Raw genomic sequence first — 115,343 nt, 5'->3', positions numbered from 1 at the left:
TGGACACCGAGCGCGGCACCGAGGTCTCCGGCCAGCACGGCGCCGAGCCCACCGGCGAGGCCACCGTCGAGTCCCAGTCCGCCATCGAGGACGGCACCGAGGCCGGTGGCACCGGCCAACGCGACCCCGAGGCCGGCACCGAGCGACCCGGCCAGCGCACCTCCGGCACCGGCCAGCGCACCGAGGTCCGCGGCCAGGCCACCGGCGAGACCGGTTCCCAACCCCAGGCCGGCATCGAGTCCTGCTGCGAGTCCACCGGCGAGGCCGACCAACCCGTCGAGACCACCCGTCAGGGCACCGCCCGCGGTGATCGCACCCTGCAGCGCCCCGCTCAGTTCAGCGATCAACCCCGCGTCCAGGCCGAGCGCCGAACCCAGGGTGGCGCCCAACGCGGCCCCGAGGTCCAGACCACCGGCCAACTGGCCGATCAACTCGGTCGCGAGGTCGCCGGAGATCGCGGCGCCGAGCACACCGCCCAGCGTGGCGGCCAGGGTGGCCGCGACATCACCGCCGGCCCCGAACACGGTGCCCAGCACGGCGTCGAGGTCAGCGACCCCGGTCAGCGCGGCACCCAGACCGGCACCCGCGTCCAACGCAGCGTTCAGGCCCGCACCGAGTGCGGCGATCAGCTCGCCCTGCACTCCCAGCGCGGCACCCAGACCACCGGCCAACACGGCGCCGATGTCGGCAACCCCGTCCAGCGACGTTCCCAGCCCGACGACACCGGACAGCACCCCGCCCAATGTCGCCCCCAACGTGGCAGCCAGGTCGCCACCGACTCCGGCCAGTGCACCGAGATCGACGGCCAGCCCACCGGCCAGACCCAGCGCACCGCCGAGTCCGCCGGCCAGTCCGATCAGCCCTTCGAGCTGACCCGTCAGCGCACCCCCGGCGGCGACCACCCCCTGCAGCACGACACCCAGTTCGGCGGCCAGTCCGCCGTCGAGACCCAGCAGGCCCCCGAGCGTCGCACCCAACGCACCCCCGAGGTCGAGACCGCCGGCCAACTGACCGATCAGACCGGCCACGAGGTCGCCGGAGACAGCGGTGCCGAGCACACCGCCGAGCGCGGCGGCCAGAGTGGCCGCCACCTCACCGCCGGCCCCGAACACCGTGCCCACCACGGCGACCAGATCGGCGACCCCGGTCAGCGCGGCACCCAGACCGGCACCCGCGGCCAACGCCGCGTCCAGGCCTGCACCCAGTGCGGCGATCAGCTCACCCTGCACACCCAGCGCGGCACCCAGACCACCGGCCAACACGGCGCCGATGTCGGCAATCCCACCCAGCGACGTACCCAACCCGACGACACCGGACAGCACCCCGCCCAATGTCGCCCCCAACGTGGCAGCGAGGTCGCCACCCACAGCGGCGACCGCGGCCAGGTCGGCAGCCAGACCGCCGGCCAGACCCAACGCACCGCCGACACCAGCGCCCAGGGCGCCGACCAGATCGGCGCCGAGCACCCCGGCCAGATCCAGCGCACCGCCGAGGCTCGCGCCGAGGTCTGCGACGGCGGCGACGGCCGCACCCAGGTCACCGACGATGCCGAGGGCGCCCCCGAGCACCCCGGTCAGTCCGGCACCCAGGCCGAAGGCCCCGGCCAGCGCACCCGACAACGCGGCCTCGAGGCCCGCGCCACCCGCCAGCAGTCCACCCACCCCGACGCCGAGGACACCGGTGAGGGCCGCACCCAGCGAGCCACCGAGAGCGGCTCCGAGGTCGGCGGCCACCGTGCCACCGGCCGCGAGCACACCCGACAGGGCAGCGCTCAGGGTGGCGGAGAGGTCACCGCCCGCGGCCAGCACGGCACCCAGATCGAGACCGCCTGCCACGCCGAGCACACCGCCCAGAGCGGCTTCCAGGGCGGCCGTGGCGGCACCGCCCAGGCCCAGTGCGGCGGCGAGTGTTCCGCCGAGAACGGCGTTCACGCTGGCCAGCCCACCCAGGGCGACAAGATCGGTGGTGGCGAGCACGCCACCGAGCGACGCACCCAGGGTGGCGCCGATACCCGCGGCGATGCTCCCGCCCGCGGCCAGCGCGGCACTCAGGGCACCGGCCAGACTGCCGGTGATCTCCCCACCCAGTGCGGCGATGGCCTGTGCGTCGAGGGTTCCGGCCAACACCGCGGCCAGATCGCCCGAGGCGGCGATGGCGGTCTCGAACGCACCGGCGAGTACGGCGCCGAGACCGGCGGTCACACCGAGCGCGCCGGACAGCACACCGGCGAAGGCCGCGCCCGCGGACAGACCCGCGGACAGGGCGGCGGCCAGGTCGGCGCCGAGCACCCCACCGAGCGCCACGCCGGTACCCAGCAGCCCGCCGAGGGTCGCACCGACCGTCCCGGCCAGCACACCACCGGCGCTCAGGGCACCCGACAGAACCGCGCTCAGCGTGCCCGACAGCACACCCGTCGCCCCGATGGCCGCGTTCAGGGCCGCGGTCAGCTGACCGACCACACCGGCCTGCACACCCAGCGCGGCACCGAGAGCGCCGGCGATCTGGGCACCGAGACCGGCGATGACGCTCGCGTCGAGGACGCTGCCCGCGGCGATGCCGAGCACCCCCTCGAGGGCGCCGGCCAGGGCGGCCCCGAACTCACCCGCGACCACCCCACCGGCACCGAGACCGGCGGCGAGGCTGGCGGCCAGCGCGACGGCGAGCTGTCCGACGACGTCGAGGTCACCGACGCTCAGGCCGCCGAGGTCGATCGCCCCGAAGGCGAGGTTCGCCAGGTCGATACCACCCGCCGCCAGCGCGCCGATGTCGCCGAAGTCGAGACTGCCCAGGTCGATGCCGCCCAGGCTGATGCTGCCGAGATCGCCGAGCCCCAGACCGCCGAGATCGATGCCGCCGAGATCGACTCCCCCCAGATTGACGCCGCCGAGGTTGACCCCACCGAGGCCGCCGAGGTTGACCCCCCCGAGGCCGCCGACGTTGACTCCCCCGAGGCCACCGAGGTTGACCCCACCGAGACCCCCGACGTTCACCCCACCGATGTTCACCCCAGCGAGGCCACCGGCGGCCACCCCTCCGGGACCGCCGGCGTTCACACCCGCTGCGTTGATGATGGAGCCGATCCCGCTCGCACCGGCAGCGGCCGGAACCAACCCCGACTCGGCGATCATCGGTGCTGCGGCCGCCACGTCACACGGGGTCAATGCCCCCAGTCCGGCATCGTTCAACGCCTGTTGCGGGTTCAGGCAGTACGACTCGATCGCCTTGTCGTCGCGAAGGAGTCGGAGGATGAAGTCGAGAACGGCGTTGGTGACCATGGCGGTTGCTCCCTGGTGGTTCGGTAGAGCGGTGAGTTGGGTCCGACAATCGTCGGGATCGCTCATCAAGTTATGCCGTCACCCGTCCTCCGCCATCGGGTTAAATCCCCCTTCCTCGACCCCCGGGGGCATAGGGGATCCGGGCCCCGGGTCGGGGGGTCACCGGCCGCCGAACAGGGGGCAACGGGCCGGGTCAGGGGGGTTCCACCCCTGTCCGGGCGCTGGGCTAACGCATGGGCGTGGTACCGCGACACAATGGACGAGTGCACCAGGGGCGGCTCTGTGTACAACCCCCACCACAGCGCACGCCGCCGCCGGCGACTACGTCGGGCACGTCATTCATGAGGAGCGACAGCATGGCCACAGGGCTCGGATTCAAGATCGGCAACGCCAACTGCGTCGCCGTCGCCGCCGATGCCACCAGTTGGGACGGCAGCATCAGCCACCCGACCGAGGAGCTGCTCGCGTCCGGTCCGATGGCCCTGATGCCGTCGGCGGTGACCGCCCACGTGGGCGACCCGGTGGCCGTGGTCGACGAGACCGGCCGCGCACACACCGGTGACGACCTCTACACCCACGTCCTCGGTGCCCTGTCCATCGCCGCGGACAGCGCGCTGGATCCCGGGTCCCCGACCCTGGCCGTGGCCTGCCCCGACGAGTGGTCGCCGGCCACCCGCGCCTCGCTGACCCGATCCGTCGAGCGGCTCGCGCCGGGCGACGTGACGTTGGTGCCGGAATCGTTGGCCGTCCTCGCCGCCGTCGCCGCGGGCCGCGGTGAGCGGAACCACGACGGTGGGACCGTGGTGGTCTACGACCTGGGCGCCACCGCCGCGGGCGCGACCGTGGTGCGCACCGGACCGGGCGCCCACATCATCGGACGGCCGTTGCGGTCCTCGACCATCAGCGGGTCCGAGTTCGACCGACTGCTGTTGGCGCACGTGCTGCAGATCACCGGATGTTACGACGGTCTCGACGTCGACGACCCGGCCACCATCGAGGCGTTGACCGTCCTGCGTGCCCGCTGCCGCGCGGCCAAGGAAGCGCTGTCCAACGACACCGACACCGTCGTCGACGTGAGCCTGCCCGGTGTGTCCACCCAGGCGCGTCTGGTCCGCGACGACATCGAGGAGCTGCTGCGCACGCCGATCCTGGAGTCGGTCCAGTTGGTCCGCGACTCCCTGGCCAACGCGGGCGTGGACATCGCCGAGGTGTCATCGGTGATCATCTCGGGTGGCGGTGCGGCCATCCCGCTGGTCACCGAACTCTTCTCGACGATCCTGCGGTTGCCGGTCCTGGTCGACCCCGAACCCGCCACCGCGTCGGCGGCCGGAGCCGCGCTGGTGGCCGTCGACCGCCATGCCGCGCTGGTCGCCGACGAGCCGGAGACGATCGTCGCGACCCGCCCCGACGAACTGTCCGAGCGTCGGCCCATCGCGCCGGCACCGGTGACCCCCACCGAAAGCGCCGCCCCCCGACGCGTGTGGAAGCGCGGCATGACCATCGCGGTGGTCGCGGCAGGCGTGCTGTTGGCCACCGGCACCGGCGTGTCGGTCGGCACCGGACTCATCGGCGGGACATCGTCGACCAACGGCACCGCCCCGACCGCGGGTGCCGACACCACCACCGCAACCACCAAGGCCCCCGGGTCCACGAGGGCGACGGGCGCCGCGGCCGCGTCGACCGCCGCGTCGACGCCTGCGGGTACCGTACGAGCCTCCGACGGCACTCTGGTGCCGGTCAGCTCGGCATCGGCGAACCAGGCCACGGGCGGTGCAGCCGCGGCGGGGTCCGCAGGAAGTGCTGCTGCCGCCACCCGGTCGAGCGGTGGGACGAACAGCGGGTCGAGTGGTTCGACGGGCAGCAGCAGCGGCGGGTCGTCGTCGAGCGGCAGCAGCAACTCCGGCACTTCGTCCGGCGGCAGCAGCAGCGGCGGGTCGTCATCGAGCGGCAGCGGCAACTCCGGCAGCTCGTCCGGCGGCAGCAGCAGCGGTGGCGACAGCAGCTCGGGCAGCAACCCGACCGCCGAGCAGGGGCAGAGCTACGGCGGCACACCGGGCGACGTGCTGCAGGTGCCCGGCAAGGCACTCTGCACCATCAAGATCGCCTGTAACTAGAGCGCGAGACCTAGACTCGGCCGATGAGCAGCCCCACGGCTCCCCCGTCCCATCCGGTCCACCGGGCTGCTCCGGCGACCGCGGGGTCGCCCGCGGCACGGGCAGCGCTGAGCCGGGTTCAGGATGGCTGCACATCCGGGGTTCCGGTGCGGATCTGGATCGGCGGCACCGCGAGCAGCGGGAAGTCGTCGGTCCTGGCGGCGGCCGTCGACATGTTCCGCGGCGCGGGCATCATCGTTCGTGGCTTCTCCGATTCCTCTGACGACCCGCCCGCCGCGGCCGCTCTCGTCGTCGACGACGTGCAGGCGTTGGACCCGGACCGACGACGACGGTTGGCCGACCTCATCCGCAGGCATCCCGGACCGGTGCTGGTGGCCGGCGAGACCCGCGACCATGACGACGCGGAGGTCTTCGACGCGGTCCGCCTCGACGGGACCACGGTGTCGTTGGCCCCCTTGTCCACCGCGCAGATCGTCGAACGCAGCACGGCGATCGCACCGTCGGGTGCCGCCATCACGCCGGCGGTCGCCGCAGTGGTCCGCCGACGCACAGGTGGTCTCGTCGGGACCGTCGACGTGGTATTGGCAGCCCTGATGGGCGCCACGCCGGATGCCGATTCGGCCGAGTTGGTCGCCCGGGTCGCCGCCGGCCATCAGCACCGGATGGCATGCCGCCTCGACGGCACCACGCTGTCGGTGCTGGCGCTCGCCGGCTTGGGCGCCGGTACCGACACCGACTCGCTCTCGCGCGCGCTGCATCTCGATCAGCCCACCGTCGTCGGGGCTCTCGACCGGGCGCGGTCGAGTGGATTCCTGTCCGACGGTGACTCCTTCCTGGCCCCGGCGCTGACCGTGCTCGCCGCGGTGCTCGGTCCGGAACGGTTCACGGCGCTGCGCAAGGCGGCGCTGGACGTGCGACTACGGCACGGGACGTTGACCGAGGCCGAGGCGGTCGGTGCGGCACGCGCGGGGCTCGCCGACCCCCGCCTGGCAGATCTGCTGGTGCGCTACGCCGGCGCCGGTGCACCGGCCACCGCGGTCACCCTGCTCGACGCGGCCCTGACCGCCGGCGCGGATCCGGCGGAGACCCGGGTACTGCTGGCCGAGGCCCTGGGCCTGGCCGGTGAGACCGACCGCGCCGTCGATCTCACCGACGAGTTGCTCGCCGAACCTGCGGTCACGGCTTCACCCGCGTTGCTGGAGAACACCGTGCGGGTGGCCGCCGCCGTCGCCTCCGCGCGCGGTCACCACACCCACGCCGCGGATCTGTACCGCTGGCTGGGCACCGACCGCAGCGCCACCGACAGCGCATCCGCCGTGGTCGCGCTGGTCGCGGTCGGCGACAGGGCGGCGGCCGAAGCGGTCATCAGCCCCCACGACGTCACCGGCGGCGCACCCACCGCGACACCGACGGGTGCGCGTAACCGTGGCCGACTGGTGGCGACCGGACTGCTCGGATCGTTGTCCGGCTCCGCCGCCGCGGCCCTCGGTCCGCTGTTGCGGTCGGCATCCGGAACCGTGACCGCCCGGGCGGGCGCCACCCGCGTCGACGTGGAGTCACCGGTGGTGATGGCGGCGTTGTTGGCCATCCACGCCGGAGACCTCGCCGCCGCCCGTGACCTCCTCGAACGCGCCGACGACCCGGCCCGGCCGGACGCGGTGCGGATCGGGTTGCTGCGGGCGTGGACCGCGATGGCCGCCGGCGATCTGAGCCTGGCCACCGAGATCCTCGACGAGGTGACCACGTCGAGCCGGGCATCGACCGCGCAGGCCGACCGGGTGTTGGCCTTCGCGTTGCGGCTGGGGATGGCACGACGCCGCGGGGACGCCGGTGCACTGGCCGCGGCCTGGCGGCTCGGTCCGCCGCTGCTCGCCGAACTCGACGTGCACCTGTTCGGGCTGTTGCCGCTCGGCGAGATCCGGTTGGCCGCAGACCGTCTCGACGAGGCCGCGCGGGTCGCCCGCCACGTGAACGCGGCGGACCGGCTGTTGGCCGACCTCGGCGACCCGCCCGCGTGGGGCACGTGGTGGCGCTGGTGCGGGCTCCAGGCGGCGATCCTGCGCGCCGACGCCACCGACGTCGACGACCACCTGCGGAGGCTGGCGGCGTGCAGCACAGACGAGTTCGCGGCCGTACTCACCGCGGCGGGACGGATCTGGCGACAGTTGTTGACGTCCGACGGTGGTCCCGGCGTGGACCCGGCCGAGGTCGCCGACGCGGCCCGTGACCTGGAGCGGTTCGGGTTGGGCTGGGATGCGGGTCGACTGGCAGGCGAGGCGGCACTGCGGGCAGGCGACACCGGCACCGCGACCGCGCTGCTGCAGACCGCCCGCACCGTCGCGGGTCCGGGCGGGGGGGATTCCGACGGCGTACTCACCGAGCGGGAGGCGGAGGTCGCACGAGAGTTGCTGCAGGGTCTGACCTACCGGGAGATCGGTGCGCGGCTGTTCATCTCGGCGAAGACGGTGGAGCACCATGTGGCGCGGATCCGACGCCGCGTGGACGCCGGATCCCGCTCCGAACTGCTGTCGACCTTACGCGGACTGGGATACGGGAACTGAGTTCACCGTTGGCGACGGCGTGGTTCCCACACCACGATCGCGTTGGTGCGGGGCACCCGGACCATCTCCCCGGACCGTCGCTTGGACGCGGCCACCTCGGCCTCCAGTTCACGGACCCGCGAGCGGAGCGCGTCGACCTGGTTGGTCAGATCGATGATCCGCTTGATCCCGGCGAGGTTCACCCCCTCGTGTTGGGAGAGTCGTTGCACCTCCCGGAGCAGGTCGACATCTCGCGAGGAGTACCGCCTGCCCCCGCCCGACGCCCGCTGGGGGCTGACCAGTCCGAGGCGGTCGTAGGTGCGCAGCGTCTGGGCGTGCATACCGGCGAGTTGGGCCGCAGCCGAGATCATGAAGGTCTGCAAGTCCGTGCGATCGACCGCGTCGGGTTCGACCGCGTCCGGACGTTCGCCGTCCGAGCGGGACGCATCCGCTCCGAACCCCTCCGGGTCCAGCGCGTTCATCGAGCACCTGCCCAGGACGCACGCGGGTCGAAGCCCGCGGCCTTCTCTGCCGTGGCGTAGGCGGTCAGGGCCTCCGTCGCGGCCTCGTCGAGACCGGACGGCACCGCAACCTTCACCGTGACCAGGAGATCTCCGGTGCCACCCGCACGTTTGGGCACGCCGCGTCCGCGGACTCGCAGGGTGCGGCCGTCGGAGGTCCCGGCGGGCACCTTCACCCCGACCCGTCCCTCGAGAGTGGGCACCGACAGGGTCGCGCCGAGTGCGAGTTCGCTGAAACTCACCGGGACCTCGACCTTGAGGTCGTACCCCTTACGGGTGAACACGGGGTCCGCGGTGACGTGGATGACCACGTAGAGGTCACCCGACGGTGCGCCGCGCAGTCCCGCCTCACCCTGTCCCGCCAACCGGATGCGCTGACCGTCCTCGACCCCGGCAGGCACCCGGACGTTGATCGACCGGGTCCGCACGGTGGCACCGTTGCCGTCGCACACCGGGCACGGTTCGTCGATCTTGGAACCGGTGCCGTGGCAGTCGGGGCAGGGTTCGCTGAACCCGAACGCACCCTGATTCCGGCTGACCACCCCGGCACCGTTGCAGGTCGGGCACACTCGCGGGCTGGTGCCCGGTCGGGCGCCGCTGCCGTGACAATTGGTGCACGGCGCCGCACCGGAGAGCGAGATGGTCTTGGTGGTGCCCAGAGCGGCCTCGCGGAACGGGAGGGTGGTCTCGGTCTCCAGGTCGTTACCGCGGCGCGGACGCGACGCGGACGACCGGGTGGTACCACCGCCGCCGGTCCGGTTGAACAAGCCACCGAAGAGATCACCGAAGTTGCCGGCACTCGCGCCGTCGCCGAAGAGGTCCTCGACGTTGAAGTCCTGAGCTCCACCACCGCCACCGAAGCCGCCGGTGCTGTATCCCCCGCCGCTGTATCCACCGTCGCCGTTGAAGCCACCGGGGAAGCCGGAGCCCGCCCCGCCACGGAAGCGACCGCCCGCGAACATCGCGCGCGTCTCGTCGTATTCCTTCCGCTTCTCCGGGTCGGCGAGCACGCTGTGCGCTTCGGACACCTTCTTGAAACGTTCTTCGGCTGCGGCGTCACCGGGGTTGGCGTCGGGATGCAGTTCCCGCGCGAGTTTGCGGTATGCCTTCTTGATCTCGTCGGCCGAGGCGTCTGGAGCAACGCCCAGCTCACTGTAGAAGTCTGTCTCCAGCCATTCTCGCTGTGGAGCCACCAGGCGTCACCTCCTTGTCTGTCGTCGACCCGTGTATCTGGTCGTGAGTAGCTGTGTGAATGTGTCGTCGACCTCACCGCCGGCCCGGAACTCCGGAACCGCGGGAGTCGGATGAGTCGTGGCGGGATCGTGGTGCCGCTCGGGCGCCGAGGCGTGTCCTCGGCGCCCGAGCGGTTGGTCCACGGTTACTGTCCCGTGGATTCGGACCGCTGTCCGGTCGTCGCCTCGGTCGCCGCGCCCGCGGGAGCGTCGGTGACCGTGACCATCGCGTGCCGCAGGGTGCGGTCGCCGAAGCGATACCCCTGGCGGTACACCGCGTCGATCACCGGGTTGGAGCCGTCGCCCTCGTGCTGGACGGCCTCGTGCAGATCCGGGTCGAAGGGCTCACCCGGTTTGCCGAAGGTCTGCAATCCGTGCGACTGCAGCACCTCGACGAGCTTGTCGGCCACCCCCTTGAGGGGGCTGGTCTCCAGGTCGCCGTGCTGACGGGCCCGGTCGAGGTCGTCGACCACCGGGAGCAGCTCGTTGATGACCACCGACTTCCCGTAGGCGATGGAGCTCTGTTTCTCCTTCTCGGCGCGCCGACGGTAGTTGGCGTAGTCGGCCTGCACACGCTGCAGGTCGCCGGTCAGTTCCTCGCGGACCTTCGCCACCGGATCGTCGTCGGCGGCCGGTGGGTCGGCCGGAGCGTCGGTCGTGGCAGTGTCGGCCGGAGTGGCCCCGGACGCCGGATCGGGTGCCGCAGCGTCGCGCACATCGCCCGTCTCGGGGTCGATGCGACGACGGTCGGTCACCGTCACCGGCTCGTCCGGATGGGAGCCTTCCGGCTTCCCAGCGGTCACTTCTTGTCTCCGGAATCCGGCTCGTCGACGACCTCTGCGTCCACGACGCCGTCGTCGGCGGATGCGGCACCCTCGGGGCCACCCGCGGCCTGTCCCTCGGCGGCCGACTTCTCGTAGATGGCCTGACCCAGGCTCTGCGACTCCGCCGACAGCTTCTCGATGGCGCTCTTGATCGCGGCGAGGTCGGTGCCCTTCAGGGCCTCGTTCGCCTCACCGATCGCGGCCTCCACCTTGGTCTTGGCGTCGGCGGGAACCTTGTCGTCGTTCTCCTTGAGGAACTTCTCGGTCTGGTTGACCAGCGACTCCGCCTGGTTGCGGGTCTCGGCCTCCTCGCGACGCTTCCGGTCCTCCTCGGCGTGTGCCTCGGCGTCCTTGACCATCCGGTCGATCTCTTCCTTGGACAGACCCGAACCCTCCTGGATGCGGATGCTGTTCTCCTTGCCCGTGCCCTTGTCCTTCGCGGTGACGTGCACGATGCCGTTGGCGTCGATGTCGAAGGTCACCTCGATCTGCGGCACACCCTGGGGGGCCGGGGCGATGCCGCCCAGCTCGAAGGATCCGAGCAGCTTGTTGTGCGAGGCGATCTCACGCTCACCCTGGAACACCTGGATCTGCACCGACGGCTGGTTGTCCTCGGCCGTGGTGTAGGTCTCCGACCGCTTGGTCGGGATGGTGGTGTTGCGCTCGATGAGCTTGTGCATGACGCCACCCTTGGTCTCGATGCCGAGACTCAGCGGGGTCACGTCGAGCAGCAGCACGTCCTTGACGTCACCGCTGAGCACACCCGCCTGCAGGGCGGCACCCACGGCGACGACCTCGTCCGGGTTCACGCCCTTGTTGGGGTCCTTGCCGTCGGTCAGCTTCTTGACCAGCTCGGTGACGGCGGGCATGCGGGTGGATCCACCCACCAGCACCACCTGATCGATGTCACTGACCTTGATCCCGGCGTCCTTGATGACGGCCTCGAACGGCTTGCGGGTCCGGTCGAGCAGATCGGAGGTGATCTTCTCGAATTCGCTGCGGCTCAACTGCTCGTCGAGGAACAGCGGGTTCTTCTCGGCGTCGACGGTGATGTAGGGCAGGTTGATCGAGGTCGACTGCGAGCTCGACAGCTCGATCTTCGCCTTCTCCGCGGCCTCGCGGAGACGCTGCATCGCCATCTTGTCCTTGGTCAGGTCGATGCCGTTCTGCGCCTTGAACTTGTCGACCAGCCAGTCGACGATGCGCTGATCCCAGTCGTCGCCACCCAGTTCGTTGTCACCCGAGGTGGCACGCACCTCCACCACACCGTCGCCGATGTCGAGCAGCGAGACGTCGAAGGTTCCGCCACCGAGGTCGAAGACCAGGATGGTCTGCTCCTTCTCACCCTTGTCCAGGCCGTAGGCCAGCGCCGCGGCGGTGGGCTCGTTGACGATCCGCAGCACGTTCAGGCCGGCGATCTGGCCCGCTTCCTTGGTCGCCTGACGCTGCGCGTCGTTGAAGTACGCGGGCACGGTGATGACGGCGTCCTTCACGTCGTCACCGAGATAGCTCTCGGCGTCGCGCTTGAGCTTCATCAGCGTGCGGGCGCTGATCTCCTGCGGGGTGTATTTCTTGTCGTCGATCGCGGTGTTCCAGTCGCCGTCGCCCATGTGGCGCTTCACCGAGCGGATGGTGCGGTCGACGTTGGTGACGGCCTGGTTCTTCGCGGGTTGTCCGACCAGGACCTCCCCGTTGCGGGCGAACGCGACCACCGACGGGGTGGTACGCGAGCCCTCGGCGTTGGCGATGACGACGGGTTCGCCACCTTCGAGCGCCGACACCACCGAATTGGTGGTACCGAGGTCGATTCCAACAGCACGAGCCATATCTGTTTGCCTCCTGTTATGTGCCGCCGACCGGCGGGTGCCGGGGGGCGGGGTTCTGCTCACAAGTCGTGTGTCGTGCGAGTCCGGTTCGCGGTTCCGCGCTGTGCGGAGTCGCCATGGTGCATCGGGACCTCATCGAACCGGGACTTCAGCGTGGACCACTCAACTATTACCGGAACCACTCACCCCGAGTCAAGAGATTCCTGAGTGATCCACACTCAAGTCTTGATCTGAACAACCCCCGGCACCGCATCGATGTTCCCGATCCGACCACACAATTGAGCGATGACCACTCAAGACCGCGATGACCTGCACCGTCACCGGTCACCTCGACAAGCGGCCCGGACGGACCCGAGGGTGTGAGTTCCGCCACCACCCGATCGGGGTGATCCGATTCACGGCGAACACACAGGAACGGGCCAGCAGGCATTCAACCGGCGGCGGCAGGCTGACAAGCACGCACGACCGGTCCCCGACGACGGGATGCGGGATGGCGAACCGGACACTTCGCGTTGCTACCGTGTCCGAGGCTGTATGCGACCCAGACGACGACCAGAGACAGGGACGGACCCCAGAGAGCCGATGACCACCACAGTCGAAGCCCCCGCGAGGACGACCCCGGCAGCAGCGAGCGCGCGCGGACGGCTGTATCAGGCGGACTTCATCCGCGGAACCACCTTCGCGCTGGTGATCTTCTCGCACGTTCTCTCGTCCACCACCGACGAGAACCTGAACGTCACATCCAATGCGCTGGGCATGTGGGGCCACGTCAGCCGCAACGCCTTCTTCTTTCTCACCGGGTTCGTCCTGATGTACGCGAACATGGACAAGAAAGACTTCCACGCGCTGACGTTCTGGCCGCGCAGGCTGAAACTGGTGGTCATCCCCTACGTCATCTGGTCGTTCGTGTACTGGGCCTACCGCTTCTACACGGAGGGTCGGTTCCTGCAGATCCCGACCAGCCTCACCGACTTCTGGAACGACCTGAAGTGGGGCGTGGCCGCGCCGCACCTCTACTTCATCTTCGTGATGATGCAGGTGTACGTCCTCTTTCCCGCGCTCCTGTGGCTGGTGCGTCGCACCCGCCGCCACCACGTCGCTCTCGTCGCGACCAGCTTCGTGCTGCAGGTGGCGCTCGTCGCGGCGTTCACCCACTACACGCCGGGCGGTTGGCTGGGCCAGTACTGGTGGCGCAACTACGCAACCTTTCTCCCCTACCAGTTCTTCATCGTGCTGGGTGCGGTGATCGCGATGAACCGCGACCGGATCGACCGCGTGTTGCGCGGTCGCGGACGGTGGGTGGCCACCGCCATCGTCGTCACGGGCGCGTTGGCCTACACCGCCTTCATCCTGCGCACCCAGCACGGGATCACACCGCTGGCCGCGAGCGACTCGATGCACCCCAGCCTGCTGCCGTACCTGGTCTGTGCGATCGTCGGGCTGTATGCGCTGGCGGTGTTCTGGGCCCGCCACCGCGACACCACCCCACGGATCGCGGCGGTGATCCGCTACACCGCGGATCGGTCGTTCTCGATCTTCCTGGTACACGTGCTGGTCCTGCAGGTGCTCCTGCATGCGACCGGGGGCTCGGAGGGGGCCGGCTCGCCGCTGGTCCGAACCCTGCACGCACCCTGGGCCACCGCCGTCATCTACCTGATGACGATCGCGGGCACCCTGCTGACCGTCGAGGTGCTGCGCCGACTCCCCGGCTCTCGCTATATCACCGGCAAGGAACGCCTCCCGCTGCCTCGCGTGACCCCGCCCTCGATCCCGCGACTGCGCCGTCCACGTCGTCGTGACGCGCAGTCGAGCGCACTCGGTGACGAGGCCGCTCTCACCACGACAGGGCGCTGACCAGCGCTCGCGGCCGGGCGAGCAGCAGTTCACGCAGATGGTTGCGCAGCACCGTCCAGGTCGCACAGGCACAGTCCGCGACCACACCGGATGCGTCGATACCCGCGGTCCGGCACAGCGCCACCGCGCGGCCGACGTGGAAGTCCTGGGTCACGACCACCGCTCGTCGGACGCCATACACGTCGTGGGCGCGGCGGCAGCTCGCCGCGGTGTCCAGACCCAGGCCGTCGTCGACGATGCGGTCGCCGGGGATCCCGCGCGCCAGCAATGCCGTCCGCATCACCGCGACCTCGTCGCCGACGGGAGAACCGCCGTTGCCGCTGTCGAGAAGGGTGCGCACCCGGCCGGTCCGGTAGAGCTCGGCGGCGGTGTCCAGACGCCCGCGCAGATAGGACAGCGGCTCGCCGTCGGTGACCTTGGAGCCGAGCACGATGGCCGTCGGAACCACCGGCGCGGACGACACCGGGTGCACCCGTCCCGACGACGCCGCGAACACCCAGGTCCCCGCAACCGTCACCACCACCTCGACCACCAGGTAGGTGATGAGCATCAGCACACCCGCCGCGCGCCGGATGCGACGGTGATCCGCGCCTGCGGAGACGGTGGGCACACCGGCACATTAGTCGCGCGGGCATTCACGGCGCCCTCCCAGCCGTCTCACAGTCCGGACCAGGGTGGCCGCCACATCCTTGAACCATGACCACCGCATTCACCACCAGGGCATTCACCACCACCAGCACCACCGCCCCGGACCGCGGCGTCGCACCGGCCCTGCTCGACGCCGACCCCGACGACACCGGTTGGCGTCAGGTGGTGGCCGCGCTGGCCGCCACCGGAGCCCTCGGCGCCGCGCTGTGGGTTTTCGTGCTGCAGTTGTCGCACCACGCGCTCGGTCTCACCGCCGCCGCGGCGCACGGTCACCAAGTGGTCGCCGTGGTGACCGCGGCCGGGCTGTTGGCACTGACCCTGTTCGCGGCGACCAACAGGGACCGAGCGGCGGGTGCCACCGCCGCGCTGTTGGCCGCGCTGGTCGGCCTCGACGCCGCCGTCGCGTTGTGGCAGGCCGGTCTGTCGTCCTCCGCCCCGACCGTCACCACCTGCCTGTTCGGGCCGGCCTTGGTCGCGCTGATCTGGACGTCGTCGGCGATGCGCAGCGCGGCACGGCACCGGGCGGTCAGCGCGCGCGGGTGATCCGGGCCGGATCCCGCGGCAGCACGGGCGCCACGACGTCGGTACGGAACAGCCGCAGTACCGCGGCGATTCGGTGGCCCGCCGGCACGCCCACCGTCGCCGACAGCTCGTCGATGGTGGTCAACAGTTCGGCGACGCGATGTCCGGGGGTCAGTCCGGGATCGTCGCCGGGGCGCAGATGCAGCAGCGGCGGATCCGCGGACGCGACCGCCAAACCGAGTGACTCTGCGGTCAACCACACGGATTCGGCGGACGAGCCGAGGCGCAGGTGATCCTCCCGGGTCTGCGTGGGACCGCTGAACACCGCGATCGCGGAACTCGAGGCGACCTGGGCGGCGACCAGTGCACCGAGGGTGTCACCGCCGTCCCACTCCTCCACGAACGCCATCACCTCCGGTCTGCGCAGGACCTGCAGCACCGGCAGCTGATGCGGTGGCATACCGAGCGCTCCCACCGGGATACCCGCGAGCGGATCGGCGTCACCCGGCCAACGCACCTCGGCGAACATCTCCTGGTGCAGCGCGGGGATCAGCAGCCGTAGCCGTGCCGCAACCGACAGCAGCTCCGCGACGCGCGCGATGGTCTGGCGGTCGGTCACCAACGTCATCGCCCGGCTCGCGTCGGCGTCCACCAACGCCGTCGCGTCGTCGGACCCGAGTCCGCTGCCGTCACCGAGACCCGGGTGCGATGTGCTCGTCACCAGCGCGGGCATCAACTTCGCCTCGTCGGTGGGGCCGGTGTCGCCTCCCGAGAGCTGCAGTCGCACCCCTACCGCGTCACCCGCGTCCACCGGTGCGCTCACCGTGGCCAGACCGCGGGCCGCGGCGGCCACCCGCATGCCGAACGCCGCCGCACCCACCGCCACGGCCGATCCGAGACCGTGGGGGTCCGATGCGGTGGGCGTCGCACTCTGGGTCACCGTCACCACGTCGTCGTCCACGTCGATCCGCCACGGCTGACCGTTGCCCTGCGACGGCGCCCGACTCGCGGCCCACGCCACCAGGTCCTCGTTGTCGAGGGTGGCCACCATGTCCGCAGCCGATTCGGCCGCCGCCACCGTCACGTCGGCTACGGCGATCGGGGTGAGCAACGTGTCGAGGTGATCCTCGAGGTTGATCCGTGTCCGGCCGGAAGGCAGGTCCCGCCCCAGACCGAATCGACGCACAGCCGTGGCCACGGACGCGCCGGCCAAGGCCACGTCCGACCCCAGCTGAGGCCAGGTGTTCAGTCGGGTGCCCACGTCGATCAGCGACGCGGCCATACGCGTCGTCAACAAACCGGCCTCGGTCACCGCCATGGCCAGCGGGACCTTCTCCGCCGCGGTCAGACCGCGCAGTGATTCCGCATCCAGATCGCCGAGCAGGCCGTGGAAAGGCAGCCGATCGGGTTCGAGATCGAATCGCTCGACATCCAGCACACCACCGTCGGAGGTCTCCATGATCACCGGAAGACGTAAGCGTCGTGCGTGATCGCGAACAAGGATTTTCGCGTCGAAAGAATCGCATTCCTCGACCACGAGATCGAGTCCCTCGAGAAATCCTTCCACCGATTGCTCGGTGACTCCGTCGGTGAAAACGTGAATACGGATGTAAGGATCCAGTTCGGCAATCCGTCGCGCGGCCACAACGGCTTTGTTGACCCCCAGATCGAACATGGTTGCCGGCACCCGGTTGAGATTCACCAATTCCATCTCGTCGAAGTCCGCCAGATGCAAAGTTCCCACCAGTCCTTCGAGTGCGATCGTGTAGGCGACCGCATTGCCGACGCTGAGTCCCACCACCCCCACCCGTAAGCGCCAGAAGCGCTCCAATTCGCTCAGCGTCAACTTGTTGAGGTTGCGGGCGAGGCGCAACCTGCGAAAACCTTGTGGACCCACGATGCGAACCACGCTGGATCGCCAGGGGTAGTACACCCAGCGCGCCGACTCGTCCAGTAGGTGGTCGCCAGGGGCGGGCAACAAACCCGTCAGCGCCTCATGCTGACCGGGGTAGAGGTCGACAACGGTGATCGAGGGATCGCTCCGTAGCTCGTCCAGAGCTGTCACTTCGTCGTCGACAGTCGGATCAAAAATGGTGATCTCAAATTCTCTTCGAAATCGGGAATCACGTGACGTCATAGCGGCTGCCCCTTTGTGGAGTGGCCCGACCCGTACCAGGTCGGCACGACAACCACGCTTTCACTCGCCGACTTAGACTGCAACAATTGCATGCGGCCAGAGGATGGAATTCCCTGTGGTCACACCCGTACCAAACCTCGATGTTTACTTTGTTGAACATCCCTTTCATGACAATGAGGCACCACGAATGGACCTGGCACTCGACACCCGCCCCTCGGCCGTTGATCGCATCGTCATCGACACGTCGGACCTGCGGCCTGCAGCCGGCCAGATCGACATCCCGTCAACGGGTCTCACGGTCCGCGACGATCGCAGCGGGACGACGGTGTTCGCCGGTACTCCCCTGTCGACCCCCGATGTGTGGTTGCGCTACATCGACGGTGCCCGGCGGTCCTACGCCGCGCACGGCATCTCGGGTGCTCTCGACTTCGACGCGGTGGTCGGCGGGGAGGAGACGTCCATGTTCTTCGCCGTCATCACCGATGACGACGAGGTGGTCGGCGGGGTGCGGGTCCAGGGCCCTTACCGCTCCATCTCCGAATCGCACGCCTTGATCGAGTGGGACGGCACACCCGGTCTGGTCCGGCTGAGCGAGGAGCTCTCAACGCGTCTCGGCGACGGGCTGGCGGAGTTGAAGACCGCGTTCGTCAACCCGCATCCGGCGGCGGGCCACATCGCCGCTCAGATCGCCCGGGTACCGCTGTTCGTCCAGACGTTGGCGGGTTGCCGATACACGATGGCCACCGCTGCCGACCACGTGCTGAGCCGCTGGGAGTCGGGCGGTGGCCGGGTGAACAGCGACGTGCCCCCCACGCCCTATCCCGACGACCGGTACCGCACACAGGTCATGTTCTGGGATCGGCTGACCATGGCCCAGCAGGCGCGACCGGACATGTGGGCGTTGATGCAGCGTCAGTGCTCAGAGCTGATGGCAAGTGCGACCATCCTGGGCGACAACGCCCTAGTGGCCGCCTGAGAGTGAGCCGTCAACCGGCGTTGCGGTGTTGTTCCACCTCGGCCGGCGGGACGATCCTCTTGGCGAAGAGGTCGATCAGTCCCACGCTGCGTTCCATCTTGCTGATGCCGCCACCCCGATCGGAATTCCGTCGATCGGGAACCCAGTTCAGTGGTTCCGCGCCGGTGATCCGCACCCGGTCTCGTCCGTCTCGCTTGGCTCGGTAGACCTGTTGGTCGGCGAGATGCATCAACAGGTCGATGCGGGTGTCGGTGTTCGACGGGCCGTGCGGCATACGGGTGATCCGCGCGCACACCCCGCCGACGCTGATCGTCACCAACGACTCCGCGGCCACCATCTTGCGGACGTGTTCGGCCCAGGCGAGGAGGTCGGATTCGTCGCTGACCGTGAACGCGATCAAGAACTCCTCGCCGCCGAAACGGCAGCACAGCGCCCCCGGCGGCGCAGAACGGATCAGTACCTGGACGGCGTCGCGCAAGACGATGTCGCCGGCGGTGTGACCGAGTTGGTCGTTCACGGACTTGAAGTGGTCGATGTCGATCAGCAGGAGACCCATCGACTGGGGGCTCGCGGACAACGTGTCGAACAGTCGCTCGACACGGCTGTACAGTCCACGCCGGTTCAGCAGTCCGGTGAGCGGATCGGTTTCTCCGAGTCGCTCCTGACGGGCCAGCGCGATCTCCAACGACAACCGCAACGCCACCACCATGAACACCGGGACCGTCACCGCGGTGACCGCCGCACCGACGTTGATCGTGGCGGACACCCAGTTGTGCACGTTACGCAGTGATCCCACGACCGACAGCACCATCGCCGACGTGGTGAACAGGACCACCGTTCGCATCGACGACGCCATCGCGGCGATCGCGGGGATGGCGGCGACCATCGCGATGATGCCCCGACTCACCACCGGGTCGGCGAGCAGAAAGGCCGACACGGCGATCCCGACCATGCCGCCGAAGCCCAGGATGCTGAACTCCCGGTCGCTCAGCCGTCCGCGCCGGTAGGTGTAGGTCATCGTCACCGCGGTGAACACCCAGACGACCGTCATCCCGATCAGACCGCCCGGACGGGCTGCCGACGGCTGGAACAGCAGGAGAACGGGAAGCGGGAGCGCGCCACCGGTGCACAACATCACCGAGGCGGATCGCGCATCGAAGCGGCCCCAAATATTCCGCGCCATCCCCATCCACTTCTTCTCCAGCGTGGCCCCACCCTCAGCGAGCGCGGCTCTCTGATGTGGTTTCGCGACGAGTGGCCCAGACCGCCAGAGCTTCATCCACATCAAGCGTCACGCACAGGGATGACCAGGATCATATCTCGAATTCAGGGGAACCTTGGTGTCGATCGCGACAATTCCGGGGTCGCGCGACGATGCCGACGCACACCCGCGGCCGACCTCGGACACCGGCCCACCTGGACAAATGGCGTGAATGGTGCGAAACCGGCGATGCCAATGGCTGCAGTTGACGCAGATCACATCAGGTGTGGCTTAGGGCAGCCTTGGCGGCAGCGTGGGTCATCCACCCATTACCGTTGCTCCCAGGACACTCCTAGCCATCAGCGCTGCGACTCGACGCGGTTGCACTCCCAGCCGCATCCGCGCTCGCGTGGCCGCGACCACCCTCGGTCGCCAGAGAGAAAGGCCGGGACGCCGTGAACGCCGCGACGATCACCATCGGCACCATCGCAGCCGCCCTCAGCATCGTGTGCTGGGCCTTCTTCCTCCAAGGAGTCTGGCACACCGTCCGCCAGATCTTCCTGGGACAGAGATCGGACAACCGGTTCACCCCGGTCATCCCGCGTACCGCGACACTGTTCAAAGAAGTTGCCCTGCACACCCGGATGAACCGGTTCCGCACCGTCGGATGGGCGCACTGGCTGGTGATGGTCGGGTTCCTGCTGGGCTCGATACTGTGGTTCGAGGCCTACGGCCAGACCTTCGACCCGGAATTCCACTGGCCGGTGATCGGTGCCTGGAAGATCTACCTGTTCGCCGACGAGGTCCTCGGTCTGGGCACGGTCATCGGCATCACCGCGCTGATCACCATCCGGCAGCTGAACCACCCGCGTCGCGCCGAGCGGCTGTCCCGTTTCGGTGGTTCCCGCTTCAAGGCGGCCTACTTCGTCGAGGCCGTGGTCCTGCTCGAGGGCCTGGGCATGATCTTCGTGAAGACGTTCAAGATCGCCGCCGGTGTGGAGGACCCGCCCATCTGGACCTCGTTCTTCACCCATTACTTCGCGATCATCTTCGAGGGCATCCCCTCGTGGGTGGTCTGCATCGCGGCGGTGGTGAAACTGATGTCGGGCATGGTGTGGCTGGCCGTGGTCGGCCGCAACATCACCTGGGGCGTCGCCTGGCACCGGTTCTCGGCCTTCTTCAACATCTATCTCAAGCGGATGCCCGACGGCGCGGTCGCGCTGGGCGCGGCTCGACCGATGATGTCGGCGGGCAAGGTCATCGATATGGAGGACGCCGACCCCGACGTCGACACCTTCGGGGCGGGCAAGATCGAGGACTTCACCTGGAAGGGCTGGCTGGACTTCGCCACCTGCACCGAATGCGGTCGCTGCCAGAGTCAGTGCCCGGCGTGGAATACCGGCAAGCCGCTCACCCCGAAGATGCTCATCACCTCGCTACGTGATCACGCCGACGCCAAGGCCCCGTATCTGTTGGCCGGCGGTCGCAAGGACATGGCGGGCGACGAGGTCGGGTTGGTCGACGCCGAGGGCAACGTGCAACAGGACAAGCTCGACGCGATACCCGCGGCCGCCCGCGCCGAGGCGGAGCGTCCGCTGGTCGGGGCCAGTGAGGGAACCTCGGGCGGGGGTGTCATCGATCCCGACGTCTTGTGGAGTTGCACCACCTGCGGTGCGTGCGTGGAGCAGTGCCCGGTGGACATCGAGCACGTCGACCACATCATCGACATGCGCCGCTACCAGGTGCTCATCGAATCCGACTTCCCCACCGAGCTCGCGGGTCTGTTCAAGAACCTGGAGAACAAGGGCAACCCCTGGGGCCAGAACTCCAAGGATCGCACCAACTGGATCGACGAGGTCGACATCGAGATCCCGGTGTTCGGGGAGGACGTCGACACCTTCGCCGGATTCGAGTACCTGTTCTGGGTCGGGTGCGCGGGCGCCTACGAGGACCGCGCCAAGCGCACCACCAAGGCCGTCGCCGAGCTACTCGACATCGCAGCGGTCGACTTCCTCGTCCTCGGTCAGGGCGAGACCTGCACCGGCGACTCGGCACGCCGCGCGGGTAACGAGTTCCTCTTCCAGATGCTGGCGCAACAGAACATCGAGACCTTCGACGAACTGTTCGCCACCGCACCGCAGCAGCGCAAGAAGATCGTGGTCACCTGCGCGCACTGCCTCAACGCCTTGCGCAACGAGTACCCGCAGCTCGGTGCCGACTACGAGGTGGTGCACCACACACAGCTGTTGAACCGGCTGGTGCGAGAGAAGCGACTGATCCCGGTCGCGCCGCTGAACGAGGGTGTGACCTACCACGACCCCTGCTACCTGGGTCGACACAACAAGGTCTACGAACCTCCACGTGACCTGATGGACGCATCCGGTTCACAGCTCACCGAGATGCCGCGGCACAACACGCGGTCGATGTGCTGCGGCGCGGGCGGTGCCCGTATGTGGATGGAGGAATCCATCGGCAAGCGCATCAACCTCGACCGGGTGGACGAGGCGCTGTCCACGTTGGAGACGGCCGCCAAACCCGAGGGTGAGACGCAGAAGATCGCGACGGGTTGCCCGTTCTGTCGGGTGATGCTGACCGACGGGGTCACCGCACGGACCAGCGGTACCGAGAAGGAGGGCACCGTCGAGGTCGTCGACGTCGCCCAGCTGTTGCTCGAATCGGTCAAACGTGGTGCCCCCGAGGTGACACGCAGCGGTCGGTTCCTGGGCGCGGCCTCGCTGGCCGCCACCGGTGGTGCCGCGGCAGCGGCCGGGGCGGCCACCGTGACCGAGGACAAGAAGGACGCCAAGGACGCAGGAACCGAGGGCGGCAAGGACGCGGCGAAGCAGGATGCGGCCGCATCAAGCGACACCGCGACCAAGGCGCCGGCCAAGAAGGCCACCGGCACCGGTTTCGGGATGGGTGGCGGCAAGAAGCCCGCCTCCAAGCCGGGCGCCGACGAGAAGGCCACCGACAAGGACGCGCCGGCGAAGCCGGCCAAACCCGCAGCCTCGGGCTTCGGCATGGGTGCCGCTAAGAAGCCCAGCGGCCCGTCGGGAACGGGCGGCGACTCCGCTGACACGCCCGCCAAGCCCGCAACCAAGGGTTTCGGGATGGGTGCCGGTAAGAAGCCCAGCGGACCGACCACGGCGGACGACAGCACGGCCGCGGAGACGGATGAGAAGCCGGCGGCACCGGCGGCACCCAAGGCCAAGGGCTTTGGCATCGGTGCGGGTAAGAAGCCCAGCGGACCGACAAGCAGCGGTGGCTCGGCAACGGCGGACTCGTCCGACGAGGCGTCGCCCGCACCGACAGCCAAGGCCAAGGGTTTCGGGATGGGTGCGGGCAAGAAGCCCAGCGGACCGTCGTCCACCTCCCCAGCTGAGGACACCGCGACGACCGAGGACCGACCGCGACCCGAGGCGGCCACCGATGACGGCACCGGCGAGAGCGCAGCGGCGCCGGCGGCGCCCAAGGCCAAGGGCTTCGGCATCGGCGCGGGCAAGAAGCCGAGCACGGCGGCGGGTGCCGCCGCGGGAGCCGGGGCCGCGGCAGCGACGAGCAGTGCTCCGGAACCCGAGACGGCCACCACCGAGCCCGCCTCGCAGAACGGCGCCACCGGCGAGGCAACGCGCCCGGACGAGACGCCCAGCCCCCAGCCCGCCAAGCCCAAGGGCTTCGGGATGGCCGCAGGAAAGAAGCCCAGCACCGCCAACGGACGCGCTGCGGCCCCGTCACAGCCCGCAGAGCCGGCGAGCACTCCTTGCGACGCGAACGGGTCCGAACCCGTCGTCGATACATCATCGGACGGCGGGCACGCGGACACCGACGGCACCGATACGCCGAAGCCAGACACCGGTGAGCCCGCCGGCGACTCGGCTCCGCGCGGTTTCGGAATTGCGGCCGGAAAGAAAAAGCCCGGATCGTCCCGATAGAACCCGTAACGCTCTCGTCTACTCGTACGACTAGTGAGGTGACGCGGCGCTGAGATAATCGTCATATGGCGACACCCGATGCTCCCGCGTCCATTTAACATGAGTTGCGCTACCCGCCGCGAACACCGGCAACAGCTCGTGGTTTCGCATTCGTTCGAGGGTCGATAACAGGGGGAACGAAGGTGGGGATTCGCCAATCCCGGACGTCGCTGATATCGCGACGCGACGTCCGCGGACAGACCAAGAGTCCGGAGTCGGTGGTGGCCGCGGCCAGTGTGACCGGAGGTCCGGCCAAGACCAGGCACCGCACCGACGGTTGGCTGATGGCGCTCGACTTCGTGGCCGTCACGCTGGTTCTGGTCGTCGGGACCACACAATGGCTGCCGCCGCTGGAAGCAGCGGTCTTCGTGGTGGTGTTGCAGATCAGCGGCATCTACCGCCGCAAACTGACCCTGTCGTCACTGAACGACCTGCCCCGGCTCATCGGCAGCGTGATCATCGCCACCTGGATCGTGGTCTTGATCTTCGACCAATCCACCCCCATGTTGCGGGCGTTCCTCGAGGCCCTGGCAACGTCGGTGCTGCTCTTCGTCATCCGCGCCCTCTACTACGCGCTGCAGCGTCGCCGTCGTCGGCTCAACGTGCGAGCGCGCTCCCGCACCGCGATCGTCGGTGGCGGCAAGGTCGCGGCCAAGTTGTTGGAGTCCATCGCCGAGTACCCCGAACTCGGGCTCGAGCCGGTGGTGGTCTACGAGCACGAACCCCTCGACGTGATGACGGATTACAACATCCCCATCGAACGTCGCAACCGACCGCTCCGCGAGACCGTCATCGAGCACGAGGTGCAGACCCTCCTCGTCGCGTTCAGCTACACGCGGGACTCCGATTTCGTGTCACCGCTGCGAGAATGCGATGAGCTCGACTGCGAGATCTTCCTGGTGCCACGGCTCTTCGAGTTCGTGCACCTCTCTGGCGAGATGGATCGGGTGCACACCGTGCCGTTGATCCGGGTACGGCGTGACGCCCTGCGTACCTGGCAGTGGCGCCTCAAGCGGATCTTCGACCTGACCATGGCCCTCACCGCGATGATCGTGTTCAGCCCGCTGCTGGTGGGCACCGCGCTGGCGGTGAAGCTGAGCGATCGTTCGGCGCCCATCATCTTCAAGCAGATCAGGATCGGCCGGAAGGACCAGCCGTTCGAGCTGTACAAGTTCCGCAGCATGAAGCCGGTACCCGCGACCACCTCCGATGTCGACTGGAACCCGAATCGTGACGACCGCCTGGGTCCTGTGGGGCGCTTCATCCGCAAGGTGTCCCTCGACGAGTTGCCGCAGTTGTGGAACGTCGTCCGCGGCGACATGTCCATCGTCGGCCCGCGACCCGAACGTCCACACTTCGTCGAGCAGTTCGGCCAGTCGGTCCGCTCGTACTCCGATCGCCACCGGGTGGGCGTGGGCCTGACCGGCTGGGCGGCCATCCACGGGCTGCGCGGCGACACCAGCATCGACGACCGCGCGATGTACGACAACTTCTACATCGAGAACTGGAGCGTCTGGCTCGACATCAAGATCATCATCCTGACCGTGGGTGCGCTGCTCCGCGGTACCGGCAGTTGATGATGGGCGACGCCGACGGTAAAACGTCTTGCCCGCCCCTGTCATGATGAGATCGTGAGCAGACCCCACCTACCGCACCTGAACTCCTCACTGAAGCCGTTGGAGCAGTCGCAGAAACTGCAGAACGTCTGTTACGAGATCAGGGGGCCGGTCCACGAGCACGCAGCGCGGCTGGAGGCCGACGGACACCGGATCCTCAAGCTCAACATCGGCAACCCGGCGGTGTTCGGGTTCGAGGCGCCGGACGTGATCATGCGCGACATGATCAGGGCGCTGCCCTATTCGCAGGGGTACTCCGAGTCGGCGGGTGTGCTGTCGGCGCGACGTGCGGTGGTGACCCGCTACGAGCTGCTACCCGACTTCCCGTTCTTCGACGTCGACGACGTACTCCTGGGTAACGGTGTGTCGGAGCTGATCACCATGACCATGCAGGCACTGCTCAACGACGGCGACGAGGTGCTGATCCCCGCGCCCGATTACCCGTTGTGGACGGCGATGACCACCCTGTCCGGCGGCACTCCGGTGCATTACCGGTGCGACGAGACCAACGGCTGGAACCCCGACATCGAGGACATCGCGTCCAAGATCACCAGTCGGACCAAGGCTCTGCTGGTCATCAACCCCAACAACCCGACCGGGGCCGTGTACTCACGTGAGGTGCTACAGTCGATCGTCGACCTGGCCCGCGAGCACTCTCTGCTGCTGCTGGCCGACGAGATCTACGACAAGATCCTCTACGACGATGCCGAACACGTCAACATCGCGTCGCTCGCACCGGATCTGTTGTGCCTCACCTTCAACGGCCTGTCCAAGGCCTACCGCGTCGCCGGTTACCGGGCCGGTTGGGTGGTGATCACCGGTCCGAAGGACCATGCCACCGGCTTCATCGAGGGCATGGGTCTGCTGGCGTCCACCCGGTTGTGCTCCAATGTCCCTGCCCAACACGCGATCCAGGTCGCGCTGGGCGGATATCAGAGCATCGACGCGTTGACCGAACCCGGTGGACGGTTGTACGAGCAGCGCGACGTCGCCTGGGAGAAGCTCAACGAGATCCCCGGCGTGACCTGCGTGAAGCCGCAGGGGGCGCTCTACGCCTTCCCACGCCTGGACCCCGAGGTCCACGAGATCCACAACGACGAGTTGTTCGTCCAGGATCTGCTGATCCAGGAGAAGATCCTGGTGGTCCAGGGCACCGGCTTCAACTGGCCCGAGACCGATCACTTCCGCGTGGTCACCCTGCCCTGGACACGGGATCTGGCCGACGCGATCGAGCGGATCGGGAACTTCCTGTCGTCCTACCGGCAATAGAGCGCCGGCTCACCGGACGTCGGTGACCGTGGCGGCGATCATCGCCATCGCATGACAGCTCGTGTGCGACAACGACACCTGCGGATCCGACCACCCTTGTTCGGCGGCCAGCGCGGCCATGGAGCCGTGTAGGCGGATCTGCGGCGGGCCGCCGGCTCCGACCACCTCGATCTCCACCAACGGGGTGGGGTCGTCCGCGACGGCCAAGGCCTTGATCACCGCCTCCTTGGCGGCGAAACGCGCGGCGAGGCGCTCGATCCGCGCGTCCCCGTCCACCGCGGCGATCTCACCGTCGGTGAACACCCGTCGCAGGAAGCGCTCGCCGAAGTCGTCCAACGAGGCCCGGATGTCGTCCAGTGCGACGAGATCGCACCCGATGACCGTTCTCGTGCCGGTCAGGTGATCGGCAACGGGGTCGCTCACCCGGTCACCGAGTCGACCACCTCGCGCATCGCGCGACGGAAGTTGGCCTGGGAGAACGTGGCGGCGTGGTCGGCGATACGCCGGGGGTCGTAATCGGTGTCGGCGAAGCCGCGCATCGCCGCGGCCAGCCGCTCCACCACCGCGTCGTCACTGCCGTTGTCCACCAGTTCGCCGGACAATCCGGGTACCACGGTGTCCAGCGACCCGCCCTCGCCCACGGCGATGACGGGGGTTCCGCAGGCCATGGCCTCCACCGGGACGATACCGAAGTCCTCGACACCGGGCATGATCAGAGCGCGCGCGGTGCGCTGCGCCTCCAGCATGGTCGCGTCGCTGACCCGGCCGAGGAACTCGGTCTCGGGACCGGCGAGTCCTTCGCAGAGTTCCTGCAGCCGACCAGAACCCGCGACCTTCAGCTTCACCCCGGCCAACCGGGCCGCCCGTACCGCGAGGTCGGGACGTTTGTAGGGCACCAGACGACCTGCGAGCAGGAAGTGGTCACCGCGACGCGTTCCCGGGTCGAGCACGAACCGCTCGGTGTTCACCGGCGGGTGTACCACCACCGATTCCCGTCCCCACCACCGCCGGATGCGCTCGGCGACCTCGGTGCTGTTGGCGACAACCTTCGTGATCCGATGCGCCGCATCGGATTCGGTCTTGCGGGCGACGGCGGCGAGACCGGCGAGTGCCGTCTTGCCCGCGGCACCCGAGGCCTCGCCCGCGCGCATGGCCGGATCCCATGCCCAGCGGGCGGGCGAGTGCACGTAGGCGACGGTCGGGATGTCCCCCGCGGCGTGCACCGCCGACAACGCGAAGGCGTGATGACTGATGATCACCGCGTCGACGTCACCGAAGTCCCGGCGCCGCAGCACGGTCGGGACCATCGGCAACAGCGGGGCGTAGGAGCGACGACCGATCATCCGGTGCAGCCGGTCGAGACCTGTCACCTCCACCCGCCCCTTGAGCACGTCCACCACGGCCGCATCGTCGGCGATCGGGACATACAGTCGCGCGTCGGGCCATTCGATGGCCAACTGCTCCACGACGTGCTCCGACCCGGCGATCTCGGTCAATCGTTCGTGGACGAGGGCGACACGGGATGCGTTCACCTGTCCACCTCGATCGGGACGACCGCGGTCCGGTCAGGGGTGTCGACACAACCGCTCGGCCCCTGATCGGCGACCTGCGACGTCAGCGGCGTCAGCCGCACCCGGTACGGCAACCCCGCAGCGAGATGAAACACCGAATCCTCCGCTTCCCACCCGGTGCACCGGATCTCTACCCAGCGCACTGCTACATCCGACCTGATCTCGAGCTCCCACGCCGACTCGTCGAGTCGGGTGGCCACAGCCGTCATCGGAGATGGTGTCGGCGCCCATGGTCGTTCATCCACCACCAGCACATCTCGCGCCACGATGTGTTCTGCGACACGTAGTCCCACCTCGACCGCGGTTGCGACCTGCGGACCGAATCGGTACGCGTCGGACAGGTCGCGGAACACCCCCGTCACCTCCGCGTCCACCATGGTGACCGAACCACGCGCCGCAACGGTGACCGGCCGCGATCCCTCGATCACCGTGGCACCGCCATCACCGGTGGCCACGAGGTCGATCGCGCCCACCAGATCCCGATCGGTGTCATTGTGCACGTCGATCCGGATCCCGGCCATGCCGACGTCGGTCAGCAGCACCGTCACCGGGCGCCAGACCCGGGTCAGCATCGCCACCGGCAGCTTGGGGGAGCCGTCCACGTCCAGCAACCCCCACCCGGCGCCGGGCGCCAGGTCGCCCACGGTCAGGACCAGAGCGCCGCCGCAGGTCGGGTCGGCGCGCCAGTGGACGTAGCAGCGGAACATCGTCTCGGCCACCGTGACCCGTCCCAGCTGCAGGTACCGTTCCGGGTCCCTGCTGCGGAGGGCCATCGGATCGATGCCGAAGAGTTCGGCGACGTAATGGTCTCTCGTGTCCTCGAAATCCCAGGCGGAACCGCGGTCCCTGGGAACACCCGCCTTCCACACGGGGAGGTGCCCCGCGGCGGCTGCCGAGCCGAAATACTTTTCCACCGCGTCCGGCGACGGGGGGATGGCGAAGGCCAGGGACTCGGCGGCAAATCGGACCCCGGCACTGCGGACGTCGGCCAGTGGCCGTCGATATCCTCCGACACCGAACCAATGGCTGACACCGGTGTCGGCGCGCAACGGAAATCGTCCACTCCCGGGCGGGGCACTCGGCGACGATTCGACGTACGGGATCCCGCGTTCCTCGGCCACGGACCGGAAGCCCTGCTCCAGCAGCGGCATCCGATACGCCTCCCCCGCCAACCCCAGCATCACCGGTTGCTGGATGGTCTCGCTGCCCCCACTCACCACCGCGATGGCGGGGTTCCCCGACACCGCGTCCAGCACGGTCCGCAGTTCGCGGATCATCACATCGGACAGATCGTCGGGGGGATCGAAGGTGGCCAGCATCGCGTCCTGCCACACCAGCAGCCCGAGTTCGGCACAGACCGTCCAGAACTCGGGTTGTTCGTAGACAAGTCCTCCGGGGATGCGGACCATGGTGGCGCCCGCTTGTGCCAGCGCGGTCAGACGTCGACGGATGTTCTCCTCGTCGGTGTACAAACCGGCAGGGTCGGCAGGGGTCCATACCGCGCCGCGACAGAAAATGGGAACACCGTTGACCATCAGACGGAAGCCGTCATCGGCGACATCGGCGGCGAGGGTACGGAACCCAATGGTGCGCTCGACCGTCTCGACATCACCGGATACGACGGCGCGGTAGCGGTGCTGCTCGCCATAACCGTTGGGCCACCAGAGCCTCGGCTCGGGCACCGAGACCGCGACAGTGAAACCGCCATCCGCGCGCGACTGGGTGTCACCGCTGCCGACCTGCTCACCGGTGACGGCGTCGATGATGGCGACAGTCAACCTGAGACCGTCCGCCGCGGCCCCGTCACCTGAGTGACAGACCCCGTCGACGTCGACCAGTCCGGTGTCGGGCTGCGCGCGTACGCGGAGGTCGTCGACCGCCGGCAACGGGTGAATGCTCACCGCCCGCCACACTCCCACGGGCGCCGGGTTGCCTCCGTACACGGGCGCCCTGCCCAGCAGAGTCGTCCGCGCCCACCGCAGCCCCTGCGTCGCGACCAACGACGACCGCCACCGACCACGCGGGCGCCGCTTCTTCGCCCACGCGGTGAGCGAGTGGAAGCAGATGGTCAGGCGATGGGTCCCCGCGGGGACAACCACTGTGACCGGCAGGAACATCGACTCCACGGTCGCCGCCACCTGATCGTCCACGAACACCGTCGCCGGGAAGGTGAGGCCGTCGAAGCGAATGGTCGTGGTCGTGTCCGCGTCGACGGTTGCCTGCAACCACCAGTCGAGGTCGTCTGTCGCACCGTCCGGACACAGTGTCCGCCAGCTGTCGACGGTGGACACCAACCCGGGGCTGTCGACCGGCAGGTTGGCGACCTGCCGCGCATCGGTCAGTTCCGATGGTCTCGCGAGCGTCCCGGGTTCACAGGCCGTGAGACAAAGATCCTTCACCTCGACTCATGCCACCGCGGCGATCACGATGTCGATCGCACGGTCCCAGGACTTGACCATGGCCTCGGTGGTGGAGTCCACGTCCACGGTGCGACCACGTGCGGCCCGCGCCATCTTGAACTGCACCGCTTTCGCATCGGCGGCGAAGTCGAGGAACGGCTGACGCGCTTCCGCGGCCCCGGTCACGCCCGCATCGTCGAGCCAGCTGACCAGGTCGGCGGCGAGTTCCGCGGTGGAGCCGCACTGCCGCAGCGTCGCGAACGCCCAGCGGTGGAAAGTCTCCATACCGGCGCCTGGCAACCAGATGGTGGCCTCACGCACCGACTCGGCCAGTCGTTCGACAGGGTTCGCGGCCGGCCGGCGAGCGAGATGCCCCCGCACTGCATCGACCACCAACTCAGGCCGGGCCCGCTCCGGGAACCACCGGATCTGCTCGACATACGGCGGGAGCACTTCCGCGGGCGGGTTGTTCAGGCCGAAGATCCCGACGAAGTCATCACCCTCCAAGCGGTACATCCCCGAGTTGTGCAGGTAGGTCATCGTCTGGGCGTCAGAATCCACCCGCAACGGCACGATCGTCGTCTTGACGTGCCCGGACCGGTAGTCGGTGCCTGCGGTGTCGGGTAGCCACCAACTGTCCACCTCGACCGTGTGCAGCATGTTGCGCGCGGGGCCGCTTTGCACGGTCTCCAGCACCGGCCGCCACAGGGCGTCCTCTGCGACCTCGAGGCCGTACAGCACCCGCAGATCAGCAGGATCCGGCTTGATGAAGGTCCACTGCTGCCCGTCGTGGTCAGCGGCGAGAGCGCCGGCGAAGGACGGGACCGGGTCGAGGCCCAGCAGATTCAGCGTCTCGATCCACACGTCGACGTAACAGTTCGTCTCACGCCAGATCCGGTTGTCGTCCGTATGGCTGACGTGGGCGGTGTACTCGGCGATGTCCACCAGCCTTCGTTCCACCGCGTTCGCCCCAGCGGTGGTCATTCCTCGGCCAATCTCCCGACGACCGACTCCAGGTTGGACACCGAGGAAAAGGTCGACTTCTTCAGATCCTCGTCAGGGAACTCGATGTCGAATTCGTCCTCCAAAGCCAACATGACATTGACGCTGGCATGTGAGGTCAAACCCAACTCGTAGAGATCGGCACCAGCGTCGACGACTGTCGGATCCACCGCCATCTTCCCGTGTGCCGCAAGAACTTTCCTGATCCGGTCCTGCATGTCTTATCCCCCTGCCGACGGTCCGATCGAGGCCCCGACGGACTCGATCCACTAAACATTCACGAACTTCCCAATCCGCGTCGTCAGGTACGTCGCCAATGTCGGGTCAATCCGTTACAGAGCGCACCACGCACTCGTAAAACAGGGTGCCGTGCGATACGGTTTGACGGTACCGCAATATCGCACGGGTAATCCAATGCTGTGGGGAAACACGCGTGCCCGTCCACCGGGGGGAATCGGTGACCACCACCTCTACGCATGTGCCCAGTTCTGTGAATGTTCCGGACCCGACCGCCACAGTGGCCGCTGCCGGTTCAGCCGCCGACGAGGTCGATCGGGAAGCTCGCTTTCCGCGTGAAGCGGTGGAGGCAATGCGGGCTGACGGTCTCTTGTCTTGCTCGCTACCTGCCGAACTCGGCGGTCGTGGCACCTCCATCACCGACCTGGCCGCGATCGCGCGCAAGCTGGGCGCGGCCTGCAGTTCCAGCGCGATGGTCTACGCGATGCATCACACGCAGGCCCTCAGCCTGCGTTTCCACGCGACGCAGGGACCGATCGCCGAGCTGACCAGGACCATCGCCGCGGACGAATCATTGTTGGCCTCGGCGACCACCGAGATCACCACCGGTGGCGACGTGCGGAACTCCAGTTGCGCGGTGGTTCCCGACGGCGACCGGATCACACTGGACAAGAACGCACCGGTCATCTCTTACGGGGAATACGCCGACTACATCTTCGCTACTGCCCGCCGCAACGCCGACAGCCCATCGACAGACCAGGTACTGGTGGCCTGCCCACGCGACGACACAGAACTGCGGAAGACGGGGACGTGGGACGTCCTCGGTTTTCGCGGGACCTGCAGTCCGGGGTTCCTCCTACACACCGACACCACTGCCGCCAATGTGCTTCCGGTCGATTACGCCACCATCTCGGCACACACCATGCTGCCCGCGTCGCACACCCTCTGGGCATCGGTGTGGTTGGGGATCGCCGACGCGGCCATGGCCAAGGCACGCGCCCAGGTCCGTTCCGCCGCACGCAAGAACGCAGGTTCAGGCCCTCCCCCGCAGGCGGTCAAGTTCGCCGATCTCACTGTCATCCACCAGCGTTTCGCTTCGTCGGTGAACCAGGCGATTCGTCGATACGAGGAGTTTCTCGCCAGCGGTGAACCGGACCCCACCGTCGGTTTCACTCTGGCGATGAACAACCTGAAGCTGGATGCGTCCACCACGGTCGTCGATGTGGTGGTCGGTGCACTGCAGCTCTGCGGGATCAGTGGTTATCGCGAGGATCACCCCGCGTCGATGGGTCGGTTGCTGCGCGACTCGTTCGGACCACAGCTGATGGTGTCGAATGATCGGATTCGAGCCAACAACTCGCAGCTCGTGCTCGCTTACCGCTGACCGCGATACGCCGATTCGCCGACACTCTCAGGGGGATTCACATGACCACATCGACCGATGCCACCGATCGAGCGGTAATCAGCGAACTCGACGCCGCACGCCGCGATTTCCGTGATGAGTTGCTCTCCGCGGGATTGTTGTTCGCGACCGGCGTCGAGGGTTTGTACGGCCGGGGGGCAGATTTCGAGCGCGTCATCGATTCAATCGATGCACGTGTATTGAGCGAGGGACGCGCGGCCCATGGAACTGCGCCGAAGACGCTGCGATTTCCGCCGGTGTTCCCACGTGAATCCTTCGAGAAGACCGACTACATAGCGTCTTTCCCCAACCTGACCGGAGCGATCCGGACTTTCGACGGGGGCAACAAGGAACACCGCGCCCTTCTCGCCGACCGTGAGGCCGGACGTGACTGGGATAGTCATCTGGAGTCTGCGGGCACCATGTTGGTCTCGGCGGCATGCCACCCCAGCTATTCGACGTTGACCGGCACCTTGCCGGAGGGCGGTGAGCTGCTCGACATCTACGGATACTGCTTCCGGCACGAGCCCGCCATCGACCCCGCACGCATGCAGGCCTTCCGCATGCACGAGTACGTGCGGGTCGGCGATCCGCAATCAGCCGTCGAACACCGGGAGTCGTGGATCCCCCGCGGTCTGCAGGTGTTGGAGGACCTCGGTCTCGATGCCACGCCGGTGATCGCCAACGACCCGTTCTTCGGTCGCGCGGGCAAGATGCTCGCCGCCAATCAGCGCGACGAGAACCTCAAAACCGAACTGGTGGTTCGCCTCTACGGCGACCTCGACGACGGTACTGCTGTCGTGTCCTGCAACTGTCATCAGGATCACTTCGGTGAGACCTTCGACATTCGTACCGCCGACGGCGAGGTCGCACATAGCGCGTGTGTTGGATTCGGGATGGAACGTATTGCCTTGGCGATGTTCCGAACCCACGGGATCGACATCACCAGGTGGCCTGAACACGTTCGTTCGGAACTGGTGGCTTGACGTCACGCCGCGTCCAGTGGGCACTCAATGACACGTGTCCCGCTCGTCGTGGGGTCCCCTAACGAGCCGACATGGAATTCACGCGTAGTGGTTCGGGTGCTATTCCATCTTTGCTTACCCAATCAAGAGTGGTCTGACGTATCGCAGTAAGCACCGTCTGGTGGTAAGCGGCATGATCGCCGGTCGGAAGAGCGGTCATGTGCGGCGGCTGTCGAGTAGATGCCAACCTTCCGAGGCCCCGTTCACCGTGATTGTCATCAAAGAGTTTGGTGTCGCTCGGGCACAACACGATCTCCACCGCGGATCCCTGTCGGGAGAGCGGTGCAACCAAGACTTCAGGCACTTGGGCCACCCCTCTCACTCCGAGTTGACGCCAGATCGAGTAAGGAAGCATCCGCTGCACCGCGTGACGGAGCCTTGCTCGACGTGTCAATTCCCAGTCGACGGGATCGACGTCGGATGGCATCGTCTGGGCGCGCAGCGCCTTTTTCACCCGCCACGACCACATTATCGAGCTGACGAGTACGACCAGGTCAGCGACGATGACTCGCCCTGCCTGAGCGGCATACCACGCTCCAGAGCACACACCGACGAACGCCAGGTTCGACGACAAGCCCCGGGCATACCTCGCCGCATCCACCGCGTCTGCAATGCCCGGGTCCGAGTACATGAACACCGGTTCATTTCGAATCGGCACACCGCTTTCACCGGCGCCCCTGCGATCCCATCGCAGTGCTTGGCCGCCGTTCAATGCGACTTCGCGACCCAGCTCCACCCACTCACGGTTGGGCCCGTGGTGTCCATTGTTGGCGTTCGTGTAGAAGACGACCGTGCGCGGTTGGGCCCGCCGCCCGTCATGAGACCTGATCGCAAACAGACCCTTCGGCGCTATGGTCTCGATGGTTTCGACGATCGACTCGCCCGTCGACGTAACCGGTATCCGGGTTTCAGTCGTCACCCGAGGTGACATCGCTTCACGTGGAGCCTGAAGCTGCTTGTCGAACCACGCGAACGCAACATCGATGGATGCCAGCGATATCGGCACCAGGACACGCGCAGGCTGGGCGCACTCAACCAGCCCTTCGACCTCCACATTCGTCGTGGTCTTCGACGCGATGAGGCCGCGGACCTGCTTGTCGGAGCCTTCGACACGTGTGATGGCAAGTATCGGACGGTCTTCGGCTCCGCGCAAGCGGAGCGCACCTAGGTCCGCCGCCGCCCGTTCTGAGAGTCGCGCCCCGAGGATCGACACCACTCCGGCAGGAGTGTCGTCCTCGCCTGCGGCCAACCTGAAGATCGTGGTCTGCTCCCGGAGGAACAAACGTCCCGATCCGACCGGGTCCCAATAGACGAAACGCGTCACCGCATCGAGTCTGTCCATCATCGAATCGACGATGAGACATCCTGCGCGAATTGCAAGTATCGATATTTCCGAGATGTCCATCGACGACAGATAATCTATGGCACAAGTCACACTCTCTTGCCATCGCGATAGCGAGTTATCGCTGAGCTGAGGCAACGCAGAGTCCCCGGTTCCGAGGTAATCGAAGCGGAACAATGCAATACCGGCTTTCGCAAGGTCGTTTCCGAGCAGTCGCATCGCCCTGCAAACATCCGCGCCGTCCTTTCCGACCGATCCACACACGAGTACCGCACCTCGGACTAGTCGGTCCTTCGGTATGTGCAGGACGCCGAAGAGTGGGCCCTCATCTGGCCCGAAGAAGGTCGGCAGTTCCTCTATCAGCGGCATATCACATCTCCACAAGCTCTACGCAAAGACCTAGACGATTGCACGTGCAGCGCCTCACGACCGAACAGCAACACGCTGGTCAACGCCACATACTGTGCCTGGCCGTCACGCTTCGCGCGCCGGGCCTCACCGCACTGGAGCCAATCGAAGCACAGTCACACACGGTCGCCCCACCTCTCATCGCCAACGTACCTGCCATGAAAGTCTACGATATTTTACCCACGCATTCCGACGAAACTCTGCACCCACATCGACCTGGACGGATTACGATCCTGAACTTCGTCTGGCCTACTCGACACGGCGGATTCTGCCGTCCGCGTTCCTAGCGATGCTGAGGGTGTCGTCGGTGCGGATGACACCATGCGAGTTCAAGCCTTCATCTCACCGCCAACGCGTTCAAATTCGTCTAGGCGGTACTGCTGGAGCCGCGGCGGTTCGCCGATCCGGTCCGGCTACTTCGGCCGTCGACGCGGTCGCATTTGTCCGATGCATGTTCACGCGATCGACATTCTTATCGACATACGCATCAGAAAGCTGACTATGCGGCCTGAAAACACACCGATCAGGCGAAGCTTCTGTGGACCTCTCGTCCACACCACCGTTATCCATGACCACGCCTGTGAGCCCTCGGAGCGGATGGACCAGTCGTCGATTCACAGGTGGTCCAGTTGGGGTCGAACGCCTCACCCACGGCGCGCCCAAATCCCACCGCCGCACCCTGAATAGCGGGAACTGTGACCCACTTCCCTCTGGACCGGGCCCCGCTACTGCGCCGGATCTGTCAGGCTCTCCGATGAATGTGACTACCACTCCACTCACTGGCATAGTGAGTGGAGACAACTTCCAGCGTATGGGGATATGGATGCGACAACATAAGAGCGTCATATCGCGAGTGATGCTAGCCGCACTGTGGCCGCTCGCGGTACTCGGCATTATCGTCGGGGCCGCCATCGGAGCCGTGGCGGGGGGCACAAATTCCGGCGGGGGGAATGCCACTGCGATTATCCGAATTTCTCCGCCTGTCGATCCCAGTCAGATCATGACGAATTCGACCACGTCCAGCGATCTCGAGCAGAGCTACATCGCGGGCGAGGTCGCCTATATGTCTGGCAGCGGTTTCCACGACGAAGTGAGCAAACGGCTTCCCGCCGGCGAGTCCGCGGACGTGACCGCAGTCCAGAACGCGCAGTCCTCGGCCATAACACTCACCACGACAGCGAATAGCGAGAGCAACGCACTGACATCCGCTCAGGTTGCGATCCAGACGTACACCGCCCATGTCCAGCAGCTCACCGAGCAAAGAGGACGTGACGCGATGGCCGCACTCGACAGCGAAATCGCCACGTTACAACAGCAACCCGGCCAGTCGGCCCGAATCGACCAACTGACGCAGCAGCGCATAGCAATCGACGTGCAGACTCAGCGGGCACCCGATGTTCAGCTGGTCCAGCAACCGACCGCCACGGGCAGTGAGGCCGGTAATTCCGGCCTCACGATCATCGCAGGAGCGGTGATCGGCGGGATTCTCGGTCTGTTGATCTCGCTCGCCTACCGCCGCAGAGCTGACGTCTCCGGCGGCAAGGGTGTATTGGTGGACGAATACGGCGAAGTGCTCTCACCGATTGTCGACTTACATAGCGTTCATGCAGACGTGGACTCGGCAGCGGGCGTGGGGCGCGAACTGCTGGCGCAGTTGAACGGCTCCGGCGACAGACGAATCGTGGTCGCAGGCGCGAGCACAGAATCCGGGGCTTCACTCATCTCGGCTCTGCTGTCCGGGGCAGGTGAGGGTGGTGGTCGCGCGGCGCGACTCGTGAAGCCCTCAGAAAGCGATCACTCACCAACGCCGGGATCATCGGGCAGTCTCGAGATCATTGACGGGACGACGATCAGACAGTCGCCATCACTTGCCGGCTTGATTTCGGAAAGCGATGTCGTCGTCGTGGTCGTCCGGTTGGGCTACGACTCGCGCACGGATATCGACGTTCTCATGCGGTTGGCTCGCAGGGCGACCAAAGACGCTGTCATTGTCTGCACCCGAGCGCCCATATGGCGATCAATCGGCTCGTTCGCGACTCCTGCGGACGTGAGCCCAGCTACTGCCGCAGTCGCGAGCCCACCTGGCGGTGGCCACCACGTTCAGACTTCTGGGCGCTCTCGCCACGAAGTGCAGTCACAGACCAAGCCATCGCGTGTTGGTGCTTCAGACGGCACCGACGATTACGGTGATTCAGGTAGCCGAGAAGTACTCGACAAACCGGGGCGACAGGCTAGATGACAAGTCGACCGAGTCAGTCAACCGCCGCGCTCGCCCTCGTATGCAGCACCATCGGTCGACCTGACGACCTAACACGGCTTGTCGAGTCTGTCCGAGACTCACAGGGCTTCGACGACGTGGAGTTCGTCCTGGTGGACCAGAGTTCGGATAAACGTAGTTCGGCGGTGCTCGACAATGCTGCAATGGGCGGGAAGTCTCGGTCCACAGTCAGCGGCAGGGGGCTCTCAGTCGGGCGCAATGTCGGAATGGGTCTAGTCACAGCCCCGATCGTTGGGTTCCCGGACGACAATTGCTGGTATCCGCCGGAAACACTGAGCAAGGTAGTTGAACTATTGGCCAGCCGACCCGATTTGGCCGGTGTGTCGGGTGTCCAGCTAACCCCTGACGGCAAACCTTCGATGTTGCGGTGGTTGGAGAAACCAACGTTCATCACCAGGCGGAACTTCGTTCGCACCTCAGTCAGCAGCACCTTGTTCCTTCGCGTAAACGCGCTTCCCTCCTCGGCACCGTTCGACGAGGGCGTGGGCGCCGGAGCGCCGGGCTGGCGTGGAGCCGGGGAGGAATCCGATCTCGTTCTGAGAATGTTGGCAGCCGGTCATCGGATTTTCTACGATCCCTCGATCGTCATCCTGCAAGACGACGATCGAGACGACGCGACCGAAGATCTTGTCAGCAAGAAACTGAAGTACGGCGTAGGTATGGGCTATCTGTGGCGACGCCACCACTTGCCGGTGGCGCATCTGATGTACCACGCGCTGAGGAAAATGGTAGGGATCGTGATACGTGCCGCTCGGGGTGACGTCATCGTCGCACGGTCTGACTTGGCGTATCTGCGGGGTGAGGTCGCGGGTTGGCTTGGGAGGGAGCCATGACGGTGGATGAGGCGAAAGCCAATCGCGAATTGCGATCAAGTTTCTCGTGGCGAACCATCGCAGCGGCAGTCGGAATGGTGGCGACTTTCCTGCTGACTGTCGTCGTTGTCCGCACTCTGGACGCACGCGACGCATCGGCGTTCTTTGCGGTCCTTGCCGCTCTGTCGATCGGACCGCTGATCGGCAGGCTCGGACTCGGCCCGAACGTCATCAGGCTAATTCCCGCAGAGCCTGATCACGAGTCCCGCCGGCGCGCTGCCGGCACACATCTGTTTGCCACCTTTCTCCTCAGTTCCGCGAGCGCGCCCGTCGTCGCGCTGTGCGCCACAGCCGGACTAATTGGTCACGGAGACTTCGTCATCGTTCTGATCCTCACGACAGTCGTCATCGTCGTGGAGAGCGTGCGGTTGATGCTCAGCGACATATTCGCGGCGTACGGTCGTGTCGGCGCATCCGTCGGGACGATGCACTACATTCGCAGCGCGATCGTCTTACCGGTGATCGGGCTCCTTGCCGTCACCCTTGAACGCCCCACGCTCGCACTGCTGCTGTCCGCATACGCAATTGTCGCGACCGTACAGTTGCTCGTAGCACTCTGGATCGCACGTCAAGATGTTGGTTATACCAAGATCTTTGGTGTTTCGACTCTGAAGACCGCCATATACAGCGGAACTCGACTGTTCAGCCTCGAATTGTCCGCATTCCTCATGATGTCGGGAACCATCTGGTTGGCGTCAGCGGCCTTCAGCCCGGTGACCGCAACGCATTACTCGGCAGCGGCGACAATTGCGTCCCAGGTGACGATCTTGGAGAGTCTAACGGCGTTGGCTGTCACGCCCCCCGCCGCACGGCTGTGGGCGGCAGGCAAGAAGACAGAGGTTGTTCGCACTCTGTCCAATGCGGCCACGTTGAACACTCTGGTGACGATCGTCGTTGTGATAGTCATGGCGGCCTTCAGCGGTTTCTTTCTCCAGATCGCTTACGGCCAGGGCATGAAGTCGGCGGCGCTACTGCTCGTGATACTTGCAATCAGCGGAATATTCCAAGCCGCGCTCAACGTCAACATTGCCATCCTCATCATCAGTAACCATCTACGCGAGGTGAGCCGAACAGCGACGCTCGTCTTGATCGCTTTTGTTCCGTGCGCACTGGCTGCGGCGTACTTTGGCGGCCCCGTGGCACTCGCGATCACGTCGTCCGCCGGCGTAGCCGCCCTGTCCGTCGCCGAAGCACTGACCGCCAAGCACTCTCTGCCGAGGGCCCCCCACGCACACTTGGGAGTCGCCCGCGCGGTCAGAGAATTGACTGCGAGTACACATGGCTGAGCTAGAAGACCGCGACACCTTAACGCGGAAGTCCGTATCCGACCGCGAGCAGTCGGTTAGCGATGCAAAGCGTTCGATCCCCCTTCGCGTTTGGTGGCTGTCACCCGTCTCGGTGTCGATAGTCGTCGCATTCGCAGCCATCATCCCCACCGTCTTTGTGGACGATCAGCGTTTCCGCACATTATGGCGGAGTCCGAAGTCCATCGGCACCCACACCTTCCTTCTTTTTGGTACTGGTGCACTCACCCTTGCTCTCGGGGCTTTGATCGCCATCTCGTTGACTGCGTCGAAGCAGAGCCATCGACGTTGGCCGTCGTTGACGTGCGAGTCACATGAATTATTGCGGCGTGCCAGTATCGTACTCACCGGCCTCACCGTGTTCGGTTATCTGGGATTCGGCGTTTTGATCGCCCGCGCAGGCATCACGCCCGCTGAGTTGACAACCGGATCCCCGGCATACGGACCCGGAGCACCTATCCGTGACACGGTAGGGACTATTCCGGGAGTGACCACGTGTACACAGTTCGGAATTGCGGCGGTGGTCGTTTCGACCACACTTCTCGTGCAGAGGTTCTCACGCGGTGAACTCATACGATTGCTCGTGGTGCTCGGTCTCGCAGTTCCCAGGGCGTACATCTTCTCAGAACGCTTGGCGATCCTGGAGCTGGTCGTGCCGACGGGTGCAATCTTGTGTGCAGGTTTCGCCAGTCGCTCGCGGAGTGGCCGCGCAGCCGTCCAGTTCGTCCCGGCCTTCGCGGTGCCGCTGGTAGCGGCTGTTTTCGCCGGCTTCGAGTATTTTCGCTCCTGGAAGTACTTCAAGACAACGACCACCGAAGGTTTCGGTCAGTTCGCGCTGGATCGGCTAGCCGGCTATTACGCCACATCGTTGAACAACGGGGATCTGATCCTCAAGCATGTCGACTGGCCCGGTCGTCTCCCATTCGACACGTTAGCCGCGTTTTGGACGGCTCCCGGAGTCCAACAGGTAGGACTTTATGAACTTCTGGGTCACCACGACGTCCCGTATAGCGAAAAAGGGGAAACTGCGTCCGCTTTTACGACCGCGTTGGCGCAGTTTGGCAATCCAGAGTTCAACAACCCGAGCGGCTACGTCGGCCCGTTCATCGACTACGGTATCTACGGTGGATTAATCTACTTCCTTGTCGCAGGATTGCTCATCGGTTACCTGTACCGGTCGTTTTGTAATGGATCGCCATTCGGGTTGATGCTGTATCCGGTCTTTTTCATCGGATTGGTCGAACTCCCTCGGTACATGCACTGGGCTCAAGGACGAACGACGTACGCGTGGCTGGCGTTGTTGATCATTGCCCTGCTCTTGCATCGCCAAACAAGTAGATCCCGTCTGCGAACCCACGCCCGAACCTGATCAAGAGCCTCGTGTGTCCGGGGCGACTTCGGTTGAACCCTCGACGCTCAGTTGACAGACAGTGGTCGGTTGTTAGAGGTCCAGTCGTCGGCTCGGTAGGCACCAGGGCGGGCCGTCGACACGAATGGGCGAACCGATTGATTGGTCAATGTCAACCTCGAGAAGGTGACGTTCGAGACCGTGCCCGCGTCAACAACGAGCCCGACCGCACGCTGCGCCGAAGCGGGCGTCTGCGAAATTGAGAGATCGCTGATTGTCACCGATTCAGTCGACGTACCCGGCTGACCTGAGTAGACAAGTACCGCACCATTGACGACGGACGGATTGCGGTTTGCGCGCGTGACGGAACCACCCACCACCGACACCTGATTAACGGATCTGGTGTCGTAGGCAGGCTCCGTGGCCACGTAGACGCCGGCCGCGCTCGTATCCGAGATATCGACATCACTGATCTGAATGCGCTGCCCACCCACGACAGCAACACCGCGTCCGCCAGTGGTGCCGCGCACTGTCGGTGACACGACAACAATGTCGTGACATGCCGGCGCGTCACCGTACGAGACAACTGCCACCCCGTCGTCGCCGGTATTCACCGTTGTCACCTGAGACAGCTTCCCGGTGTTTGCCCCGCCCGTGATGTGGATGCCATCCGCGCGCGTGTTTCGGACCTGCACGTCGTTCAGCGAGAAACCGCTCGATCCGTTGCCTATGAACACACCGGCGGCCGCTGACCCGTCCACCGAGGTACCGGTAATCGATGTCCGCTTGGCGCCCAATATTGCAAGCGCCTGCTGGTCGATCCCGTCGCGTCGAGTTGTCGACCGCGGCCCGATCAGCTTCAAGTTGCTGATACTCACATCGTCCGCCAATACCTGAACAGACGAGGTCTGTGTACTGGTCGCCTGGACTGTGGCGCCGTTCCCGTCAATCCGAACGCCCGCTTTTCGGATCTTCAGCACTCCAGCGTGCAAATACACGCGCCGGTTGTCGAGCTTCAAGGTTCCACCCGCCGGCATCGCGTCGATGTCAGTTTGAAGTTCTCTCGTAGCGTCAGCGGAAGCCTGTAGGGGGGACGCATGAGTCGCTTGTGGCGGCGTGCTCGCTGCACACGCGGTGGTCAACCCGACCACCGCGAGGAGGAGAGACGTCAGCTGTGACCGCCAAGGCCGGCTATTGCGCATGGAGCCACTCGACAATGCGTTCAGCAGAAGTCTCCCATGAAAAGCGCGCAGCGTTGCCGAGTGCGCGGTCGACTAGTCCGTCCACGACAGAGTCTGAAGACTCGAGTTCATCGAGCTGCTTGAGCAAGTCTTCAGGCGCCTCGGGTTCAAAGTACAGCGCTCCGTCACCTGCTACCTCGGGAATGGACGCCGCTGTCGAGGCGACAACCGGGCAACGCATGGTCTGCGCCTCCAGCACGGGGAGACCGAAACCCTCGTACAGCGACGGGAAGACCAGGGCGCGGGCGTTTCGATACAGCCATGCAAGTTCCGCGTCAGTCAGTCGTTTGGCAATGGTCACTCCTGGGCCGAACGTGGCGGACACGGAGGAATAGACGCGATCATCAGCGGCTGCTCCCACGACGACAGCAGTCCGGCCAGAGTCCGACAACGCGCGGACCGGACCGACAAGGTTCTTGTGCAGTGCGTACGTTCCAACCACGAGGTAGCTCCCCGTCCGCCACTCGAGGTCGGGCTTGTTCGGCTCGATCTCCGACAACCCATTAGCTGCGCAAGGAACCACCATGAAACGTCGAGGCGATGTACGCAACACCTCGGCAAGCTCACCTCGGCTGAATTCCGAGACCGTCATCACGATGAGTGCCGTGCGCGACAGGATGAAGTAGGCGACAAAGTAGAACGCAACAAATAGCTTGGTGTACGTTGCGGGAAATCTGAAGGGTGTCGCGTCATGAAACGTCACCAGCTGTCGTCGTTTGATCAGTGGTGCCGTGCCTCCGAAGGTCAGCAGCAGCCCACCACGCGAGACCACCGGCAAATAGAACTGCTCGAAAAGTAGTCCGCTCACGGGTGCGACGCGTGTGGTCATCGTCGCCTTGTCTGCCCACTCAGGAGCGCTAGCACCCTTCGGAACGTGCAGGACGAAGCGGAACCCCTGTGCGTTCGTCAAGTTCTTCGCGATTTCATCTGAATATCGTTGCACTCCGGTGAACGGCTGTCTGAGCCACTTGCCGTTGATGTGCACTGTCGGCACGCGAAATCCCCTCCGATTTGGCCGCTGTCAGGTTGCGGCGTTTGACTCCCCCCAGGCCATACTACGGGGCGAAGAGTGTATTGCACATTCGCATAATAGGCTGCACCATTTTCACAAAAACCTCACAGTGAGTTCGTAGGTAACCACTTACGGCAAACCCCACAAAACGCCACCTGGCACGACGATGTGACGACCCCAGAGGCCGGCACATCGACATCCCCGAGCCCTCAGCTCCGGCCCACCACCTCGGCGTCCGACAGCGCGCCGTCGGAGTCACCCTCCACCGCGGCGCTGTCGTGAGTGCCGTTCGGCGACTCGACACCTTTATCCCGCAACATGAACCAGCCAATCACCGCACCCAGGGCCGTGATCGAGATCGCCGCGTACACCGCGTTGTGCAGTCCGGTGACAAAGGTGTCTTGAATCGCGGTGGTCAGCGCGCCGCGCATGGTTTCCGGTGCCCGTGCCGCCACCTCGACCCCGGCCATCACCGACTCCGTCGCCGCGTTCTTCGCGTCGGCGGGCATCGGTACATCGGCCAGCTTGCCGGCCACCGCGGCCGTATAGGCCGATGTCAGGATGGATCCGAGCACGGCCACCCCCAACGTGCCGCCGAGTTCACGGGTCGTGTCGTTGACCGCCGACCCCGCACCCGCCTGTGCGGGGGTCAACGAGTCCATGATGATCTGCGTGCAGGGTCCGGCGATCATCGCCAGACCGGCGGCCATCAGGCTCATCGACCAGACGATGAGTCCCCAGTACGACGACTCCCGGGTGGAGAACTCGACCACCGCGAACCCGGCGGTCATCAGCGCCGAGCCGACCGCGGCCACTCGCCCCGCACCGAATGTCTTCGCCACCACCATCGCCACCGGCGACAGTGCGGCCATGACCACGGCGAACGGCAGCGTGCGCAGGCCTGCCTCCAACGCCCCGTACCCCTGAACCGCCTGGAAATATTGTGTGATCAGGAAGATGAAGCCCATCAGCGCGAAGAACGCGACCGCGATCATTCCCGACGCTGCGGCGAAACGCCGGTTCATGAAGAGCGTGACGTCCAAGATCGGGAATTCGATGCGGGCCTCGCGGCGGACGAACAGTCCCAGGACCACCAGCGAGAGGATCAGCCCACCGACGGTCCGGTAGTCGCCCCACCCGTGATGCGGCCCCTCGATCACCGAATACGTCAACAGCGACAGACCGACGATCGACAGCAGCACCCCCAACACGTCGAGCTTGCCGACCTGCTCCGGAGTCGGGCTGGGCACCACCAGCAGCACGATGGCCATGACCCCCACACCGATGGGCACGTTGATCCAGAAGACGGACGACCAGGAGTAGTGCTCGAGCAACCAGCCGCCGAGCACCGGCCCGATGGCCACCGCGACACCCGCCGTCGCCGACCAGATCCCCACCGCGGCCGCGCGGCCCCGCGGATCGGTGAAGATGTGGGTCACCAGCGCGAGCGTCGCCGGGAAAACGAGCGCGGCGAACACGCCAAGCCCTGCCCGCGCGGCGATGAGCGCACTCAACCCGGTCGACGTGGCCGCCACCACCGACACCGAGGCGAAGCCGACGATCCCGACCACCAGCGCGCGCCGGCGCCCGAACCGATCGCCGATGTAACCGCCGGTCAGCAGCAGCCCGGCGAAAACCAGCGTGTAGGCGTCGACCACCCACTGCAAGCCCGAGATTCCGGCGCTCAGATCGCGACTGATGGTGGGCAGCGCGACGTTGACGATCGTGTTGTCGATCATCACCAACAATTCGGCCAGGCAGAGCGCCGCGAGCGCCCACCACCGGTGTACTTCCCTCGTGCGGATCGAGGTGGAGATCATGACGGCTCCTCTGAACACTGGGCGACGTTGTAGGACATTGTTCTACTTCAGAAGAACATTGTTCTAGTACCCTGTCAAGAGTGGTGATGCGAAGAACTCCGGCAACCGAGGTCCGGTCCGCGCTGCTGGCCGCGGCCCAGGAGGTCCTGGCCCGTGACGGTGTGCGTGGCGTGACCGTGCGAACGGTCGCGACCGAGGCCGGCGTGGCGCCGATGGGCGTCTACAACCATTTCGAGAGCAAAGACGGGTTGATCGAGGCGATCGCCGACGACGGCTACGTCCAACTGCGGGCACTCATGCGTGACATCGGGATACAGGACGCGCGACAACGACTACGCGAAGGTGGACGGCGATACCGTCGTTTCGCGTTGCAGAATCCTCCGCTCTACCGATTGATGTTCTCCGGGCAATGCGAGGTGAACGAGGAGGCCGCATACGCGGCGTTCACCGCGCTCAGCGACCTGGTCGAGTACGGACACGCCGCAGGTGTCATTCGCGACGACGACATCCCGCTGCAGACCATGCAGATCTGGTCCACGGTCCACGGCGCGGTCAGCCTCGAACTGGATCAGGCGGGGCCACCCGGCATGTTCGACTCCGAACTCGTCTACGAGAGCGTGCTCGACCTCATCGAGAGAGGTGTCGCCCCAGGACCGTCGTGAGCGGCCGTACTCAGCGCGACTGGAAGTTCAGGTAGGCCTTGGACGGTGTCGGTCCGCGCTGCCCCTGATACTTGGAACCGACATTGCTACTGCCGTAAGGGTTCTCGGCCGGAGATGACAGCCGGAACAGGCAGAGCTGGCCGATCTTCATACCGGGCCACAAGGTGATCGGCAGATTCGCGACGTTCGACAGTTCGAGAGTGATGTGCCCGCTGAACCCGGGGTCGATGAATCCCGCCGTCGAATGCGTGAGCAACCCGAGTCGCCCCAACGACGACTTGCCCTCCAAGCGCCCGGCCAGATCGTCGGGCAGAGTGCACACCTCGAGAGTGGAACCGAGCACGAACTCCCCGGGGTGCAGCACGAACGGTTCGCCGTCGGCCGGCTCGACCAGCGATGTCAGCTCGTCCTGCCGCTGCGCGGGGTCGATGTGCGTGTACCGGGTGTTGTTGAACACCCGGAACAACCCGTCGAGCCGGACATCCACACTCGACGGCTGGACCAGCGTCGCATCGTAGGGTTCGATCCCGAGTCGACCGGACTCGAGCGCGGCACGGATGTCCCGATCGGATAGCAGCACAGGACGAGGTTAACGGGTGGTGGGTTGTCCGGTGCCGCGTGCGTCCGCCGGATCCGCAGCAGTTTCCCGCGTGCGCATCTGCAGCAGAGGGTACGTATCCGCCGAACTGGTGCGCATCCAGCACGACGTCGCCGCGCGGACCGTCGTCACCCGAGGGTTTGCTAAGCTGTCGCTCGCGAGTACGCCTCGCACGCCGATGTAGTTCAATGGCAGAACATCAGCTTCCCAAGCTGAATACGCGGGTTCGATTCCCGTCATCGGCTCCAGCATCACCGCAGGTAGAGCGGTCTTACTTCGGCTTCGCGCCCCTCGCTGTAGCCGTCACACACTCCCCACACACTCCGGCGGGTGACATTCCGAATCTGTCGGATGCTGGTGCGAGTGTGTGTCTATGGACGCAGCGGTACTGTTGGTGATCTTGATCTCGGCCGTGATTATCGGAGGTGCAGTGACGTCCCACGGGTTGCTTAGCACCACGCGCGGAAATATTGAGCTCTACAACGCCCGAGAAGTTCTTCAGCAGGGGATTCTCCACGCGCTTGCAGCCGCATCCGGATGCACACTGTCGCCGCCACAACCAGATTTCCACAAAACTGATTGGACGTTTGCGCTCAAATCTGAGGCGCACACGACTTATGAAGAAGCAAAGATCGACGTTCAACTGAAAGCCACTCATACAGTCCGCCCGCAAAATGATGGTGATTTTGGCTTCAAGATTGACAATGCGTTGTTCAAAGCCTTCTCCTCTACCAAGATTCATAATCCGCGCCTTGTTTTTGTGCTGATCGCTCCAGAATCTGTTGATAGTTGGGTGAAATGCTTAGATAAGTGGACAATACTCCGACATTCGATGTACTGGATAAATCTATATGGCCGCGCACCGACCGGCGTAACAAGCACTACCGTCCGCATCCCATATAAACAGCGGGTCGACCCTCTAGAGCTCTGTCGACTGCTACATCTTATCGGGGATGGTGGTCACCCTTGAGTGAAATCAGGCTTGACGCCGCGGAAATCGAGAGAATTTACCCTCAGACGATAGAGTCGGTGCTTCGTTCCCTCGGCTGGCGACGCAGCGGCGGTATCGAGAATATCTCCTCTCAATGGCTTCTCGACTCGGAGTCCAGGACAGAGAGCGTCGTGGTCCCCCTTCGCCGAGACTACGACGACTACATCCAGCGCGCCTGGGAAGCACTTAGCCGCATCGCATCTGTTTATCCACAACAAGCCGACACATTAATCCTCCAACTGATTCTGCCTGGCGTAGACGAGCTTATAAATCGAAAAGATGAGCCCACTGTTGGCGGGTCAATACCCTGGCGATCCGCAGAGAACCAGATCGTCGGATTCAGACAGGTCCTTTCAGCTGCAGCGAAGTCCGCTGAGACCCAGCAGCGTCACTTCGGTCGCTCTCACCGCCGCGTGGCGACGGAATTTATGTCTCAACTTCGCATGGGGCAGACAAAGATCGGTAGCTTTGTTATCACCGCAATATCGCCAACGAACCCGCTGCCAGTACGAAAAGATGGGCAGTCCTACGATGACCTTATTGCGCCGACCGGCCGCCAAGTTGTGGAGACATTCAACGGCGGACTCGAAGCACTACAATTTGCTTCGTCCGAGTATGTGCGCCACCTGAACGGCGCGGTATTCGATGAGACTGTCACCTCGGGCGTATCACTTGACCTAGTAAAGGGGATGCGGCGGGTTCTAGGCAACTCACCCGCGTCCGAGACAGTGATCTCGTGGAGTACGCAGATGTCCCGTGATACATCAAAAGTTGGCCCGTCCGCGGCAAGCCGAATTGTGTTCGAAGCCCAGCATGCTCCGGCGCTCAAGGCCGCTGTTAATCGACTTCAAGAGCTAGACACGAAGAAGCAAGTGACAATTGACGGCGCAGTTACGGACCTACACCGCGCAACCCCCGGCGAGGCGGGTGTCGTCGAGGTTCGAGTGCTTTCCGGCAGCGATGTCGAACAAGTGCTGATTTCGTTAACCGATAACTACGACGACGCAGTCGAATCCCACAAGGCAGGGAGCCTCGTGCGGGTGGTCGGTACGCAGGAACGGATCAACTCGAAGTATTGGATCGTGGACGTCAAGAGTCTACGAATCACGGACAGCCAAGGTAGGGGCAAGGAACTGATTTCACGCTCTGACGAAGTTCCAAGTTAGCCCCGTAGCGCAATTATGTTCTCGCCGCTGACCTTACTCATCGCCTCAAGTGCGAACATTGCGTCGGTGTGGTCGTCCTCAAACAGGTGCGCGTAGACGCTGAGCGTCGTGGTGACTTTGGCGTGGCCCATGAAGCGGGCGATCTCCAACGGCGGGATGCCTGCCGCGACGCAAAGGCTGGCGTACGTGTGGCGGAGAGCGTGAAACTTCAGTGCGGGCGGCAGCGCTCGCCTTCGGGCCTGCCGATTGGCTCGCAGCACCGACGGGCGGAACACCGCCTTGTAGAAGTTCTGGTGTCGAACCGGGTTGGACCAGTCCAGGCCTAGGCGCTGCTCGGCCTCGTCCACGGTGAGCGCGGACAGCGCGTCAGCGTTGCGCCAAGCCTTCGCGCCGGGTGGCTCGGCGTAGTGCGGCTGGGATCGACGGCAACGCCGGTAGGTCGCTCGGCTCGTAAGCCGAACGCCGGGAACAGGGGTGCGGTGACATCGTCAGCGCATGGATGTTCGGCCAGGTAGTCGCGCAGCACGTCCACGGTCGCCGGCGTCAGGGGCACTCGCCGTCGGCTCCCGCGGTTCTTTGGGGTGTCGTATCCGCCCGAGGGGCTCAAGGTCCGCTCCACCCGCAACAGACCCGGCGCGGGACGCGCGTTGGGGTTGATCTGGCCTATGGGCAGCTGCACATCGCCCACCTGCAACCCGCCCAGCTCTGCAGCACGTAGGCCCGTCCACGCGGCGGTGTGCACCAGCACGTTGAACGGCCAAGGCGTGGTCGCGACAAGCGCCGCCACCTGGTCAGCCGACAAGAACATATCGGGGTCGTCGACGACGCCTGGAGTCCCGCTGGTGGCGGTGCGCTCGCTCGGCAGCTTGACGTGATCGGCCGGATTGTCGCGCAGGAGCCCGTCCACCACGGCTTGCTCCAGCACCATCTTCACGACGAAGTAGGCGTGCCGCACGGTGCTGGGCTTCTTCCCTGCTGTGGTGAGCGCCTGCACCCATTCGGCTATCTGCTGGCGAGTGATCGCGGTGACCGCCGTGCCGCCGAACGTCGCGATGATCGACAAGTGCGCGGTGCTATTTCCGTCTCCGTCGCGGTGGGCGCGAGCCTTAGGGCTGAGTAGGTTCGTGTACTCCGCGCGGGTGCGGTCCTTCAAGTCGGTGCGACTGGCGAGCCAGGCTTCCGCAGCGTGAGCGAACAGCTTGTCTCGCGGAACGACGATGCCACCCGGTGCGTGTCGTTCGCTGTTGAGCTGATCCCGGAAGCGCTCGGCGTCATCCCTGTCGTGGAACGACTTCTGCATCGTGCGCTGCGTCTTGCGACCACCGGGGCGATTCGGGTCAACCGCTATCGGCAATCCGCGCTCGTCTCGCACGTCCTCGCGCCAGCGCACCTCGTAGTGGGTCACGGCCCTGCCGTTGCGATGCTGCCCTTGCGTTGTTCGCGTACGAATGTGCGCCATGTCAGGCCACGTCGGCTGTCGGCTGTCGGCTGTCGGCTGTGATGCGAGACGCAGATGCGGCGAACGGTGCTGGGCTGCCACACCGGGCGACCGGCTGGGCTGAGCTCCCGGAGGCTGTCAGTTCGCGGGCGATAGCCCCGTAGCTCATGCCTTGGTCTCGCATCCCGACGATGCGGCGCATCACCACACCGGACGCCATGCGCGGCCGCCCAGCGTCGCACCCTGAGCCTTCTTCGCGGCGAGCGCGGCCCTGGTCCTCTCCCCGATTAGTCGGCGCTCCAGCTGCGCGAACGTCGCCAGCATGTGGGCCATCGCCTCGCCGCTCGGCGTGGCCAAGTCGATGCCCAGGTCGAGCATGACGAGGTTCCATCGCTGCGACTGGGCGCGCTCGATGATGTCGCTGGCGTGGCTGACGCTGCGCGCTAGGCGATCTAGCTTGGTGACGACGAGCCCGTCTGCCAGCCCGGCGCCCAACCTGTCGAGCGCTTCTCGTAGACCGGGGTTGACGTTCTTACCGCTTGCTCCCTCGTCACGCAGGATCGTCAGCTCCCAGCCTCGGCGAGCCGCCTCGGCCCTGAGCGCCGCCTCCTGAGCCTGCAGACCAAGGCCGCTATCTGCCTGCTCCTGAGTGCTGACGCGTAGGTAAGCGATCATGTGACTCATGTTGTCTCCCCACAGTTATGGCGCAAACCACCGTTTACGCCCCACACCGCCGTAAGGTGACGCGCCTTATACACAGGCATCCTCTGACAACGTTTTTGAGCGTAGACTAACCCTTGTGCGCTGACTCGCGCCGCCATCGGAAACTCGCTAGGGTCGTCCACCATGCCGAGCATCGCGTTCGGTCGGCAGCCTGACGCAATCGGCGGGGTTCGCAGTGAGCCGTCCGTCCACGACCGCCTGCGCGAGAACCATCCGCACAAGGAAGTACGCGTGCCGCACTGTCGACGGCTTCTTACCAGCTGCTGTCAGCCGGTCCACCACCGCGAGATCCGCCCGCGCTTGATGGCATGAGCGGGTAAGTCACCGCGCCGATTCCCAGCTCGGTCATATTCGAGCTACAGTCCTCCGCGAGCGCCAAGGCGCAGGCATAACCGGCCCGCGTCGCCGCCATCAAATCGCACCGGGATTCGAACCATGCTGCCGTTGCTACACGGAACGTCACCTCACCCGGCTTCGGGTCGAACGTAGTGCCGCGTTGCTGATTGAACTCGACCGTCGTCGCGTGATCCCTGGCGGCGTTACGACTGCGAAACCCTCCCTTGGTGCGGTGCTTGCCGTCCGCCGTTCGCTACTGACCTTGTAGTACAGCTTAGCGGTGCGTGGTTACAGTCATGCCGCGCCAATACCGAACAGATCGATGGTCAACCCTTGTCCGGGAGTGGTTCCGACGGCCGTTACGTTGAAGGTGAGGATGTCCCCTTCGGCGACCGACCACGTGCCGTACGAAGTGACACCCGAGACCTGTGACCCCGCGGCGGCGGTAATCGATGGCATCCCTGTCGATGACCCGTTCTTCAGCACCTGAACGGTCAAGTTTCCGGACGCGTCCGCGGTGCGACCTCGGATGGTGATCTTCTGCAGCGTCTTGGCCTGGGAAAACCGGTAGCCGCTACCGCCCGTACCGAGCCCGGCGGCACGGGCGACGCTGCCGAGGGTATGGACGTAAGAGGCATCGAAGGCTGATCGGTTCGCGAACCGATAATCGACATAGTCCTTATTCGGCACCGAAGTGCCGACTGAGCCCACCGCGTACGCGTCGAGCGCTCCGATGTGGACATTGCCCTTACGGACCACGAACCAATACGGCGGGTACACCGAGAACTGGATGTCGTCTTGCATCGTGCTGACACAGTTAATAGACGCGCCGGTCACGCAGTAGGTCGAGTTAATCGAGAGCTCAGTCGGTGACGTGTCTGAGTTCTGGTCTTGGTCGAACTCCACATTCAGCAGAGTTGGCTGAAGACATGCATTCAACACCACACCGGTCGTCCGACCGGCCACCTTGCATCCAGTCATGGCGAACTGTGTAGGCCCAGAACCCGATGCGCCTACCACCGCCCCGTACTTACAGCCTTCCATCCACACGTTCACCAATGACCAGCTGTTCGCCGACCCGTCGATGATGATGTGGGCATACGTGGTTTGGTCGTTGGTGCCGCCCACGAACTCTACGTTGACCAGGTACATGCCCGCGTTCGCTGTGCCCCCGATCCCGTACAGGGACTTCCAGTTGCTGGTGAATTTGCACTGCGCCATTTCGTTTTCGATACACGAAGTGCGTAAGCCGATACCCAGGTTCTGGATGTCGCAGTCGGTAAAGAAGGTGCCGCCTGTGTTGTCGGAGAGTTCGATGCCGACCTGGCCTTGGTAGGTAGTGTTCGCGCCGGTGTGGTTACCACGGACGATCACACTCTTGAAGGAGCAGCGAAAGCAACCTGACAGCTTGAGAAGCCGTGCCCCTGCGGCAGTGGCATAAAACTGAAGATCCCGGAACTCCAGAAACTGCTTGCCCGTGAAGGTCGCAAGCGTTCCGGTGCCGTTGTACAAAATCTTCGTTAGCCAGCGCCCTTCCCCCCAGAACCTGTCCTGGTCCTGGACTGTGGGAAATGCAGTGATTAAGTAGGTACCAGAGGGAAAGTAAAGAGGCTTCGCGGCCGCCCTCGCCGCAGTCAGTGCGTTGGATACCGACGTGGTGTCATCGGTGGTGCCGTCTCCAACAGCTCCGTAATCCTTGACGCTGACGACAGACAATGTGCTCATACGACACGACACTACCTAACCAGGTTTACGGTCGTGGAAGTTTCAGGCGACCACGCTCAGGTGAAGCTACTCGTACAAGTCCACACGAGGAGTCGCCAATCGCGCAACCCGAGAGGCGCGGAGTATGACGATGACCGCGGTCGGCGGATCCACCATCAGCGTCAAGTAGCGCACAAACCGAACGATGCCCGTGCAATCGAGCCTGTGATTAAACAGATACGAGCTTATATTAGGTTTCCTAGTAGATCCTCTCGATGACGCCGCTGAGGAGGATCGTCGTCGAGGCAACTGATGTCACGATACTGACGCCCAGATACGTGGCGGCAAATGTATTGAGCGAGGTGGCTTGCGCATCGGAGAACTGTGAAGTCGCTGCGGTGACGTTGTGAAAGCCGGTGGTGCCAGATTGAAGCTGTCGCGTCATCTGGAGTTGCGCGGTGACTGCCCCCGTAGTTGTGGATATAGAGTCAACACCCACGTCAAAGACCAGTCGAGCCTTGTCCGCTGCTGCCGTCCCTGTCGCAGTGAAGGACAGCACAGGGGTATCACCGGCAGAGCCATTGGGCCCCCATCGCAACGCAATTGCTTGTGTTGCCGCCGTCGCAGGGTTAGCGAAATCGAGGGTGACGCGAAACTTGGCTCCAACCAATAGCGCTCCCATGGGTATCGCCAACCCCTGGTAGACCGTGGAACCGGAGTTCAGTGTTTGCCGCAACAGCGGGACCACCGTTGCCTGATCGCCCAATTGACCACGGAACCAGACAGGGGTGCTGGCTCCGGAGTGCCGCCAATTGAGGCGCGCATACCACGCCAAGGGTCCGTAGCTTCCCCCCTGTGAGACGGCTTTGTTTGCCGTGTCATTCAGAGCGGAGGTGTACGTGAGCTTCTCGATACGCAATCCATTCGCTGCAATGTCACCGGCGTCTCCACCGCCGATTTCGATGGAAGAGAAGCTTGACGGCGTCGCAGCATCCATTGCAACGACTGCATTGGCGATATCAATATTGAACGTCTTGGTGAGGAGCAACCCTCGAGTCAATCCACCGCTCCGGCCGGGCAATGTCGACCGCAAATTCTGTATCACGGCGTCCTTGACACGATTGAGCTGAACACCATCTCCCGGAGCGTTTCGTGATTCAACGGTCACTGCGGTGATGCCGGCAATGTCTTGTATCAGCAAATTCCCTCCTTCATTGACCACTCGGCCAATCGAAAGTTGGGAAGACGGTAGCGCGGTCACCGAACCAGACCTGAGAGTGTCGGCACCACCGATGAGAAATTGAGAGCCGTGGTCGGTGACGAGATGGACACCGTCAATAGCAGCCGATCGCAGACTGGTGATATTGACTCCGCCTTGGCCTCCACCGCCGCTTCCGGCAACCAGCTTCATTGATCCCAACCTGATGCCTGCGACGGTCGAGTTGACGGACCCGTCGCCACTACATGATACCGACCAGTTGGTGCAGCCGCGCACATCGGCGTCGGCAACGTTTACTCCGGCGAAGTCCCACCATTTGGAATCGTTCGTCGAGTTGATTTGTTCCGTTCTGATGGTGATTCCAGTGTCGCACGACGCAATGGCAATCGAGTTAATAGTAACGTTTCGTGACGCTAATGATGTCCACGCGATCGAACCACCAGCAATAGATGAGTTGATTATGATGCCGCTGGATTTTCCGTTTACTGTGACACTGGAAACTGCGAGATCCCGCGCTTGCTGAATTCTGACGCCATTAGCGGATCCACCGGTCACCGCAACAGCCGCTACAGCACCAGAATTACACCAATCAGTCAATACTGACGTTTGGAACGGGCCGTCATCCGAAGTTGCCCACAGCGCCGACGCGTCATAGTACGTGACGAAGGCGAGACCGTCGTCTCCGCAGGAGAGAGCGGTATGCCCCATGGCGGTGATGCGACGGCAAGCGTTGAAATGCAAACCATCAGCCAAGGTTGATATCGCCCGGAAACCTATGATCTTGGGGTCGGATACCCCGAGAAGCACCATGCCGGTTTGCGGTGCGTTCGCGACTCTGCCATTTATTACCGTGAGATTTGTGACGGTGCCGGTGGAACCTACCCAACCCGCCGGAGGAGCACTGTCAGATGGGTACCCAAGTACGTGCACACCGTCGCCGAAGCTACGGGCACTGGGCACCGTGGTCCAAGTGATGTTCGGGTTCACGAGGGTGACGTTGGTGGCCGCCCCCTTGACGAGGATGCCGTGTCCGGTTCCGTTGCCCGAGGAATCAAGGTTGTCCATGGTCAACCGTGCCGCCGGATCGAACATGATCGCAATGTTGGATTTACCTACGACCGCAACTGCCGCACCAGACGCTGGATTCTTCTGCGCGAAACGATAGTTTCCCGCCGGAAAGTACAGCGTCTGCCCATTAGTGAGCGCTGAAGTTGCGGCTGTGATTGCCGCGCTATCGTCGGTGGTGCCATCTCCAGTCGCGCCGTAGTCCTTAACGTTGACGACGGCCCACTTAGTAGCAAGAGCCGCAACCGTGAGGGCATCAGCAGCACGTGTCGGAGCGGTTCCTAATTGTTTGCGTGCCATCTTTCAGCCCTGAACAACGACGCGTAGCGAGTTAGATGCAGGCGCGGTTGCAAAACCCAAGGTCACCGCAGACGTGGACGTCCTGACCACGTCGCAGTCCACCGTTTCACCGGTGGTCACGTCGTACAAATCAACCTGAAGATCGCGGGTTCCGAGACCGTGCGTAATTACAATAGAGGTTGACGTACCGTTGCCCACATCTGCCACGTATTTGCTTACCATGATCCAAGTATGCTCGCCGACAGTCGTCGACGCTGGCCGTTTGGTTTTATCGCTAGCGAGGTCACTCAGATTGGGCTTCGTGCCCCGCGTCCGATGAATCATTTCGCATACGCATATCGCCAGTAGCGAGTTCACCAAGTTCGCGATATCTGTTGTTGGCTCAAGGTCCAGCGGATTCAGACCTGCGGGTACGAATGCGGTTCATCGAAAGCCGCGGACATGGCGATGACACATAGTCGGAGTGAAAAATAGGCAAACGTTGGGTAACTCTCGCGCTCGACAGGAGCTTCACTCTAAAATCGAATTACGTCGTACGCTCGAAAATCGTCAAGCACCTCGGCATCAGCTCACAGATTGCAGGACAGACACTGCGGGCTTGGCAGTGCCGTCGTATCGGTACACACCGAAGTAGTTTTCACGGTCCGGGCTCTGGGTTGTCACAGGCGCAAAATCGTTGATCGTGTAGAAGAAGATCGGCCCTGCCCAGTCCCATGACGCACGCGCGGTGACTGCTTGCTGATAGGCGAGGCGCTGCTGGTCCTCGGTCAGGCTGGCCTCACCGGCGGTAGGACCACCCGCCTCGGTCATGACCACGCCCTTTCCGGCGTCACCGTTGTCGGACATAATTGTCCTCACGCTCTTCTGTCGAATAGAACCATCCGCGGCGCGGAAGTCGACCGACATCTGAGACCAGCCATTCCAATCTGCTGTGTCGTTCGGAAGCGCTGGCGATGTGTACGGGTGCCAACCGACTGCATCGAAATAGTTCTTTGCGTTCGCGGCGTACATTTGCTGCAAGAATGTCAATGGCGATATTGCATTTCCATCCGGGCTGGTGCCGGTAGTTCCGTATGGGGCGAGCCCAGCGCTGATCACCTTGATGGGGGTGGTGGTTGCAGCCTTCATTGCTGGGTATGCTGCCTTCAGCAGGTTGACATATCCTTGAATATTTGGCTTTCCCGTCGTCGGATCTGCCCAGAATACGGAGATGTTGGGCTCGTTCCAAACCTCGTATGCGGTTATTCCCTGCGGCGCATAACGTGCGACCACTTTCGAAGCGAAAGCGGCGTAATCGTTAACGTTGGTCGGCGGTGTGCTCCCATTGGTTGTAGACCTCGCCCACGGTGGGGTCTTCTGTATGAGCATCAGAACGTTCAGCGAATGGGAGCGTGCTGCCGCAACGGCGCCATCCAAACCCGCCCAGTCGTAGACGGTACGGCCGCCCCCCTGGACATACCACCAATCCGCCTCGATTCGCACCCACTTGGCGCCCACGCCGGCAATCCGTGCGGCAGCCGCATTCTGCGTAGAAGTCGAATCCCGAAAACTCAACCCGTTCATTCCGATGCCGTTGCGTCCTGGATATGAATTCGCCGCCGAAGCGTGCGAGATCGGACACAGGACGAGGAACATCACCCAGCAGAGAACGGCCAGCACGAATCGTCGGAAATACACGAACACCGATGAGGGCGGACGGCTCATGCGACGGAGCATAACCCGAGCTATGAGCGTCCACAACAGATTCACAGCATTTCACGCTGATGCTGAAGGTCCGTCGATGGAGCCGCGACGGTGACCTGACCACCAGCGCGTCAGTCGCGCAGTCATAGCGGGCTCGGAACAATTTGTGATCAAGCGTCGTCGGCCCCAGCGCCCCATCACAACGTGCAGCTCGCTCCGTCGGCAGGCAGCTTCAGGTTGATCAGGTAGTCCGCGAACATTCCGTTCACGCACGGGTTCAGACCGGCTTGCGCCACCGTGTGTCGCTCACCGTTGACGGTCAACATCTTCGCCCCGAGATCCTGAGCCAGTTGCTTGCCGGAGTCGTACGGGGTGACGGGGTCACCGGTGACGGAGATGACCATCGTCTGGGGTAGCACCGACTTGTCGATGTCCTGTGCGTAGGGGATGTTCAACGACGGCGCGACCGGCCACGCCTCACACCCGTCCCGACTGACACCGTCGACGGGCTGCCCGGGATCCAGGAACGGACTGGTCTCGAACACCGCGCTTCGGAGGTCGGCCTCCTGCTCGGGAGTGCGACGCTGCTCGTCATTGCAGTTGATCGCGTAATTCGCGTCGCTCTGGTTGTTCCACACCCCATCCGGACCTCGCACAGCCAGAGCATCGTTGAGCGCGATCAACTTCTCGCCACGGTGCTCGTTCTTCACCTGTGCGATCGCGGCGATGATCGCCGGCCACTGCTCGGAGTAGTACAGCCCGTTGACCACACCACCGGTGGCCTGGTTGAATCCCAAATTTCTGCCTCCACCCGCGGGAACAGGGTTCGTGAGCAGCGGTCGAGTGATCTTCTGGAACTCCTCGGTGGACCTACCGGGGTCGGTACCCAGCGGGCAGTCCGCCTGCTTGGCGCACGAGGCCGCCATCAGGTCGAATGAACGCTGGAACCCACGGTGCAGGATGATTCGTCGCTCGGCGGTACCGAGACCGGGATCGATCGCGCCGTCGAGCACCATGGCCCGCAGATTGCGGGGGAACATCTCCGCGTACACCGCCCCGAGTCGGGTGCCGTAGCTCTGGCCCGCGAACGTCAGTTTCTGCTCACCCAGCACCGCGCGGAGAACGTCCATATCCCTGGCCACATCACGAGTTCCGACTGCTGCCAACGCATCACGACCGCCCGATCTGTTTGCGCACTCCTGCACCAGGTTCCGCGTGTAGTCCGCCGTCCATGGACCTGCAGACCCCAGCGCGGTCACCCGGTCGTCACCACGGTCGCGCTGTGCGTCAGTGAAGCAGTGGATGGCCGGGGTGGACGCGCCGACGCCACGCGGATCGAATCCGACCACGTCGAACCGCTTCGGGATATCAGTGTTCTTCAGGCCGATCGAGGCGAGCGCCGCCTGCGTCATCCCGGATCCACCCGGACCGCCAGGGTTCACCACCAGGGATCCGATCCGGTCACCCTTTGCCGGGAGGCGCATCACCCCGATCGACGCCGTCCGACCCTCCGGCCGGCTGTAGGCCAGTGGCACGGTCATTCGCGCGCATTGGAACGGAGCGACGTAGTACGGCCTCTCCACCGCGGTGGAGGCGAACGGCCGACAGTCACCCCACGACAGCGACTGCCCGTAGAAGCGGTCCAGTGCGGCAGGTGTCGCCGACGATGAACTCGCAGCGTCGCCCGAAGTGTCGGCGGCGTCACCGCACCCGGCGGTGAGTACTCCGATCACGAGAGCGGTCAGCAGGATCAGTACTGGGTGGCGACGCAAGGTTTCTCCTCGGACGATGATGATGGACACGGGTGATCGCAGCAGGTCTCGCCGGCAATGGCGGATCAGACGTCGGCGTCGCCCAGGAGTTGCGCGGCCAGCCGCAACACCCGCACCTGAGCCGGGTTGTACAGCTCAGAGATCGCCTGGCCGGTGGGGTTGTCGCCGGACCCACCGGCGATCGACATCCGGCGTGCACGCGGGTAGCGCTCATGGATCTGTCGGATGACGGGAACCATCCGGCGCGCGAGATCCTCGATCACCTCGTCACCCGCATCGGCGGGCAATGCGGTGAAGTCGCCGTCGGTCGGGTACTCGGTGGCCGCCATCGCGCGAACCTCGTCCATGGCCTCGTCGTCGAGCACGCGTGAGTAGACGGTGATCAGCGCACGATCGGCGTCCGTCAACTCCCCTGCCGCATCCTCGAATCCGCTGGGCATGGTCACGGCGTCCCGGTTGCGCAGGATCTGGGCGAGTTCCACACGCACCTTGTGTAGACGGTCGATGGTCGCCGCACACTCGGCGTCGATCCTGCGGATGGCGTCCTCCGACTCCGCGTCGGCGCGCTCCACCATCGCCACCTCCGCGAGGGGAACACCCAGATCCACCAGGCGTCGAATCTGCAGCATCCGCACCAGATGCGCAGTCGTGTACTGCTTGTAGCCGTTGCTCGCACGGCTGGGCTCGTCGAGAAGACCGATGTCGTGATAGTGCCGGACGGTTTTGATCGTGGTGCCGGTGAGTTCCGCGAGTTCCCGGGTACTCCAACCCATGGTCACGTTGCTCCTCGTGTCGGCTTCTAAGGTGGTTCTGACGGTTACGCATCCCAGTCAAAACCATGCCCTTACGGCACGGTCAAGCCTGGTGACCGATGCACCGCCACCGGCTCCATGCACCGAGTTGGTGTGATGCTCACCCGCACGACACCTCGACGGCACACGACCACGGAGGTCGCAGAGTAGAACCAGACCCATGCCTCGTCGCCGTCGACTCCTGACCACCAGCGGCATGATCCTGGCCGCGCTCACCAGCGCCACCGTCCTCGGCGCCATGACCACCCCGACAGTCGCCGCAACTCCTCGAACCGGATTCGACCTGCAGGCCCACCGCGGCGGTGCCGGCCTCACCACCGAGAGCACCCCGCAGGCGTTCGCGAAGGCGCTGCGACTCGGCGTGAGCACGCTCGAGCTGGACACCCAGATCAGCCGCGACGACAAGGTGATCGTCAGCCACGACCGCCGCATCAGCGGCGACAAGTGCCGCGACACCGCACCGTTGTTCCCCGATGATCCCGCCTTCCCCTACGTCGGGAAGCTGATCAAAGACCTGACCTTCGCCCAGATCGGGACTCTCGACTGTGGCTACCACCGATCGCCACAGTTCCCCGACCAGCAGCAGATCGCCGGGGCAAAGCTGATCCAGCTCCACGATGTGTTCGACCTCATCAAGCGGACCCATGCGCACCGCGTGAAGATGAACGTCGAGACCAAGGTCGAGGCGGGTACCCCCACGGAGACCGCACCGCGCGACCACTTCGTACGCCGCGTTCACGACGAGATCGCCCGCTCCGGGCTGCGCGATCAGGTGACCATCCAGAGCTTCGATTGGGGCGCGCTGCGGGTGATGCACCGTCTCGACCCGCGCCTGCCCCTCGTCGCCCTCACCAATCGTGACTTCTTGCAGGTCGGCCAACCGGGCAAGTCGCCCTGGCTCGGCGGGCTCGACGCCGACGACTTCGGTGGTGATCTGGTGACCGCCGCAGCCGCGATACCCGGAGTCACCGCGATCTCACCGGTGCAGGGGTTCCCGCAGGAGGGCAAACTCGGTGACCCCGACTTCACGTTGTACCCCGATGCACAGATGGTTGCCTCTGCCCACGCGCGGCACCTCGAGGTGATCCCGTGGACGGTGGATGATCCCGCGACCATGCGGCGCCTGATCCGACTCGGCGTCGACGGATTGATCACCAACCGCCCCGACTGGTTGCGTCGGGTCATGGCCGAGGAAGGCCTGCAGTTGCCCGCGCCGGTGCGCGCCTGACGCTCAGACCACTCGCGTCAACATCCCGGGCACCACATCGGATCCGTCGTCGGCCGCCAGCGCCAGCACCTCGTTGAACCCGTCGACCAAGCAGTCCGCGAACAGTTCCGGCTCGGTGATCGACGCCGCGTCCTGATTGATACCGATACAACCGATGCCGTTGTGCGAGATCATCGTCGCCATCACCGCACACCCGGGCAAAGGGCCAAAGGGAAACATCCGTTCGACTTTGGCGCCGGCGACATAGGTCTCCCACGGGATGCCGGGGACGTTGCTCGCCTGCAGGTCGTTCCCGGCGGTGGTACCGCTGAACTGCGCGATCACCTGCCCCGGCAACCACGCCAGTACCGCGCCGAGGGTGTTGAACAGATCGACCGCCGGCTCGGTCCGCGCCACCCGCACCTGTTCGCGGATGGTCAACACCCGCTCGAAAGGGTCGTCGATGTTCAGGGGCGCCGCGAGGCGCCCGACGGCGATCCGGTTACCACCCTTCGCATCGTCGGGCCGTCGTACGGAGATCGGGATGGCCACCGGGATGGTGTCCACCGAGACATGTAACTTCTCGTGGTACAGCCGGAACCCCCCGATCAGTCCGGCGACGTAGACGTCGTTCACCGATGCTCTGCTCGCCTTCGCCGCGGCCTTCAGATCTGCCAGGGGGACCTCGAATGCGCTGAACCGCCACGACACACTGCGCCTGGCCAGCAGCGGTGATCCCGGTGGACTCACCAGGCCCGCGACACGCGGTACCGACCGCCCGTACCGCAGGGTCTCACGCAATGCGCGCCTCGGGTTCGACAGCGCCCACACCCCTTTGGCCGTCATCTCGGCACGTCGCGGCAGCCGCTGCAGCTCCTCGACGAGTTGACGCCCGAGGACATCCAATGCGGAGACGTTCTTCGGATTCGGATTAGGGGGTTGGGGCTTGTTCGGGCTGGGCTCCCGCGACGTCGAATGCAGTTGCGCCAAACCGATGATCGCCCCCAGCCCATCGGTGAGGGCATGATGCGCCTTGAGGAAGTACGCGGCCTTGCCCTCGGGCAACCCTTCGATCAGCGTGGCCTCCCACGGCGGGCGGGTCGGGTCCAGAGCGGTCATCGCGAGTTGCTCACACACCGTCAACAGTTCCCGCATCGAACCGTCACCGGCGAGTCTGATCCGGCGTACGTGATAGTGCAGGTCGAACTCGGGGTCGATCGACCAACTCGGCGTTCCGGTCCCGAACGGTGAGTCGATGACCCGCTGACGAAACCGCGGTGCCATCCGGCTCGCCCATTCGTGCGCCGCCATGAACCGACGCTGATCGGGGAGACGATCATAGATCTCCAGCATGCTGATGGTGCCCCGCAGTCGCCGGTCGGCGTCACCTCGCCACATCAACGCATCGACCGGGCTCATATGCGGTTCGGTGGCCCAGTCCAGTGCTCTGTCGGTGTCCGCGCCGGAGGCATCGGTGGTCGCCGTCGTCTCCTCTGGAGAATCGTTCGCGTCACCGGTCATGACTGCTCCACCACCGTCACCGATCGGGTCATCCGGCCGTCCTCGAACGTCTCGACCGGCCATTCGGTCAGCGTGTCGATGAACATCCGCCGCACCTGGTCGGCATACTCGCCCACGTTCTCCGGCCGCCAGTCCGACGTATCCACCGGAGGCAGGACCTTCACTTCCACGGTGCCCGGTTTGATCAACTGGTCACCACGCCACATCAGTTCACCGGAGTTGCGCAGGACGATCGGTACCACCGGCACGCCCGCCTGGATGGCGATGTGGAAGGGCCCCTTCTTGAACGGACCGATTCGCGGGGTCGGCGAGCGGGTGCCTTCCGGCGAGATCACCAACGACGTCCCCTCCCGAAGTCTCTTCACCACCGGGGCCAGTTGTTCGATCGCCTTGCTGCCGTGTGTGCGGTCGATGAACACCACTCCCGCGGCGTCGAGGATCTGGCCGACGACGGGGACACCCTTCACCTCCTGCTTGGCGACCCCCGTCGCGTTCTTCTGCACCAGGTGGATCAACACGGGGGCATCGAGTTTGGACTGGTGGTTGAACACGAATACGCATGGCCGGTCGGAGGTCAGATATCGCTCCCCCGCGAGGACCGAGACGTTCACCCCGGCCAGAGCCAATCCGAGATCGGTACCGGTGGGCAGGGCAAGGTTGACGAACACATCGCGGTTGCGCGAAAGCAGGCTGCCGGTGAAACCCAGTGCGGCCGAACCGATCACTGTCCCGTAAAATGCACCGGTGCGTGCGGCCGACTCCAGCAGACCGGTCGACGGGTTGCGCAGATCGATGATCGGCCAGCCGCGCTCCTCCGCCTCGGCGCGCAACCCACGGCGCGGTGAGACCGCGGCCGGATGTCCGACCGATTCCAGGTAGGGGATGTCCTCGTCGCCGTCGCTGTAGGCGAAGGATGCTTCCAGATCGATGTCGTTGTCACGAGCCAGTTTCCGCACCGCGGCGGCTTTCCCCGGTCCCCACAACGGACGTCCGGTGATCTCTCCGGTGACCACGCCGTCGACCACCTCGACGTCGGTCGCCAACGCGTCGTCGGCCTCGATCTCCCGTGCGATCGGCTCGATCTGGAAGCGAGTCGCCGAGGAGGCGATGACGATGCGGTGGCCCATGTCGCGATGTTCGCGGATGATGTGCCACATCTGCGGTCGCAACCTGGCCGCCGTCTCGTGCCGGAACAACCGATCACCGAACTCCAACAGTTCGGCATACGTCCGACCGGCGAATGCGGGTCGGGTCAGCTCCAGGACATCGGCGTAGTCCAGCTCGGACTTGACCCCCCGCAAAGCGATCAACAATGCGCTGGCCAGCTCACCGAAGCCGAATTCCATGCTACGGATGCGTGACCGGGTGATCGCACTCGCGGAGAACCCATCGATGAGGGTCCCGTCGTAATCGAAGAACGCGGCCACCTTCTTGCCCGTCGGCGCCGCGCGTATCTCACCGATGCGCTCGGCGACGGTGGTCACTCGGGCACCTCCAACGGCTCCGGATTCTGTTCCGCCTCGATGGTCGCGATCCGAGCCAGCCGGGAACGGATCTGTTGCACCTCGTGTAACCACGCCCGGCGTCCGGCGGACACACCGGACCGATCTTCCGCACCCACCAGACCACGGTTGTCGGCGAGTAGATATGCGGCGTCGTAGAGTTCCTTGGACACCGAGTCCTTGCTCTTCACGATGCCCTGCAAGGAGAGCTGCTGACCCAACCCGAGGGCGTCGGTCAGCAGCGCCTCCTTCTCACGGTCCTCGGCACCCAGGTGCACCAGCAGATCGGCGACCACCAACTGGGCGTCGAAGAACGGTTGCAGTGTCCGGCGGGCGAAGAGCGCACCCGCGTGTTCGCGCAGGATCTTCTCCGTCCGTACCGATGTCGGCGTGACATCACGCCACTGCGGATCCAACAGGTCGAGTTCGCCGGCCAGGCGGTGGATGTAACCCTCTTTGGCGGGGAAGAAGAACTCGAATTTCAACAGGTCGCGAAGACGCATGGCCTCCTCGCGCGCCGCCTCCAGGATCTCCTCCGCCGAGTCCAGGTCGTCGCCGAAGTCACCGTCGGTGGCCGCGAGCAGACCCAGTTCGACGATGGAGCGGTTCACGAAGTGGTGCAGGGCACCGTTGCGGTAGTAGGCCGCGACCGCGTGGTTGCCCGACGCGATCGACCACACCGGTTCGGGGCCGCCATCGAACCTGGACAGCACCTCTTCCCTGGTCAGCACCCGCAGTGTGCTGCGTAGTCCGAGGCCGCGGCAGAGGGCAGGATCCGGACCGGGCAGGCCGCGGTCGTCGATGTACTTGAGCAGCGGTTCCAGGATCTCCTCGATCTCGGCACAGGTGTAGGCGCGATCGCTGGCCCCGAGGAGTGCGAATCCCGCGAGGGATGTCGCCGAGATGGCCGTGGCCGCGTTGATCTCGTCCATCACCCGGAAGGCGACCTTCTCCAAGCGTGCGCTGCCGTCCCCGGCATCCTCCAGCGCCTGGCGCAGAGAGAACGGTTCACCGAACCGCACGCGTGCCTCACCGAGGTAGGTGCGCTGCGCCTTCGCGTACTTCAGCAACCATCCGACGCCCTCGGGCTTCTTGGTACCGCCCGCCGACTCCTTCGCCATCGCGCCGATCTCCTGGAGCTGGTCGTACACGATGGCGGTCGGCACCACCATGGCGTCGGCCCCGTCGAGCTGTTCCACCGCGTCGACCACGTAGTGCAGCAACCCGAGCATCGGCTTGCGCAGCTTTCCGGTGCGGCTGCGGCCACCCTCGATGTACCACTCGAGGTTGAATCGCTTCTCGATGATGAACGACAGGTACGACCGCATGGCGAATTTGTAGACCGCGTCCTTGCCGAATTTGCGTCGGATGAAGATCATCCCCGCCCGCTGCGCGATCGGCCCGACCGGCCAGAACGACAGGTTGTTGCCGCCCAGAACCAGATTCGGCGGGAAGTCGTGGCTGCGCAGCACCTCCGACAGCACCAGCGGATCGACGTACGACCGGTGCGACGGGAGGAAGACCAGACTCGCGGACTTGTTGATCGTGCGCAATTGGTCGAAGGTCTTCATATCGACGGACACCGACCAGGTCTTGTCGTGCAGATTGCTGAAGATCGACGAGAAGAGATCGTCCATCAGCCGGCTCTGGGTGGCGACGAAGGTCGACATCTTGTCGGTCGCCTCCTGCGCCACGGCGGCCGCGGGACGTCCGAGTTCCCTGGCCAACGCGGCCGCACCGCCCTGGAATCGCGCCGACGAACTGATCTGGTCGGCGACGAGACGCGGCACCTTGTACCGGTCGCCGATGACCTGACGCTCGGCGCGTTCCCCGGTCAACGAGGCCTGCCGCGCGACGAATGCGGTGAACGACTGCCCGGCGGCCGACTGCTGCTCGTAGCGGGTCCGCAGTTCGTCCAACGACGCCGGTTCGCCTTGCACCACCCGGACTCGATCGGGATGGCGCCCCTTGATCCTCCCTTGCCGGAACGCGGGTGGGCGGCGCGGATTGGACAAGGCCAGTACGTCGGCGACCGAGACCCGGCGTTCCCCTCTCCGTACCGGGGGCAACCAGACCACGCGCGCGGGGACCATCGTGGTGTCGGTGTCGAAGCGCCCGACGTCCAGGTCGTCGAGGGTGACCACCGGCGCGTCGGGACGGGCCTTCGCGGCCCATTCGGTCACCGCCTGCAGTTCACACGGGGTGCGCACCTCCGCCAAGACCACCGACTCCACCACGAGAACCCACCCTTCCGTCGAGGTCCGCAACGCGTTCATTGTTGCGCGGCGGGTATGTGCTCTGGGCGGCTTCGGCGATGTCCCCCGGATGTCGTACTCCCGTCCTGGTCGATCGGACGGCATGTCCCGGCGCGGGCGCCGAGGTGTGGAATCAGAGCGGCGGGTGTCCAGTGATGCGCGGGAACCCGAATACCTGCTCGAGCTCGTACGCCAGTTCCAGCAGCGTGCGCTCGTCGCCGTGATCCGCCGACAGCTGCAGGCCCAACGGCAACCCGTCCGGGGTGGTGTCCAGCGGCAGCGAGATCGCCGGCCCACCGGTCGCGTTGTTCAGCGGGGTGAATCCGACGTAGCCGAGCAACCGCGGAAGGAGGACGTCGAACCCGTTGGCGGGTGACAGGTACCCCAGCTCGGGGGTGGTGTGTGCGACCACCGGTGACAGCAGCACGTCGACGTCGGTGAACGCCTGCCGGGCCCTGGCTTCGATCCTGCGCAGCCGCCACAGGGCCTGCGGCGTCCGCACCGCATTGCGGACGAACATCGTCGCGAGTCCGCGGGTGAGGGACTCGGTCTTCGACGAGTCGAACCCGGCACCCATCACCCTGCTCCCGAATCTCTGTACCGAGAACCCGAGTAATCCCCAATAGTGGAGGAACGCATCGTAGAAGGCGCGGATCTCGGCTTCCGGAAGTGGCAGGCCCACCTCGCGGACATCGTGACCCAAACCGGCCAACCGCTCGGCCGCCCGGTGCAGGGCCGTCGAGGTGGCCGCATCCACCGGGATCTCCGGCAGCGAGCGACCGACAACCCCGATGCGCAACCGTCGATTCGAGGGACCGGCCACCAGACCGACCTGAGGCAACGACCGCACCGGACGGTACCGCTCCACCTGCGACAGGAACGCCGCGGTGTCGCGAACCGTCCGGCTGAGTACGCCGTTGGAGACGATGTTGACGGGCATCTCACCGGCGTGCGCATCGGGGACCTCCCGACCGCGAGTGAATTTCAGGCCCACCAGTCCGCACGCGGCGGCGGGAATCCGGATCGACCCACCACCGTCGTTCGCGTGCGCGATCGGCACCACACCCGAGGCCACCAATGCGGCCGACCCGCCCGACGACGCACCGCAGGAGTAGTCGGTATTCCACGGGTTACGGGTCGGGGGGAGCGCCTCGTACTCGGTGGACGCGTTGAATCCGAACTCCGGCATGGTCGACTTGCCCAACACCACCATGCCCGTGGACAAGTACTGATCGGTGAACTTGGCGTGCCGTCGAGCCGGTGTGGCCGCCACGGCCAGGGATCCCTGCCGCGACGGCAGACCGGCCACGTCGGTGTTGTCCTTGACGAACGTCGGCACCCCGGCGAACACTCCAGGCCCCGGTGAGCGGGCGAGGTGACGAGCACGGTCGAAGTCGTTCACCTGGATGGCGTTCAGCGTCCGGTTCGCCACATCCGCGCGGGCGATTGCGGCCTCCACAGCCTCTACCGCGCTGATCTCACCTGACCGTATGGCCGCCGCCAGTGCGGTGGCGTCCAGGTCACCCAGCGCATCGTCGCAGAAGGTGTGTACACGTGTCGTCATCTGAGACACGCTAGCCGGGTTGTCTCACCGACGGGTACGGCTCCGCGATTCTGGCACCGTGCCCGGCGCAGTTGCCCGAGAAGTCCGGTTCCTCGCACAGTCCGGGATCGACGCTTCGGTCGCAGTGTCGGCGTCTGCCGGTGGACTGTGCGGAAGTGCTCAGACTTACGACGCTGTAGGACAGCACGTTTCGTCGGTAACGTGGTGGTTGAGGTCCTGTGCTCACTGCTTGTTCGATCAGCCGGTAGAAACGGAGCCCGCGGTGGTTGGCGTTGCGACTATCGAGCCTGAAGGTGACGTCGTCGAGGTAGTAGTCGAAGTGCTGCTCGCTCAGTGCGCTGTCGAGCGATCCGGCAACCGTCGTTTGAGTGATGAGGCGATCCGGTGGACTCCGGGCAGCTCTTCGGAAGGGGATGCGGAGGTTGAGAGGCTGATCGGTTCGTGGTCGTACCCGTACACAGCCAGGCGCCGCATCCCGCCCGGCCGTTGGTGCGAACCAGCACCCGTTCGAGAAACCCCTTTTCAGAGAACATATCCCATACGCCAATGCACTCAAGCAGAGGCCACTTGTACTGTGGGCGATAGCGGCCAGAAGATGGGTCTTGATCCCCTGGGCCGATGGGAATGTGATGACGAAGCCTTGACGATCACATGTGGCGTGCAGGTCCAACGAGTCTGGGCCGCATGAATGATCACGTCGCAGCCGATCTACGTGATGGTCGCGGACGAGAGCACCTACCACGGATCGGAAAATGATCGAACGAAAGTCGGTATTCGTGGAACCAACCGCGGTGCGGATTCGTCAGATGGATATGAAGGGCAAGACACCGCGTTGTCGCGAGAGATGCAGTGGTGCAACGGCTGTACATGATTCCGTGTGGACCGGGGAGGTGAACTGTGTGGGCGCAGGGATGTTCACCGAGGTCGGCGACCTGCTCGTCGATCAGCTGGGGGTTGATAGCAGGGTGGTCGATGATGTGGACGCCGACATCGTCGACGCGATCCGTGGTGCGGTGCGTTTGCGGGCGGTCACCGATCATCTGTTGGCGGTGGTCGCGGCGCAGGCTGAGCGGGTGGGTGTGGCGAAGCGGTCCGGGATGACGGTGCGGGAGCTGTTGGTGGCCAACGGGATGGCACCGGTCGCGGCGGATCGGTGTCTGCGGGTGGGTCGGGCAGGCAATCTCCGGTGCCAGTCCCGCGGAGTTGATGGCTCTGGCGCGTGCGGTTGCTGTCGAGGCCGCACCCGACTACGAGGACACCATCTCGGCCGCTGAGGACGTCTCGTTGAACGAGATGGGCTGGCATCAGGGTGACGACGGGCGCCTGCAGGGCAGCTTCGATCTGGATGTTCTCACCGGGGAACGGTTGATCTGCGCGGTCGACACCGCATCACGACCACGACCGCTACCGGATGGCACACCCGACCCGCGGTCGGCGGGCAGGCGTCGCGCCGACGCGTTCGGGCAACTCCTGGAATGCGCGGTCCGCGCCGCAGCCGACGACGCGATGGTCAGTGCGCCGAGAACCGAGGTGGTGGTGACCGTGCCGGTCGCGGATCGGAGCGCGGTGCGCCTGGGGTGGTTGGGGTCCATCTCCGACCGGGCAGCCATGCGTACCCACCGCGGTATCAGCGACCAAACGGTTGTTCACCGGGGCGGTACGCAAAGCCATCATCGTGCGTGATCAGTGCTGCGTGAAATGCGGTGCACCCGCCTCCTGGACCGACTGCCACCACATCGTCCACCACGCCGACGGCGGCCCGACCATCCTCGACAACGGATGCCTACTCTGCCGGTCCTGCCACACCGCCGTGCACCACCAGGGATGGGACGTGTTCCTCGGCCACGACCGCCACCCCTGGCTCATCCCACCCGCAACCGTCGACCCGAGGCGACGACCCCTGCCCGCCCACAACCGACGAACCATGAGACTCGACCCACACGTAGTCGGCACCGCCGCCTGACGTCCAACCACCCGGCGCCCGTATCCCGCGGACGCACATGTTCTTTGACAACTCCACAGCGCAGGTCTTCGTGCGCCTAGCCGATGAGGTTCTCGATCGGGCCGCGGGCGAAGTAGAGCACGAACAGGGCCGCGACGAACCACAGCAGCCAGTGCACTTCGCGGACTTTGCCACGGGCGGTGGCCAGCACCACCCAGCTGATGAACCCGACGCCGATGCCGTTGGCGATCGAGTAGGTGAACGGCATCACCACGATGGTTAGGAAGCAGGGCAGCGCGTATTCGAATCGGGTCAGATCGATGGTGCGGATCTGCGCGATCATCAACGCCCCCACCACCACGAGCGCCGGTGCCGCCGCCTCGAGGGGTACCACCGAGTAGAGCGGGGTGAAGAACATGGCGACCAAGAACAGCACACCTGTCACCACGTTGGCCAAACCCGTGCGCGCACCCTCGGCGATACCCGATGCGGATTCGACGAAAACCGTGTTCGACGAGGCTGATCCGACACCGCCGACGATCGCGCCGGTGCCCTCGACCACCAGCGCTCGGCCGATCCCGGGTAGGTTGCCGTCCTTGTCGGCCAGGCCGGCCTCCTTGCCGAGCCCGGTCATCGTGCCCATCGCATCGAAGAAATTCGACAAGACCAACGCGAAGACGAGCACGCTGGCCGCCAACACCCCGATCCGGGTGAACGAGCCGAAGAGGTCGACGTTGCCCACCAAGCTCAGGTCGGGCAGGCCGCCCACCGACGACGGCCAGTCGGGCACGTTCAGCCCCCATCCCTTGCTGTCCTTGATCGACGGTCCGAGATCGGCGAAAGCCTGCACGCTCATGGCCAGCACGGTGGTCGCGACGATCCCGATGAGCAGTCCACCGCGCACCTTGCGAACCACCAACACCCCCATCAACAGCACGCCGATCACGAAGATCAGCGTGGGCAGCGTGGCGATGGAGTTGTTCACACCCAGCGCCACCGGCACCGTGGTGTCGGCGACGTCGGGGATCCGGCGGACGAAACCGGAGTCCACAAATCCGATGAACGCGATGAACGCACCTATGCCCGCGGCGATGGCCGCCTTGAGCTCGGGCGGGATCGCGCGGAAGACCGCGGAACGGAAGCCGGTGACCGCCAACAACACGATCACCACACCATCGATGACCACCAGACCCATCGCCTCCGGCCAGGTCACCTGCGGGGCGATGGTCGCGGCGAGCAAGCTGTTGATCCCCAGCCCGGCGGCAATGGCATAGGGATAGTTGGCGATCAACCCGAAGACGATCGACATGACGCCGGCGACCAACGCGGTCACCGCCGCAACCTGCGAGATCGGCAGAACCGTGCCCACCACGTCGGCGTTCTTCGAGTTCCCGGGAACGCCGCCGATGATGATCGGGTTGAGCACCACGATGTAGGCCATCGTGAAGAAGGTGACGAGTCCGCCCCGGATCTCCCGCGGGACGGTGGAACTGCGTTCGGTGATCTTGAAGAACCGGTCGACCGCACCCGCCTCACCGGTGCTGCGATCAGGCTCCCGACCGTCCTGCTGCGCCATCGAGTTCCTTCCGACGTCGGCGGCGGCGAATCCAACTGGGGGTGATCCTATCCAGGCGCCTCACCGCGTCGAAGGCACCACCGCCGGATCGTCCTCGCTCCGCCGATGGCGGGGCGCCGTAGGCTGGGCGCATCGCCGTACACCCGAGTGAGGAGAGCGCTACCCATGGGGACCCTCTTGCTCATCGTGCTGATCCTGGTGGTGCTGGCGGGAGCCGCGTTGCTGCTCGTGCAGAACCGAGGCCGCACTCGGCGGTCGGACACGCAGCTCGCCGACGCCAAGGCCGACGCACGCCAGGCCATCGAGCGACTCGGTGGTCAGGTCTACAACCTGCAGGGCGCTGACGAGTCGTCCCGTGCGGCGCTGGCGGATGCGAGTGAACGGTTCACCGCAGCCGGGTCGCAGATCGAGCAGGCTGCCACGCCCGCCCAGGCCCGGTTGGCCAAGCAGACAGCACTCGAAGGCCTGTACTACGTCCGCGCGGCTCGTACCGCGATGGGGATGGACCCGGGGCCGGCCATCCCCGAACTCGACGGTCAACGCAGCTCCGGCGAGGTGACCGAGAAGCGACGGGTCGACTTCGACGGCAGGCAGATCTCGTCGTCGCCGACTCCGTCGGACCAGACCCCCAACTACTATCCCGGCGGTCGTGTCGCCGGCCGGCCGGTACCCCGTGGCTGGTACTCGGAGCCGTGGTGGAAGCCCGCGCTGATCGGGGGCGCCTGGGGCGTGGGTTCGGTTCTGCTCTTCGACGCCCTGTTCCACGACATGTCGGGTGTCGGATACGGAGCCCAGGGATTCGAGAACGGATACGGCGACGGTTACCAGGACGGTCTCGCCGCGGCAGACGGTGGTGACGGTGGCTGGGGTGGAGACGACGGCGCCAACGGCGACTCCGGACAGGGCGATTCCGGGGATGTCGGACCAGGTGATTACGGTGCCGGTGACTTCGGGGGCGGAGGTTTCGACGGGGGCGGGGGATTCGACGGGGGTGACTTCGGGGGCGGGGGCTTCGACGGGGGATTCTGACCGGCAGACCATCGCCGACGGACGTTGTCCCCGATGAACACGCGTTGGCCGATCGACCCGTTACCGGGTACCGCGGTCGTCAACCCTTTTATCCTCGAGAAGACACCGCGTCCACCTGTCATCCAGCACCGGCACGTGGGCGAGATGCCGGACGAATCGAGATGCCGATGACACGGTGGGGCTGGGTATTGGTCGGCGGCACAGTCGCGACCATCGCCTATCTCATCGTGCCCACCGCTGCGCACTACCCGCTCTTCGGCGCGACCGGTGTCGCGTGTCTGGCGGTCTTCGCGTCGTCTGGCCGACTCTTCGGCGGGACCCACCGCAATGAGCTGAGCTGGCGACTCACGCTGGCCGCGTTGACGTTGTGGTCGATCGGCGACCTGGCGACCACCCACGTCGCCGACGCATCGTCCACCGACGCGAGCCTCATCGACGCGATCTACCCGGTGGGGTACCTGCTGCTGGCGGTTGCCCTGTTACGGACGCAGGGTCCCACGCGATTGCTGGGATTCGACGAGATCATCGAGTCGACCATCGTTGCGGTCGCGGCCGGACTGGTGACCTGGGCCTTCGTGCTCAGCAACCACGCCGGCGACGCGTCGGAAGCGGGCACCGCACTGCGGTTGTTCTACGTCTCAGCCGATGTGTTCCTCCTGTGTCTGCTGGCCCATCTCACGTGGACCCGTGGCTTCAACTCACCCATCCTGCGCACCATCAGCGCGGCGATCGGGGTGATCGCGATCGCCGACATCGTCTCCTTTTTCATCGCGTCCGAAGAGCCGCTCGTGTACGCGATGCGGTTGTTCGCCTATGTGCTCTTCGCGACCGCGTCCGCCTTCACACCTGCGGCGAACTCCTACGTCCCGCATCCGCCGCGTAGCGGCTACATCGACTGGCGCCTCGTCGGGTTCACCATCGCCACACTGCTCACACCCATCGTCATGGCCACCGAGATCGCCCGTGGCACCCCGCTCGGTCGCTGGGGCTGGGTCATCGTGGGAATCTCCGTGGTCAGCATCCTGCTGGTATCGGCCCGTGTCGCGAGCTTTCTCCTGGTCCAACAGCGCCAGGCGACGCGGCTGAGCCGACAGGCTCGCATCGACGCGGGCACGCGATTGTGGAACCGGCAACACCTGCTGTCCCGCTTCCGGCATCTGCTGGCCACCATCAGGGTGGGGACGGTCAGCGTATCGGTGATCGCGATCGACGGGTTCGACCAGATCAACGAGACGTTTGGATACTCGGTGGGAGACGTCCTCCTGCGCGACCTGGGTCGACGAATGCGCGACTTCACCGACAGCCATTCACTCGCCGGCCATCTCGGGGGATACCAATTCGCGATCATCCAGCACCATCGAGACGCCCACTCGCTTCGCCTGGACGAGATCGCCGGCGCCATCGCGATGGCCGCCAATCAGACGGTGGTCATCAACGACGTGGGCGTGCACGTGGAGTCCCGGGTGGGGATGACGGCGTGCCCCGTCGACGACCCCGCCCTGGTACCGGAGGCCGAGACACTGCTACAGCGCGCGCACGTCGCCGCGGCGGCCGCACGCCTCCGGCAACCCCGGTACGCGGTCTACGAGCCGTCGATGGACGGTGACCGGGCTTTACAGATGCGCCTCATGGGTGAATTCGAGAACGCCCTGGCCACCGGTCAACTCCGGGTCCACTACCAACCGCGCGTCGACCTGCACCTCAATCGGGTGACGGGCGTGGAGGCGTTGGTGCGCTGGCAACACCCGCGCGACGGACTCATCGCCCCAGGGGTGTTCCTCCCCATCATCGAACAGACCGGGCTGCTCCCCCAACTCACCGCCTTCGTGATCGATTCCGCCCTCGAGAGATCAGCGCAATGGCGTTCGGAGGGGATGGATCTCGATGTCGGCATCAATCTCGCGGCGCGCAACCTGGTCGACGCCAACCTTCCCGAAGCGGTGCGCAAGGCCATCCGGCGTCACCGTGTCCCACCTGACCGGATCGAGTTCGAGGTCACCGAGTCGTCGGCGCTCACCGACACCGAACGCGCGTTGAACACCCTGCTGACGTTGCGCGGGATCGGCGCCTCACTGTCCATCGACGACTACGGAACCGGCTACAGCTCACTGGATTACCTGCGCACTCTGCCGGTACAGCGGGTGAAGATCGACCGGTCACTGGTGGGGACCATGACCAGGGCGCGAGCCGATGCCGCGATCGTGGGGTCCACCGTCGAACTCGCCCGGTTGCTCGGTGTCAAGGCCGTCGCCGAGGGGGTGGAGGACAGCGCGACGCTGCAGGCGCTGCGTATCGTCGGATGCGACGAGGCGCAGGGCTTCTATCTCGCGAAGCCGGTGTCCGCCGAGGACCTGCCCGGGGTGGTGCGAGCATTGAACGACTGGATACCCGGTACGGCCATCACCGACGACGCCCAAGCCTGACCGTCATCGTCCTAGCGCCGACCATCGCTGCAGGCGAGCGAGCGGCCAGGTGGTGACGATGCGGTCGGGGTCGATGCCGAGACGCTGCGCGCGTTCGCACCCCAGCGCCTTGAAGTCCAGTTGCCCGGGCGCATGGGCATCGGAGTCGATGGCGAACAGACAACCGAGATCCGCAGCCAGGCTGATCAGTTCGTCAGGGGGGTCGACACGTTCCGGTCGCGAATTGATCTCCACCGCGGTGTCGTTGGCCGCGCACGCGGTGAAGACCGCCTCGGCGTCGAACCGGGATTGCCCACGGCTGCCCCGACCCCCCGTCACCAGCCTGCCGGTGCAGTGTCCCAGGACGTGGACGCGTCGCCCAGTCACGGCTGCGACCATCCGTCGAGTCATCGCGGCGGCCTCCATCTTCAATTCCGAATGCACCGAGGCCGTGACGATGTCGACCCGATCCAACAGCTCCGGTTCCTGATCCAGCGAACCGTCGCTCAGGATGTCCACCTCGATGCCGGTGAGCATCCAGAACTCGTCGTCGGTGTCCGTGTTCAGCGTCGCCACCACATCGATCTGCTCGCGCAGACGTTCCGCCGACAACCCGTTGGCCACCGTCAACCGGGGTGAATGATCGGTCAGCGCCAACCATTCCTGCCCGAGTTCTTTTGCAGCAAGAACCATCTCGGTAATCGGCGAACCACCGTCACTCCAGTTAGAATGGGTGTGCAGGTCACCGCGCAGGTGGCCGTACAGCGGGGTGCCACTGCCGTCCAGCACCGCGGCATGCTCTTGCAACTCGACGAGATAGGGCGGCAGTCGCCCGTCGATCGCGGCGTCGATCACACCGGCGGTGGACCTGCCGATTCCCTTCACGTCCGTCAGCGATCCCGCCCGGACGCGCCGGGCCACCTCGTCGGGACCGAGTTCCGTCACCACCCGCAACGCACGACGGAACGCCTCGATCCGGTAGGTACCCGCGCGGTCGCGCTCGAGGAGGAACGCGATCCGTCGCAACGCGTCGGCGGGTGACACCGGTGCGACGAGCGACGGCACCGACCTCATCGGTCACCGGTCCCGCTCAACACCACCGCAGCGTTGTGGCCGCCCATCCCGATGGCCGTCTTGAGCGTGACGCCACCGGCACACGGGGTCGGCCCCGGGAGGAGGCGAGGGTGGCCGGGTGCCACCGGTACCGGGGCCGGGATCGATCCGCGGTCGTAGGCCATCGACGACACCACGAGTTCCAGCGCCGCTGACGCACCCTGGCAGTGGCCGACCATCTGCTTGACCGAGAAGAGCGCGGGCACGGATTCCAGCTCACGCTCCAACACATCGATCTCGGCCGCGTCGCACTGCCGGGTGCCGGGTCCGTGGGCGTGAAACCAGTCCACGTCACGCCCGGTGACCCCTGCGGTGGCCAGCGCCTCGCGCACGCACCGTCGGATCTGCCGGTGTGAGGGGTCGATGGACACGGCGTGGTACGCGTCGTAGGTCATGGCCCCACCCCGTACCCGGGAGTAACCGCCGTCGCCACCGTTGGCACGTGACAGCACCATGGCGACCGCCGCCTCGCCGAACACGAACCCGCGACTGCCCTGCTGGAAAGGGCGGCAGGCGTCGAGCGGATCACGGTCACCGACCGCCGCGCCGAGCGTGATCATGCCACCGACGTTCTCCGGGCTGACCGAATGATCGACGGCGACCACCACCACGTGGTCGACGAGACCCGCGTCCAGCCAGGCCTTGCCGGTCAGGACACCGGCGGACCCGGACGCGCAGGCTGCCCCGACGTTCATCACCGGACCGTGGAAATCGTGCGGTGTGATGGCCACCGAGGTGGTGGTGGACGGCAACGACCGCAGAAACCCTCGCGAACCACCGACCCCCGCGCGCAACAGGTGGTCGCGGGTGGCGGCGACGTCACCGAGGATGGCGGCGTGAATCACCCCGACCCGATCTCCGGACGGAGCGAACCCTCGTGATCTCGCGTCTGCGACGGCCTCATCGACGGCCGCGGACATCGACCGCTGAAACAATCCCGTCCGCTCCACCGTCGAGTCGACAGGGACGGGTTCGACTGGTTCCTCCACTCGCGCGGCGAACCCGGTCTCCGAGCCTGCCGGGCCGCATCCGGCGTGCAGTCTGGCCGCCGACTTGTGGCTGAGCAGACCTCGCCACAACGCGTCCACACCCCACCCGTAACCAGTGACCGCGCCCACTCCGCTGATCACCACCGGCTCCACGTCCACACGCACGCCTCTCTGTCGACGCTCCCACTCTTCGCACCATCGATTGTCCCAGCCGACGGGTGCGCGGCAAGCCGACGGAACACTTCGATCAACCGGCGCAGAAGCGTGGACAGCCGGACCGCGCTTGGTTACTTTCGACGCAGCGTGCCCGCGACGGAATGTTGGGATGTCGGCGCGGACTCGAGAACCGGGGATATCGAACACGCGGCGGGATGAGCCGAATGCACAAGCGCCTGATGGACACTCATGACCATCCGATCTGCGTCCACTCCTGTGGACGCATCGTCTACGCGAACGCCGCGGCGGCGAGATGGATGGGTGCGGCGTCGGTCGCCGAGATGGTGGGCAAACCTCTCGTCCGCTACATCCACCCGGATTCGGTGCCGGCGATGGTCGAACGACTGCGCCTGCTGCGCGACATCGGTGACGTCTCCGACCCGGTCGCGACTCTGGTCGTGCCCCGTGATCGTGATCCCGTCCAGGCCGAGACGGTTGCCGTGCGGACCGAATGGCAGGAACGCCCCGCATACCGGCTGGAGTTCCGTGTCGGCGAACGGGCGCCATGTGACGACGAACCCGCTACTCCGGCAGCGAGTGCCGTCCGCCCTGATGCCGCGGTCCGGCGGGCGGTCCCGGCGGTCGGGTGACCCGCGCCCCCTCCGACCGCGCCGCGCGGGGAGGTGACTGCGGCCGACCCGCGGTCGGCGACGCCGACGCGTCGCCCGCGGACCGCGACGACGCGCGCGGCTGGGCCAGCGCAACCGCGACCGCCGTGGTCAACGGCACCGACAGCGCGATGCCGATGGACCCGACGAACGACCGCGCCAACTCGACGGTGACGGTGTCGGTGGTCGCGAGATCGGTGAACGACTGACCCGCGACCGAGAACAACAGCAGCAGCGGGAGCGCACTGCCCGCATAGGCGAAGACCAGGGTGTACACGGTGCTCGCGATGTGGTCGCGCCCCACCCGCATCGCCGCGGTGAAGGTTGCCCGCCGACTCGGCTGTCCGGTCCCGACCAACTCGAAGACCGTCGACGCCTGGGTGATGGTGACGTCGTTGAGCACACCGAGGGCGCCGATGATGAACCCGGCGAGCAGGATGCCGTTGGCCGAGATGGTGGTCTGATAGACCTGCAGGTTGTTGGTCTGGTCGTTGGACAGTCCGGTGATGTTCGTGGTGGTCACCGCCAACCACGACAACAGCGCCGTGGCGGCGAGCGAGGTGAGCGTGCCGATCAGCGCCGCACTGGTCCGCAGGCTGACGCCGTGGGCGAGGTAGATGACCACGAACAGGATCGCCGCCGACGAGACGATCGCCACGGTCACCGGTGACCGCCCGTCGAGAATGGCGGGCAGGGTGAACACCAACAACACCCCGAACGCCACCACCAGGCCGATGATCGACCGCAGACCCCGCCACGCGGCCACCGCCACCACGGCCAGGACGAACACCACCGCCCAGAACACCAGCGGAGTGGTGCGTTGGAAGTCGAAGAACGAGTAACGGGTGCCCTGCTGATCGATGGTGACCCTGCTGAGCCGGACCTTGTCGCCGACGTGGAGGGTGGGCTGTCCGGCCTGTGGCTTTGCGGCCTGCTCGGGGGTCAGCCGCTGACCGGCAGCACTGGCCTGGGAGCGATCGCGATTGGTCGCCACCTGGATCAGGGTGTTGGAGCCACGGTCGGGACCGGAGGTCAGCGAAACGGTCGACTGGATGCACGTGCCCTGCGGGTCGGACAGGACCGACGCGTCGCCCGCGAAGACCGTGCCGCCCTGCTGATTGCCGCACGACGAGAAGGTCTGGGCCACCACGGTACCGGTGACGGTCTGCTGTGACCCGCCCCCGACGGATTGGAACTGCAGCGGAACCGCCCGCGTCTGGTGGGTGGGCCACAGCACCACCAGCCCGACGATGATGCCGATGCCACAGACGAGCAGGATGCCGGTGACGATGCGCGCGGCGACCGGCCCGATGCGAGTGCTGACCGAACGCAGGTCGTGACCGTGACCACGGGCGTGGCCGTGTGACTCCGTCTTCACTCGGGCCACTGTAGTGCGGAGCACTCCGCCCCCAGACGTGACCGAGCTCACCGAAAGCCGCGCGATCCGTCGCCGGATACGGGACCATGGACAGGTGATCGAGGAGATGCAACTCGAGGCCACCGCCCTGCTCGCCGCGGGCGAATACGAGCACGCGCTCGCCGAGTTCTCGGTGCTCCGCGAGATCCGGGCCCGCCGCGAGGGTCCCTACTCGGTCATGTACCTGTCGAACCTGCACGATGCCGTGCGATGTATGTGCCACCTGCGTCGCTGGTCGGACAGTGAGCCGTTGTCGGCCGAGCTCTGTCACAAGTACTCGTTCACCCACGCGGCCGCCGAGTCCGACGCCGTCGACGCGGCCAAGAGGTACGCGTGGGCCCTGCTGCAGCTCGGCAAGCCCGCATTCGCTGCGGACGTCTACCGCAAGACCGCCGCCGCGCTCACCGCCGCGGGCGACGACCACCAGGCCGACCGGATGCTGGCCCTGGCGCAGTCGCTCGCCGCCGGACACCGCATCGCCCCGGACGGGCCGGGGGAGTTCGAACCCGTCTGACGCCGGCGGCGACGCGACACCGGTCACATCCGCTGGCAGACAACCGGGCTTCAATGATAGATACAAGTTGTGTCCATCAATGCTGCCGCACCGTCCGCGGCCGAACGCGCCTACGGGGCGTTGAAGGCGGAGATCCTCGACGGCACCCGCAGTGGTGGCGATCTGATCAGCGAGGGTGAGATCGCGAGCGCGTTGGGGCTGTCACGCACCCCGGTGCGTGAGGCGTTCCTGCGACTCGAGACCGAGGGCTGGATGAAGCTCTACCCCAAACGCGGCGCATTGATCGTGCCCGTCGGCGCCGCGGAGGCGACCCACGTGGTGCAGGCCCGCTTCGTGGTCGAGACCGGGGCGGTCGCCGCGCTGACCCCCGCGGTGACCGAGTCGATCGCCACCGCGCTGGACGACTCCCTGCAACGACAACGCGACCTGGCCGCCGACGGCGCGGTGGACGACTTCGCCACCGTCGACACCGACTTTCACCGCACCTGGGTCGCCGCGGCAGACAACCCCGTACTGCTCGCCTTCTACGACACCCTGCGCGAGCGGCAGCAACGGATGAACGCCCACTCACTACGTCGCGACGTCACCCGGATCGGTGACGTGATCGACGATCACGAGTCGCTCGCCGATCATGTGCGACGCGGTGATGCTGCGGCGTTCGCGACCACGCTGGCCGATCACCTCGAGCGGGTGCACGGCATCACCCTGCCCGGCACCACCGACCCGGGAGACCGGTCGTGACCGGGACCGTCGGCCGGGTTCGCGACGACCGGCGTTGGCTCGCCGTCGCCCTGACCGTGTTCGCCATCGCCTGGGGTGGTAACGAGTTCACGCCGCTGCTGGTGATGTACAAGAACGCGCACGGATTGTCCGCCGCGGTGGTCGACGTGCTCCTGTTCGCCTACGTCCTCGGTATCGTGCCGGCGTTGCTCATCGGCGGCCCGCTGTCGGATCGGTACGGTCGCGCGGCGCTGTTGCGCCCGGCGCCGCTGCTGGCGGCCTGCGGTTCCGGCATCCTCGCGGCCGGTGCCGACAGTGCGGCGCTGCTCTTCACCGGCCGCGTGTTCAGCGGACTCGCCCTGGGCCTGGCCATGGCGGTGGGGAGCAGTTGGCTCAAGGAACTCTCACCGGCAGGCACCGGTGCGGGCCGCGCGGCGATGAGCCTGACCGCGGGTTTCGGCGTCGGTGCGGGCGTCGCGGGCGGGTTGGCCCAGTGGGCACCGCTACCCGATTCGCTGAGCTACCTCATCAACGTGGCGCTCTGCCTGATCGCTGCCGTGGCACTGTTCGGCATCCCGGTCACCTCCCGCGAGCCGGCCGTCACCAACCGGGCCCGGTTGATCGACGACCTCGCCGTGCCCGCGGTCGGCCACCGACGGTTCCTGTTGGTGGTGCTGCCGATCGCGCCATGGGTGTTCGGCGCCGCCGCGAGTGCGTACGCGGTGCTGCCCACGCTGGTCGCGCCGAGGGTGGGACACCTGCAGATCGGGTTCTCCGCCCTGGTCACCGTGGTGACACTGGGATCCGGCTTCGCCATCCAGTCCGTCGCCCGACGCCTGGACCGCCCCGGAACCGCACGCACCGGGATCCTCGCCCTGACGCTGTTGGTCGGCGGGATGGTGTTGGCCGCGGTGTGCGCGCAGGTCCTCGACCCCTGGCTGACGCTGGCCACCGGCGCGGTGTTGGGCGCCGGGTATGGCATCGCGCTGGTGGCGGGCCTGACCGAGGTGCAGCGAATCGCCACCTCCGACGACCTCGCCGGGTTGAACGCGGTCTTCTACTCGGTGACGTATCTCGGTTTCGCGGTGCCCGCGACCATGGCTGTGTTACACGGCGCCGTCGGCGCGTTCAGTTATCCGGCGATGTTCGGCGTCGGCGCGGCCGCCGCCGCCGGGTGCCTCGTGCTGGTCACCACGAACTCGCGTCGGCACGTGACCCGTACCCGTACCGCCGAGACCGATGCCGCGCCGGCGATGCGAGGATGACGCGGTGACCTCGCCGCTCGCCTACTTCACCCGCACCGACGACGGAGACCTGCTGCCGACCCGCTACGCCCGCAGCCGCTGGGGTGCCGGTCTGCTGAACGGACCGGCGGTGGTCGCGTTGGTCGCTCATGAACTCGAGCGGGCTGCCGGCGACCCCGAACTGGTACCCGGACGGCTGACGGTGGACCTGTTCAAGGCCGCACGGCAGGCACCGACCACCGTGCGTACCCGTGCGATCCGCGCCGGTCGCCGCATCCGGACCACCTTTGCCGAGGTGATACAGGGCGACACCGTGGTGGCCCAGGCGACACTCATCCAGTACCGCCCGTCCGCGCCGCCGCCGGGTACCGAGTGGGCCCCGCAGACCACCCTGGATCGACCACCGTCCTCGGAATCGGGTATCGCGCTGCCGTGGCTGTTCAGCGAACCGGTCGGGTGGACGCGTGAGATCGCCGGACATCAGGACGACACCCGTAAGAGCATGTGGGCGACCGGCCTGCCCGCGATCGCCGGTGAACCGCTGACCCCGTTCGTGCGGGCCGCGTCGGTCAGCGAATCGACCAGCCTGCTCACCAACCTCGGGACCTCGGGTATCGGGTACATCAACGGCGACCTGACGCTGGCGTTGACTCGTGCGCCGGTCGGCGACTGGGTCGGCATCCGCGCCGACACCCACCTCGCCGCCGACGGCCTGTCGGTGGGCACCACCACCCTGTACGACCAGCAGGGCGCGATCGGCACCGGCCTGGTCACCGCCATCAGCAATGCGCAAGCGCAGATCGACTTCGGCCGTGTCGACGAGGCGGGCGAACCGCCCACCCGCCAGTCCGAGGTGTGAACCGTGGGCGGGCGGACCGGTCAGATCCGCACGCCGTCCCACTCGTGGTCGTGCATGAAACCCTCGGCCAGACCCACGTGGTACTTGGCACAGTCACGCAGGATGTTGGCGTAGGCGAACGGCACCATGAACGCGGGGCGCATGTCGGTGAAACTGGTTATCACATCGTCGGTTTCCCAGTAATCCCGCACGTACTGTCGCAGCGACACCCCCGGCGGCCGCGCCGACTTGCGCCAACCGTAGATGAGCATCCCGGGACCGATCATCTTGCGTTTGTACGGATCCGGGAAAATGATCTCGTCGTTCTCCCCGAAGAAGGCTCTGTCCACACGATCCTGCGGTGAGAACATCATGATGCCGCTGGTGGCACGGGGATTGCACTCGATGGTGAACAGGCCCCGCTCCTCGTTCTCGATGAAGTCGAAGCCCACCTGTCCGGTGAAACCGATGTCGGCGATGAAATCGGTGACCCAGTCCAGGATTCCCTGGTGCTCCACCGACTCGAAGGTCAGACACGAGTTGTGGTCGATGGCGTAGCGCACCGGATACGTCGCGTGGGCGTAGACCTTGCCCTCGTGACACACCGAATACGTGCAGTACTTGTCGCCCTTGAGCCACTCCTGAGCCAACCACGGATTGGTCGGATCGAACTCCAATCCCGTCAACGGATCACCGGGGTACACCTTCATGACCTTCTGCGAACCGCGGGAGTAGCACTGCTTCAACGCGAACGGCGTGGTGAAATCCAGCGCGGCAACGTCTTCCGGTGATCGTAATTCGGCGAACCGCAAGGTGGGGATGTTGCGGTCGGCGAGCAACTGCTGGAAGTCGTACTTGTTGTGCAGACCGTTCTCGATCACGAAGTCCGAGAGGAACAGCGTGCATTCCGGCGGGAAGACGTCGGTCATCATCGAGATGATGTCGGTTTCCTCGTGAATGGGTATCACCACGTCGATCTTCTGTTCGCGGCAGATCCTGGCCAATTCGAGGCAGTACTCGCGTGGCTGGAACTTCGGTGACGGAGTCTTGTAGAAGTCGTAGGTCGCATTCGAGAACCGCGTCACCGCAAGGGGAATGGAATCGACGATGGTCACCTTGTGACCCGCCGCCGCCAACAACCGTGCCAGGTCGAGGGTCAGGAACGACCGCCCGAACGTGATGCACACGTGCTTCCTGTCGGACTCTCCCTGCGTGTTCTGCAACCGCGTGATCCCGGACCGTGCCATCACACCCCCCCTGACTCTCGTCGCGCCTGACTCTCTTCGCAGCGCACCCTGCGCAGGTGCCCGGCCGACCGATAGGCAACGGGGGACATGGTAGCTTAGCCGGTGGTCGGGCCCCTGTCGGCCGAATCCACAGGTGCGACGAGGTCGTCTGAGTTTCTTCGTGGTGGAGGTGTCCGATGTTCTTGATCGGCGTGCTGTTCGCCGGTCTCGCCGCCGTCGCCTACGGACTGTCGACGGTGCTACGGGCGTTGGGAGCACGACGGGCCGCCGTCGCCGCCCGCGAGGAGGGCTCCGACCCGGCGACGACCACCAGCGGCGGGCCGTCGATGAACTCCACCGTCGCCACCCTGCGCGACCCTGCCTTCCTGGTGGGGACCGGACTGGTCATCGTGGGTTTCGGCGGCGGAGCGGTCGCCGCCCGCTTCCTGCCGTTGTTCCTGTCGCAGACCATCGTCTCCGCCAATCTCATCGTCACCGCTCTGCTCGGGACCACCGTGCTCGGCATCCGACTGCATCTGCGGGACTGGGTGGCCGTTCTCACCGTGGTCGCATCGCTGTGCATGCTCGGCTTCTCCGCCGAACACCACACCGGTGGCGGCGAGGACATCGCTTTCCACTGGGGGCTCTTCGCGGCGACCATCGTGATCTCGGCGGGCGCCCTCCTCGGCGTGTACCGCCTCGGTGCCCGCAGCGCGCTGGTCGGTGGTGCCGCAGGTGGCACCCTGTTCGGCGTCATCGCGATCGCGGTCCGCGTCCTGCGCGGATTCGAGCCACTGGACATGGTCGACCTGTTCACGGATCCAGCGCTCTACACCATCGCGATCGCCGGTGCGGTGGGCTTCTACGTACAGACCGTCGCGTTGCAGCTCGGTGCGGTCAACGGGGTGACCGCGGTATTGGTGGTCGGCGAGACCGCAGCCCCGGGCATCATCGGCGTGATCTTCCTCGACGACTCCGCCAAACCCGGTTACGGCTGGCTGGCCGTGGTCGGGTTCATCGGTGCGGTCATCGGCGCGATGCTGGTGGCCTGGTACGGCTCGGCCGATGCCGACCACTTCGGTGAGGCACCGGTGAGCGAGGGCGGATGGCGACGAAGGCAATCCCGAGACGGCGATGCCCCCGACGGGGCAACCGGTGACCACGACGGGGTCGGGCACATACCGGGTGGCGCGACGGAGCCGGGGCGACGCCACGGTTCGCCAGACGGCAACATGTGAGGCAACGGCGGCACCCGCCCGTCGTGGAAAGCGAGAGTGCCGCGTGATCGTACGACCGGGGACTGCCTACCCACTGGGGGCGTCCTACGACGGCTCCGGCACCAATTTCGCCCTGTTCAGCGAGGTCGCGGAGCGGGTGGAGCTGTGTCTCTTCGATGCGGACCGCAACGAGACCCGGGTCGATCTCACCGAACAGGACGGTTTCGTCTGGCACGGTTTCGTCCCCGGTATCGAACCCGGGCAGAGCTACGGCTACCGCGTGCACGGACCCAACGACCCGGCTCAGGGGTTGCGCTGCAACCCCAACAAGCTGTTGCTGGATCCCTACGCCAAGGCCATCAGCGGTCGTTTCGAGTGGGATCAGTCGGTCTTCGGATACGACTTCGGCGAGCCCACCAGCCGCAACGACGACGACTCGGCGCCGTACATGCCCATGTCGGTGGTGATCAACCCGTGGTTCGACTGGGGCACCGACCGACCACCGCGGCACAACTACGCCGAGACCGTCATCTACGAGGCCCACGTCAAGGGTCTGACCGTCGCCCACCCCGACATCCCCGAGGAACTGCGCGGAACCTACGCCGGAATCGCCCATCCGGCGATCCTCGACCACCTCACCGCGCTCGGGGTGACGGCACTGGAATTGATGCCGGTCCACCACTTCAGCGACGACTCGGTGTTGCAGGACCGGGGCCTCTCCAACTACTGGGGTTACAACACCATCGGGTTCTTCGCGCCCGACTCCAAGTACGCCTACACCCAGACCCCGGCCGGACACGTGCAGGATTTCAAGGCGATGGTGAAGGCGGTGCACGCGGCGGGTATCGAGGTCATCCTCGACGTGGTCTACAACCACACGGCCGAGGGCAATCACCTGGGCCCCACCCTGAGCTTCCGCGGCATCGACAACGCCGCCTACTACCGGTTGGTCGAGGACGATCCGCAGTACTACATGGACTACACCGGTACCGGCAACACGCTCAACGTCCGACACCCGCACTCGCTGCAGCTGATGATGGACTCGCTGCGGTACTGGGTGACCGAGATGCACGTCGACGGATTCCGGTTCGACCTCGCGGCCGCGTTGGCGCGCGAGTTCTACGCCGTGGACCGGTTGGCGAGTTTCTTCGAACTCGTGCAGCAGGACCCGGTGGTCAGCCAGGTGAAACTGATCGCCGAGCCCTGGGATGTGGGACCCGGCGGCTACCAGGTGGGCAACTTCCCGCCACAGTGGACCGAGTGGAACGGTCACTACCGCGACACCGTGCGTGACTTCTGGCGCAGTGAGCCGGGCACCCTCGGTGAGTTCGCGGCTCGGATCACCGGTTCGGCCGACCTGTACGAACACACCGGCCGCCGCCCGGCCGCCTCGATCAACTTCATCACCGCACACGACGGTTTCACCCTCCGTGATCTGGTCTCGTACAACGACAAACACAACGAGGCCAACGGTGAGGAGAACCGGGACGGCGAGAGTCACAACCGGTCGTGGAACTGCGGTGTGGAGGGTGCGACCGAGGACGCCGAGGTCACCGCGTTGCGCGCCCAGCAATCCCGCAACTTCCTGGCCACCCTGTTGCTGTCACAGGGGGTCCCGATGATCGCGCACGGTGACGAGATCGGCCGCACCCAGGGCGGCAACAACAACTCGTACTGCCAGGACAACGAGATCAGCTGGGTGGACTGGTCATCGGTGGACACCGACTTGCTCGAGTTCGCCCGGGCGGTGTCGCGGATCCGCCGCGAACACCCCGTGTTCCGCCGCCGCCGCTTCTTCGACGGCCGACCCGTCGCCCGCACCGGGGAGAACCTGCCCGACATCGGGTGGATTCGTCCCGACGGCAGCGAGATGACCGAAGCGGACTGGTCGGAGGGGTTCGGCCGCGCGGTCGGCATCTTCCTCAACGGCAACGCCATCCGCGAGGTGGACGACTACGCCGAACCGGTGGTGGACGACAGCTTCCTGATGTTCCTGAACGCGCATTGGGAGGCACTGGAGTTCCCCGTCCCGGAGCGGTTCGGACACCGCTGGGAGACCGTGCTGGACACGGCCATGCGTGAGGATGCCGCCGCCGACCTCGCCACGCCTGCCCAGGTGACGTTGCCGCCTCGGTCGATGGTGATGCTGCGGCGGATCGAGGAGGAGAGCTGACCGGCGATCAGCCGTGTGCGCGTTCGCGCAACCGCGTCCGGTGGGCTGTCCACCGGCGCCGGGTCAGCTCGACGACGATCACCACGAAGCCCGCGAGCCCCCAACCCAGCAGGATGTCGAACACGTAGTGCTCCGCCGTGTAGACCAGGGTGAACGCCATGATCAGTGCGTATCCGACGAACAGGGTTCGGCCGAGCGCACGGACCCGTGGCCACATGAACAGTGCGAGCAACCCGGTCAAGGCGGCATGTAGCGACGGGACGGCGGCGACGAGGTTGGCCTTGGACTGGCCGACCTGCAGCATGTCCGACGCGGCGGGGATGTGCAGCACGTCCCAGCCCCTGGCCGAGATGCGTTCGACCTCCGGGGCGGCACCCATGTGTTCGGGGGTGGCGGTACCCAACAGCCCACCATCAGGGTCGGGGAGTCCGTCGATGCAGGACGGGTTGCGAGGGTGGTCGACCACCTCGGCCGGGGCACAGCGGGCCGCGGCCCACGGCGGTGCGGCCGGCACGAACGTGTAACCCACGAGGCCGAGGAACGACGTCAGCACGAAGCACACCGCGAACCGCCGCCACGCCACCCGATCGCGTAACCACAGCACCGCGGCCACGGCGTACGGCACCACGAAGAACGAGACGTAGACGACGCTGGTGATGATCTCCCACCACGGTGGGGTCGCCTCCTTGAGGTGCTGCTGCAACCACAACGTCGGCTCCACCCCGCCGAACAGGTGCCGGTCTGCGGCCACGGCCAGCCACCATTGCGTGGGCATGCCCATCCACTGAGCGACGTTGCGGGTCTGGTCGTAGAGAACGAGGACGGCCGCGAACGGAAGCCAGTCGACGACCACGGTGATGATGCGGCGCCGACCGATCGACGCCGCCGCGAGACCGGAACACAGGAACACCAGCAGCCCGGTGCGATCCATCGAGACACCGTTGTGGACGAACATCGCCACGACCGCGACCGCCCAGACCACCAGCGCGATGCGTCGCCACCAGGTGGGGTTGCGCACCCACGACGGCCGGTGCGCCACCTCCGTCGAGCGGGGGTCCGGGGCACGCTGATCACCGCCGTCATCGTCGACCCGGGCATCGCGTGCCTCGGAGATGCTCATCCCGACGGCCTCACATTCTGCGGTTGCACTCGTGGCACCCGCCTCTCGAATCGACCGCCTGCGCTCATGCAGTCGTGTATTCGCCATCGTCAGCACCGGCAGACATCTGGCGTTCACCTCTTCGTCAACCCTAGAACGTGCGCGGTACACGCGTCGGTTGCCGAGTAAAACGCCGTCGGCGCGTCGGTGGCGGTAGTCCGCACGGTCAAGAGCCCGGTGGTCGTTCGTTCGCCGTGATCCTCGGCGGTTTTTCGTGCTCCGACGAGCAGGTGGAACCGTCCCGACGAGCAGTTCGAACAGCAGCGCAGGCCGCCCAGACTGGGGCCATGGCACACGACCCCACCGGCTACCGGTTCGATCCCGATCTCGCCACCGCTGCACCGAGCCTCGCGCCACTCGACCCCGACGATCACGGTGCGTCCCGCGCCGCGATGACGGCGATGACACGGTCGTTACCGACCTGGACGCCTCGCGCGCCGATCGCGGTCGACGACCTGCCCATCCCCGGACCGGATGGGCCGGTCGCCGTTCGCATCTATCGGCCCACCGTCGAGTCCGGCCCACGGCCCGGCATCGTCTACCTGCACTGGGGTGGCTTCGTGGCCGGTGGTCTCGACGTCGTGGACGCCGACGGGCGGCGCCTGGCCGACGAGGTCGGAGCCGTCGTCGTCTCGATCGACTACCGGCTCGCCCCCGAGCATCGTTACCCGGCAGCCGTCGAGGACGCGTACGCCGGTCTCGTCTGGCTGGCGGGTTCGGCCGAGGATCTGGGGGTCGACCGAGCGCGCATCGCCGTGGCCGGAGAGAGCGCGGGTGGTGGTCTCGCCGCTGCCCTGACGCTGCTGTCCCGGGACCGGGGTGGCCCCTCGATCGCGTTCCAGGCGCTCGGGTTCCCGCAGCTCGACGACCGCGCCGACACGGTGTCGGCGACCTCGTTCGTCGACACTCCGATGTGGGACCGGGCGAGCCTGCTGGCCAGCTGGCGCGACTACCTCGGACCGGGCGAACCCGGCGGTCGGGACGTCGAGCCCTACGCGGCCCCGGCCCGAGCGGTGCACCTCGCCGGACTCCCGCCCGCGTTCGTCACGGCCTGCGAGTTCGATCCCCTGCGCGACGAGGCGATCAATTACGCCGCCCGTCTCGTTCGCGCCGGCGTCGGCGTCGACCTACAGCTCTATCGCGGGACGTTCCACGCCTCGACCGCGGTCGCCGACGCCGAGGTGAGCCGCCGGATGCTCGCCGACCGCTCCGCGGCACTGGTACGCGGACTCTCCTGATCCGACGACAGACCGCCGGACCAGCCCTCCACCACATCGTTCGACGACAAGGAGCATCATGCCCACGCTCGACCACACCATCGTCCACGCCAGCGATCGCTTCGCCTCGGCCCAGTTCCTCGCCGACCTCCTGGGAGCCCCTGATCCGGTCGAACTCGGACCGTTCGTCGCGGTCCGGCTCGACGGCGCGGCCCTTGATTACGCCGAACACCTCGTGCGAGGCCGTGACTGGGTGCCCACCCACTACGCGATCAAGGTCGACGAGGACGAGTTCGACGCCGTCCTGTCCCGGATCCGGGCACGTGGACTGCCCTACTGGGCCGATCCCCGCCACACCGAACCGCGGGCCATCAACCATCTCGAAGGCGGGCGCGGGGTCTACGTCCACGATCCGGACGGCCACAACATCGAGTTCCTGACTCGTACGTACTCGGACCGCTTCTTGACCTCGATCTGACGCGACACGAATACGGTGGCTCAGGTGAACCCACGATGGGCCGACTCCGTTGCGGTTCTCGATGCGGTCACCCGAATCGCGGCGGCGACCCGGGCGGACCTGCTCGAGGTGCTCTCGGCCGAGATCGGTGACCTTATCCCCCACCGAGCGGCGATACTGCGCACCGAGGATTGCGCTCGCGACCCGGTCAAGACGGTTGGTGACGCGCGCGCCGTGGCGGCTGTCGATCTCGGCATGCTCCGCGACCTCGCGCAGGGGACCGAGCCCGGGGCACCGGCCCGCCTCGTGACGTTCGACATCGACGGCTCGCCGCGTCGTCTCGTGGTGGTCTCGGCTGTTTCGGCGGCGGGTCGGGGGGCGACCCTCGTGCTCGTCGACTCGGTCGTGGACGGGCCGGCCGACGACGTCACGGTCGTGCTCGGACACCTGTGGGCGGCCGTCGCCGCGATCGCGGCCGAGCGTGCGGTCGACACCGGTCCGGACCTTCTCGTGGGCAATCTCGCCGCATCCACCGCTCGGCGCCGCGCCGCGGCCGATCTGGGGCGGGAGCACCGTGTGACCCTGCACGGCATTCTCGCCGTGCTGCGCTCCCGCAGGCTGCCCGACGACCGGGCCCGGCAGGTCGCGACAGACCTGGGCGTCGCCGCCGTGGTCGCCTCCCAGACCGCTGCTCGGGACCGTCATGAACTCGGCCATCAGCCCGTCGGCGATGCCGTCGAGGCCCTGGCCGCGGAGTTCGCACCGGTCGCCGGGCACCGGTCGCTGGAGATCGTCGGTCCGGAGGACCCGCGCACCGACATACCGCTCGATGTCGCCGCGACTGCGCGCACGGTCAGCCGGGGACTGCTGCTCGTCGCCCTGGAGCGGCGGGGCGTGAGCCGCCTGCGGTGCGCGTGGACGCTGGCGAACGGCAGCCTTCAGGTCGAGGTCCGTGACGACGCGGACGGCGAGGTGGCGGACGGTGACGGGGCGCCCCCTGTCACGTTCGACGCCGACCTGCCCGACCGGGTCGAGGCGGTCGGAGGACATCTCCGCAGCGACACCACTGCGGGGTGGGGAACGACGGCGACCGCGGTGTTCCCACTCCACACCGCGGATCCGGTCGATCCCGGCCCGATCCACGCGCTGCACCCGCGCGAGCGAGAGGTGCTGGTGGGACTTCGGGACGGTCTACGCAATCGGGACATCGCCCGGCAGCTGGGGCTCAGCGAGCACACCGTGAAGTTCCACGTCCGCAACATCCTCGACAAGCTCGACGTCCGGACCCGTGGTGAGGCGGCAGCCATGGCACACGACCACCTCGGTTGAGCGCCCACCGCGGTGACTCGGCGGACCACACGGTGGCCCCGGCCCGGGTCCCGGACGTCGACGAAGCGGGTTCCGGGTTGCTGCCGGGGGACCGTGACGGACAGAGTTAGAGTGGTGTCCTGGGTCACACCACCCGGTCACGGGTGGGTGTGCGGCCGGCCCGCACCGACGAGCTGGCCGGACGATGCGAGGAGGACCGGTGGCCAACCGCTTTCTGCGATACGGGGACCGCCGTTACATCATCTCCAAGGAGACCGAGGCTCGTCTGCACCGCACGCTGGACGCGGTATACGCCGACGGCAGCCGGGGCCATCAGTGGTTGACCCTCTACCCGGACACCGCGGCACCCTGTCGCCTGCTCATCGCCACCGGTGTACCCATCTCCATCGAGACCGAGGTGAGCCTGGTGGACTGACCTGCTTCTCGCCCTGCCCATCGACCAACGAGGAGTGTGGATGACCACGGAGACCTGCGACCACGTGGTGGTCGGCGCCGGTTCGTCGGGCGCGGTACTCGCCGCCCGGCTGTCCGAGAAGACCGACCGCGAGGTAGTGCTACTGGAGGCGGGCGGGGAGGACTCCGACAAGTTCGTGCACATCCCGGCGGGTTTCGCCCAGTTGTTCCGCAGTGAATACGACTGGGACTACTTCACCGAGGATCAGCCGGGTCTGGACGGCCGACGGGTCTACTGGCCGCGGGGCAAGACCCTGGGTGGTTCGAGCTCGATCAACGCGATGATGTGGGTCCGCGGCTTCGCCGACGACTACGACGCGTGGGCCGCTCTCACCGACGACACCTGGTCCTACGCCTCCGCCGTCGACGCGTTTCGGCGGATCGAGGACGTGGAGGGTTCCACCGATCCCGACCACGGTCGCGGCGGTCCCATGGCGGTGTCACGTCAACGCAGCCCCAACCCGCTCACCCGTCGCTTCCTGGAATCGGTGTCACAGCTGGGATTCCCGATCGAGTCGGCCAACCGGACGCAGCCGACCGGTTTCAGCGAGACCATGGTCACCCAACGCCGGGGTGCGCGATGCAGCACTGCCGACGCCTATCTCGGACCCGCGCGGTCGCGTGCCAATCTGCGTATCCGTACCGGCGCGATGACCACACGAGTTCTCTTCGACGGCGTCGACGCCACTGGTGTGGAGTACGTGTCGGACGGCGAGACCCACACCGTGGTGGCCCGCGACGGGGTGACCCTCTGCGGCGGCGCGGTCAACACCCCGCAGCTGCTGATGCTCTCGGGTATCGGTGACGCACGGCACCTGAGGGACAAGGGAATCGACGTTCGCGTGGATCGTCCCGATGTGGGATCCAACCTGCTCGACCATCTGATATCGGCAATGGTCTGTGCCACGCCGGAGCGAACGCTGTCGCATGCGACCTCACCGCGGGCACTGCTCGACTACCTCGTCCGGCGACGGGGGATGCTGACGTCGAATGTCGCGGAGGCCTACGGTTTCGCTCGCAGCGAGGTCGACGACGAACCGCTACCCGACCTCGAATTGCTGTTCGCCCCGGTCGCCTACGTGGGCCAGGGACTCGAGGAGCCGCCCGAGGACGGGGTGACCCTCGGAACCATTCTGTTGCAGCCGCGCAGCACCGGGACGATCCGGCTGAGAAGTGCCGACCCCCACGACAAACCGATCATCGACCCGCGCTACCTCAGCGACCCCGATGGCCGCGATCGAGCCGCGGCGACCGCGGGCGTTCGGCTCATCACCGAGATCCTGCGCACCCCGCCACTGGCCGATGTGACCGGCCGAGCCCTACAACCGGAGGGTCCCGATCCGGCCGAACTCGTCGACGAGTCCGTTCGGCTGTCGCAGACCCTGTACCACCCGGTGGGTACCTGCCGGATGGGACGCGACGACGACGCGGTGGTGCGACCCGATCTCACCGTGCGCGGGGTGAACCGACTGCGCGTCGCCGACGCCTCGGTGATGCCGGTGATCGTCCGCGGACACACCAACGCCGCGTCGATCATGGTCGGCGAGAAGGCCGCGGAGCTGATCAGCAGGGCCGACTGACTCCTCAGACCGCACCTGCGGAGTCGACCGCCCAGGTGCAGGCCTGCACGAACACCGGTCCGAAGACGTCGGCCTGTAGCACACAGCAGGCATGGCCCGCGGCCACGTCGAACCGGCGCGCGCCGGGGATCCCGTCGACGAGCAACTGCTGGCGGCTCGGCGGAACCACCCGATCCCTGGTGGTGACGCAGACCGCGGTCGGTACGTCGATCTCAGCGAGCCACTCCCCGGAGCGGAATCGTCCGAGCTCATCGCCGATCTCCCCGACACGTGACAACCGGGTGGACCGGACCTGCCGCAACGCCCACGCGCCGTCCGAGATGTCGGTGTCGTCGAGCGCCTCGGCACTGATGGTGCGCAGCGGGGTGCGCACCAGCCGCAGCAGCGAGCCGGCCATCTGGTCCACCACCGCACGCCCGGAACCCGCGCGGCCGAAATACGAACCGGTGGAGGCGAGTACCAATGCGGAGACCCGGTCGTGGTGTCGACGCCACGTCAACTGTGCGGTCCCGCCGCCCATCGAGAAGCCGGCGACCGCGAATCGATCGATGCCGAGCACGTCGGCCAGTGCGGCGACGTCGTCGGCGCAGTCGTCGAGCCGGAATTCCTCGGACACGATTCCCCGACCGTGCCAGCGCTGGTCCATCGTGATGACCCGGAACTCCTCGGCGAGCCGCGGGATCACCGGGTACCAGGACAGCAACCCCGTGGTCACCACCGCGTGCAACAGGACGATGACGGGCGCATCGCGGTCGCCGCTGTCGGTGACGAAGGTTTCGCCGCGTCCGGGGAGCTCGACCATTCGTCCCGCGGGCAGCTCACCGCGTGGTGCCGCCCGCACCAGGCGACTGACCTGCGTCGCCGCCCGATCGATGATCGTCACCCGACTCCCCGTTGCCATGCCGTCATGCTGCCAAAGCAGTCCGCGGCGGGTCGGGCGGGGCACCGGACCGGTCAGCTGTCGCAGGCCTCCACCAGCGCCTTTACATCCGCCTCGACCGCTCTGGTGATGTGCCAGGGATCTTCGACGAGCTCCTTACAGGCCATCAACCCGACGTTGAGCGAACCGGCCGCCGAGAACACGGTCATGTTCAGACCGGCACCGTGGAACACCGGCCCCAGCGGGTACATCCCGGTGATCTCCGCCCCCAGGAAGTACAGCGGGAAGTCCGGTCCCGGCACGTTGGAGATCACCAGGTTGTAGATCACCGGGTGGTGTTCGGCCAGGTTGTGGGCCGCGTAGAAACGCATCAGTGCGCCGACGGTGTTCGACGGCAGCAGTTGACTCCAGGCCCGCAACAGGTTCGGTTCGATGGAACCGTGGTGGTCCTTGGCCGTCTTCGACCTCTCGGCCACCGCGAACACCCGATCCACCGGGTCGTCGATGTCGGTGGGCAGGCTGGCGAACATACCCGTCACCTTGTTGGTGCCCTTGGTGACCAGGCGACCGTCGTCGTCCTCGCCGTGCAACGAGACCGGGACCATCGCCACCAGCGGACGGTCGGGCAGCTCACCACGATCATCGAGATAGCGGCGCAGCGCACCGGCACACACTGCGAGCACCACATCGTTGACCTTGACCCCGAACTGATCCTTGATGCGCTTGATGTCCGACATCGACACCTGGGTGAAAGCGATCTCCCGGTGCGGGGTGATGGTGCCGTTGAACGAGGTCCGCGGCGCGCTGAACGGCATCGGCATGGCCGCCGACCGCCGGGCCCGCAACAACCAGCGGAACGGGACCTCGACCGTCTGCGGCAGTAGTTGCGCGACGCTGATCGGTCGACGCACCACGTTGAGCGCGCCGTTCAGCGCGAGAGTGGGCAACGAGGCGCCGCCCGCGGACATCGCCTGCCGGTCCGCGTCGAGGTCGGGGGCCTCGGGGGTCAGGCTGCACAGCTGGGTCAGCAGTTCGGCGCCGCTGACCCCGTCCACGCTCGCATGGTGCATCCGGATCATCACCGCAAGTCGCCCGTCGGGACGACCCTCGATCACCCAGATCTCCCACAACGGTCTACCGCGGTCCAGCGGTTGACCGGCCATGTGCGCGCAGAAGGCGGTCAGCTCGCGCTCACCACCGGGCGCGGGCAACGCCACCTGGTGCACGTGGCGTTCGATGTCAAACTCCCGGTCCTCGATCCAGACCGGGTGGTCGAGATTGAACAGCGAGTCGTGCAGTTTGCGTCGGAATGCGGGCATCGCGGTGATGCGTCGGCCAATCTCGGCCCGCACCGCCGCGAACCGATAACCGCCCGGGATGGTGCTCGGGTCGACCTCGACGATGCCGACGACGTGCATCAACTGTGCCTGTGACTCCAGGTACAGAAACGACGCGTCGAGCCCGCTCAAACGCTCCACGACGACCTCCTCCGCTCGCGCCGCCCCTCAACCCACAGTGTGTGCTCTGTGATGCGCACGCACAGGCAGAACGCCGGACCGTCCGGAAATGCTCCCGCCCCGGACGCGGTGTCGCCTCAGGCGGCCAGATACCGCTCGATCCGGATCGCCGTGGTCGGGTGGCCCGCCGCGACGAGCCAGTCGGCGACGGTGCCGACGAACTCGTCGGCACCGCAGAGGTAGACCACCGGCCGCTGTTCGGGTGGCAGCACGGTCGCGAGTACCTCGTCCCGGGTGATCCGGCCGGGTGGGCGTTGTGAGTCCACGGGCGCCACCCGCGTGTAGAAGATGTCGACAGACAACCGACCGCGCCCACGCAGGGCCGCGAACTCGTCGCGGTAGTAGACGTCGGCGGGGGTCCGGACCGAATACAGCAGCCGAAACCGCGTGTCGGGTGCCGACACCTCCCGCAGCCGGATCATCGCCATCAGCGGGGCGATCCCCGATCCGCCGGCGATCAGCTGCACCGGTCGCCGGCGTTCTGCTCCCTCGGGTGACCAGACGAAATGCCCCCCGATCGGACCGGTCACCTCCACCTGTTCGCCGATCTCGAGATCGCGGACGAGAAACGGCGACACCTCGCCGTCGGCGAGCTCCTCGACACTGACCTCGACAATCTCACCCTCCCGCACATCCGAGAGCGAATACGAGCGCGAGGCGGAGTACCCGTCGGGGGCGGTCAGCCTGATGTCGATGTGCTGTCCGGCGGCCGCGCCGGGGAACCCCGGGATCCGCAACCACAACGACCGAGACGTGGGTGTCTCCATCACCGCGCCCACCACGGTGGCCACCAACCAGTCCGTCACCGTGTATCCGGCTCAGGCATAGCGTTGCTCGCGCCAGGGGTCGCCGAACATGTGATAGCCACCCCGTTCCCAGAAGCCCGGTTCGTCGGTGTCCATCAGATGCAGTTCACTGACCCATTTGGCGCTCTTCCAGAAGTACAGGTGTGGGACCAGCAATCGGGCGGGCCCGCCGTGCTCGGGGGGCAGCGGTCGACCGTCGAAGGTGTGCGCGACCATGGCCCGTCCATCCACCAGGTCGGCCACCGGGATGTTGGTGGTGTAGCCACCGAACGCGTGCGCCATCACGTATCCGCCCGTGCCCTCGACACCGGCCGCGGCGAGCAGCGTGTCGATCGAGACGCCGGTCCAGGTGGTCCCGAGTTTCGACCACCGGGTCACACAGTGGATGTCGACGGTCATCTGCTGCTGCGGCAGCGCCAGGAATTCCGTCCACCTCCACCGCGTGCCCAGTCCGTCGGGCGTGGTCACCGACATCGACCAGCGGTCGGTGTTCACGACGGGCGTGGGTCCGGTCGCCAGCACAGGGAAGTCCGTGGTCAGGTACTGCCCCGGCGGGAGACCGGGCGCGTAGTCGCGACGCTTGCCACGAAAGCGACGATTGATGACGGCCATGTTCGTCATCATCCCAGCCCGTCATCATCCCAGCCCCCTATCGTTGACGCATGCGCATCGGAGCCCACGTACGTCAGGACACCGACCCCCTCGGTACCGCACACCGTCTCGGAGCCGACATCATCCAGATGTTCGTCACCGATCCGCAGGATTGGAAGAAGCCGGAGACACACCCGCAGGCCGCGGCGCTCCGGGAATCCGGGATCGACGTGGTGGTGCACTCGTCGTACCGGATCAACGTGGCCAGTCTGAACAACCGACTGCGGATGCCGTCGCGCAAAGCTGTCGTCGATCAGGCGGCCGCGGCCGCGGAGCTCGGCGCCGTAGGCCTGGTGGTGCACGGCGGACACCTCCGCGACGGTGAGGATGCCGCCCTCGGCTACGAGAACTGGCGCAAATTGTTCGAACGTCAGGCCGACAAGGGCGGCTTCCCGGTACCGATCCTGATCGAGAACACCGCGGGCGGTGATCACGCGATGGCCCGCACCCTCGATGAGATCGCGCGACTCTGGGATGCGGTGGGCGATTTCGACACCGCCGGGTTCTGTCTGGACACCTGCCACGCCTGGGCGGGTGGTGAGGAACTGCTCGGTCTGGTGGAGCGGATACAGGCCATCACCGGTCGCATCGACCTGTTGCATCTGAACAACTCCCGCGACGACTTCGACTCGGGACGTGACCGCCACGCGAACCTGGAATCCGGTCACATCGACCCCGACGTGTTGATCGCGGTCCTCGAGGCCGCCGGTGCCCCGGCCATCCTGGAGACCCCGGCGGAGGGGATCGCCGCCGATCTGGACTACCTGCGCGCGGCGCGCGGCTGACGGGTCGGCCCCCGGCCACCCGTGTGATGCGCCAACCCGGGTGATCACACCAGCCCACGGTGGGTGACAGTGCTCACACCCACCCGGAATAGGCCCATCACCTGCGTAAACGGCAGCTTGTGGGGAATCGCGTGTGGCGGTATATTTGTTGTTACTGGTGAGTAACTTCGCAGTGAGCGTTGTCGCCACCCGAAAGCGACCGAGCCCTCGGTCGGCACTGTGCACATCCGCGTACCGCGCGCCACACAAAGGATCAGCCAATGGGTCATTACAAGAGCAACCTGCGTGACCTGCAGTTCAATCTCTTCGAGCTGCTCAAGCTCGACGATGTGCTCGCGAGCGGTGAGTTCGGAGACCTCGATCACGAGACCGCCGTGGACATGCTGCGTGAACTGCGCACCATCGCCGAGGGACCGATCGCGGAGTCGTTCGCCGACTCCGACCGCAACCCGCCGGTGTTCGATCCCGACGCGCACGCGGTGACGCTCCCCGAGTCGTTCAAGAAGTCGTTCGCGACCTTCATCGAGGGGGGCTGGGACAAGATCGGTGTCGCCGAGGAACTCGACGGCCTGCCGGCTCCCCGGTCGCTGTACTGGGCACTCAGCGAGCTCATCCTCGGTGCGAACCCCGCGCTGTTCATGTACGCCGCGAGCGCCGGCTTCGCCAACATCCTGTACAACAACGGCACCGACGAACAGAAGAAGTGGGCCACCATCTGCGCGGAGCGCGGCTGGGGCGCCACCATGGTGCTGACCGAGCCGGACGCCGGTTCCGATGTGGGCGCCGCCCGCACCAAGGCCGTCAAGCAGGACGACGGCAGCTGGCACATCGACGGTGTGAAGCGGTTCATCACCTCCGCCGACCAGGACATGACCGAGAACATCTTCCACCTGGTGCTCGCCCGCCCCGAGGGCGCCAAGCCGGGCACCAAGGGTCTGTCTCTGTTCTTCGTGCCGAAGTACCACTTCGACGCGGAGACCGGCGAGATCGGCGAGCGCAACGGTGTGTTCGTGACCAATGTCGAGCACAAGATGGGCCTGAAGGTCTCCGCGACCTGCGAGCTGTCCTTCGGTCAACACGGCACCCCCGCGGTCGGTTGGCTGGTCGGCGAGGTGCACAACGGCATCGCGCAGATGTTCCACGTCATCGAGCACGCCCGGATGATGGTGGGCACCAAGGCCATCGCCACTCTGTCGACCGGTTACCTGAACGCGTTGGACTACGCCAAGGAGCGGGTGCAGGGTGCCGACCTCACCCAGATGACCGACAAGGCAGCGCCGCGGGTGACCATCACCCACCATCCGGACGTGCGCCGTTCGCTGATGACCCAGAAGGCCTACGCCGAGGGCCTGCGCGCGGTCTACCTGTACACCGCGTCGCATCAGGACGAGGTGGCCGCGAAGATCGTCTCCGGTGCCGACGCCGACACGGCGTTCCGGGTCAACGACCTGCTGCTGCCCGTGGTCAAGGGTGTCGGTTCCGAGCGCGCCTACGGCATCCTCACCGAATCTCTGCAGACCTACGGTGGCTCCGGCTTCCTGCAGGACTACCCGGTGGAGCAGTACATCCGCGACTCCAAGATCGACTCGCTGTACGAGGGCACCACCGCCATCCAGGCCCAGGACTTCTTCTTCCGCAAGATCATCCGCGACAAGGGCCAGGCACTGGCGCACGTGGCCGGCCAGATCAGCAGCTTCATCGACGCCGAGGCGGGTAACGGCCGACTGAAGACCGAGCGCGCGCTGCTGAAGACCGCTCTGGACGACGTGCAGGGCATGGCGGCCACACTGACCGGCTTCCTGATGTCGGCCCAGGAGAACCCCAGCGAGCTGTACAAGGTCGGCCTCGGTTCGGTGCGCTTCCTGCTCGCCGTCGGCGACCTCATGGTCGGTTGGCTGCTGCTGCGTCAGGCCGAGATCGCCATCGCCGCACTCGACGGAGGCGCCGAGGGAGCCGACAAGCCGTTCTACGAGGGCAAGGTGGCGGTGGCGAGCTTCTTCGCCAAGAACATCCTGCCGCAGCTGACCTCGACTCGCGCCATCATCGAGGCCATCGACAACGAGATCATGGAGCTGGACGAAGCAGCGTTCTGAGTTTCGTTCTCACGCACGACCATCGGGGGCGGGCCATCACACGGTGGCCCGCCCCCGATGTCGTTGCTGACGGTGTGTCGTTTCTGACCGGCCGCTGTTTCAGTCCGGCGTCGACTGCCGTACGTACTCCACCAGGACCCGACCGGCGGAGCGCTCCATCGCGCGTACCCGCAGGCCCACCGCCGCGGCGAGTTCGTCGACATACCCGACACCCACCCGGGCCCAGGGAAACCACTCCCCGAGTGCGGTGACGGTCTCCACCCGCACGGCTCCGCGCCACAAACGCCGTTCCCGCGCATCGATCTCCACGATGACGGAGCCTTCGACGTCAGCGAGTCGCGCGGCCCGTCGCAACATCCGGACGGGATCGCCACCGATGCCGATGTTCCCGTCGATCAACAACACGTGCTGCCAATGACCCTCACCGGGTAGGCGGTCGAAGACGTTGCGCTGCAGGGCGACTCCACCACCAGCACGGGTCATGGCCACCGCGACGGGACTCTGGTCCACGCCGAGTGCGCAGATGTCGTGGTCGGCCAGTCCGCGCACCAGCCGACCCGGTCCACAACCCAGATCGACGGTGGGACCGTCACACCAGTCGATCACCAGGCGGTCGAACCCGGTGTCGGCAAGGGACTGGCTGGTCCCGAGCCACCGTTGGACCGGCAGCAGCGTGCGGCCGCCGTCGGCGGTGTGCAGCCAGCATTCGGTCTGTCGTGCCGTGGTGCTGAACGTCGAATCGAACATCGCCGATCACCGCACCGACGCGCCGGCGAACCGACCGAAGGCGCTGGACGGCAGACACATCGACGCCACGGTGGCGACGTCGTCGGGGGTGTCCACATCGGCGTAGGAGTCGAGCAGCGCCACCGACAACCCCGCATCGCGCAACGCCTGTAGGGTTCGCGCTCCGGTGTCGGCCTGCGACATCGGAACCGACGGCAACACCTCGCTCCCCCGGGCGTCGCTGACCGCGAGTCCCCACCACCCGCCGTCGGCGGCAGGCCCGAGGGCCACATCGTGGTCGTCGAGCGCATCCAGTCCGGACCAGAGTGCGGCGGTGGTGAGCTGCGGCGTGTCCATGCCGATCTGCATGACCGCGCCCCGATCCACCGCGTCCGCGGCGTCGCGATGCGCGTACAGCAGCCGTTCGCCGAAGGCATCACCACGCTGATCGATCACGACCGTCCGCGCCAGCCGCGCGGTGAGATCGTCGTGCCGAGCGGCACGGTTGAGATCACCGGTCAGCGCCACGACGACCTGGGTATCCGCACGTTCTGCCGCCGCGACCAGCGCGGTGTCGAGCGTGTCCACCAACGCGGCGGCAGCGATGTCGGCCGCCTGCTCAGGAGTGAAACGCGACATCAACCGCGTCTTGGCGACCCCGGCAACAGGCGCCTTGGCGACCAGGAGAACAGCCGCCGTCATGGGAGGTCGGCCGTACGGGCGTTCACCGATGTCGGCGCGACGCGCGCCGCACCCCGTCGAAGATCCTGTTCGGCGTCCATGTACATACTTCGACGGTAGTGACTGTCCGGATGGGTCGGTGGGCGAACGCGGGCGATCACGTCGCGCCGGGACATCGCACGGCGACGGAACGGTGTCCCCGGTTTGTCGCCGCCCCGTACGTTGGGAGCGTGACGGACACCCTCGGACCCGGTGCATCAGCCAGCGCTGCCGACCCACTCGGCGACGCCGCCACGTCGACGGATCACCGACGATTCACCGCGGGTGACGGGGTGTCGTTGCTGCTGGCGGTGGGTTTGCTGGTCGCCGCGATCGTGGCGCCGCTGCTGGCCTCGGTCCAATATCGGATCAGCATCTTCGCTCTCGCCCAGCCGCTGTTCGGCACCGTGGACCCACACTGGGGAACGGGTACCGTACCCGCGGTGCTCATCGCGGCCCTGGGCATCGTGGCGGGCCCACCCCTTGCCGCGCGGCTGCGCTGGCCTGCTCTGCTCGCGACCGTCTTCGCCACCGGGTTGGCGTGGGTGTTCAGTCTCGCGATGATCGACGGTTGGGACCGCGGCATCGCCGGACGATTGGTCCGGCAGGACGAATACCTCCACGAGGTACCCGGTGTACGCGGCAGCAGCATCCCCACCATCCTCGACCATTTCGCCAGTCGGATCCTCGACTTCCGACCGGACTCGTGGACGGTGCACGTATCCGGGCATCCGCCGGGTGCACTCATCACCTTCGTCGTCCTCGACCGCCTCGGACTGTCCGGTGGTGGCTGGGCAGCGGTCTGGGTCATCGTCACCGGGACCTCCGCCGCCGTCGCCGGGTTGCTCGCCGTGCGGGCTCTGGCGGGCGAGGAGATGGCCCGGCGGTGTGCACCGTTCCTCGCCCTCGGCCCCGGGGCCGTGTGGATCGGGGTGTCCGCCGACGGGTACTTCATGGCCGTCGCGGCCTGGGGCATCGCCCTGTTGGCGTTGTCGGCGACCCGCCGGGGGCGCGCGTCGGCGGCATTCGGTGCCGGGGCCGGGTTGTTCCTCGGTTTCGCGATCTTCCTGAACTACGGGCTGACCCTGATGGGCGTGATCTCGCTGGCCGTCCTCGTCGTCGCGCGGAGTTGGCGACCCTTGCTGTTCGCGGTACCCGCCGCGCTGGCGGTGGTCGGCGTGTTCGCCGCACTCGGGTTCTGGTGGTTGGACGGCTATCACCTCGTGGTCGAACGCTACTACCAGGGTGTGGCCAGCGAGCGTCCGTTCTCCTATTGGGGGTGGGCCGATTTCGCGGCGGCACTGTGCGCCATCGGACCCGCGGGTGCGGTGGGCCTCGGCCGCGCACTGCACTGGCGACGGCTCAGGGACCGCATGCCGGTGGCCTGGCTCTCGGTGTCCGGTGTGGCGTGCATGGTCTGCGCCGACCTGAGCGCGTTGAGCAAAGCCGAGACCGAACGCATCTGGCTACCGTTCGGGTTCTGGATCATGGTCGGGACGGCGTTGCTACCGCGCCGGATGCAACGCCCGTGGCTCCTGCTGCAGGTGCTCACGGCACTGCTGATCAACCACATCGTGCGCACGTACTGGTGAGGTACTGGGGTGGCCTGCCCGGTCCTGGCCCGCGGAAACTGCGGGAAATCGGATCTCCCGCAAAATTTGCGACTTCCCGCTGATGCATCTGCGGGAGATCACCACAAGAGCGGGAGATCCGATTTCCCGCAGTTTTCGAACGAGGCCCGCACCACACCCCACGATGCTCGCGACCTCAGCCGCGGAGGGGGGCGGTTGCGAACTGGTGCAGGCCGTCGGCGGGCATCACCTGCGCCGTAAAGCCCAACCGCTCGCGGGCGCGCGCCGGATCGGCGACGATGTGCCGCACGTCGCCGGGGCGGAAGTCACCGGTGACCACCGGATCGGCACCGCCGATCGTGTCGGTGAGGGCTTGCGCCACTGCCAGGATGGAGATCGGCTGTCCGGAACAGACATTGAACGCATCGAAGTCGGTCAGATCGGATTCCAACGCGGCGACGTTGGCGGCCGCGACGTCGTCGACGTGGACGAAGTCGCGCATCTGCCCGCCGTCCTCGAAGACTGTCGGTACCGCACCCGCCTCGAGCTGCGATCGGAAGATGGCGGCGACTCCCGCGTACGGAGTGTCCTTGGGCATGTGCGGACCGTAGACGTTGTGATAGCGCAACGCGATCGCCGATCCACCGGTCTCCAGAGTCCATGCCTTGGCGTAATTCTCCTGGGCCAGTTTGCTCGCCGCGTAATAGCTGCGCGGTGCCGCGGGGGTCTGTTCCGGGGTCAACGCCCACCGCGCGACGGCGCCGTCGGGCAGATATCGGTCGAAGCGCCCCGAACGCAGGTCGTCGAGGCTGCGTTCCGCCGGGAACGCCGGGGCACCCACGGCGTCGACGTAGCTGCCGTCGCCGTACACCACCATCGACGACGCGAACACCAGCTTGCGCACCCCCGTGCGATACATCGCCGCCAAGAGGCGCGCACTGCCGAAGTCGTTGTCCGCGGCGTACTCCGGGGCATCGTTGGCGTCGACTCCCGCACCGACCATTGCCGCTTGGTGACACACCGCGTCCACCCCGTCGAGCAGGGGGTCGAGATCGGCGTCGCGCAGGTTGACCCGGATGACACCGTCGGGTGCCACCGCATCCGCACCGTGTGCGGCGGGGATCATGTCGTCGACGACCACGACGTCGTGGCCACGGCCGGTGAGTTGATCGCGGACCCGGGATCCGATGAACCCGGCTCCGCCGGTGAGCAGGATCCTCATCGCAGCACCGCCGGCAGGCCGAGGAGGTCGGTGACATCGTGCTCACCGAGCGACGCCTCGCAGACACCGAGGTCCGCGGCGTGCGAGACCACCCGGCGCACGACGGATTTCATGACCTCGAGGCTGCGTTCGAACACGGCGTAGACGTCGGATGCACGCACACCCGAGCCCGTCTCCAAACCGGCGTCGAGGTCGGTGACCAGTGCGAGCGCCGCATACCCCATCTCCAACTCACGGGCCAGCACCGCCTCGGGGTGGCCGGTCATGTTCACCAAGGTCCACCCCTGCGCGGCGAACCACCGACTCTCGGCCCGGGTCGAGAAGCGGGGGCCCTCCACCACCACCATCGTGCCACCGTCCACCGCACCACCGTCCGGCTGCGCCGCCTCCAACAGCGCGTCGCGCAGGATCGGGCTGTACGGGTCGGCGAAGCCCACGTGCACCGCACCGGTGTCGAAGAAGGTCTGGGGGCGACCGGAGGTGCGATCGACGAGCTGGTCGGGCACCACGAGGGCGCCAGGACCGAGTTGCGGGGTGAGGCTGCCGACCGCACACGGTGCGAAGATCTTGTCCACCCCCACCGACCGCAACGCCCACAGGTTGGCCCGGTACGGCACGGTGTGCGGCAGATACTCGTGGTGCGGACCGTGCCGGGGGACGAAAGCGACTGACACGCCGTCGACCTCACCCACCGTGATCGGTGCACTGGGTGCGCCGAACGGGGTGTCCACCTCGATCCGCTCGGTGTCGGAGTCGAAGAACTGGTAGAAGCCGGTACCACCGATGACGGCGATGCGGGGCGATGCGGTCATGACCCCACCCTGCCATCCCCCAGCTCACCGGGTCAGTGCGCCCTCACGGATGATCGAGTCGAGGATCTCCCCACTTCGCACGGCGATGTTGGACAACAACGACGACGTGAGGCCGTGGGTGTGCTCGGTTCCGCCTTGCAGGTAGATGGTGCCCGGGATGGGACGAGTCGTCGCCAATCGATAGTCGCGACCGACCTCCGGCCCCCCGTGATCCGGATCGTCCTCCGCGACCAGTTCACCGAGCATCTCGGGTAGCGGCAGCGAGGTGAACCCCGTCGCGTAGATCACCGCATCACAGTCCAGATCGGTGATCTCATGGGTCGGGTGGTGTTCGACGGAGACCCGTACGCCGGTGTTCGTCTCCTCCGCACTTGCCACGCTGGACGCGCCCCGGAAGTACAACCGTCGCTCACCGGACACCCGTTCGGCGTATTCCTTGGTGTACAGGCTCTCGATCAGCGGGAGATCCACGCACGAATAGTTGGTGGACCGGTGGTAATCGAGCAGTCTCCTGCGGACAGGGGGTTCGGCGGTGAAGAAGTCGTCCACCGCAACCGGGTCGAACACCCGGTTCGCATACGGACTGTCGTCGGCGGGGCTGTACCCGTACTTGGCGAACACCCCGTGCACCTCCGCCTCCGGATACGTGTCGTGCAGGTAATCGCACACCTCGGCAGCGCTCTGACCCGCGCCCACCACCACGAAACGGTTGTGGCTGATCTCCGGCAGTTCGGCGAGATGACGGAGCAGCTCGTGGTTGTGGAACTGCCGCGGTGACTCGGTGACCCCGTCGGGCAGCTGGGCGTGCAACCCGCCGGCCAGCACCACCGTTCGCGCATACAGGGTCGATGCTTCTCCACTCGACACGACGTCCACGGCGAGGTGGTCACCGTCGTCGCGCACCCGCACCGCACGGGTGCCGTAGTCGACGTTCGCGTCGACGGTGGCAGCCGCCCAGCGCAGGTAGTCGTGGAACTCCAACCGGGTGGGGAAGAAGGTCTGGTGGTTGATGAACTCGGTCAACCGATCGCGTTCGGTGAGGTAGTTGAGGAAGCTGTACCGGCTGCGCACGTTGCGCTGGGTGGCGAGATCCTTGAGGAACGAGATCTGCATGGTGGTGCCCGGGAGCAACATCCCCGTATGCCAACCGAATTCGTCCTTGACCTCGACGAAGTGCGCCGAGATCTGTCGGCCGGGGGGCTGCTCGGCGTTGTGTTCTTCGATGGCGATGGCCAGACCGAGGTTGGACGGCCCGAACCCCACGCCGACCACGTCGAGCACCCCACCGTCGGCGGTTCGAGAATCGGTCGCATCATCGAGAACAAGGGACATCGATTACATCTCCGCTCTGTCAGACCGCCCCGACCGAGCGGTTGTGAGCAAAGGCTAGCCTATCTTCACGGAGTCGGCCAACAACCCCCGTCGCCTGCACGAAACGACCTGCCAACGAAACTAATTGCTTCCCAGACGATTACGGAACAATCGGGCGTATCGGACGTCGATGAGGGGCCGATTTCTCATCGACTTTGTAATGATAGCCTAACCGAATGTCCACCACGGGCCGCCAAATCATCCGCCGAACCCTGGTGCGCAACCGGTTGTCGGTGACCGCCGGGACGGCGCTGATATGCCTGCATCAGGTGTGTGAGACCGCGATACCACTTGTTCTCGGCATCCTCATCGACCGCGGTGTCGCGGGCAAGAGTGCCGTCGCCCTCCTCGTCTCGGTCGTGGCACTCGGCGGCTTGTTCGTCGTGCTGACCGTCGCGTTCCAGGCGGGTATGCGCCTGCTCAACGTCGCTCTCCAACAGGAGGGTCACACCTTGCGGATGGAGGTTGCGGGGCGCGCGCTCGCCCCCGCGGGCCTGAAGACCGACCTCAGCGGCGGTGAACTGCTGACCATCTCCAGCAGCGACGCCGAATACGCATCCTGGTTCCTGGACCTGTTCCCCCGGATGGCCGCCGCGGCCACCGCGGTGATCGCCACGGCCGTCGCCCTGCTGGTCATCAACCTCTCGCTGGGGCTCATCGTCCTGATCAGCGTGCCGGTGTTCCTGGCGCTGCTGCGAGCGGCCACCCCACTGATCACCCGGCGTGCGGTGGCCCAACAGTCACGAGTGGCCAAGGCAACCTCGATGGCAGGTGACCTCATCGCCGGTCTGCGGTCGATCAAGGGGATCGGCGCCGAGGCCGCCGCATCCCGTCGTTACGCGCAGGCGAGTGCGTCGGCGCTGGACGCGACGCTCAGCACGGTCACGTCGACCAGTCTTCAACGTGGGGTGACTACGGCGATCAGCGCGCTGATCGCAGCCACCATCGCGATCTGCGCCGGGTGGTACGCACTCACCGGCCGCGTCACGACGGGCGACCTGATCGCAGTGGCCGGCCTGGCCCAGTTCCTCATCGAACCGCTCACCCTGCTGTCCGCAACCCCGGCGACCGTCGCCAAGGCGCGGGGTTCGGCCGAGCGGATCGCACAGGTGCTCAGTGCACCCGCGTCGATGCCGGATCGAGGCGGGCTGATCCCCGACGGCGGTGACGTCCGGCTGCACGACACCGGACACCGGTCGTTGCGGTCGATCGATCTCGACATCCCCGCCGGATCGCTCGTCGCGGTGTTCGCCCACGACCGCGCCGACGGTGACGCACTGGCCGCAGTGTTGTCGGGTCAGCTCCCAGCAGACGACCAGACGGGTCGGGTGTCGTTGGGTGGTGTCCGCCTCACCGAGATCGACCGCGACGCGATCCGCACCCATCTGATCGCCGAACCGCACGTGACCGACCTGTTCGCCGGAACGCTCGCCGCCAACGTCGCCGCGGGAGCCGACTGCGACCCCGAGCGCATCTCTCGCGCGCTCGCCGCAGCCGCGGCCGAGGAACTGGTCGCCGACCACGCCCACGGACTCGATCAGCAGCTCCACGACCGGGGCCGGAACCTCTCCGGCGGACAACGCCAGCGCCTGGCGCTGGCCCGCGCGCTCTACACCCGTGCCCCCGTCCTCGTGTTGCACGACCCCACCACGGCGGTGGACGCGGTGACGGAACAGGCCATCGCATCCGGACTGGTCACCGAACGTCACGTCGATCACACAACCGTCGTCATCACCTCCTCGCCGACGCTGCTGGCGGTGGCGGACACCGTCGTGGTCCTCCGCCACGGCCGCGTCGAGCAGGTCGGCACCCACGCGGACTTGTTGACCGACTCGCGCGACTACGCCGAGGCGGTGCTGCGATGATCCCGGACGTCGAGACGACGGTCGCGCGCCGACTGCCGGTGGCCACCTCGGCGGAGTCGGCGCGCTGGTTGCGGTGGCATCTCCGACGCCACCCGTGGCTGATCACGGTGTCGTTGTGCGCGGGCATCGCGGCCGCGGTCGCCGCCCTGGTGCCCGTGTACGCCATCGGCTGGTTGGTGGACGCCGCCGTGACCGGCCGGTCGGCCCGCAGCATCGTGCCCGTCGCGGTGGTCCTGGCGGTGGCGGCGGCGGTGACCGGGTTGCTCACCGGGGCGGCGAACTACACCATCTCCCGGTTGGGTGAGACCGTCGCCGCCGATCTCCGCGAGTCGGTGGTGGCTCGGACCCTGCGACTACCGGACCACACCGTCGAGGAGGTCGGACGCGGTGACGTGCTGTCGCGGGTCGGTGACGACGTCTCGCAGATCACCAGGGCGGCCGGGGAGGTCATCCCCACGGTGCTCAATGCGGCACTGCTGGTGGTGGTCTCGGTGATCTCGATGTTCGGCCTCGACTACCGTCTGGGTCTGACCGGACTCGCGGCACTACCGCTGTACGTCCTCGCGTTGCGCTGGTATCTGCCGCGCAGCGCCCCCGTCTTCGCAGCCGAACGCGCGGCGATGGGCGACCGGTCCGAGGCACTGGCCAGCAGCCTGCAGGGCATCCGCACCGTCCGGGTGTACGGACTGGAGTCACAGCGTCTGGCGATGATCGATGCGGAGTCGAACCGCGCGCGGGCTTTGGCGGTCTCGGTGTTCCGGTTGTTCGTCCGGTTCGTCGGCCGGGAGAACCGTGCCGAGTTCGTCGGCCTCTCGCTGCTGCTCATCGTCGGTTTCTTGCTCTACCGCGGGGATCTCGTCACCATCGGCGCCGTCACCACGGCGATCCTGTTGTTCCACCGACTCTTCAATCCGCTGGGCGCGATCCTGTTCACCTTCAGTGAGGTCCAGTCGGCCGCCGCGGGTCTGAACCGGCTCGTCGGCATCGTGGACATTCCCGATGACCACCGGCCGGTGGTGGCCACCCCCACCGAGTTCACCCTCACCCTCGACGGCGTCGGATTCGGTTACACGCCCGGCAGACCGGTATTGCACGACGTCTCGCTCACCGTTGCACAGGGCACCCGACTGGCCGTGGTCGGGGCGTCGGGTGCGGGAAAGACCACCGCCGCGCTGATCGCCGCGGGATCACTCTCCGCGGATGCCGGTTCGGTGCAGATCGGCGGTATACCGTTGTCGGACATCGGTACCGACGAACTCCGTACGGTCGTGTCGATCCTGAGTCAGGACGTCCACGTCACCACCGGTTCGCTGATCGATGACCTTCGCCTTGCCGATCCACGAGCCGACGCCGATACGATCTGGCGGGCCCTTGACACGGTCGGTGCGGGCGCATGGGTACGTCACCTCCCCGCCGGTCTCGACACCCCGGTCGGCGAACACGGTCATCCGCTGTCCGCCGAACAGGAACAGCAACTGGCGCTCGTAAGGCTCGTCCTGCGGGACCCACCGGTGGCCATCCTCGACGAGGCGACCGCCGAGGCAGGTAGTTCTGGCGCCGCGGAACTGGAACGCGCCGCATCTGCGGCCACCCGTGGACGTACCACTCTGGTGGTGGCCCACCGACTGACCCAGGCCGCCAACGCCGACGCGGTGGTCGTCCTCGACCGCGGTCGCGTGGTGGAGACGGGCACCCATGACGCACTCATCGCCGGCGGCGGGATCTATTCCCGGTTGTGGGATGCCTGGCGGGACGATCCGGCCCTGCACTGAACTGCGACGACCCGTCGGTTGGCAATCCCGAAACCGTCCCGCCCGAACCGATCCCGAATTCGAGGAGAACCCGCTGTGGAAAGCCGAGCCGTGCATCATCAGGCAACCGGACGGCCCGGGACACTCGCACTCACCTCCGCACAACGAGAGGTCTGGGCTGCCACCCGCATCAACCCGGACGATCCGGCATTCTCCATCGGGTGGACGGTCGACTTCCTCGATGTCTCCGCGGCCGACGTCGATCGGCTCTGTGCGGCGATCGACACCGTCGTCCGGGCCGCCGAGACACTGCACGTCGTCATCGAGTCGGACGGTGGCGAGGTGTACCAGCGGATGGTCGATCCTCCCGAGCAGGTGGTGAGCCGCGTCCGTTGCGACGACGACACCGCACGCCGGGAGATCGAGGCGGATCTCGACGTCGTCCGATCCCTCGACGGCATCCTGTTCACCCAGCGGATCTTCGAGTTCGGTGACGGCCGGGTGCGCTGGTATCAGGGCTATCACCACATCGTCACCGACGCGTATGCGGTGCGCGCGCTGACCCGGGCGGTGGCCACCGTGTACGACGGCGGTCCGGTGCCGACCTGGTCGCTGCGCGCACTGGTCGACGACGACGTCGAGTACCAGTCCTCGGCGCAAGCCGTGCGCGACCGCGAGATGATGGACGTGGTCTACGACCGCATCGACGAGATGTCGCGGCTTGCCGACCGAACGCGGGAGAGCGCCGAGCGGCACCGCGGGGCCGATACCGACGGTTCCGACATCATCTGCGCCGGTTTCGCGCTCGATGATCCGACCGGCGTACTCACCGAACACCCGAGGACGCTGGCGGCGGCGCTGGCCGTGTACGTCCATCGCGCCGGTGCATACGCCACACCCAGCCTGTCGATGGCCGTGCACAACCGGACCGGGACGGTTCCGCGTCGCGAACTCGGCATGATGTCGCGGTCACATCCGCTGGCGGTGGGCGTCGCACCCACGGATCGACTCACCGACGTGCGCACCGCACTCGATCCCGCCCTCGATCTGCTGCGTGAGCACGGGCGGGCGGTGCACCGCCCGATGCCCGGGGTGAGTGCGAACCTGATGTTCTGGCCCACCCCGATCCTGTTCGGCGGACAGCAGGTCCGACTGCGCGGGGTGCGGCTCGGTCCCGTCCACGACGTCGACGTGGCGGTCGAACACGAACCCGGTCTCGGCACGCTTGTCGACGTCCGCGGCCCCGCCGGCACCGCCGAGCTCCATCGCGACCGGTTGCGCCGGTTCCTCGCGCAGGTGGGCCCGTCCACCCGCGCACATACCCCCGACATCCTCGGTGACACCGAGTACGACCGCATCGTGCGCGACTTCAACGACTCCGCCGAACCGACGGTCGAACGGACCGTCCCGGAGATGTTCGCCGAGGCCGTGGCCGACAACCCGGATGCGGTGGCCCTCGTCGACGGGGTGCGTTCGCTGACCTACACCGAACTCGACGTCCGCGTACGACAACTGGCCGTCGCCTTGCTGACTCGGGGGTTGCGCCCCGAGCGGACCGTCGGCATCGGCATCGGGCGATCGATGGAGGCCGTCGTCGCCGCGCTCGCGGTGATGACCGCCGGAGGCGCGTTCGTACCCCTGGATCCGGCATGGCCGACGTCTCGGCGCCGAGACGTCGCGCAGACCTCGGCGATGACCCACCAACTGGTGGGCTCCGTCGGTGATGTCGACACCCTGGAACTCGACGGCGTGGACACCCTGGTCGCCGACCTCGACGACTGGGATCATGACGACGGGACCGCCGAGCTGTCCGCGGTGTCGATCCGTGGCGATTCGCTGGCCTACGTCATGTTCACCTCGGGCTCCACCGGCAAGCCCAAGGGCGCGATGATCCGGCATGAGGCGATCTGCGCCCGAATCGCCTGGCAGATCGACACCGTCCTGGACTTCGGCACCACCGACGCGGCACTGTTCAAGGCTCCGTTGTCCTTCGACATCTCGGTCAACGAGTTCCTGCTACCGCTGCTCAGCGGCGGGCGAGTGGTCATCGCCGCGCCCGGAGAGGAACGAGATCCACACCGATTGCTCGATCTCATCGAGCAGCAGCAGGTCACGTTCGTCTATCTGGTGTCATCGATGCTGGATGTGTTGCTCGACATCGACGACGGCAGCGGCCACCTCGGTGGTCTGCGCCACGTGTGGTGCGGTGGAGAAGTCCTCACCCCGTCCCTGTTCGACCGGTTCCGACGCCAGTTGTCCACCACGCTGTACCACGGGTACGGCCCGGCGGAGGCGACCATCGGTGTTTCCCATGTCATCTACCGGGACACCGCTGAGCGGATCGCCACGTCGATCGGTCGCCCCAATCCGAACACCGAGCTGTACGTCCTCGATGACAACCTGCGGCCGCTGCCGGTCGGTGTGCGCGGCGAACTCTACGCGGCCGGGTACCTGCTGGGACGTGGATACGTCGGCGCACCGGGGTTGACCGCGTCACGCTTCATCGCCAACCCCTTCGGCGCACCCGGGACACGGCTCTACCGCACCGGTGACCGGGCAGCGTGGACCGCTGACGGCACACTGGAATTCGGTGGACGAACCGACAACCAGGTCAAGATCCGCGGTATGCGCCTGGAGCTGGACGAGGTCGAGGCGGTGATCGCCGACCACCCGGCAGTGCGGCACTGCGCGGTCACGGTGCGGCGTAACACGGCAGGGGTCGACCACCTGGCCGCCTACGTCATCCCCACAGCCGGTGCCCGGCTCGATGCCGCCGATCTGCGTGGCTGGGCCCACGACCGCCTACCCGATTACATGGTGCCCGCCGGTGTCGGCATCGTGGACACGTTCCCGCTGACCGCGAACGGGAAGCTGGATCGGCGCGCGCTCCCCGAACCCGATGCGCTGAACCTCGGTACGCACCGTGACCCGTCGACTCCGCACGAGAATGCGGTGTGCGCGGTGATGGCAGACATCCTCGGGGCCGAGCGGGTGGGCGCCGAGGACGACTTCTTCGACCACGGTGGTGACTCGATCCTGGGTATCCGTCTGGCCGAGAGCCTCTCCCGCCGGTTCGGCCGTCGGGTGCCGGTCGGAGTGGTGTTCACCCACCGCACGCCCACGGAGCTGGCCGCATGGTCGGAGCGGCACGGTGTCCTGTCGACCGAGCTCATGGTGGCCGAGGATCCGGCGGGTCCGGTCACCCCGGTCGACCCCGACCCGCTCGACGGCGACCCCGAGCCCTCCGATGCCCAGCGGAGAATGCTGCTGCTGCATCGACTCGCACCGGAGTCGCCCACCTACACCGTCCCGCTGGTCTGGCACTTCGGCCCTGAGCACGGACCTGATCCACGGACCCTCGAACTGGCATTGCACGACATCTGCGCCCGCCAGGACATCCTGCGCACCGTCTACCCCGACCTCCACCACCCGATGGTGGTACCCAGCGACGACGTACCCGCTCTGCTCACCGTCTGCACTGCACCACCGGCACCCGAGTCGATCGTCTTCGACCTGCGCACCGACATCCCCGTCCACGCCTGGTGGTGTGCCGATAAGGGGACTCTGACCATCGCCTTCGCTCATGTCGCGGTGGACGACCACTCCGAAGGTGTGTTCCGCGCTGAACTGGCGGAGGCGTACGCGGCACGCCAGCACGGGCAGCCCGCGCCTCGGGAACCGCTGCGCATCTCCTATGCGGCCCACACCCGCCGGAGCAGAGCACGTCTCGGACGAATCGACGACGACGGATCACCCGCCGCGCGGAGCGCGGCGTACTGGCGCGGGGCCCTCGCCGAGGCACCCGCGGCCCCCATCGGTGATCCGAGTCGGATCGGCACCGCCGGAGCGACCATCGACGTCACGGTTCCGGACGATCTGGCACATGCCCTGTACCGCACCGTCCGCGGTACCAGCACCAGCATGTTCATGCTCACGCACGCCGCGACCGCACTGGCGGTGTCCGCGATGACGGGTGCCGACGACATCGTCGTCGCCGCCCCGGTCTCGTTGCGCACCCACGCCGATCTCGACGCGGTGATGGGGTGCCTGCTGAACACGCTGATGCTGCGCACCACTCTCGGCGGCGATCCGACCGTGTCGGAATTGCTCTCACGTATCGGGTCGGCGGACCTCGATGCCTACGACCACCGAGACCTCGCGTATGAGGACGTGCTGGATGTGGTCGGCCTCACGGCCGCGCAGCTACCACAGGTGATGGCCATCTATCTGCCGCACGGCGTGGGTGACGGCGATCTGCGACTCGGTGCCGGCGTCGGTGCCCGCGCCGAAGCGACCACCGGGACGGCGAAATTCCCACTCACGTTCACTCTGATCGACTCCGGTGAATCCATCCGGGGAACCGTCGAATACGCGACCGGTGTACTGGACGCCGACATGGCCCACCGCTACGTCGACTGCTTCGTGGCCGCGCTGCACACGCTGTCCGGTGACCCCGAAGCGCGCGAGAGCCGGTGGTCGCTCACCGGCCCGGGCGAACGGGACACCGTCGACGACTTCGCCCGTGGTCCACACCGGCCCGAACCGGAGGTGACGTTGACCGACCTGGTCACCGCGGGCCTGCGCATCGATCCGTCGACCACCGCCGTGCGAGTGGATGGCGTGGGGTATTCCGCCGGACGTCTCGACGCCGACGCCGACACCCTCGCCGACGCGCTCACCCGGCATGGCGTCGGTGTCGAATCCGTCGTGGGGGTGTACGTTCCACGCTCCTACGAGCTGATCGTCTCGTTGGTCGCGATCCACCGGGCAGGTGCCGCCTACCTTCCACTGGACGCGTCGTCACCCGACGACCGGTTGCGCTACGTCGTCGACGACGCCCGCCCACAGG

Annotated in this window: 86 protein-coding genes and 1 tRNA gene (2 of these 87 cut by a window edge); 42 read left to right on the top strand and 45 right to left on the bottom strand. The window is 66.3% G+C overall.

The genetic code is table 11. From position 1 onward, the window contains the following. Positions 1-3,275: the 5' portion of an IniB N-terminal domain-containing protein gene (locus BW971_RS22060; RefSeq protein WP_143690144.1), read on the bottom strand. It extends 1,309 nt beyond the left edge of the window; the window shows 3,275 of its 4,584 coding nt (coding positions 1-3,275); its start codon is at positions 3,273-3,275; the stop codon falls past the left edge of the window. Positions 3,276-3,631: 356 nt separating this feature from the next. On the opposite strand from BW971_RS22060, the gene BW971_RS00885 reads away from it, so the two are divergent. After that, positions 3,632-5,389: an Hsp70 family protein gene (locus BW971_RS00885; protein WP_076475677.1), complete on the top strand. Its 1,758-nt coding sequence runs from the start codon at positions 3,632-3,634 to the stop codon at positions 5,387-5,389. 23 nt (positions 5,390-5,412) lie between these two features. Next, positions 5,413-7,950 (top strand): helix-turn-helix transcriptional regulator, encoded by a 2,538-nt coding sequence (locus tag BW971_RS00880; RefSeq protein ID WP_143690143.1) that lies wholly within the window; start codon positions 5,413-5,415, stop codon positions 7,948-7,950. A gap of 2 nt (positions 7,951-7,952) precedes the next feature. Here the strand turns inward: BW971_RS00880 and BW971_RS00875 are convergent, their stop codons facing one another. The 4 genes from BW971_RS00875 to dnaK all read right to left on the bottom strand — a co-directional run bounded on the left by BW971_RS00875 (position 7,953) and on the right by dnaK (position 12,332). Next, a complete protein-coding gene (locus BW971_RS00875) occupies positions 7,953-8,411 on the bottom strand; it encodes a heat shock protein transcriptional repressor HspR (protein WP_083709144.1) in 459 nt (152 codons plus the stop codon). Further along, the gene (gene dnaJ / locus BW971_RS00870; RefSeq protein WP_076475676.1) at positions 8,408-9,643 is read right to left on the bottom strand and encodes a molecular chaperone DnaJ; all 1,236 of its coding nucleotides are present in this window, start codon (positions 9,641-9,643) and stop codon (positions 8,408-8,410) included. Before dnaJ ends, BW971_RS00875 begins: the two co-directional genes overlap by 4 nt. Before the next feature lie 185 nt (positions 9,644-9,828). Next, on the bottom strand, positions 9,829-10,485 hold the full coding sequence (gene grpE, locus BW971_RS00865; RefSeq protein ID WP_076475674.1) for a nucleotide exchange factor GrpE: 657 nt from the start codon (positions 10,483-10,485) through the stop codon (positions 9,829-9,831). Next, positions 10,482-12,332 carry a molecular chaperone DnaK gene (dnaK, locus tag BW971_RS00860; protein ID WP_076475673.1) on the bottom strand — a complete coding sequence of 617 codons (1,851 nt, stop codon included), beginning with the start codon at positions 12,330-12,332 and terminating at the stop codon, positions 10,482-10,484. Before dnaK ends, grpE begins: the two co-directional genes overlap by 4 nt. 582 nt (positions 12,333-12,914) lie before the next feature. On the opposite strand from dnaK, the gene BW971_RS00855 reads away from it, so the two are divergent. Further along, complete coding sequence (locus BW971_RS00855) at positions 12,915-14,186, top strand: acyltransferase (protein ID WP_076475671.1); 1,272 nt, start codon at positions 12,915-12,917, stop codon at positions 14,184-14,186. Here BW971_RS00855 and BW971_RS00850 read toward each other — a convergent pair. Next, complete coding sequence (locus BW971_RS00850; RefSeq protein WP_327200043.1) at positions 14,167-14,796, bottom strand: SanA/YdcF family protein; 630 nt, start codon at positions 14,794-14,796, stop codon at positions 14,167-14,169. The genes BW971_RS00855 and BW971_RS00850 overlap by 20 nt on opposite strands. A gap of 86 nt (positions 14,797-14,882) precedes the next feature. Between BW971_RS00850 and BW971_RS00845 the strand changes: the two genes are divergently transcribed. Beyond that, positions 14,883-15,377 (top strand): hypothetical protein, encoded by a 495-nt coding sequence (locus BW971_RS00845; RefSeq protein WP_076475670.1) that lies wholly within the window; start codon positions 14,883-14,885, stop codon positions 15,375-15,377. Here the strand turns inward: BW971_RS00845 and BW971_RS00840 are convergent. Next, positions 15,361-17,493 (bottom strand): Rv1355c family protein, encoded by a 2,133-nt coding sequence (locus BW971_RS00840; protein ID WP_083709142.1) that lies wholly within the window; start codon positions 17,491-17,493, stop codon positions 15,361-15,363. The genes BW971_RS00845 and BW971_RS00840 overlap by 17 nt on opposite strands. 187 nt (positions 17,494-17,680) lie before the next feature. Here BW971_RS00840 and BW971_RS00835 point away from each other — a divergent pair, with 187 nt between their 5' ends. Beyond that, positions 17,681-18,469 carry a hypothetical protein gene (locus BW971_RS00835; RefSeq protein ID WP_234974150.1) on the top strand — a complete coding sequence of 263 codons (789 nt, stop codon included), beginning with the start codon at positions 17,681-17,683 and terminating at the stop codon, positions 18,467-18,469. A gap of 10 nt (positions 18,470-18,479) precedes the next feature. On the opposite strand, the gene BW971_RS00830 is transcribed toward BW971_RS00835, so the two are convergent. Then, positions 18,480-19,748 carry a GGDEF domain-containing protein gene (locus tag BW971_RS00830; protein ID WP_159441812.1) on the bottom strand — a complete coding sequence of 423 codons (1,269 nt, stop codon included), beginning with the start codon at positions 19,746-19,748 and terminating at the stop codon, positions 18,480-18,482. Between the two features lie 377 nt (positions 19,749-20,125). Here BW971_RS00830 and BW971_RS00825 point away from each other — a divergent pair, with 377 nt between their 5' ends. The 3 genes from BW971_RS00825 to BW971_RS00815 all read left to right on the top strand — a co-directional run bounded on the left by BW971_RS00825 (position 20,126) and on the right by BW971_RS00815 (position 26,526). After that, positions 20,126-23,602 (top strand): (Fe-S)-binding protein, encoded by a 3,477-nt coding sequence (locus tag BW971_RS00825; RefSeq protein ID WP_076475667.1) that lies wholly within the window; start codon positions 20,126-20,128, stop codon positions 23,600-23,602. A 182-nt stretch (positions 23,603-23,784) separates the two neighbouring features. Continuing rightward, the gene (locus tag BW971_RS00820) at positions 23,785-25,218 is read left to right on the top strand and encodes a sugar transferase (RefSeq protein WP_234974149.1); all 1,434 of its coding nucleotides are present in this window, start codon (positions 23,785-23,787) and stop codon (positions 25,216-25,218) included. Between the two features lie 54 nt (positions 25,219-25,272). Then, positions 25,273-26,526 carry a pyridoxal phosphate-dependent aminotransferase gene (locus tag BW971_RS00815; protein ID WP_076475665.1) on the top strand — a complete coding sequence of 418 codons (1,254 nt, stop codon included), beginning with the start codon at positions 25,273-25,275 and terminating at the stop codon, positions 26,524-26,526. A 9-nt stretch (positions 26,527-26,535) separates the two neighbouring features. Here the strand turns inward: BW971_RS00815 and BW971_RS00810 are convergent, their stop codons facing one another. The 5 genes from BW971_RS00810 to BW971_RS00790 are packed head-to-tail and all read right to left on the bottom strand — an operon-like array spanning position 26,536 to position 31,716. Further along, positions 26,536-26,949 carry a holo-ACP synthase gene (locus BW971_RS00810; protein WP_234974146.1) on the bottom strand — a complete coding sequence of 138 codons (414 nt, stop codon included), beginning with the start codon at positions 26,947-26,949 and terminating at the stop codon, positions 26,536-26,538. Beyond that, on the bottom strand, positions 26,946-28,058 hold the full coding sequence (locus BW971_RS00805) for a glycosyltransferase (RefSeq protein ID WP_076475663.1): 1,113 nt from the start codon (positions 28,056-28,058) through the stop codon (positions 26,946-26,948). Before BW971_RS00805 ends, BW971_RS00810 begins: the two co-directional genes overlap by 4 nt. Further along, positions 28,055-30,496 carry a glycoside hydrolase family 2 protein gene (locus BW971_RS00800; RefSeq protein ID WP_076475661.1) on the bottom strand — a complete coding sequence of 814 codons (2,442 nt, stop codon included), beginning with the start codon at positions 30,494-30,496 and terminating at the stop codon, positions 28,055-28,057. Before BW971_RS00800 ends, BW971_RS00805 begins: the two co-directional genes overlap by 4 nt. 6 nt (positions 30,497-30,502) lie before the next feature. Continuing rightward, positions 30,503-31,480 carry a DUF1839 family protein gene (locus tag BW971_RS00795; RefSeq protein ID WP_076475659.1) on the bottom strand — a complete coding sequence of 326 codons (978 nt, stop codon included), beginning with the start codon at positions 31,478-31,480 and terminating at the stop codon, positions 30,503-30,505. After that, entirely contained in the window at positions 31,477-31,716 is a 240-nt protein-coding gene (locus tag BW971_RS00790) for an acyl carrier protein (RefSeq protein ID WP_076475657.1), read from the bottom strand. The genes BW971_RS00795 and BW971_RS00790 overlap by 4 nt, the downstream gene beginning before the upstream one ends. A 239-nt stretch (positions 31,717-31,955) precedes the next feature. Here BW971_RS00790 and BW971_RS00785 point away from each other — a divergent pair, with 239 nt between their 5' ends. Both BW971_RS00785 and BW971_RS00780 read left to right on the top strand, forming a co-directional pair. Continuing rightward, the gene (locus tag BW971_RS00785) at positions 31,956-33,119 is read left to right on the top strand and encodes an acyl-CoA dehydrogenase family protein (protein WP_076475655.1); all 1,164 of its coding nucleotides are present in this window, start codon (positions 31,956-31,958) and stop codon (positions 33,117-33,119) included. 41 nt (positions 33,120-33,160) lie between these two features. After that, entirely contained in the window at positions 33,161-34,123 is a 963-nt protein-coding gene (locus BW971_RS00780; RefSeq protein WP_076475653.1) for an amino acid--[acyl-carrier-protein] ligase, read from the top strand. Between the two features lie 58 nt (positions 34,124-34,181). Here BW971_RS00780 and BW971_RS00775 read toward each other — a convergent pair whose 3' ends face one another. Beyond that, complete coding sequence (locus tag BW971_RS00775) at positions 34,182-35,567, bottom strand: alpha/beta hydrolase (RefSeq protein WP_159441811.1); 1,386 nt, start codon at positions 35,565-35,567, stop codon at positions 34,182-34,184. A 1,345-nt stretch (positions 35,568-36,912) separates the two neighbouring features. Between BW971_RS00775 and BW971_RS00770 the strand changes: the two genes are divergently transcribed. The 4 genes from BW971_RS00770 to BW971_RS00755 are packed head-to-tail and all read left to right on the top strand — an operon-like array spanning position 36,913 to position 41,735. Further along, entirely contained in the window at positions 36,913-38,151 is a 1,239-nt protein-coding gene (locus tag BW971_RS00770; RefSeq protein WP_143690142.1) for a hypothetical protein, read from the top strand. Further along, positions 38,148-39,023, top strand: coding sequence for a glycosyltransferase family 2 protein (locus BW971_RS00765; RefSeq protein ID WP_076475648.1), 876 nt, complete (start codon positions 38,148-38,150; stop codon positions 39,021-39,023). The genes BW971_RS00770 and BW971_RS00765 overlap by 4 nt, the downstream gene beginning before the upstream one ends. Continuing rightward, on the top strand, positions 39,020-40,348 hold the full coding sequence (locus BW971_RS00760) for an MATE family efflux transporter (protein WP_076475646.1): 1,329 nt from the start codon (positions 39,020-39,022) through the stop codon (positions 40,346-40,348). The genes BW971_RS00765 and BW971_RS00760 overlap by 4 nt, the downstream gene beginning before the upstream one ends. Next, complete coding sequence (locus BW971_RS00755; protein WP_234974143.1) at positions 40,341-41,735, top strand: O-antigen polymerase; 1,395 nt, start codon at positions 40,341-40,343, stop codon at positions 41,733-41,735. The genes BW971_RS00760 and BW971_RS00755 overlap by 8 nt, the downstream gene beginning before the upstream one ends. 47 nt (positions 41,736-41,782) lie before the next feature. On the opposite strand, the gene BW971_RS00750 is transcribed toward BW971_RS00755, so the two are convergent. The 3 genes from BW971_RS00750 to BW971_RS00740 form a co-directional block, all read right to left on the bottom strand. Further along, positions 41,783-42,733 carry a hypothetical protein gene (locus BW971_RS00750; protein WP_143690141.1) on the bottom strand — a complete coding sequence of 317 codons (951 nt, stop codon included), beginning with the start codon at positions 42,731-42,733 and terminating at the stop codon, positions 41,783-41,785. Positions 42,734-42,905: 172 nt separating this feature from the next. Further along, complete coding sequence (locus BW971_RS00745; protein WP_076475642.1) at positions 42,906-43,949, bottom strand: glycosyltransferase family 4 protein; 1,044 nt, start codon at positions 43,947-43,949, stop codon at positions 42,906-42,908. A gap of 227 nt (positions 43,950-44,176) precedes the next feature. Beyond that, the gene (locus tag BW971_RS00740; RefSeq protein WP_076475640.1) at positions 44,177-45,787 is read right to left on the bottom strand and encodes a DHA2 family efflux MFS transporter permease subunit; all 1,611 of its coding nucleotides are present in this window, start codon (positions 45,785-45,787) and stop codon (positions 44,177-44,179) included. An 86-nt stretch (positions 45,788-45,873) separates the two neighbouring features. Here BW971_RS00740 and BW971_RS00735 point away from each other — a divergent pair, with 86 nt between their 5' ends. Further along, positions 45,874-46,449 carry a TetR/AcrR family transcriptional regulator gene (locus BW971_RS00735; RefSeq protein WP_076476258.1) on the top strand — a complete coding sequence of 192 codons (576 nt, stop codon included), beginning with the start codon at positions 45,874-45,876 and terminating at the stop codon, positions 46,447-46,449. 10 nt (positions 46,450-46,459) lie between these two features. On the opposite strand, the gene dcd is transcribed toward BW971_RS00735, so the two are convergent. Further along, positions 46,460-47,029: a dCTP deaminase gene (gene dcd, locus BW971_RS00730; RefSeq protein WP_076475638.1), complete on the bottom strand. Its 570-nt coding sequence runs from the start codon at positions 47,027-47,029 to the stop codon at positions 46,460-46,462. A 192-nt stretch (positions 47,030-47,221) separates the two neighbouring features. Between dcd and BW971_RS00725 the strand changes: the two genes are divergently transcribed. The 3 genes from BW971_RS00725 (at position 47,222) to BW971_RS21015 (ending at position 49,204) form a co-directional block, all read left to right on the top strand. Next, positions 47,222-47,295 (top strand) — tRNA-Gly (locus BW971_RS00725). Positions 47,296-47,420: 125 nt separating this feature from the next. Next, entirely contained in the window at positions 47,421-48,017 is a 597-nt protein-coding gene (locus tag BW971_RS00720) for a DUF4365 domain-containing protein (RefSeq protein WP_083709138.1), read from the top strand. A 59-nt stretch (positions 48,018-48,076) separates the two neighbouring features. Then, a complete protein-coding gene (locus BW971_RS21015) occupies positions 48,077-49,204 on the top strand; it encodes a hypothetical protein (protein WP_143690140.1) in 1,128 nt (375 codons plus the stop codon). On the opposite strand, the gene BW971_RS21785 is transcribed toward BW971_RS21015, so the two are convergent. The 8 genes from BW971_RS21785 to BW971_RS00675 form a co-directional block, all read right to left on the bottom strand. Then, positions 49,201-49,551 (bottom strand): tyrosine-type recombinase/integrase, encoded by a 351-nt coding sequence (locus BW971_RS21785; protein WP_234974142.1) that lies wholly within the window; start codon positions 49,549-49,551, stop codon positions 49,201-49,203. The two genes, BW971_RS21015 and BW971_RS21785, sit on opposite strands and share 4 nt — an antisense overlap. Next, positions 49,527-50,663 (bottom strand): tyrosine-type recombinase/integrase, encoded by a 1,137-nt coding sequence (locus BW971_RS00705; protein WP_234974139.1) that lies wholly within the window; start codon positions 50,661-50,663, stop codon positions 49,527-49,529. Before BW971_RS00705 ends, BW971_RS21785 begins: the two co-directional genes overlap by 25 nt. Positions 50,664-50,843: 180 nt before the next feature. Next, a complete protein-coding gene (locus BW971_RS00700; RefSeq protein ID WP_234974137.1) occupies positions 50,844-51,326 on the bottom strand; it encodes a recombinase family protein in 483 nt (160 codons plus the stop codon). 669 nt (positions 51,327-51,995) lie between these two features. Then, positions 51,996-53,426: a glycosyl hydrolase family 28-related protein gene (locus BW971_RS00695; RefSeq protein ID WP_076475629.1), complete on the bottom strand. Its 1,431-nt coding sequence runs from the start codon at positions 53,424-53,426 to the stop codon at positions 51,996-51,998. A gap of 238 nt (positions 53,427-53,664) precedes the next feature. After that, positions 53,665-55,989, bottom strand: a complete 2,325-nt coding sequence (locus BW971_RS00690; RefSeq protein WP_076475627.1) for a glycosyl hydrolase family 28-related protein — start codon at positions 55,987-55,989, stop codon at positions 53,665-53,667. A gap of 564 nt (positions 55,990-56,553) precedes the next feature. Then, a complete protein-coding gene (locus BW971_RS21005) occupies positions 56,554-57,693 on the bottom strand; it encodes a cellulase family glycosylhydrolase (RefSeq protein ID WP_159441809.1) in 1,140 nt (379 codons plus the stop codon). A gap of 176 nt (positions 57,694-57,869) precedes the next feature. Next, positions 57,870-59,444 carry an alpha/beta hydrolase gene (locus BW971_RS00680; RefSeq protein WP_083709201.1) on the bottom strand — a complete coding sequence of 525 codons (1,575 nt, stop codon included), beginning with the start codon at positions 59,442-59,444 and terminating at the stop codon, positions 57,870-57,872. 65 nt (positions 59,445-59,509) lie between these two features. Beyond that, complete coding sequence (locus tag BW971_RS00675) at positions 59,510-60,217, bottom strand: helix-turn-helix domain-containing protein (protein WP_076475624.1); 708 nt, start codon at positions 60,215-60,217, stop codon at positions 59,510-59,512. Positions 60,218-60,416: 199 nt separating this feature from the next. Here BW971_RS00675 and BW971_RS00670 point away from each other — a divergent pair, with 199 nt between their 5' ends. After that, positions 60,417-61,484, top strand: a complete 1,068-nt coding sequence (locus BW971_RS00670) for a glycerophosphodiester phosphodiesterase family protein (RefSeq protein ID WP_143690138.1) — start codon at positions 60,417-60,419, stop codon at positions 61,482-61,484. A gap of 3 nt (positions 61,485-61,487) precedes the next feature. On the opposite strand, the gene BW971_RS00665 is transcribed toward BW971_RS00670, so the two are convergent. The 4 genes from BW971_RS00665 to BW971_RS00650 form a co-directional block, all read right to left on the bottom strand. Beyond that, positions 61,488-62,882 carry a wax ester/triacylglycerol synthase domain-containing protein gene (locus tag BW971_RS00665; protein ID WP_234974201.1) on the bottom strand — a complete coding sequence of 465 codons (1,395 nt, stop codon included), beginning with the start codon at positions 62,880-62,882 and terminating at the stop codon, positions 61,488-61,490. A 98-nt stretch (positions 62,883-62,980) separates the two neighbouring features. Continuing rightward, complete coding sequence (locus BW971_RS00660; RefSeq protein ID WP_076475621.1) at positions 62,981-64,468, bottom strand: HAD-IB family hydrolase; 1,488 nt, start codon at positions 64,466-64,468, stop codon at positions 62,981-62,983. Further along, on the bottom strand, positions 64,465-66,720 hold the full coding sequence (locus BW971_RS00655) for a glycerol-3-phosphate 1-O-acyltransferase (RefSeq protein WP_076476250.1): 2,256 nt from the start codon (positions 66,718-66,720) through the stop codon (positions 64,465-64,467). The genes BW971_RS00660 and BW971_RS00655 overlap by 4 nt, the downstream gene beginning before the upstream one ends. Positions 66,721-66,874: 154 nt before the next feature. Then, the gene (locus BW971_RS00650) at positions 66,875-68,305 is read right to left on the bottom strand and encodes an amidase (RefSeq protein ID WP_076475619.1); all 1,431 of its coding nucleotides are present in this window, start codon (positions 68,303-68,305) and stop codon (positions 66,875-66,877) included. 899 nt (positions 68,306-69,204) lie between these two features. Between BW971_RS00650 and BW971_RS21000 the strand changes: the two genes are divergently transcribed. Genes BW971_RS21000 through BW971_RS22205 form a run of 3 tightly spaced genes read left to right on the top strand, consistent with a single transcriptional unit; the run spans position 69,205 to position 70,268 of the window. Next, the gene (locus BW971_RS21000; RefSeq protein ID WP_143690137.1) at positions 69,205-69,579 is read left to right on the top strand and encodes a hypothetical protein; all 375 of its coding nucleotides are present in this window, start codon (positions 69,205-69,207) and stop codon (positions 69,577-69,579) included. Next, positions 69,512-69,988, top strand: coding sequence for a DUF222 domain-containing protein (locus BW971_RS20995; protein ID WP_143690136.1), 477 nt, complete (start codon positions 69,512-69,514; stop codon positions 69,986-69,988). Before BW971_RS21000 ends, BW971_RS20995 begins: the two co-directional genes overlap by 68 nt. After that, positions 69,981-70,268, top strand: coding sequence for an HNH endonuclease (locus tag BW971_RS22205; protein WP_407701176.1), 288 nt, complete (start codon positions 69,981-69,983; stop codon positions 70,266-70,268). The genes BW971_RS20995 and BW971_RS22205 overlap by 8 nt, the downstream gene beginning before the upstream one ends. A gap of 76 nt (positions 70,269-70,344) precedes the next feature. On the opposite strand, the gene BW971_RS00640 is transcribed toward BW971_RS22205, so the two are convergent. Further along, the gene (locus BW971_RS00640) at positions 70,345-71,823 is read right to left on the bottom strand and encodes an NCS2 family permease (RefSeq protein WP_076475617.1); all 1,479 of its coding nucleotides are present in this window, start codon (positions 71,821-71,823) and stop codon (positions 70,345-70,347) included. A gap of 165 nt (positions 71,824-71,988) precedes the next feature. Between BW971_RS00640 and BW971_RS00635 the strand changes: the two genes are divergently transcribed. Next, positions 71,989-72,852 carry a hypothetical protein gene (locus tag BW971_RS00635; RefSeq protein ID WP_076475615.1) on the top strand — a complete coding sequence of 288 codons (864 nt, stop codon included), beginning with the start codon at positions 71,989-71,991 and terminating at the stop codon, positions 72,850-72,852. A gap of 167 nt (positions 72,853-73,019) precedes the next feature. Beyond that, a complete protein-coding gene (locus BW971_RS00630; RefSeq protein WP_159441807.1) occupies positions 73,020-75,275 on the top strand; it encodes a putative bifunctional diguanylate cyclase/phosphodiesterase in 2,256 nt (751 codons plus the stop codon). Between the two features lie 3 nt (positions 75,276-75,278). Here BW971_RS00630 and BW971_RS00625 read toward each other — a convergent pair whose 3' ends face one another. Both BW971_RS00625 and BW971_RS00620 read right to left on the bottom strand, forming a co-directional pair. Continuing rightward, a complete protein-coding gene (locus BW971_RS00625; protein ID WP_076475611.1) occupies positions 75,279-76,328 on the bottom strand; it encodes a PHP domain-containing protein in 1,050 nt (349 codons plus the stop codon). Next, the gene (locus tag BW971_RS00620; RefSeq protein WP_234974134.1) at positions 76,325-77,521 is read right to left on the bottom strand and encodes a beta-ketoacyl synthase N-terminal-like domain-containing protein; all 1,197 of its coding nucleotides are present in this window, start codon (positions 77,519-77,521) and stop codon (positions 76,325-76,327) included. Before BW971_RS00620 ends, BW971_RS00625 begins: the two co-directional genes overlap by 4 nt. A gap of 215 nt (positions 77,522-77,736) precedes the next feature. Here BW971_RS00620 and BW971_RS00615 point away from each other — a divergent pair, with 215 nt between their 5' ends. Continuing rightward, positions 77,737-78,162 carry a PAS domain-containing protein gene (locus BW971_RS00615; protein ID WP_076475610.1) on the top strand — a complete coding sequence of 142 codons (426 nt, stop codon included), beginning with the start codon at positions 77,737-77,739 and terminating at the stop codon, positions 78,160-78,162. Here the strand turns inward: BW971_RS00615 and BW971_RS00610 are convergent. Further along, on the bottom strand, positions 78,095-79,558 hold the full coding sequence (locus BW971_RS00610; RefSeq protein WP_234974133.1) for a YibE/F family protein: 1,464 nt from the start codon (positions 79,556-79,558) through the stop codon (positions 78,095-78,097). The two genes, BW971_RS00615 and BW971_RS00610, sit on opposite strands and share 68 nt — an antisense overlap. Positions 79,559-79,652: 94 nt before the next feature. On the opposite strand from BW971_RS00610, the gene BW971_RS21780 reads away from it, so the two are divergent. The 4 genes from BW971_RS21780 to BW971_RS00590 all read left to right on the top strand — a co-directional run bounded on the left by BW971_RS21780 (position 79,653) and on the right by BW971_RS00590 (position 82,934). After that, positions 79,653-80,111 (top strand): hypothetical protein, encoded by a 459-nt coding sequence (locus BW971_RS21780; RefSeq protein WP_076475607.1) that lies wholly within the window; start codon positions 79,653-79,655, stop codon positions 80,109-80,111. Between the two features lie 69 nt (positions 80,112-80,180). Next, a complete protein-coding gene (locus BW971_RS00600; protein ID WP_234974131.1) occupies positions 80,181-80,852 on the top strand; it encodes a GntR family transcriptional regulator in 672 nt (223 codons plus the stop codon). Beyond that, positions 80,849-82,096, top strand: coding sequence for an MFS transporter (locus tag BW971_RS00595; RefSeq protein WP_076475605.1), 1,248 nt, complete (start codon positions 80,849-80,851; stop codon positions 82,094-82,096). Before BW971_RS00600 ends, BW971_RS00595 begins: the two co-directional genes overlap by 4 nt. Positions 82,097-82,100: 4 nt before the next feature. Beyond that, positions 82,101-82,934 (top strand): acyl-CoA thioesterase domain-containing protein, encoded by an 834-nt coding sequence (locus tag BW971_RS00590; RefSeq protein WP_234974129.1) that lies wholly within the window; start codon positions 82,101-82,103, stop codon positions 82,932-82,934. Between the two features lie 20 nt (positions 82,935-82,954). On the opposite strand, the gene BW971_RS00585 is transcribed toward BW971_RS00590, so the two are convergent. Beyond that, a complete protein-coding gene (locus BW971_RS00585) occupies positions 82,955-84,160 on the bottom strand; it encodes an ATP-grasp domain-containing protein (RefSeq protein ID WP_076475602.1) in 1,206 nt (401 codons plus the stop codon). 176 nt (positions 84,161-84,336) lie between these two features. Here BW971_RS00585 and BW971_RS00580 point away from each other — a divergent pair, with 176 nt between their 5' ends. Next, positions 84,337-85,377 (top strand): DMT family protein, encoded by a 1,041-nt coding sequence (locus tag BW971_RS00580; RefSeq protein WP_076475600.1) that lies wholly within the window; start codon positions 84,337-84,339, stop codon positions 85,375-85,377. 43 nt (positions 85,378-85,420) lie between these two features. After that, on the top strand, positions 85,421-87,529 hold the full coding sequence (gene glgX, locus BW971_RS00575; protein WP_076475599.1) for a glycogen debranching protein GlgX: 2,109 nt from the start codon (positions 85,421-85,423) through the stop codon (positions 87,527-87,529). Between the two features lie 7 nt (positions 87,530-87,536). Here the strand turns inward: glgX and BW971_RS00570 are convergent, their stop codons facing one another. Next, positions 87,537-88,649: a phosphatase PAP2 family protein gene (locus BW971_RS00570; protein ID WP_076475597.1), complete on the bottom strand. Its 1,113-nt coding sequence runs from the start codon at positions 88,647-88,649 to the stop codon at positions 87,537-87,539. A gap of 326 nt (positions 88,650-88,975) precedes the next feature. On the opposite strand from BW971_RS00570, the gene BW971_RS00565 reads away from it, so the two are divergent. The 5 genes from BW971_RS00565 (at position 88,976) to BW971_RS00545 (ending at position 93,724) form a co-directional block, all read left to right on the top strand. After that, positions 88,976-89,926: an alpha/beta hydrolase gene (locus BW971_RS00565; protein ID WP_076475596.1), complete on the top strand. Its 951-nt coding sequence runs from the start codon at positions 88,976-88,978 to the stop codon at positions 89,924-89,926. Between the two features lie 58 nt (positions 89,927-89,984). Continuing rightward, positions 89,985-90,383: a VOC family protein gene (locus tag BW971_RS00560; RefSeq protein WP_076475594.1), complete on the top strand. Its 399-nt coding sequence runs from the start codon at positions 89,985-89,987 to the stop codon at positions 90,381-90,383. 24 nt (positions 90,384-90,407) lie between these two features. After that, the gene (locus BW971_RS00555; protein ID WP_076476244.1) at positions 90,408-91,691 is read left to right on the top strand and encodes a helix-turn-helix transcriptional regulator; all 1,284 of its coding nucleotides are present in this window, start codon (positions 90,408-90,410) and stop codon (positions 91,689-91,691) included. A gap of 199 nt (positions 91,692-91,890) precedes the next feature. Beyond that, a complete protein-coding gene (locus tag BW971_RS00550) occupies positions 91,891-92,106 on the top strand; it encodes a hypothetical protein (RefSeq protein WP_076476242.1) in 216 nt (71 codons plus the stop codon). 40 nt (positions 92,107-92,146) lie between these two features. Beyond that, the gene (locus BW971_RS00545) at positions 92,147-93,724 is read left to right on the top strand and encodes a GMC family oxidoreductase (RefSeq protein WP_076475592.1); all 1,578 of its coding nucleotides are present in this window, start codon (positions 92,147-92,149) and stop codon (positions 93,722-93,724) included. Positions 93,725-93,728: 4 nt separating this feature from the next. On the opposite strand, the gene BW971_RS00540 is transcribed toward BW971_RS00545, so the two are convergent. From BW971_RS00540 to BW971_RS00525, 4 genes are all read right to left on the bottom strand, one after another. Beyond that, positions 93,729-94,526: an alpha/beta fold hydrolase gene (locus BW971_RS00540; protein ID WP_234974200.1), complete on the bottom strand. Its 798-nt coding sequence runs from the start codon at positions 94,524-94,526 to the stop codon at positions 93,729-93,731. A 152-nt stretch (positions 94,527-94,678) separates the two neighbouring features. Further along, positions 94,679-96,082: a WS/DGAT/MGAT family O-acyltransferase gene (locus tag BW971_RS00535; RefSeq protein WP_076475589.1), complete on the bottom strand. Its 1,404-nt coding sequence runs from the start codon at positions 96,080-96,082 to the stop codon at positions 94,679-94,681. Positions 96,083-96,198: 116 nt separating this feature from the next. Continuing rightward, the gene (locus BW971_RS00530) at positions 96,199-96,927 is read right to left on the bottom strand and encodes an FAD-binding oxidoreductase (protein WP_076475586.1); all 729 of its coding nucleotides are present in this window, start codon (positions 96,925-96,927) and stop codon (positions 96,199-96,201) included. A gap of 12 nt (positions 96,928-96,939) precedes the next feature. After that, positions 96,940-97,539 carry a sulfite oxidase-like oxidoreductase gene (locus BW971_RS00525; RefSeq protein ID WP_076476240.1) on the bottom strand — a complete coding sequence of 200 codons (600 nt, stop codon included), beginning with the start codon at positions 97,537-97,539 and terminating at the stop codon, positions 96,940-96,942. Between the two features lie 50 nt (positions 97,540-97,589). Here BW971_RS00525 and BW971_RS00520 point away from each other — a divergent pair, with 50 nt between their 5' ends. Both BW971_RS00520 and BW971_RS00515 read left to right on the top strand, forming a co-directional pair. Further along, the gene (locus BW971_RS00520) at positions 97,590-98,363 is read left to right on the top strand and encodes a deoxyribonuclease IV (RefSeq protein WP_076475584.1); all 774 of its coding nucleotides are present in this window, start codon (positions 97,590-97,592) and stop codon (positions 98,361-98,363) included. A gap of 260 nt (positions 98,364-98,623) precedes the next feature. Further along, on the top strand, positions 98,624-100,456 hold the full coding sequence (locus BW971_RS00515) for an acyl-CoA dehydrogenase (protein WP_076475582.1): 1,833 nt from the start codon (positions 98,624-98,626) through the stop codon (positions 100,454-100,456). Positions 100,457-100,555: 99 nt separating this feature from the next. Here BW971_RS00515 and BW971_RS00510 read toward each other — a convergent pair whose 3' ends face one another. Both BW971_RS00510 and BW971_RS00505 read right to left on the bottom strand, forming a co-directional pair. After that, on the bottom strand, positions 100,556-101,203 hold the full coding sequence (locus BW971_RS00510) for a class I SAM-dependent methyltransferase (protein ID WP_076475580.1): 648 nt from the start codon (positions 101,201-101,203) through the stop codon (positions 100,556-100,558). A gap of 6 nt (positions 101,204-101,209) precedes the next feature. Further along, positions 101,210-101,884, bottom strand: coding sequence for a TIGR04282 family arsenosugar biosynthesis glycosyltransferase (locus BW971_RS00505; protein ID WP_076475578.1), 675 nt, complete (start codon positions 101,882-101,884; stop codon positions 101,210-101,212). Between the two features lie 209 nt (positions 101,885-102,093). On the opposite strand from BW971_RS00505, the gene BW971_RS00500 reads away from it, so the two are divergent. After that, on the top strand, positions 102,094-103,494 hold the full coding sequence (locus BW971_RS00500) for a hypothetical protein (protein WP_234974127.1): 1,401 nt from the start codon (positions 102,094-102,096) through the stop codon (positions 103,492-103,494). 175 nt (positions 103,495-103,669) lie between these two features. Here the strand turns inward: BW971_RS00500 and BW971_RS00495 are convergent, their stop codons facing one another. Genes BW971_RS00495 through BW971_RS00485 form a run of 3 tightly spaced genes read right to left on the bottom strand, consistent with a single transcriptional unit; the run spans position 103,670 to position 106,839 of the window. Continuing rightward, positions 103,670-104,695 (bottom strand): NAD-dependent epimerase/dehydratase family protein, encoded by a 1,026-nt coding sequence (locus BW971_RS00495; RefSeq protein WP_076475577.1) that lies wholly within the window; start codon positions 104,693-104,695, stop codon positions 103,670-103,672. Next, positions 104,692-105,507 carry an S-methyl-5'-thioadenosine phosphorylase gene (locus BW971_RS00490; protein ID WP_076475575.1) on the bottom strand — a complete coding sequence of 272 codons (816 nt, stop codon included), beginning with the start codon at positions 105,505-105,507 and terminating at the stop codon, positions 104,692-104,694. Before BW971_RS00490 ends, BW971_RS00495 begins: the two co-directional genes overlap by 4 nt. A gap of 24 nt (positions 105,508-105,531) precedes the next feature. Further along, the gene (locus tag BW971_RS00485; RefSeq protein ID WP_076475574.1) at positions 105,532-106,839 is read right to left on the bottom strand and encodes a lysine N(6)-hydroxylase/L-ornithine N(5)-oxygenase family protein; all 1,308 of its coding nucleotides are present in this window, start codon (positions 106,837-106,839) and stop codon (positions 105,532-105,534) included. 215 nt (positions 106,840-107,054) lie between these two features. On the opposite strand from BW971_RS00485, the gene BW971_RS00480 reads away from it, so the two are divergent. The 3 genes from BW971_RS00480 to BW971_RS00470 form a co-directional block, all read left to right on the top strand. Continuing rightward, positions 107,055-108,743 (top strand): ABC transporter ATP-binding protein, encoded by a 1,689-nt coding sequence (locus BW971_RS00480; protein ID WP_076475572.1) that lies wholly within the window; start codon positions 107,055-107,057, stop codon positions 108,741-108,743. Next, positions 108,740-110,515, top strand: a complete 1,776-nt coding sequence (locus tag BW971_RS00475; RefSeq protein WP_076475570.1) for an ABC transporter ATP-binding protein — start codon at positions 108,740-108,742, stop codon at positions 110,513-110,515. The genes BW971_RS00480 and BW971_RS00475 overlap by 4 nt, the downstream gene beginning before the upstream one ends. Positions 110,516-110,590: 75 nt before the next feature. Further along, positions 110,591-115,343, top strand: the beginning of a protein-coding gene (locus BW971_RS00470) for a non-ribosomal peptide synthetase (RefSeq protein WP_159441806.1). The gene runs 4,979 nt beyond the window's last position; 4,753 of the gene's 9,732 nt are visible here — the first part of the coding sequence; the start codon lies at positions 110,591-110,593; its stop codon lies off the right edge, out of view.

The organism is Williamsia sterculiae, assembly GCF_900156495.1.
Classification (GTDB): Bacteria; Actinomycetota; Actinomycetes; order Mycobacteriales; family Mycobacteriaceae; genus Williamsia_B; species Williamsia_B sterculiae.
This window is presented reverse-complemented; position numbering and strand designations above follow the sequence as displayed.

Bases quoted from the DNA above. Each gene is read 5' to 3' on its own strand.
- BW971_RS00885 (WP_076475677.1), top strand. From the start codon at position 3,632: ATGGCCACAGGGCTCGGATTCAAGATCGGCAACGCCAACTGCGTCGCC.
- BW971_RS00880 (WP_143690143.1), top strand. From the start codon at position 5,413: ATGAGCAGCCCCACGGCTCCCCCGTCCCATCCGGTCCACCGGGCTGCT.
- BW971_RS00875 (WP_083709144.1), bottom strand. From the start codon at position 8,411: ATGAACGCGCTGGACCCGGAGGGGTTCGGAGCGGATGCGTCCCGCTCG.
- dnaK (WP_076475673.1), bottom strand. From the start codon at position 12,332: ATGGCTCGTGCTGTTGGAATCGACCTCGGTACCACCAATTCGGTGGTG.
- BW971_RS00855 (WP_076475671.1), top strand. From the start codon at position 12,915: ATGACCACCACAGTCGAAGCCCCCGCGAGGACGACCCCGGCAGCAGCG.
- BW971_RS00845 (WP_076475670.1), top strand. From the start codon at position 14,883: ATGACCACCGCATTCACCACCAGGGCATTCACCACCACCAGCACCACC.
- BW971_RS00840 (WP_083709142.1), bottom strand. From the start codon at position 17,493: ATGACGTCACGTGATTCCCGATTTCGAAGAGAATTTGAGATCACCATT.
- BW971_RS00835 (WP_234974150.1), top strand. From the start codon at position 17,681: ATGGACCTGGCACTCGACACCCGCCCCTCGGCCGTTGATCGCATCGTC.
- BW971_RS00830 (WP_159441812.1), bottom strand. From the start codon at position 19,748: ATGAAGCTCTGGCGGTCTGGGCCACTCGTCGCGAAACCACATCAGAGA.
- BW971_RS00795 (WP_076475659.1), bottom strand. From the start codon at position 31,480: ATGACCACCGCTGGGGCGAACGCGGTGGAACGAAGGCTGGTGGACATC.
- BW971_RS00790 (WP_076475657.1), bottom strand. From the start codon at position 31,716: ATGCAGGACCGGATCAGGAAAGTTCTTGCGGCACACGGGAAGATGGCG.
- BW971_RS00780 (WP_076475653.1), top strand. From the start codon at position 33,161: ATGACCACATCGACCGATGCCACCGATCGAGCGGTAATCAGCGAACTC.
- BW971_RS00775 (WP_159441811.1), bottom strand. From the start codon at position 35,567: ATGGACATCTCGGAAATATCGATACTTGCAATTCGCGCAGGATGTCTC.
- BW971_RS00770 (WP_143690142.1), top strand. From the start codon at position 36,913: ATGACGAATTCGACCACGTCCAGCGATCTCGAGCAGAGCTACATCGCG.
- BW971_RS00765 (WP_076475648.1), top strand. From the start codon at position 38,148: ATGACAAGTCGACCGAGTCAGTCAACCGCCGCGCTCGCCCTCGTATGC.
- BW971_RS00760 (WP_076475646.1), top strand. From the start codon at position 39,020: ATGACGGTGGATGAGGCGAAAGCCAATCGCGAATTGCGATCAAGTTTC.
- BW971_RS00755 (WP_234974143.1), top strand. From the start codon at position 40,341: ATGGCTGAGCTAGAAGACCGCGACACCTTAACGCGGAAGTCCGTATCC.
- BW971_RS00740 (WP_076475640.1), bottom strand. From the start codon at position 45,787: ATGATCTCCACCTCGATCCGCACGAGGGAAGTACACCGGTGGTGGGCG.
- BW971_RS00735 (WP_076476258.1), top strand. From the start codon at position 45,874: ATGCGAAGAACTCCGGCAACCGAGGTCCGGTCCGCGCTGCTGGCCGCG.
- BW971_RS00720 (WP_083709138.1), top strand. From the start codon at position 47,421: ATGGACGCAGCGGTACTGTTGGTGATCTTGATCTCGGCCGTGATTATC.
- BW971_RS00705 (WP_234974139.1), bottom strand. From the start codon at position 50,663: ATGGCGCACATTCGTACGCGAACAACGCAAGGGCAGCATCGCAACGGC.
- BW971_RS00700 (WP_234974137.1), bottom strand. From the start codon at position 51,326: ATGAGTCACATGATCGCTTACCTACGCGTCAGCACTCAGGAGCAGGCA.
- BW971_RS00695 (WP_076475629.1), bottom strand. From the start codon at position 53,426: ATGAGCACATTGTCTGTCGTCAGCGTCAAGGATTACGGAGCTGTTGGA.
- BW971_RS00690 (WP_076475627.1), bottom strand. From the start codon at position 55,989: ATGGCACGCAAACAATTAGGAACCGCTCCGACACGTGCTGCTGATGCC.
- BW971_RS21005 (WP_159441809.1), bottom strand. From the start codon at position 57,693: ATGAGCCGTCCGCCCTCATCGGTGTTCGTGTATTTCCGACGATTCGTG.
- BW971_RS00675 (WP_076475624.1), bottom strand. From the start codon at position 60,217: ATGGGTTGGAGTACCCGGGAACTCGCGGAACTCACCGGCACCACGATC.
- BW971_RS00670 (WP_143690138.1), top strand. From the start codon at position 60,417: ATGCCTCGTCGCCGTCGACTCCTGACCACCAGCGGCATGATCCTGGCC.
- BW971_RS00665 (WP_234974201.1), bottom strand. From the start codon at position 62,882: ATGAGCCCGGTCGATGCGTTGATGTGGCGAGGTGACGCCGACCGGCGA.
- BW971_RS00650 (WP_076475619.1), bottom strand. From the start codon at position 68,305: ATGACGACACGTGTACACACCTTCTGCGACGATGCGCTGGGTGACCTG.
- BW971_RS20995 (WP_143690136.1), top strand. From the start codon at position 69,512: ATGGCTCTGGCGCGTGCGGTTGCTGTCGAGGCCGCACCCGACTACGAG.
- BW971_RS00640 (WP_076475617.1), bottom strand. From the start codon at position 71,823: ATGGCGCAGCAGGACGGTCGGGAGCCTGATCGCAGCACCGGTGAGGCG.
- BW971_RS00635 (WP_076475615.1), top strand. From the start codon at position 71,989: ATGGGGACCCTCTTGCTCATCGTGCTGATCCTGGTGGTGCTGGCGGGA.
- BW971_RS00630 (WP_159441807.1), top strand. From the start codon at position 73,020: ATGACACGGTGGGGCTGGGTATTGGTCGGCGGCACAGTCGCGACCATC.
- BW971_RS00625 (WP_076475611.1), bottom strand. From the start codon at position 76,328: ATGAGGTCGGTGCCGTCGCTCGTCGCACCGGTGTCACCCGCCGACGCG.
- BW971_RS00615 (WP_076475610.1), top strand. From the start codon at position 77,737: ATGCACAAGCGCCTGATGGACACTCATGACCATCCGATCTGCGTCCAC.
- BW971_RS00585 (WP_076475602.1), bottom strand. From the start codon at position 84,160: ATGGCACGGTCCGGGATCACGCGGTTGCAGAACACGCAGGGAGAGTCC.
- BW971_RS00580 (WP_076475600.1), top strand. From the start codon at position 84,337: ATGTTCTTGATCGGCGTGCTGTTCGCCGGTCTCGCCGCCGTCGCCTAC.
- BW971_RS00570 (WP_076475597.1), bottom strand. From the start codon at position 88,649: ATGAGCATCTCCGAGGCACGCGATGCCCGGGTCGACGATGACGGCGGT.
- BW971_RS00565 (WP_076475596.1), top strand. From the start codon at position 88,976: ATGGCACACGACCCCACCGGCTACCGGTTCGATCCCGATCTCGCCACC.
- BW971_RS00560 (WP_076475594.1), top strand. From the start codon at position 89,985: ATGCCCACGCTCGACCACACCATCGTCCACGCCAGCGATCGCTTCGCC.
- BW971_RS00545 (WP_076475592.1), top strand. From the start codon at position 92,147: ATGACCACGGAGACCTGCGACCACGTGGTGGTCGGCGCCGGTTCGTCG.
- BW971_RS00540 (WP_234974200.1), bottom strand. From the start codon at position 94,526: ATGGTCGAGCTCCCCGGACGCGGCGAAACCTTCGTCACCGACAGCGGC.
- BW971_RS00525 (WP_076476240.1), bottom strand. From the start codon at position 97,539: ATGGCCGTCATCAATCGTCGCTTTCGTGGCAAGCGTCGCGACTACGCG.
- BW971_RS00520 (WP_076475584.1), top strand. From the start codon at position 97,590: ATGCGCATCGGAGCCCACGTACGTCAGGACACCGACCCCCTCGGTACC.
- BW971_RS00515 (WP_076475582.1), top strand. From the start codon at position 98,624: ATGGGTCATTACAAGAGCAACCTGCGTGACCTGCAGTTCAATCTCTTC.
- BW971_RS00510 (WP_076475580.1), bottom strand. From the start codon at position 101,203: ATGTTCGATTCGACGTTCAGCACCACGGCACGACAGACCGAATGCTGG.
- BW971_RS00505 (WP_076475578.1), bottom strand. From the start codon at position 101,884: ATGACGGCGGCTGTTCTCCTGGTCGCCAAGGCGCCTGTTGCCGGGGTC.
- BW971_RS00495 (WP_076475577.1), bottom strand. From the start codon at position 104,695: ATGAGGATCCTGCTCACCGGCGGAGCCGGGTTCATCGGATCCCGGGTC.
- BW971_RS00490 (WP_076475575.1), bottom strand. From the start codon at position 105,507: ATGACCGCATCGCCCCGCATCGCCGTCATCGGTGGTACCGGCTTCTAC.
- BW971_RS00485 (WP_076475574.1), bottom strand. From the start codon at position 106,839: ATGTCCCTTGTTCTCGATGATGCGACCGATTCTCGAACCGCCGACGGT.
- BW971_RS00480 (WP_076475572.1), top strand. From the start codon at position 107,055: ATGTCCACCACGGGCCGCCAAATCATCCGCCGAACCCTGGTGCGCAAC.
- BW971_RS00475 (WP_076475570.1), top strand. From the start codon at position 108,740: ATGATCCCGGACGTCGAGACGACGGTCGCGCGCCGACTGCCGGTGGCC.